Origin of the sequence: Agrobacterium sp. 10MFCol1.1 (assembly GCF_000381165.1) — a bacterium.
Taxonomy (GTDB): Bacteria; Pseudomonadota; Alphaproteobacteria; order Rhizobiales; family Rhizobiaceae; genus Agrobacterium; species Agrobacterium tumefaciens.
In genome coordinates, this window is record NZ_KB906073.1 from 173,015 (window position 1) to 288,357 (window position 115,343).

Below are 115,343 nucleotides of genomic sequence, written 5' to 3' on the forward strand. Positions count from 1 at the left end.
GTGTGTTTGCAAACGCCGGTTCCTTTTCAAGACATAACGAAAGCAAAAAGACGAAGCCACCGCGCTCCCAACGGAGCGAGGAACGGATTTGTGCGCCTTAATACCGAGTAGCGCACAAGGGCTGAACGAGAAGAGCCCGGTTACGGGCCGATGCCAAGCCGCAGATGAGACGTACCGAGTGCATCTGCAGAACATCAATCTTTGTGCAACGCGGAGCAAGCGCGAAAAAATCCCGTTTTAGATGAGAGGGATTTCGAAAGCTGCTCCGAGCTTTTTCGGAGGAAATCGACATGGGTTACAATCCACAGCCTGCGGGCGACGACATCACCAAGATTGGCGCGCTTTCGGAGGGTTTCGCCAACACCTCGACCAATGACGCAAAGGTGGACGACAGCAACGTCGGCACCGCAAACGGTGAAAACCGCAACAACGACAACAGCGACAACAGCACCAATGTGGATGTTGACGCCAAAATCGACGTTGCAGTGGGCAACGGCGACAATCGCGACAACGACTATGACTGGAGCTATGACAGCAAGTCTTACAGCGACAACGATACGACCGTAAAGACGAGCACCGAAACCAGCACCGAAATCAAGACCGATTACGACTGGAGCTATGAAAGCAAGTCGTACAGCGACAACGACACCAACGTGAAGACGGTCACGGATACGGACACCAAGACCTTCTCCTATTCCGACGACGACACGACAACAACAACAACGACGACTTCCGACAGCTTCAACTCCGCTGACAGTTTCTACAAGTCGGATGACGACTTCGGCAACATCGCCGGCGTCAAGGATGTCGGCAATCTCGGCATCGCTGGCGGAGACCTCACCTTTAACCTCGGTGACGACTTCTCCTTCACACTTGATGTCGACAATATCCTCAACAGCTCGCTCAACGGCGAAGGCAACGACACGGGCTTCAGCCTTGTGCAGGCCAACCACCTGGCGGATCAGGATCAGGCCTGGGATGTCAGGATGGACAATGGTGGTGCACAGAACCACCTGAGCGCGAATGCCGGCGACGCCTTTGGCGCAGAAGGCATGGACGGCAAGGGATGGGACCTCAAGGCTGGCGACGACGCTTCGGGTACCAGCACTGCAGATGCGTCGGCTATCCTTGCAAACTCCGGCTTCCATCTGGAACTGGTGCAGGGCGCCAACATGCTCTCCAATGCCGTTGATATCTCGGTCACAGGCGGTAACTCGCATGTTTCCGATACCGGCGAGGACAGCGGCTCCTGACGAGTACCTCTCTATGAAAAAAGCTGCACCGGCATTCGCCGGTGCAGTTTGCGGTTGAAGGACCGGGTTTGCGCGAAGACGAAGCACCGCCTCTTGGACGTGTGCCGCCCGCCGCCCAGGCTCTGCCGCGATGATCAGGGAGGGACCTGCAATGCAAATCGACAGAATTTCAGACATGATTGCGCATTTCATCGGCCTGTTCGACACGGTGATCGAGGAAGCGCGTCTAAGAAGCAACTATGCCGAAGGCACAGCACACGCGAACCAAGACCGGTTGTCGGATGATGACGCGGCAAGACTGCTAGACAAGAACTACGACTTGCAGCTTCAGGATTACGATCCCGGCGTTAAATATCGCGCCGGCTATTACGACTTCGACTATCTGCAACCGCATTTCGCCCGCATGGTCGAACACGACATGCAGCAGCTTGCAAATGCGATACCGGTCGATATGTCAGCGGCGCATTTCCGTTTTCCGGGCAGTGTCTCCTTTGAGCAAGAACGCGAACTGGTGGTTCACACCGGCCCTGGCTCGGTTATCGCCCATATCACTCAGGTCAATATTCTTCAGGACGACGACTATCTGAACATGACGGACGGCCCCAATGTGGCGCGCGACACCAGTTTCGTGACCCAGCGCACCGTCGAGTTCCATAACGAAGCAGCCGTCTTCACGCCCTTTTCCGTTTTCCAGCGCACCGACAGCTACGACGCGTTGCAGGCGCTCGCCAAATCAGCACATGATTATATCGACCATGCACGCGAAAATGACGTGACGTCCCTTGGAACCGGCGCTGAACAGGATTTCGTTCTCGCTGGCAATGACATCAACGGCCTCTACATCAATGGCTCCATGGCAAGCGAAAAGCCAACGCTCGACGACTTCATGCCGGATCGTGGCATTGCCAAGCCCGCTGAAGAGCCGGAAAAGAGCGATGTTTCGCTGCATGAGGATAGCCCCGCCGGAAACAGCCTCGATGTGGCTGCCGGCGCAAATGTCGTCGCCAACATAGCAACGCTGGTCAATACTGCCGTCATGGCCTCCGTCACCACCGTCATGGGCGATTATCACCAGATCGACGCAATCACCCAGGCCTATGTCTATAGCGACCGCGATGAGGTCGATTCCGTTTTCACGCAGTCCGAAGACCATGACGCAACCGCCGCCTACAATATTGCGACCTTCTCACGCAGTGTCTATCCGGGTGCGGAAAGCGCCGACAGCAGTCACGATAGTGGTGAAACGCCAATATTTCCCACTGCCTGGCGTGTCAGCGTCCTCGAGGGAGACGTGTCCTTCGTCCACTGGATCGAGCAGTACCAGTTCATCAGCGACAACGACACACTGACGGTTACCTCTTCAGGTGCCAGCGTCAGCTTGCTGAGCGGTGGCAACGCTGCCCTCAACATCGCCAATTTCCTCGGCATCGGCATGCAGTACGATCTGGTCATCGTCGGCGGCAATGTGCTGGACATGAACCTCATCAGCCAGATCGCCGTGCTTTACGACAATGACTGGATCCGCGCCAACCCCGACGCGCCTGAGGGTGCCACCGTTCAGTCCGGCAACAACCTGTTGTGGAACGACGCCAGCATCCACAATGTCGGTAGCAACGACCGTTTCGAAACCATGCCGGACTATATGGCGCAGACGGTGAAAGCGATTAACGAGCGTGATCCGAACATGCCGGACGCGCTTGCCCACGATGCCAATTTTGCGGGCTATCAGGGGATCAACGTCCTTTACATCACTGGCAATCTTTATGACGTCAGCATCATCAAACAGGTGAGCGTGCTGGGCGATTCCGACTATGTGACGCAGGCAGCAGCAAAGATTCTCGAAAACAACGAGAACGTCACGATCCATATCGATACCGGCAGCAACGCCGTCATCAATCTCGCGCAGATTATCGATTACGACAGCTTCGGTTCCACCACCTACGTCGCAGGCGGGCTTTATTCGGATGCTATCCTTATACAGGGCGGCATCATCGAAAACGATGCATCGCAACCGGGTCACCAAGGCCAGCAGCTGGCAAACGAAGTGATCGCGTTTCTGCACGACGATCCCGCCACCATTCAGAATGAATCCGATGGCGTCATCAACGCCGGTCACGACATGTCGTGGTCCAGCGCGCATTCATCCGACGTCATGCAGGCGGTCACTGCATAGGTTTTGACAGGCGGAGAGAAACGCCCCCGCCAAAGCCGCAGAAACCGCGAGATCACCGAGGGGATTAATAAAAAAATGGATCATATTTCAAGAAAAACCATTACCGCCGGGCACTCGCTGGACTTGCCGCTGGATCAGGATGCGGAAGACAGCAAGCTGACTGATGCCTGCATTTCGGCCATAAACGAGGCCGTCGAAAACCTGCGCCATCTGTCCGGCGCGGAACCGAGCGCGAAAGCAGCCCCGCCCTCCCCTGAGATCACACCGCCCCGGCCCCTTCCGCAACATTCCCCATACGCCGAACAACCGCAAATGCGTGACGTTCCGCAGGAAAGGCCAGTGCCGCCGCAGCAAGACCGGCGCCCCGCCTCACCGCCGGAGCCGGAAGCAAAGGTGGACAATACCGAGCTGAAAAGCGCACCCGACCTGCCCTTCGTCAAGACCATCGACAATAATGACGGGCCTATCCGAGAAAACGAGCGCCGTCCGGTGACGGGCGGCGGCGGCAACGGCAAGGAGCCGACGGAGAATGGCGGTGGTGGCGGAGGAGGCGGCGGAAGCCAGAGCGGCTTCCACAAGCGCAGTGAACCCGTCAATTTCGCCGCCAGCCTCGCCAAGGGCATCGCCGCGATACGGCGCAACATGGCGATCGTGATGCTGTTCACCATCGCCATCAACGTTCTGCTGCTTGCCATCCCGCTCTATCTGTTTCAAATCTCGGACCGGGTCCTGACAAGCCGCTCCATGGATACCCTCGTCATGCTGACGGTCGCCGTTCTCGGCGCGGTTCTGTTGCAAGCCTTCATGGACGCCATCCGGCGCTTCATCCTGATGCGCACCGCTGTCGAGCTTGAAGTGCAGCTTGGAGCGCCGATTCTGTCGGCTGCGGCCCGTGCCTCCCTGCATGGCAGCGGCAAGGACTACCAGATCCTGCAGGACCTGCAGCAGCTGCGTTCCTTCATTACCTCCGGCACCCTGATCGCCTTTCTCGATGCGCCGTTGATGCCCCTCTTCATCGTGGTGGTCTATCTTGTACATCCGCATCTCGGCATCATCATCATGGTCTGCTGCGCGGTGCTGTTCATCATAGCCTGGCTGAACCAGCGCTTCACCGCCAGACAGTTCGCCGAAGCCTCCGGTTATCTGAGCCGCGCCAATTTCCATCTCGATTCCATGTCGCGCAACTCGCAGATCATCAATGCCATGGCAATGATCCCTGAGGCCGTGAAGATGTGGGGTCGTGAAACAGCCGGATCGCTGAAGTCGCATGTGGCGGCGCAGGATCGCAACATCATGTTCTCAGGTGTTTCCAAAGCAGCCCGCATGATCACGCAGGTCGCACTCCTGGGTTGGGGCGCGCATCTGTCTCTCGCAGGCGAACTGACAGGCGGCATGGTGATCGCAGCATCCATCATTTCCGGCCGCGCGCTGGCACCGATCGAAGGGGCGATCGAGGGTTGGCATCAGTTCAACAAATCTGCAGCCTCCTATAGCCGTATCAAGCAGCTTCTCATCACCTCACCGCTCAATTTCCCGCGTCTGCGCCTGCCCAATCCGGAAGGGCGTCTGGATGTGGAACGTATCCTTTTCGTGCCGCCGCCGCAGAAGAAGGTGATCTTGAACGGCATTTCCTTTTCGCTGAAGAAAGGGGAATCCCTTGCCATCATCGGCAATTCCGGTTCCGGCAAGACGACGCTTGGCAAGATGCTGGTCGGCTCCATCCTTCCCACTTCCGGCAATGTCCGCCTTGACCTCATGGACCTGCGCAACTGGGACCAGCGGCAATTCGGTGAAAGCATCGGTTATCTGCCCCAGGACGTGCAGCTGTTCCCCGGCACCATCAAGGCCAATATCTGTCGCATGCGTGACGATGTCGAAGACCGGCAGATCTACGAGGCGGCTGTGCTCGCCGACGTACACGAGCTGATCGCCGGTTTTCCGCAGGGTTACGAAACCGTGGTTGCCGCCGATGGCGCACCGCTTTCGGGCGGCCAGAAGCAGCGCATCGCGCTTGCCCGCGCATTCTTCGGTGATCCAAAATTCGTGGTTCTGGACGAACCAAACTCCAACCTTGATACGCAGGGCGAACAGGCGCTGGCAAAAGCCATTCTGCACGCCAAGAAACAGGGCATCACCACCGTCACCATCACCCAGCGACCCGCACTTCTTCAGTGCGTCGACAAGATAATGGTGCTGAAGGACGGATCGGTCGCCATGTTCGGCGAACGGATGGACGTACTGAAGGCCATTTCCGGCAATGGCCGGCAAAGTAGCCAGTCTCCGCAGATCGAGGGTTGAGGATCGTCATGTTCAAGAAAAAAACCGCCGTCGCCGTCGCAGAGGTAAAACCCCAGGGCCAGCTTGAGTGGTACAGCGAAGTGCCACGTTCCATTCGCCTCCACAGTTCAATCGGTCTTGCCGTGCTGCTCGCCTCCTTCGGCGGTTTCGGGTACTGGGCCGGCACTGCACCGCTCTCCGCCGCCATCATTGCCCAGGGCAGCTTTGTCGCCACCGGCAACAACAAGGTCGTGCAGCATCTGGAGGGCGGCATCATCAAGGAAATGATGGTCAGCGAAGGCGACACCGTCAAGGAAGGAGACGTGCTTCTGACGCTCGACAAGACGACGGCGCTCGCCAACGAGCGCATGTTCCAGCTGAGACGCCTTCGCCTCGAAACCATCGTCACGCGCCTGCGCGCCGAGGCGCAGGGCCAAAAAAGCTTCAAGGTGCCTGACATCGTCATGAAGGAAGCCAGCGATCCTGATATCAAATCCATCATCCAGAGCCAGAACATCGTGTTCCACAGCAAGATCGTGAAACTCGACGAGCAACTGAATCTCATCGAAAAGAACATCAAGTCGCTGGAGTTTCGTTATGCGGGCTATGAGGGGCAGAAGCAGTCATTCGACCGTCAGCTGGCACTTCTGACCCAGGAGCGTGATTCCAAGGAAAGGCTTGCCAAGGACGGTGTCATCCGCAAGACCGACATGCTGGCGCTGGAGCGCGCCATTGCCGATGCCATGGGCGATATCGCCCGACTGACCGGCGAGATGAACCAGAGCGAGGCTGAAATCGCCAAGTTCAAGCAGGAAGCGGTCATTGCCATCAACGCCAACAAGCAGGCTGCTCTCGACGCGCTGGAAACCGCCGAAGCCGATCTGGACAGCGTGCGCGAGCAGGTGCGCGGTGCCGCCGAAGTGCTGGAACGCACCGTCATCCGCTCCCCGGTCAACGGTACCGTGGTGCGCGCCTATTACCACACGGCAGGCGGCGTCATCACCACCGGCAAGCCGATCATGGAAATCCTGCCCGCCCACGTTCCCCTGATCCTTGAGGCGCAGGTTCTGAGAACCTCCATCGACCAGTTGCATGAGGGCCAGACGGCAGCGATCCGCCTTTCGGCACTGAACCGCCGCACCACGCCTGTTCTGAACGGTAAGGTCTTTTACGTATCCGCCGACAGCATCGAGGAAAATGCAGGCCTGCAGGTTAAGGACGTCTATATCGTGCGCGTGCAGGTTTCAGACGAGGAGATCGCGAAGGTCCATAATTTCCATCCCGTTCCCGGCATGCCGGCGGATGTCCTGATCCAGACTTCGGAGCGAACCTTCTTCGAATATCTGACCAAGCCTATCTCCGAGAGCATGTCCCGAGCATTCAAGGAAAGATGAAGAAATACCGCTTTTCCAGGAAGGTTGGATGGCGGTTTTGCGTCTGGAAAATGCGGAACGCAGAAGGACCTACGCTGTCAATCCCGTCCAGATCGGCATAGAATGCCAGTATATGTCTGGTGGGGCGGGAGAACAGCATGGCAGCAATGTCGGATATATTGCTGATGGTCGGCAGGCTGAATTACGTGTGGACCAACACCGAAAGCCTGATGATCTATCTGATCGTCCATCTCCTGAAAGTGGAGAAGGAAGCGGCCATCGTCGTGTTTCTGACGCTCAACACCACGCGCGCACGCATGGATCTCATCGAGCGTCTGGCAAAACTTCCCTCAACACCAGCGCCGGATCGCAAGACCATTCTCTCCATCATGGCGCGGCTCAAGAAAGAATCGAAAACGCGCAACAAATACAATCATTGCATCTACTCCTTCGACGAAAAGGGCGAAATTGCCAGCACCCAGCTCATGCGACTGGTGGAGGACGAAACCCAGGTCCGTTACGGCAAGGTAGAACGCATGGACGAGAAAGAAATCGAACACCTCGAGAAATCCATCGCCGACATCGTCTCTGTCAGCAAGGACATGTGGAGTTTCATCCACGCCAGCCCGCACGTCTCATCGGATTACCTCTAGGATCGGGCAGAGCGAATGCTCAGGCTCGCGTCTGTAACCGCACGCCAATCGCGGGATGAGTTTCGCTGTTCTGCGTGGCTTTCGCCGGCAGGCATAGTTTTCCGGCGGCGAAATACAGCAGGAACGAGCCGATCTGGAATGGGAAGATGATATCGATCTCCACGAAGGAGCGGACGACGAACAGCGCGCAGATGGCAAAGAGAATGACGCCCTGCGGATCGCGCTGGCGCATCAGGACCGAGCGCAGATGGCCGAGCAGCGTTCCGTAAAGCACCATGCCGAGCAGAACCATGCCGACGATGCCATTCTCCACCACCGTCTCGATATAGGTGTTGTGAAAATGGAAGCCGCTGCGTCCGGTAATGAAGAAGTCGTTCCACAGGCGCTCGGCATCGGCAAAACCCACCACCCAGAACCCTTGGTAACCAACGCCGAGGATCGGTGTCTGCTTTGCCGCTTCGATGCCCTGCTGCCAGAGATAGGTGCGTCCTGTCAGTGTCGAATCCTTGCCGAAAAGGCCGAGAATGGCATCAAGCAAGCCGAACTGCAGGGACGCGACCACCAGCAATATGCCAATACCGCCGAGTGCGAAAAAGGTCATCTTGCGGTTGGCCGGTGAAAGCATGCCAATCGGGATGAAACCGATGATGAGGGCGACCACCGCCGCCGTGGTAATGGTGGATGTGGCCGATTGCGAAGCAATTAGGCTATAGGCCGATAAGAGCCCGGTGATGCCCGCGATCGGCAGCCAGATATCCCTTTGCTTGAGGATCAGCACGGATGAGACGGCGAAAATGACGCCGAGCGAGGCGTAAAAGCCAAGCTGGTTCTTCGATGAGAAAGCCCCGACAAAACTGTAGGTTCCATCAAGCGCATCGAAAAGGTGGACACCGAACAGCAGCGAATAGAGCAGAATGACGGTGATGCCGATCAACGCCCCACGCGTCAGCGTGCGGATGGAGACCACCCGCATGGCGATAAGTGCACAGACGATATGCGTCATATACTGGATGGAAGCGCGCATGGTGACCGATGCTGCCTCCGACCAGAAGCTCGACAGCACGGTCAGGATGCCGAAGGCGAATATCCACAGATAGCGCGGATAGTTACCCAGCACGCGCCGGTAATTGACCACTACAAGGGGCAGCCACATGCCATAATAGGCCAGAATCGAGATTTGCCCGAAACGCGACGAATAGGCGAAAACGAAGAATGACAGCGCAATCGCCGCCATTCCGTATACTTCATTGCGTTCGGGATCGATCAGTGCCGATTTGGCGATCCGCATGAAAACCTCACTGCATCAGGATTTCGGACGAGACCTTGATGACGTCGCCTGGCTGAAGCATGGCGTTTTCATCCACCTTCACTTCCTTCGGCTTGCCGTTTTCCTCACGCACCACGACGTAGCTGATTGTCGCGGATTTTCCCGACGGATCGAAACGGATCGCCTCAGCCGATTGTGCGAGCGCCTCCGACATCAATTCCCGGCTTGTACCCAGTTGCAGATTGAGCTTGTCGAGTTCCGCTTCCGTGTCCTGCAATTCCTTGGAGCGCTGTGCCACCCAGTCATTGCGCAGGTTGATTTCATCCTGGGTCGCCTTGTTGATATCCTGCTTGGCACGCAATGACTGCGTGTCGATATCAAGCAGTGCGGCTTCGACCTCTGCTGCACGTTCTTCCGCGGAAATACGCCGTTGCGATAGTGCAAGGCCCTGCTCGTTCAGCCGGTTGACGCGGTCTCGGTCCTCATTGGCAAGCTCGAGCTGGCGGTTTTGCGTTTCCGATTTCTTTTTCAGCGATTCGACTTCGCTTTCCAGAAGCGCATGCAGATCCGTCAGTGCCTTGAGCTGCAAAGTGTAACGCTCGGTGCGCGATTTCATCAGCGCACTTTCGCTGGCGAGAAGCGCGTCGATCTCGGCAATCTTTTCCATCTCCGGCGTCTTGGCGATGACCGTGTCACCCTTGACCTCGGCGATCAACCGGGCCTGACGGGCAAGCAGCCTTGCGCGCTGGTTGTCGTAAACGGCTGCGTCGCCGCGGGCATTTATGAAGTCGCGGGCAAAACGCTGCCCGGCATCGGAGCGCCGCAACCCACCGGCAAGGCTCACGGCCTTCAACACCGTGAGATTGGCAGCATAGGGATATTCGCCGGGCGTCTGTACATCTCCGCTGAGGAAGATCGGCCGGAACTGGGCGATTTCGACAGAAGCCGACGGCAGATTGCGAAGGGCGAACTTGCTCTGGAGCTGGGCTCCAATCGCCTCACCGACCTCCGCGGACGTCTTCCCCGCCACATCCAACTGGCCGATGAAGGGCAGCGACAGCGCGCCGGATGGGCCGACGGAATAATCGCCGTTGATGACATCCCAGTTGCGGATGCTGCCATCGGCCGGCTGCCATTCGGCAACGCGGATGCGCAGCTTGTCGGCGGTGCCAAGCTTGTATTGAGCGCCTTCCGCAGCCATTGCGGAAAGCGGCGCTCCAAATGCGACGGATGCGACAAGCAGAAGGGCGGAGAAAGTGCGTCCGGCGGTTCTTTTTGCAAGCGGACGGCTAGCGACGGCAATAGGACCGTTCATCGGGAAACTCCCTGTTTGCGGATCGCCGCGCGGGCGATCAGGCGATAGAGCAGCCGGACGGTGCCGGCTGCACAGCGCCGCAAAAAAGCGGCCATTATGATTTGCACCAATGACGCACCCAAAGACCGGACTTGGGATCCCGGTCAGGGTGCGTGGCAAAACAAAGATCGATAAAGCCAAACTCAATATCGGTTTTCAGTAGCTTCCGCGTGAAAGGCACACGGCGGGAATGGTCTTGACGATGATGAAGACGTCCTGTCGCATCGACCAGTTCTGCACATATTGCGTGTCGAAAGCCACGCGGGTCTTGTAGCTTACGTCATTGCGGCCGCTGATCTGCCAAAGGCCGGTCAGGCCCGGACGGGTGCTGAGGTAATAGGCGGCATCGCTTTCGTAGTAGCTCAGCTCCTCGTCGACGACGGGGCGCGGGCCAACGACGCTCATTTCGCCGCGGATGATGTTGAGAAGCTGCGGCAGCTCATCAAGGCTGAGCTTTCGCAGCACGGCACCAACTGCGGTTACGCGCGGATCATTCTTGAGTTTGCGGGTCGCACGCCATTCCTCGGCAGCCTCCGGATTGGCGGCAAGATATTGCCGCAACATTTCATCACCGTTCATCGCCATCGTCCTGAATTTCAGGCAATGGAAATAGCGGCCATTATGTCCCACACGCCGGTGCCCATAAAAGATCGGGCCGGGATCGGACAATTTCACCAGTGCGGCGATCAACAGAAAAATCGGGCTGAAGATGAGCAGCGCAAGCAGGGCCGATGTCATATCGAAGCTGCGTTTTGCGATGCCCCCGATAGGGAAACTGACATCGAAGTCTTCGGAACTGCTGAGTGTCTGTTCAGCCGATTGGGTCGCGGACTTCATAGAGAGAACTCCATTTATGTTTTGCGATTGGTCGGTGCCCGGAGGCGTGTCTTTCCGTCTAAAAGAGATAACAAGTCTGTGTTCTGAATTTGATGCTAATGGATTTTTTGTAAGGCACATTGCCCCTGACCGTCTATGCGATTTCTTGCGAGAGCGGCCGATCAACGTCAGGGCAATATTAACGGTTGCATAAAAAAGCAACAAATGTGCCGGCGGCCATGTGTTGAGAGCATGGGTGCCGCTCCCGCATGTATTGCGTTTTCGACAACAGATAGTCTTTTCTTATATGTTTCTTGTGACTTAATCAGGTGAGACAGGAACGCCAAGAACAGCCATGCGTCAGGAAGAATATTAAATTTTTTTGCAGCGCAGCAAGATTGTGGCAATGCATATAAAATTTGACATATTAACCGGGATTTTTTTGCCGGCACGCCAACTTCGCCAAGAAAAAGCGATGGAAAAATTGCAAAAGCGGCGCAAAAGCGGCAAAATAATGGCAGGAACCCGTATCAAAGTTCGGTCGGCTCGTAGAAAATCTCTCCGGCTGGACCATATTATCTCCGGCTGCAACGGTCCGACCACCATTCCGGCGTGACTTTACGCGAAAGCCATAGAATCAGAAGGTGGGTGGTGTGCAGGCGCTGATGACCTCGCACGGCACTGGACCAACGCAACGGAAGCGGTGCGGCCTGCGGCTTTCGAAATAATAGGCATCCCCCGGACCGAGAACCCGCCGCTCCTCGTCGACCGTCACCTCCAGACGCCCGGAGAGGATGATACCACCCTCTTCTCCATCGTGGACCAGTGGCACCTTGCCGGTATCGGCACCCGGCTGGTAACATTCCTTCAAGATTTGCAGGCTGCGGCCGAAAACATTTTCGCCCACCTGCCGGAAGGATATCGGTCCTTTGCCGATTTCGACAAGTTCATCCGCGCGGTAAAATGCCTTGCGGCTGGTCTCCGGCTCGTAGGCGAAAAATTCGGCAAGGCCGATCGGTATACCGTCGAGAATGCGCTTCAGCGCGCCGACGGACGGGTTGGAGGTGTTGGATTCGATCAAGGAAATCGTCGAATTGGTAACGCCAGCACGTCTTGCCAGTTCACGCTGGGAAATATTGTGACGCAGCCGCAAATGGCGCAAACGCCCGCCTATATCCACCGACATGCGTGATCCCCCGTTGCCGTTGTTCGAAATATCGAAAACTACCTTTCCCGCCTATAACATTTTCAATGGCTTGGCCACAGCGAGAAAAGGGCTTGTTCAGCCCGGAAAATAGCTTTCAATCACCGGCACCGAACAGGAGAACCGTTATGGACAACCCCAACCGATCCAACTCCACCTCACTCGACAGCTACTGGATGCCATTTACCGCCAACCGGCAGTTCAAGGCCAATCCCCGCCTGCTGACGAGCGCGGAGGGCATGTATTACACCAGCAATGACGGTCGTCAGGTTCTCGACGGTACAGCTGGCCTGTGGTGCGTCAATGTCGGCCATGGCCGCCACCAGATTGCATCCGCCGTCAAACACCAGCTTTCGACCATGGATTATGCGCCCTCGTTTCAGATGGGCCATCCCGTCGCCTTCGAATTCGCCGAGCGGCTGGCGGAAATCGCGCCTGGCCCGGAAGGCGCGAAGCTCGACCGCGTGTTCTACACCGGCTCGGGTTCTGAATCAGTCGATACGGCGCTGAAGATTGCGATCGCCTATCAGCGCGCCATCGGTCAGGGCACCCGCAGCCGTCTGATCGGCCGTGAGCGCGGTTATCACGGCGTCGGTTTCGGCGGCATCTCCGTTGGCGGCCTTGTCAACAACCGCCGTGTTTTTCCGCAAATCCCGGCCGACCACCTGCGTCATACCCACGATTTGGCGAAAAACAGCTTCGTAAAGGGCCAGCCCGAGCATGGTGCCGAACTGGCAGACGATCTGGAACGGCTGGTTGCTCTGCATGGGGCCGAAACAATCGCGGCCTGTATCGTTGAACCGGTTGCCGGCTCCACCGGCGTGCTGGTGCCGCCGAAGGGTTATCTGGAGCGCCTGCGGGCCATCTGCGACAAGCACGGCATTCTGTTGATCTTCGATGAGGTTATCACCGGTTTCGGCCGTATGGGCTCGTCCTTTGCCAGCAACTACTTCGGCGTGACGCCTGACATCGTTACCACCGCCAAGGGGCTGACCAACGGCGCAATCCCGATGGGTGCGGTTTTTACCAGCCGCAAGGTGCACGATGCGTTGATGCATGGGCCTGACAACCAGATAGAGCTGTTCCACGGCTATACCTATTCCGGACATCCGGTTGCCTGCGCCGCCGGCATCGCCACGCTCAACATCTACCGCGACGAAGGGCTCTTTACCCGCGCGGCAGAAATGCAGGATGTCTGGCACGACGCCATCCATTCGCTGAAGGGCCTGCCCAATGTCATCGACATCCGCACCATCGGCTTCATCGCCGGCATCGAGCTGCAATCGCGTGATGGAGCTATCGGCGCACGCGCCTATGACGTTTTCGTGGATTGCTTCGAGCGCGGTCTGCTCATTCGCGTCACGGGCGATATCATTGCCCTTTCGCCGCCGCTTATCGCCGAAAAATCCCATTTCGACGATATCGTCTCGATCTTGGGCGACGCGCTGAAAAGAGCGGATTAAAAGTATAAATCTCTAATAAATAAAAGGCTGCAATTTCTATTGCAGCCTTTTTTTGCATTTATCAAGACCGCAACAAAAATAGATCATTTCTTAAGCATATTCTATTAATTTCCCGTAGTATAACCAACCGAGCGGGAATGGCCTCATGGCGTCGATTCAGAAAAAAATTATATTTGCAAGCATTGCAATCTTTTCCATCACCGGAAGCGCGGCGGGGGTCGGTATCTGGGCGACGAATACGCTCAATCGCAATAGTACGGATGTATCGCGGTCCGCCGAGATACTTCACAATCATATGCGTGCCGACATGATGCACGATGCGCTGCGCTCAGACGTGCTGGCAGCCATTCTTTCCACGAATGATACGATGGGCCTGTCGTTCGACGCGGTAAAGGCCGACCTTGCCGAACATGAAGCCACTTTCCTTGAAGCATTGAAGCTAAACAAGGCGCTTACCGAAGGTACGAACGCCAAAGCCGTTATTGAGAGCGTTGAAAAACCGCTTCAGTCCTATCTTGAAAGCGCCAAAACGGTGGTTGGCCTCGTCAACGCCGATCCGGGCGCGGCGACAAAAATGATTCCGGACTTCATGCGCCAGTTCACCACTCTCGAAACCGCGATGGAAACGGCGAGCGAACAGATCGACGCGCTTTCCGAAGCAACTGTCGCGGAAAGCCAGGAGACGAAGGCGGTAATCGAGCTCGTATTAGAAGGGCTGCTGGTTCTGGCGACACTCTTCTGCGTAGGCCTCTTTATCCTCACCCGCAAAACGGTAACGGGTCCAATCCTGCGCCTGTCGAAGACGATGGAAATCCTTGCCAGCGGCGACACGTCACAACCTCCTTCCGGCATGGACCGGAAGGATGAGATCGGCTCCATGTCCGGCGCGGTCGAAATATTCCGGCAGGCGGCGATTGCCAATCGGGCGCTCGAAGAACAGGCCGCAGCAGCCAGACTGCAGGCAGAAGCCGATCAGGCGGCGGCGCGACAGCAAGCGGAGGACGATGCGTCAGAGCGGCTGCGCATCGCCACTTCCGGTCTTGCGACAGGACTGAAGCGGCTGGCATCGGGCGATCTGGCCTTTCAGCTCGATCAGGCCTTTGCCCCTCAATTCGAGGCCTTGCGTCACGATTTCAACAGCTCAGTGCGTCAACTCGGCGAAACGCTGTTCGCCATTTCCGATGGCATCAGCACCATTGACGGCAGCAGCCGGGAAATCGCCGCAGGTGCCGGCGATCTTTCCCGCCGCACGGAAAATCAGGCAGCGTCTCTGGAACAGACAGCAGCAGCTCTCGATGAAATCACGGTCAATGTTTCAAACGCCAACAAGCGTGCCGCCGAAGCGCGGCTCGCCGCCACCGATGCCAACCACAGCGCACTGAAATCTGTGGAAGTTGTCAGCCATGCGGAAGAGGCGATGCGCCGCATCGAAACCTCGTCCCGGCAGATCACCGGCATCGTCGGCGCCATAGACGAGATCGCCTTCCAGACAAATCTTCTGGCGTTGAATGCAGGCGTGGAAGCCGCGCGCGCCGGTGAAGCCGGCAAGGGATTTGCGGTAGTGGCGCAGGAAGTGCGCGATCTCGCCCAGCGCGCAGCAAAGGCCGCAAGCGAAATCCGCGATCATATCCGGCAATCCTCGACGGAAGTGGAAAGCGGCGTGAAACTGGTTCTCGACACCGGCACGGCGCTGAAGGAGATCGGCGAGCGTATCGCGGGCATCGATCGCCATATGAACGCCATCGCCACATCGGCGACCGAACAATCGACCGGTCTTGCCGAAATCAACGCGGCGGTAAACTCCATGGATCACGCCACCCAGCAAAATGCTGCCATGGTGGAACAATCCACTGCGGCTTCTGCAATGCTCGCCGCCGAAACGGCAAAGCTGCGCTCGCTTGTATCGCGGTTCCGTCTGGAAATGGAAAGTGCCGGTAGCCGCGACGTTACCCGTCGCGTTGCCTGAGGTCGCTGCCGCAGATCGAGCCGGCAGCCGCAGTATCGAAGCGCTGTGATTGCGCCTTCATTCATTAGCCATTTCCAGCCGCCCTCTCAGGCGGCTGGAAATTTCGTCTATCAATAGGTCTGCATTGGTTGCGACAGGCCGTCGCCGACCACGCCGCCGCCATACTGCGCCACGGGCACGCCTGCCTGCCCGATAGGAACACCCTGCTGTGCGGGCCCGAGCGCCGTCACCACAATCGGCGTACCATCAGGCACACGGTTATAGAGGTCGACAATATCCTGGTTCAGCAGACGCACGCAGCCGGAGGAAACCGACTTGCCGATCGTCCACCATTCCGGCGAGCCGTGCAGACGGTAGATCGTGTCCTTGCTGTCCTTGAAGATATAAAGTGCACGCGCACCGAGCGGGTTCTTGAGCCCCGGCTCCATGCCGCCATTGCGGCCGCTATAGGGTTCCAGCTCAGGCTGGCGGGCAATCATCTCGTCGGGCGGCGTCCAGCGCGGCCATTGACGCTTGTACTGGATAACGCCGCGTCCGGCCCATTCGAAGCCCGCGCGGCCGAGACCGACGCCATAACGCATGGCCTGGTTGTTCTCGTAGGTGAGATAAAGGAAATGGTTGGCGGTATCGACCACAATGATGCCGGGACGCTCACCGGTGGGATTTTCCACCATTTGACGCAGGAACTGGCGCGGGATCCGCTTGTAGGGAATTTCCGGCAACGGAAACTGCTCGTCGGGCTTCGGACCGTACATCAAGGCATACATCGGGTCGTCGGCCGGGGCTGTTGGCCGTGTGGCCTCACGCGCGGTGGTGTTGCAGCCTGCAAGGCCGGCCAGCGCCAATCCGCCCGCTCCAAGCAGGAAACCTCGCCGGGTCGTTGTCGTGTCGTTCAATTGAAAAACCTCATCTGCGTCATCTTGCGCTGGCAAAGGGATCTGCCAGCGCCGCCTCGGGGCGGCTTATAGGGTACTTCGTGCCGGAGACCTGCGATGCCATGGCCTTTGCGCCACTGGATTTCAGGATGGCACGGAAGCTCGGGTGCATGCCGCCGTCTACATACGCGCTGACCGGGGCAGAAGTTCCCTCGTTCATCGCGGCGGCAAATTTCTGTTGCTCTTCGGCCATTTTCGACGCCACCAAGGGGTCCGGCTGGTTTATCGCAGGTGGGCAGGCCGCCAGCGGATCGGCAGGCTCACCGCCGGCAAATTCGCTGTTAAAAACGTATCGCCGGCCACAAACGGAAACCTTTGGCTGGCGGCGCGTCACCTCGAAATAGTCATAGCCTTCCTTGAGCGTCTTCCAGAAGGGCATATTGGGATCGTCCCGATTCGCCACCATGTTCCGCGCGCTCATGCGGAAGGGATAGGCCTGAACCTGAAAGCGGTCCTGCCCGCCCTGCAGCGCGCGCGCCACGACCGCATAAATCTCGCCGACCTGTTGATCGGTCATCGCGTAACAGCCCGACGAAGAACAGGCACCATGCACCATCAACGCTTCGCCGGTGTAACCAAGCGCCGATTCCAGCCGGTTGGGATAGCCGAGATTGAAGGAGACGTAATATTGCGAATTGGGGTTCAGCATGCCTGCGGAGACATGATAAAATCCTTCCGGCGCCTGCCGGTCGCCCGTCTTCGTCTTCGGGCCAAGTTTTCCGGACCAGCGGCACATGGGATAGGTCTTGAGCAGCGCATAATTACCGGTCTTGTCGATCTTCCAGACCTCAAGCTCGCTTTCCTGCTTGAAAATGCGAACGAGAACCGGGCTTTCCGGGCGCATGCTCTTGGCAGACATCTGCGCCATCATCTTGGATGACAGCTTCGGCGGGTCCTTTTTGACGCTGTCGAGACCCATGGAGGTGCACGCGGCGAGACCGCTGCCGATCGCGACGACCGCAGCTATTCTCATTCCCGCTTTTACCCTGCGCCGCAGCCCCGCACTTGCGAAGTTCAGCAATGCATTCACACCCATGGATCGTTCTGCCCGCCCGATTTGCCCGCCTTTGTGGCAGAGGCTTAACTAGCGAAGGTGGCCATATGGCGGCAACCTCCCGCAAGGACAAAGTCTCGTGAACAGACGTTACCCATTCGTTAATCATACGCACACAAGCCTGTGATGGAACTGCCGCTACCGAAGAAGCCCCTGCCCGCCATCGATCCATACCGGCGTTCCGGTGATATGGCGCGACTGGTCCGATGCCAGAAAACCGATCAATGCAGCAACATCCTCGCTCGTCCCTGCAACCCCGCCGGTGACCGGAATGTCACCCGCCGGGAAACGGACTGGCACTTCGGTCCTGTCGCGCCCGCGTATGTCCGTATTTTCGTCAATCGCCGTTTCAATTTCGCCCGGACACACCGCGTTGACACGGATGCGATGACGCCCGAGCTCCAGCGCCAGTTGCTGGGCCATGGCAAGCTGCCCGGCCTTCGTCACCGAATAGGCGGTAGCGCCCGGCGAGTTGAAAGTGCGTGTGCCGTTGATGGAAGAGACGATGATGATGGAGCCGCCACCTGCCTCCTTCAGATGCGGCACACTGGCATGGATAGTGAGATAGGTGCCTCGCAGGTTGATGCGGATCGTATCGTCCCACTCCGAAGGCGTCAGCTCGTCAATCGGTGCCCAGACGCCGTTGACGCCCGCATTGGCCACCACGACATCCAGACGGCCGAAAGCATCCACAAGCTCTGCAACGGAGTGTCGCATCACTGCCTCCTCCGCCACATCGGCGACGAGGACCTTAGAAGCGCCGGATAAGGCGGAAATCTCATTTTTCACCGCCTGCAATTCAGATTCGGTACGGCCGAGAAGGCCTACGGAAAAGCCTTCCGCAGCCAGATGAAGGGCAGCAGCCCGGCCAATGCCGGAGCCAGCGCCGGTGACGAGGGCGACTTTACCAGTGGCCAAGGTCACAGCCCTCCTTTTCTAGACGCGATCGAGGTGACCGTTGCCGAGACGGGGTCGCTCGCCGGAAAACTGTCTTCCAGCCCCTCTTCCAGTTCCTCTTCAAGAATGTCACGATCCTTCGATGTGCGGGCGCTCGCCTGACCGTGCGGGACTTCATCCTGCGCCGTGCCGAGAGCGGAAAACTGCGACGGCGCATCGGCGCCTTGACGCGTTCCGAATGCCGTCAGCTGAACCATCACCGCGCTCGCGCGTTTGATGGCCTCCGCATCGTCGATGCCATCAAGACCGTCGGCAAGGCGGACCGAGACCTGATCGCCGTCGCTGCCAACAAATTCCACGGAAATCACTCCGTTATCCCGTTTTACATAGGTCGTAGAAAGTTGCATGACATGCCCTCCGATTTGAAAAAGCATCGGCGTAATCCGATGCGACAACACACTGAAACCTGAATTCACAACGATGGCAGAGCAGAAGGGTTCCAGATGGATCAGGCCTTGGGCCCGGAAATGCAGGAGCGCTTCTTTCAGCGCGATCCCGTTGACGTTGCCCGCGCCCTCATCGGCGTGGAATTCCGCGTTGGCAATACAGGCGGCATCATCGTGGAAACCGAAGCCTATCATCCTGATGATCCAGCATCCCATAGTTTCAATGGGCAGACCCCGCGCACCAAGGCGATGTTCGGCCCGGCCGGCCATCTCTATGTCTACCGGTCCTACGGCATTCACTGGTGCGCAAACTTCGTATGCGCTCCGGGCTCCGCCGTGCTTCTGCGCGCCATCGAACCCCTCACCGGCATAGACATGATGAAACTGCGGCGAGGAACTGACAAACTGAAACTGTTATGTTCCGGCCCCGGCAGGCTTTGTCAGGCCTTGGCCATTACCGGAGAAATGGACGGAGCACCGCTGGACCGCCCGCCGTTTTTCCTCCGTCTGCCAAAGGAGGCCGCTGCCGTTACCAGCGGCAGACGCATCGGCATAAGCCGCGCGCAGGACTATCCTTGGCGCTTCGGGCTTGAAGGCTCGGCCTTCCTCAGCAAGAAATTCGAACAGGCCTGAAACCTACAAGACCTTGGGCGGCCCGTCGTTTTCATCTGGATTGGGGGTTGGCGCCTCGTCCGGCAGCCTATCGGGCTCCGGCTCTTTGACCGGCGGTATATCCGGCTGTGGCGGCACCGGCATTGGCGGGTCTGGATAGGGTTCAACGGGAACAGTTGGCATTGCAGCTCCTGGATATAAGCGCTTCGTCCAATGCGGAATCGAAATGCGCTTTCATCTGCTGGGACGACGCGAGCGCGCGGCCCCTCCTGAGTCGGCGCAACACCCAATTCGCCCATCGGTCAATTGCCGGTCAGGTCCCTTCGGTTTCATTGCGCCGCCCTGCGGATTGTACAGGGCAAACGCAGGAAAACGCCGGTCAGTTCCGTTTTTTTTGGGAAGCTGTTGCGAGGGCTCAGGCGAAACCCAGCGAGCTGCGGGAAATATCGCGGTTTTCGCAATAGTCGCGGGAGTGGGCCTCATGGCCGTGTTCGCGAGCGGTGGAACGGGTCAGTTCCGGGCTGGGCACGTTGAGCAGCGCGTCGGCATAGGTGCCGGTTGCCTCCACGTCATCGATCACAGTCTGTTGTTGCGGCTTTAAAAATTCAAACATCGGTCACCTCCTTCAACACGTCCCCTCAACGCGCTGGCCCAGGTCCTGTTCCAAAAGGCCTGTGCAGCTTCGATTATACACGAGATGCCGCTGCCGTATAGGCGATGAAAGACGAACGGCAATCAATTGACGTTCACAAAATGGAATGGAATCAGTGAGCTATGGCGACGAGGTCAGGCTGGACCGACCGATTCCCGCAAGATCAGTTCGACCGGCCACAATTCCTGAACCTCGCGGACGGGACGGCCGCCGACGATCTGCAGAAGCAGGTCCGTAACCCGCATGCCAGCCATGCGCATGGGCGAGCGGGTGGTGGAAAGCGGCGGCATCATGCTTTCCGGAGTGAGGTAAGGAAACACGTCGTCATGGGCGATGACGGACACGTCCTTGCCGATCACCAGTCCCAGCTGGGTTGCCGCGCGATAGACGCCCTGCGCCGTCATCATTGCGCCAGCGACGAAGGCCGTCGGGCGCGGCGTCTGCTCCAGCAGCGAGCGGGCGAAACGGAAGGCGGCATCTTCGCTGAAATGCTCGCTCATCATGAGGCGCGGATCAGGCGTGATGCCATGGGTCGCGAGCGCATCACGAAAACCCTGTTCGCGGTCCTGCACAAAGGTACGGCCTGTCGGGCCGTTGATCATCGCGATGCGACGGTGGCCACGTTCCAGAAAATGGATTGTCGGACGATACGTCACATCATGATTGTCGATATCGAGCCAGGCGTGCTCGAACGCCGTCTTCGAGCGGCCATGCACGATGAAAGGCACGCCCAGCCGATTGAGCAGCGCGATGCGCTCGTCCTCCGGACGCGGCGAATGCACGATTATGCCATCCACCCGTCCGCTCGACGCCAGCCGGCTGAAAATCGCGAGCTCTTCCTCAATGTTATTGTCGACGGTGACGCTGACGAGAATGTCGGTCTCTTCGCCTTCCAGCCGCGTCGCCATGCCGCCCATGAATTCCGAAAAGAAATGCCCGCCGCCCGAACGGCCCATCACGACACCGATTGCGCCAGCCCTGCCTGTTGCCAGCCTGACCGCGTTGGCATTGGGACGGTAGCCGTATTTCAGCGCAGCATCCATCACCCGCTGGCGCGTCTCTTCACGCACCTCGGGATAGCCGCCAAGCGCACGGCTGACGGTGGTGGGCGACAGCCCGACCTTTTCTGCGAATTCCTTGAGCTTCATGTTTTCTGCCAATTTGCTCCTGCATGCGTCGCCGCCGCAGATTTTTCAAGCGGACAAAAATTGAAATCGCTTTCAATTTATTCCCACCTGAAATCTTACAGTTCGCCGTTTCGAAAGGCAAACCCTCCGTGGCAACATGCGAAGATGCCCAATTTCCAAGCCATAAGAAAGAGTATTGACAGATTTGTCGGCTTTTGCGAACTTCACACCAGTCAAAAGCGCTTTCAATTTTGAGGATGATTGGAAGCGTCAACGGAGGAGTTTGACAATGAATATTTCCATGAAGACTTTGTTGCTGTGTGGCAGCGTGCTGTCTGCGGCAGTTTCCGCGCAGGCGGCCGAACTTTCCATCGCCGCCAACTCGACCGGCAAGAACATTGCATTTTTCAAGGAGCGGATCGCCGCCTTCGAAAAAGAGACCGGCCACAAGGTCAATCTCGTCACCATGCCGTCATCGTCCAGTGAGCAGTTCAGCCAGTACAGGCTATGGCTTGCCGCGGGTAACAAGGATGTCGACGTCTACCAGACGGACGTGATCTGGGCGCCGCAGCTCTCCGACCAATTCGTGGATCTGACCGAAGCGACGAAGGATGTCATTGGCGATCATTTCCCCTCCATCGTGGCGTCGCAGACCGTGGACGGCAAGCTTGTCGCCATGCCGATGTTCACCGACGCGCCCGCTCTATTCTACCGCAAGGACCTTCTGGAAAAATACGGCAAGCAGCCGCCGAAAACCTGGAAGGAACTGGGCGAGACCGCCAAGGAAATTCAGGACAAGGAGCGCACAGCCGGGCAGAAAGACCTGTGGGGCTTTGTCTTCCAGGGCAGCGCCTATGAGGGCCTGACCTGCAACGCTCTGGAATGGATTGCGTCCGCCGGTGGCGGCCATATCGTTGAGACCAACGGCGACATCTCCATCAACAACGAGAAAGCCGCAGCCGCGATTGAAGCCGCCAAGGGCTGGGTCGGCACCATCGCGCCGCAGGGCGTCCTTGCCTACAAGGAAGAGGAAGCACGCGGCGTCTGGCAGACCGGCAATTCCGTCTTCATGCGCAACTGGCCCTATGCCTATGCGCTTGGAAACGGTGCCGACAGCGCCATCAAGGGCAAATTCGGCGTCACGCCGTTGCCGGCCGGTGAAGAGGGTGCGGCACCCGCCTCAACGCTCGGCGGCTGGAACCTCGCCGTTTCGAAATATTCCGACGATCAGGAAGCTGCCATCCAACTTGTGAAGTTCCTCGCATCAAAGGATACCCAGAAGATGCGTGCGATCCAGCTTTCCAACATGCCCACGATCGCCTCGCTTTACGACGACAAGGATGTCGCGGACGCACAGCCTTTCATGCCGACATGGAAGCCGATTTTCCAGACCGCCGTTCCACGCCCCTCTGCCTCGGCGAAGGTGAAATACAACGAGGTTTCGGCCAAATTCTGGGGTGCCGTGCACAACACGCTCTCCGGCAACGGCACGGCGGCGGAAAACCTTGAGCTCCTTGAAGTCGAATTGACCGATCTCAAAGGCAACGGCTGGTAATCCGGCCCGTGTGGGAAGCGGTCTCGCCTGAGCGTTTCCCACACCCCAACTGCGAGATATCCCAATGAACGATACCGCCCTTCAAAGACCGGCCGCGGCATCCGGCACCGGCTCCGATCTTCAGTCGGAACGCCTGAAATCCGCATGGCTGTTCCTAGCCCCCACGTTTCTGGTACTTGCGATGGTGGCCGGCTGGCCGCTGGTGCGCACCGTCTGGTTCAGCCTCACCGACGCGTCGCTGACCAATCTCGACGGCGCACAATTCGTTGGCTTCAAGAACTACCTCACCTGGATCACGCTCAGCAGCGGCCGCACCATCTATCGCGGCCTGTTGGCTGATCCCGCCTGGTGGGGCGCGGTTCTGAACACGCTGAAATTCACCATCCTTTCGGTCAGCTTCGAAACCGTTCTCGGCCTTATCGTTGCGCTGGTGCTGAACGCGGAATTCAAGGGACGCGGCCTCGTGCGCGCCGCCATCCTCGTTCCATGGGCCATTCCCACCATCGTTTCGGCGCAGATGTGGGCGTGGATGCTGAACGACCAGTTCGGTATCTTGAACGACCTGTTCCTCAATCTCGGGCTGATCTCCCACAAGATCGCATGGACCGCCAATCCGGACACCGCAATGGTCGCCGTTCTTATTGTCGATATCTGGAAGACGACGCCCTTCATGGCGTTGCTCATTCTCGCCGGCCTGCAAATGGTGCCGAAAGACATGTATGAGGCGGCGAAGGTGGACGGTATCCACCCCGTCAAGGTGTTCTTCCGCGTCACCCTGCCAATGATCCGGCCAGCGCTCATGGTTGCCGTCATCTTCCGTATGCTGGATGCGATGCGCGTCTTCGACCTCATCTACATTCTGACGCCGAATAACGCCCAGACCCGCACGATGTCGGTGCTGGCGCGTGAGAACCTGTTCGATTTCGACAAGTTCGCCTATGGCGCAGCCGCTTCCACCATGCTGTTCCTCATCATCGCCTCGATAACAGTCGTTTATATGTGGCTCGGGCGCGTCAACACAGATGGAGCTTCGCGATGACCCTGCCAAGCATCCTGAAAACCACCGCCTTTTATGCGCTGGTCGCCGTCATCATGGTGATTTCGGTATTCCCGTTCTATTACGCGATACTGACCAGCCTGAAATCCGGCTCAGCGCTGTTCCAGGTGAATTACTGGCCGCGTGAATTCTCGCTGACCAATTACAACTTCGTCATCGGCAACGGCACGTTCCTGCGCAATCTCGGCAATTCGCTGTTCGTTGCATCTTCAGTCGTCGTACTGTCGCTGTTCCTTGCGGTAACGGCGTCCTATGCCCTGGCCCGTGTCCGTTTCCGGGGCCGCTCGCTGCTTCTGCTCACCATCCTCTCGGTCTCGATGTTTCCACAGATCGCCGTTCTCGCCGGCCTGTTCGAACTCATCCGCTGGGCTGGCATCTTCAACACGCCGCTCGCGCTGATCTTTTCCTACATGATCTTCACTCTGCCCTTCACTGTCTGGGTGCTGACGACATTCATGCGCGACCTGCCGATCGAAATCGAGGAAGCGGCAATCGTCGATGGCGCAACGCCATGGGTCATCATCACCCAGGTCTTCATGCCGCTGATGTGGCCGGCGCTCGTCACCACAGGGCTCCTCGCCTTCATTGCGGCGTGGAACGAGTTCCTCTTCGCGCTCACCTTCACCTCATCGAACGAACAGCGCACGGTGCCCGTCGCCATCGCACTTCTTTCGGGCGGTTCGCAGTTTGAAATCCCCTGGGGAACGATCATGGCGGCCTCCGTCATCGTCACCGCCCCGCTCGTCGTCCTCGTTCTTATCTTCCAGCGACGCATCATTTCCGGCCTCACCGCCGGCGGCGTCAAAGGCTAGGAGAAAACTTATGACCACCATTCAACTGCGCAATCTTCGCAAATCCTTCGGCGCCTTCGATGTCATCAAGGGCATCGACATGGACATCCGCTCCGGCGAGTTCATGGTTTTCGTCGGCCCTTCCGGTTGCGGCAAGTCCACGCTGCTACGCCTCATCTGCGGGCTCGAGGAAATCACTGGCGGCACGCTCTCCTTTGACGGAGAAGCCGTCAACCGCCTGCCACCCGCCAAGCGTGGCGTCGCCATGGTCTTCCAGTCCTATGCGCTTTATCCGCATATGACCGTATTCGAAAACATGGCCTTCGGCATGAAACTCTCAGGCGCCGACAAGGAGCAGCGCCGCAAGCGTGTAGAGGCGGCAGCGGAAATGCTGCAGCTCACGCCCTATCTGGAACGTCTGCCGAAGCAGCTTTCCGGCGGCCAGCGCCAGCGTGTCGCCATCGGCCGTGCCATCGTGCGTGATCCGAAGGTGTTCCTGTTCGACGAACCGCTCTCCAACCTCGATGCGGCGCTGCGCGTCGCAACCCGTCTCGAAATCGCCAAGCTGCACCGGGAGATGCATGACACGACGATGATCTACGTCACCCATGATCAGGTGGAAGCCATGACGCTCGCCGACCGCATCTGCGTTCTGCGCGATGGCCGCGTCGAACAGATCGGCACGCCGCTCGAGCTTTACGAAAGCCCGGTCAACACCTTCGTTGCCGGCTTCATCGGCTCGCCGAAGATGAACTTCCTTGCCGGCAAATATGCGGAAGTCGAAGGTGCCGCGACCATCGGCATCCGCCCCGAACACCTTGCGATCGGTGCCGGTGAGACCGGCTGGAACGGTGAAATCATCCATTCGGAAATGCTGGGATCGGACAGCTACATCTATGTCGAGATTGGTGCTGGCGAACCCATCGTCGTTCGAGAGGAAGGCGTGACCGACCGCAAGCCGGGAGAAAAAATCGTTCTCGTGCCGGATGCGGCGCAGATCCACCGCTTCGACGCGCAGGGCCAGGCCCTTGCCCGCAATCCCGTGCGCGGCGCCGCCTGAACAGTTAACTTTCGCCGGATCACCCAAGCTTCCGGCTTTCACCAAGGAGCAAGAAAATGACCATCAACACCGTTGTATGGGGCGAAAATATCCACGAACACATCAACGAGACGGTGCGTTCGCTCTACCCTGATGGTATGCACAACACCATTGCCGATGCGCTAAATACCAACGCTGAGATCAGCGCCACCACCGCCACGCTTCAGGAACCGGAACACGGCCTTTCGCAGGAGCGTCTGGACAAGACCGACGTTCTGGTCTGGTGGGGCCACAAGGACCACGGTGCGGTTCAGGATGAAATCGTCGAGCGCGTTGCCAAGCGTGTCTGGGAAGGCATGGGCCTCATCGTCCTGCATTCCGGCCACTTCTCCAAGCCTTTCAAGCGACTGATGGGTACGCCCTGCGCGCTTAAATGGCGTGAGGCGGGCGAACGCGAACGCCTGTGGACGATCAATCCGCGCCACCCGATCGCAGCCGGCCTGCCCGAGCATTTCGAGCTGGAAAACGAAGAGATGTATGGCGAGCAGTTCTCCGTGCCGGAGCCTCTGGAAACCGTCTTCATCTCCTGGTTCCAAGGCGGCGAAGTCTTTCGTTCAGGCCTCACCTGGCGCCGTGGCGCAGGCAACATCTTCTATTTCCGCCCCGGTCACGAGACTTATCCGACCTATCACGACGCCAATGTACAGAAGGTCATCAGCAATTCGGTGAAATGGGCCTATAATCCGGTCGGCGCGCTGAAAAGCATTCATGACGCCCCCAACGTTCCCGTCGACAAGGCGCTGGAGCCTATCGAAGAACGCGGCCCCAAGCTGCACAAGGCAGGCGAAGCAGGTTACAGGTAAACAGCCATGAGACTTCTCATTCTCGGAACCGGCGGCATGGCCAACAACCATGCCACATATTTCTCGCAAATCCCCGGCGTCGAACTGGTGGCTGCGGTGGATGTGGACGATGTGGTGGTGCGGGGCTTTGCGCTTCGCCACAACATTCCACTCTCCTTTACCTCGCTGGATGACGCGATTGCCTGGGGCGAGTTCGATGCGGCGGCAAACGTCACACCGGATGCCATCCACCACCCGACCAGCCTCAAGCTTCTGGCGGCGGGCAAACATGTTTTCTGCGAAAAGCCGCTGGCGGAAAACTACGCCAAGGCCGCCGAAATGGCCGATGCCGCGGAAAAAGCGGGCCTCGTCGCCATGGTCAACCTCACCTATCGCAATGTCGCCCCCTTGCAGGCAGCACGCGAAATGGTGCTGGCCGGCAAGATCGGCAAGGTGCGCCATCTGGAAGCCTCCTATCTCCAGAGCTGGCTCGTTTCCAAGGCTTGGGGCGACTGGATGACGGAGAGCAAGTGGCTGTGGCGGCTTTCCACCAAGCACGGCTCAAACGGTGTTCTGGGTGATGTCGGCATCCACATTCTCGACTTCGCCTCCTATGGCGCGGGCAGCGATGTGGAGCGGATCTTCACGCGCCTGAAGACCTTCGACAAGTATGAAGGCAACAAGATCGGCGCCTACGATCTCGACGCCAATGACAGCTTCACCATGACCGCCGAGTTGGAAAACGGCGCCATGGGCGTCATTCACGCCAGCCGCTGGGCAACGGGCCATCTCAACGAACTGCGCCTGCGCATCCACGGCGACAAGGGTGCGCTGGAGGTGATTCACACACCTGACTATTCCAGCCTGCGGGCCTGCATCGGCGACGATGTGGAAAAGGCGATCTGGAAGACAATCGATGTCGACCCAGTTCCGACGAATTACGAAAAATTCGCCAAGGCCGTCATGGAAGGTGGCATTGCTGACCCGGACTTCCGCCACGCCGCGAATTTGCAGAAGGTGCTTGATCTCTCGATCATCGCCGACCGCGAACGGCGGGAGCTGGCCGTCTCTCCTTGAATTGCAAGGGCGCGGCGGCGTAAGCCGCCGCTTCCAATACTGCAGCGTGTACCGTTATCTCCCGTCACCCCGAATCTAGCGATGCATGACGGAGGTACTACCTCAAACGCCTCGCCTATTCCCCCACAAGAGCACATGCAGCTGCGGCAGCACCCGGGCGGAAAACCAACGGTCTTCGCTGACCTTGTCCACCAGCCACAACATGCGATCCATGATCCCATCGATATCCACACGCGCGTTGTCGTCATCAGGCGGCGGCGGGGTGTGGTTGCCGGGCTGGAGGTAAATCGGCAAATGCGGGAAACGGGCTGATGCAGCCTTGGCATAAGCATAGTCCGCATCGTCAAACACCACGATCTTCAGCGCCACCTGCGGTCCATCGCCGGCGGCGGCAAGACAGTCTTCAAAGGCCCACCAGTCGGTTTCCATGCCGCTCGATGGTGGCTTCGGGCTCAGCACCAGATGATCGAGATCGCCAAACCAGTCTTTTGCGATGCTGCCCTGCGTTTCCAGCGCGAACCTATAGCCCTCGCCCTGCCCCTTCGCGATTAGTTGCCCAAGGGGCTGTATGGCGGGATTGCCGCCCGAAAGCGACACCGTCAGCGGCACACCGCCGGAAAGCCGTCGCACCTCCTGCCAGATCGCCTCGACGGACATCGGTTTCCATGTGTCGCGATACTCGCTGTCGACGGCATGCAGCGTATCGCACCAGGAGCAGCGGTAATCGCAGCCGCCAGTGCGAACGAAAACGGTAGGCAGACCAATCAGCAAACCCTCGCCCTGAATGGTCGGGCCGAAGATTTCGCTGATGCGGATCGCTGTTTCCTTCGCTGCAACTTTCTGTGCAGCCGCCGTCATGGCCGGTATTCCGCCCAGGTCTTGGCGGTTTCGCTCACTCGCACGGCGCTGGTTTCCGGCAGGCTCGTCTTGCACCAATCGTAAAAGTGCTTCGCCAGACATTCTGCTGTCACCCGGTCATGGCCGAGAACGTCGTTCAGGTGGCGATGATCGAAGTGATCGTCGATGTAGCGCTTCAGCGGCGCGAGTTCGTGGTAATCACGCACGAAACCGTGCTCGTTCAGCTCTTCGCCTGATAGTTCGACCTCAACGATGTAATTATGCCCGTGCAGGCGGGCGCACTGATGGTCGGCGGGCAGGCTTTTCAGTTGGTGAGAGGCGGAGAAATGGAACTCCTTGGTGATGCGAAACATCAACGCACCTCCTGTGCCGCATAAGCATGGGTGGCCGCCACCCAGAAATCCGGGTCCTCATAGTCCGTCGGATCGGTAACACCTGCCAGATGGAAGGCCTCGCGCCGCTCCACGCAGGTGCCGCAACGGCCACAATGGCGAGAGCCGCCCTTGTAACAGGACCAGGTTTCGCCAAATGGGGTGCCGTATTTCACCGCGTCAGTCACAATCGCCGCTTTGGAGACGGTGACATAGGGCGCAAACAAGGTGACGTCTGCGTAGCCTTCCAGCGCATGCGCCTGCATGGCATTAAAGCTGTCGATGAAGCCCGGCCGGCAATCGGGATAGATGAAATGGTCGCCGCCATGCACGGCGATCGCCACCGCATCCGCCTGCTGGGCGGCGGCAAGGCCGAAGGCGATGGTCAGCATGATGGCGTTGCGGTTCGGCACCACCGTGGAGCGCATGGTCTCTTCCGCATAATGTCCGTCCGGCACGTCGATATCGTCCGTCAGCGCGGAACCGGTGAGGTGCGCGCCGATGGTTGTGATGTCTATGAGATGATGCGGCACGCCGAGACGTTTTGCGCAGTCGGCTGCGAAATCCAGCTCCTTCTTGTGGCGCTGGCCGTAATCGAAGGAGACAAGAGCGAGAAGTTCATGTTCCGCCGCGATTTTGTGCGCAAGCGAAACGGAGTCCAATCCGCCGGAGCAGATGACGATGGTTTTCATACGTTGGGATCCCTTGTTTTGACCGGGTGGGCTGCGACCGGATTACGGGGGCGGCTTTAAACCAAAGCGAAGCGATTGTGAAGGGCTTTGCGGAAATAGCGGAAATTCCGCGCAATCCACGAAATTGCCCCGCCGCAGCAACAAGACGAAACAATCGCGACATAAGCGGGAAACCGGCTTGATCTAGAACGGACTGAACGTTGCAGTTCTTGAAGGATGTTGCCGATGGCGGCCGGTTCTATGTTCCTCTTTTCGCTAAGCGATCTCAGCTCCATCGGCTCCGGCATTTTGATGGCGTTGGCAGGCACGCTTTATGTCACCCTTACCATTCGTGGGCTGATGGCCACCGTGCGTCATGGATAAGGCACTCGGCAACAGACGCCCAGGGCTCAGGCGCAATCTTGCAGTCTTACTTTTCATAGCCTCCGCGACGCTCGTCGCCACGATAGGGATCGCCCCGTTCGTTTTCCTGATCTGGATGGTCACGACCGTCGCACGATGGCTTGGTTTTTTCATTGGCTTTTGAGACACGAAGCCCGCCATGATGCGGCGGAGCGGAAGGAGCCCGGCAAAACGGCAGTGCGCCGGGCTCTTTTTTTTCGATAAACCGGGCTCAGCGCAGCAGCGCCTGCGCCTCCTCGATGCCGAGTGCTGCCGGCTGCGTGCAGGTTGTGGTCATCTCGATGAAGCGGCCTTCTTCCCCGGATTTGAGGATGGAGGTCATCACGTCGATACCGTGCAGGGAGCGATCCAGCGAGCAGCGGGCATCGCGGCCTTCAAGGATAGCAATCGCCATATCGGCCAGGCCTGCCGTGCGATAATTGGCGCGCGGGCCATTCGGGCTTTCCTGGTTGGCAATGCCGAAGGGATGCGCCCAGTCTTCCAGCGGCTGAATATTTTTGTCGCGTCCGCTCGCCTCCACCACACCGCCGAAGAAGTTGGGGTCCGGCACGTAGATCGATCCTTCCGTGCCGTAAAGTTCCATATTGGCGTGTCGATGCGACCACACATCCCAGCTGGCCGAAAGTGTGATCGTTGCTCCGTTCACGAATTCCAGAAGCGCATGGATGTTGGTAGGCGTTTCTACCGGGATGATCTCGCCGTTCAGCGGCTGGCTGGTCACCGTTCGGGTGGGGTTGGCCATTGATGTCAGTGCGCCAACGCGCTTGACCGGGCCGATGAGGTTGATGAGGTTCGCCACATAATAGGGGCCAAGATCAAGGATTGGCCCGCCCCCCTTCAGGAAGAAGAAGCCCGGATTGGGGTGCCACATCTCCATGCCGGGGCTCATCACATGGCAGGTGCCGGAGGTGATGCGCCCGACCTTGCCCTCGTCGATATATTGCCGGGCAAGCTGATGCGCGCCGCCAAGGAAAGTATCAGGCGCGCAGCCAACGGAAAGGTTCTTCTCGCGAGCGATGCGCCGCAACTCCTCGCCTTCCTCCAGCGAAAGCACCAGCGGCTTTTCCGAATAGACGTGTTTACCCGCCTCGAGTGCCGCTTTCGACACGGGAAAATGCGCGGCGGGAATGGTGAGGTTCACCACCACGTCGATGTCCTTGTTGGCGAGGAGTTCCTCGATCGACTGCGCCGTGACACCAAATTCTTCTGCCCTCAGTTCCGCCGCATTGCGGTTAAGGTCGGCGCAGGCCAGCACCTTGATGCCCTTGAAGAGCGGTGCCAGCGAAAAGTAAGCAGACGAGATGTTGCCGCACCCGATGATGCCGACGCCCAGTTCCCTTTGCATGATGAAACTCCGGATTGATGCTCAATAGGTTTTGAAAGATGCGATGGAGCGAGTGATCAGCCGATCGATATCCTTGGGATTGTCGTGTTCGACCACGAAATGTTTCGTGGCGGATTTTGCCCTCAGAGCTGCCACGAGGGCCTTCCAGTCCACCGTGCCGTGGCCGACATCCGCCCAGCCGTCCTCATCCGTATTTTCGCCTGATGGTGCGATGTCCTTCACATGCACGGCGGTGATGCGCTTGCCGTAGCTTTCGATCCAGGCGAGCGGATCGGCATTGCCTCTGATAATCCAGGCAATATCCGCTTCCCACTTCAGGTCCGGTCCGCCGGCAAAAATCTGCTCCTGCGGGGTGGAGCCGTCCGGGAGCACCTTGAACTCGAAATCGTGGTTGTGCCAGCCGAAGGTCAGCCCGGCATCCACGAATGGCTTACCCGCTTCCTGCAGGCGCTTGCCGAAGGCGAACCAACCAGCCGCGTCCGCCGGGCGCTGGTCGGGCATCAGGTAAGGGCAATAAATCGCTTCCACGCCCAGAACCTTGGCGACGTTCAGAGCCTTTTTCGGATCACCCTCGAGAAGGTCGAGGCCGAAATGGCCGGTCGGCATGGCAAGACCATTGGCATCGAGTTCGGAGCGAAGGCTGTTCAACCCAGCGTCATCAAGCGAGGCGTACATGGCGCCGTAACCTTCGACCTGTTTGTAACCAGCCGCCGAAAGCTTCTTCAAAATATTGGAAAACGGTTGGAAATTGCGGGCGCTGTAAAGCTGGAAACCGAGTTCTGTCATTATCTCCTCCATAGAGATGTGGGTGCTTGGGATGGTGTTGGGGGTAAAACGGGGCCCTTCCTAAAGCCGCTCTTCGCTCTGTGCGTCGAACAGCGAGGCCATGGTGAGGTCTAGGCCGAGGCGAACCCGGGTGCCCGGCGCAAACCGCCTGTGGCCGCCAACGCGCACGGACAAGGTATGACCGGCATGTTTGAGCCAGATCAGATTGTCGGCGCCCATCGGCTCCTCGATGTCAACGATCGCCTCATGCACCTCGCCGCTGACGATGTCGGCATCGACGCGCACATGTTCGGGACGCACACCGAGAACCACGGCACGACCGGCGACAAGCGGCGCCTCCGGCTGATAACCATCCAGTGAGAAGGTTACGCCGTTGGTGGTGAAGACCACCTTGCCGTCCTTCTCGATCAATTCGCCACGCAGGAAATTCATCGAGGGCGAACCGATGAAGCCCGCGACGAAGAGGTTCCTTGGCTTGTTGTAGATGGTGACGGGATCGGCAAGCTGCTGGATGACGCCGCTTTTCATGATGGCGATACGATCAGCCAGTGTCAGCGCCTCGATCTGATCGTGTGTCACGTAGATCATGGTGTTTTTAAGCGCCTGGTGCAGCCGTTTGATCTCGACGCGCAGTTCCGAGCGCAGCTTGGCATCGAGGTTGGAAAGCGGTTCATCGAAGAGGAACACATCCACATCGCGCACCAGCGCCCGGCCGATCGCCACGCGCTGGCGCTGGCCGCCGGAAAGCTCGGCGGGCTTGCGCTTCAGGAGTGGTTCGATCTGCAATATGCCCGCCGCCCTTTTTACGCGCCGGTCGATTTCCTCTTTCGGAACCTTGGCGACCTGAAGGCCGAAGGAGAGATTTTTCTCCACCGTCATCTGCGGATAAAGCGCATAGGACTGGAACACCATGCCGATGCCACGATCCTTCGGCTCCTCCCAGGTAACGTTGCGGTCCTTGATGAAGATTTGCCCGTCGGTTGGCTCCAGAAGGCCCGCAATGCAATTGAGAAGTGTCGACTTGCCGCAGCCGGAAGAGCCGAGCAGCACGAGGAACTCGCCGTCGTAAATATCGAGATTGAGGTCTTTCAGGACGGTAACGGCACCGAAGGACAGGGAAAGATCGCGAATGGAAACGCTTTTGTTCATATAACTCAACCTTTTACTGCGCCTGCGGCGATGCCACGGACGAAAAGCCTGCCGGAGACGAAATAAACGATCAAAGGCACGGCCCCGGTGAGAAGGGTTGCAGCCATGTTGACGTTGTATTCCTTCACGCCCTGCACGGAGTTGACGATATTATTGAGCTGCACCGTCATCGGGTAATATTCCGGCCGCGTGAACACGACACCGAACAGGAAGTCGTTCCAGATGCCGGTGACCTGCAGGATCATCGCCACGACGAAGATCGGCAGCGACATGGGCAGCATGATGCGAAAATAGATCTGCCAGAAATTGGCGCCATCAATACGTGCCGCCTTGAACAATTCCTCCGGCAGCGACGCAAAATAGTTGCGGAAGAGTAGCGTCAGGATCGGCATGCCGAAAATCGTGTGCACGATCACGAGGCCGGTCAGCGTGCCATAAATGCCCAATTCGCGCAGCACGATGACGATCGGGTAGATCATCACCTGATAGGGGATGAAGGCGCCGATGATGAGGATCGAGAAGAACAGTTCCGAACCCTTGAACTTCCAGTTCGCGATGGCGTAACCGCTGACGGAAGCCACGATGATCGAGATCACGACCGACGGTATGAGGATGCGTACCGAGTTCCAGAAGCCGCGTGAAAGCCCGTCGCAGTTCAGCCCGGTGCAGGCATTCGCCCAGGCTTTCACCCAGGGTTCGAAGGTGATTTCCACCGGTGGCGCGAAAATGTTGCCGAGCCGTATTTCCGGCATGCCCTTTAGAGAGGTGACGACCATCACGTAAAGCGGCAGCAGGTAATAGGCGGCAGCGACAAACAGCGTGCCATAGAGAATGATGTTGCGGCGGGAAAACGTTTTTTTCGGCTTCTTGCCGCGGGGACCGGAAAGGTCCGTGGCAACCGCATCGGTTGCGGCGGCGACCGTGTTCAATGTGCTGATATTAGCCACGCTTCTTGCCTCCGAATTCGAGGTACGCCCATGGAATGACGATAATGGCGACGGTCAGAAGCATCATGGTCGAGGCGGCAAAGCCCTGCCCCAGGTTCTGCGCCTGGAACATGTAGTCATAGACATATTTCGCCGGCACTTCGGATGCGATGCCCGGTCCGCCACTGGTCTGCGCCACCACCAGATCGTACACCTTGACGATGCCGCTCGCGATAATGACGAGCGTGGTGATGAAGACCGGCCGCATCATGGGAATGATGATGAGGATATAGGTCTTCCACATCGGAATGCCGTCGACGCGCGTCGCCTTCCAGATATCCTCGTCTATGCCGCGAAGACCGGCCAGCATCAGGCACATGACGAGCCCCGTGCCCTGCCAGAGCGCAGCAATCAGGATGCCGTAGATAACGATCTCGGAATTATAAAGCGGGTCGAAGGTGAAGCTTTCCCACCCCATCGAGCGGACCACGGACTGAATGCCGAATTCCGGGTTCAACAGCCATTGCCAGACAAGGCCGGTTACGATGAACGACAGAGCAAAGGGATAAAGGAAGATGGTGCGGAAGGTGTTCTCGAAACGGATCTTCTGATCCATCAGCGCCGCCAGCACGAAGCCGATCACCAGACTGAAGATCAGCGACAGAATGCCGTAGATCGCCAGATTCTGGATAGAAATGATCCAGCGCGGCGCGGCCCACAACCGCTCATACTGGTCGAAACCGATGAAGCTTGCACGTGGCAGAAGCTTGGAATTGGTGAATGAATAAATCACCGTCCAGACCGTTCCGCCGAGAAAAATCACGACTGCGGTCAATATCATGGGAATGGAAGCAATCTTCGAATTGAGATTGCGGAAAAGCTGGTTGGGGCGGCCGGAGCGCGCTAGACCCGCCATGGATGACCCTCCTGTAACGTTGCCGTTGATAGCCAGGCAAGGTCTCAAAGACCTTGCCCCAATCCTCCGGGCTTGCGCGTTTACGCATCCCGCAGGGAGCTTGCGGCGGATGAATGCCACCCGCCGCACAAGAGGTTGCGGTTAGTCAGCGGAACCGATGATGCCGGCGAAGCGCTTCTGTGCATCTTCTGCAGTCATCGCGCTGGCAAAAAACTCTGCCATCAGGTCTTCTTTCTGCTTCTGCGTGTCAGCAGAAATCAGCTGGTCTGTGCTGGTCAGCGCATTGCCCTTGGCCAGAATTTCCAGACCCTTCTTCATGCAGTCATTGGCCGCATTGAGGTCGACGTCGCCACGGATCGGCAGCGAGCCTTTCTTAAGGTTGAAAGCCACCTGCGTTTTAGGATCGACGATGGTTGCGGCCAGAACGTCCTGCGCCTTGGATTTTGCTTCATCCTTCAGCAGCGGGAAATAAAAGGCGTCGCCGCCGGTGGTGAGATAGTCGTTAAGGCCGAGACCCGGCAGGCAAGTGTAGTCCGTACCCGCCTTCTGGTTGGCAAGCTGGAACTCGCCCTGCGCCCAGTCGCCCATGATCTGGCCGCCGGCCTTGCCTGTTATGACCATGTTGGTGGCCTGGTTCCAGTCCTGAACATTGGTGCCCTTGGCCATGTCGCGGGCCTCGACGGCGGCCGCAAAAATCTTGGCCATGTCGGGACCGGCCGCTGCTTCGGCATCCTTGTCACCATAGACCTTCTGATAAAGATCCTTGCCGCCGATCGAAAGCGTCAACGTGTCGAACAGGCCATTGGCCTGCCATGCCTGACCGCCGAGCGCGAGCGGCTGGATGCCGGCTTTTTTCAGTGCCGGTGCTGCGGCAGCAAATTCAGTCCAGTTCTTGGGAACTTCGACGCCCGCTTTCTTGAACGCTTCGTTGGAAAGCCACAGCCATTGCCAGGAATGGATGTTGACCGGCGCGCAATAGATCTTGCCGTCGATGGTGCAGCTGTCGAGCAGGCTTGCCGGCTTTATGACGTCTTTCCACTTGCCCTTTTCGGCAACGTCGGTCAGGTCGCGCATCAGGCCGGCCTGCACCAGCTCTTCCGCCTGTCTGCCATGGTTGAACTGGGTGGCACCCATCGGGTCGCCGCCGGTGATACGGCTGATCATGATCGGACGGGCGGTGCCGCCCGAACCGGCAATAGCGCCGTCCACCCACTTGTTGCCGGTGGCATCAAAAGCCTTGGCAAGTTCGGCAACGGCAGCGGCTTCACCGCCCGATGTCCACCAATGGGTAACTTCAAGATCGGTAGCCCCAGCGACACCCGCCGGAATCATAACACTGGCCAAAAAGGCCGCAGAAATAAAGCGCATTCGCATGAGTCTCCTCCCTCACTGAAACGTTGCAGTTGGAACGTAAGCGAAGATTTTTGATTAGGCAACCGCCTAAAAAATGAATCTCGCCGCAGCTCGCCGCGCTGTTTCGAGCAGATACAAACGTGCCGAACGGCTAGATTTTGTTGAGAAAGAAGATTGGGAAATTGGAAGGATGCCGAATGGCACGACAAAGACTGCGCACCGGTAATCTGCAGGCAACGTAATAGTCTTCCGACTTTGGCGTCGGTTCCTGCGCACAGAGTGCCAAGCCCGCATGGACGGGCAAACATAAGGTGAGCGATGGTGAAACGTTGGCACATTCTTTTGATGATCGGTCTGGCGGGCGTGTTATCGCTTTTGCTCGCACCGTTCGAACGACTGGCGTCGGGACAGGATCTTTCCTTCACGATACGGGTTGTGATGCTCGTCCAGCCGGCAGTCCTGATCATTGGTGCGGTGGCGACGGGTCAAGCGCTCGCCGGCAAACTCGGGCTCGGCACTCCGCTGATCGATGCCTGGCTGAAAGGAACCGGGTTCGGGCCAGTCTTGCGCAGGCAAGCCCCTTCAGCTTTGCTGACGGGTCTTATCGTCGGCCTGTTGATGATCGCTTATTCGTCTGTGATCCTGCCTGCCTTCACCGATACGGCAACCATGGAAAAAATGGCGGCGTTTGAAGTCCCACTTGTCACCCGGCTTCTCTATGGCGGCATAACGGAGGAGCTGCTGACCCGATGGGGCTTGATGGCATTATTCGCATGGGCGCTCTGGCGAGTAGTGGGCAAGGGGCAAGTCCAGCCGGTCATGCTGTGGACTGCCATTGTCATCGCAGCGGCCCTTTTTGCCGTGGGCCACCTGCCCTTTCTGTTTGCCATTACCGTTCATCCGCAACCATTGCTGATTGTCACTGTCATGCTCGGCAATTTTATCCCCGGACTGATGTTCGGGTGGCTGTTCTGGCGTCGCGGGCTGGAAGCAGCGATGCTTTCCCACGCTTTCGCCCACTGCGTGAATGCAACTGTCTCCTGATCCGTCGAGCCGACAGATAAGTCAGGAATTTATCATCCCGGCCTCGCCGGCCGGGATAAAATGCCGCTTCTGTGAGGGCAGCAGTCCTAATGCCTCTTATAATCATCCTCGATGCGGATGACGTCGTCTTCGCCAAGATAGGCGCCGGTCTGGATTTCGACCAACTCAAGCGGAATCTGCCCCTCATTGGCAAGCCGGTGCGGTTGACCAATCGGGATATAGACGGACTGGTTTTCCGTCAGCAGCCGGGTTTCGTCGCCAATCGTTACGGTTGCCGTGCCCTTGACGATGATCCAGTGCTCCGAGCGGTGATAGTGTTTCTGGAACGAGATGCGGTGGCCAGGATCAACCGTGATGTGGCCCACGCGGTAGCGCTCGTCCACATACATATGTTCGATGTAACCCCATGGACGATACACTCGCCTGTGTGCTTGCGTCCGCGGCGCGTGTTCGCCATCCTTCAGTGTCTCCACCAGGCCCTTCACGTCCTGCACCCGGTTTTTCGGCACCACCAGAACCGCATCCTTGGTAGCCACCACCACCAGATCCTTTGCCCCCACCACGGTCGTCAGCAATTGCGTGGAATGGATCAGGCAGCCCTCGGAATCGATGAAGACGCCGTCGCCCTCGAGCGCATTGTCGTTGCCATGCTTGTCGGCGATTTCCCAGATCGCGTCCCAGCTGCCGATATCCGACCAGCGGAAATGGCCATGCACCACCGCCATGCGCTTGGTCTTCTCGATCACCGCATAGTCGATGGAGTTTTTCGGCGAGGCCTCGAAGCTCGCCTGATGCAGGCGCACGAAGCCAAGGTCGCTTTCATATTTTTCGACCGACTGCGTTACTGCCGCAAGAATTTCCGGCGCGAATGCCTTGAGTTCGGCAATCATCACGTCCGAACGAAACAGGAAGTTGCCGGAGTTCCAGAGATAACCCTTCTCCAGATAGGAGATTGCCGTCTTCACATCCGGTTTTTCCACGAATGCCTCGACGATGCTCAAGTCAGCCTCACCATCAATTGCTTCACCAGGCTTGATGTAGCCGTAGGAGGTGCGCGGCTCGGTTGGCACCAGACCGAAAACGACGATATTGCCCTGATCGGCGGCCTTGGCGCCAAGCCTCACGGACTCTGAAAATTTGTCGGCATCCAGCACCACATGGTCGGCGGCGAGCGCCAGCACCAGGCATCCCGGCTCCCGGCGCTCGGCCAGCACGGCGGCAGCGGCCATGGCGGCGGCACTATCGCGGCGGGCGGGTTCGAGAACCACCGTCGCCGGAAGATCGATCTCCTCAGCCTGGCGGCGGGCGAAGAAGCGGAAATCCTCGTTGGTGATCACCAGCGGCTCGGCATAAAGCGCCTTGTCGGCCACGCGCGTCAGTGTCTGCTGATAGGTCGAAAGATTGCCGACCAGCGGCTGGAACTGCTTGGGCAACTGATCGCGCGATACCGGCCAAAGCCGTGATCCCGCCCCACCAGCAAGAAGAACCGGCGTGATCTTTCGAGATTGTTCCGTCACAATAAAAACCTTTCCAACTTTAAAAGACTTCCGGCGGGCCGGACAATATACATATTTACCAATGCTGCCATCATCGATTCACGGGCGGATAAGCGCAAGCTCATAAGTTCGCCTTGTGAAAGCTTGGTGAATGTCGGACCCGTTTTGCTAACGCAACGCACAGGGTGAGGTTCCGCGCAAAGGCGATCAGTCGCTTTGACAGGCCGCAAAGAAAAACCCGGGCGAATAGCCCGGGTTTCCGTTTTCAGAGCTATGACCTGTCAGGATCAGTTCGGCAGCGCGTAAGCGATCACGTAGTCGCCACGGTCAGGAGACTGACGTGCACCGCCGGCCGAGATGACGACATATTGCTTGCCTGTCTTCGGAGACTTGTAGCTCATCGGGCCGCCCTGGCTGCCGACAGGAAGGCGGGCCTTCCAGACTTCCTTGCCGGTCGCCGTATCGAAGGCGCGCAGATAATAATCCTGGGTGCCGGCGATGAAGACGAGACCGCCCTGGGTGGCAAGCGTTCCGCCAAGCGTGGGCATGCCGATCGGGATCGGCAGACCCATCTTGATGCCAAGCGGACCGGTATCCTCAACGGTGCCGACAGGAACCTGCCACTTGATCTGCTGCGTCTTCATGTCGATCGCAGTCATCGAGCCATAGGGCGGAGCCTGGCAGGGAATGCCGAGAGCAGACAGGAAACGGTTCTTGTTCACCGCATAGGGCGTACCCTTCATGGGAACGACGCCCATGCCGGTATTGACGCTTTCGCCGCCGCTTGCCGTTGCCTTGGTGGGAGCGGCTTCCTTCATCTCAATCCACAGGCCGAGGCGCATATCGTTGATGAAGATTGTGTTGGTCGTCGGGTCAGTCGAGATGCCGCCCCAGTTCATGCCGCCGAGCGAGCCCGGGAAGGCGAGGGAGAGGTCCGTGCCTGGCGCCGTATAGAGGCCTTCATAACGCATGCCCTTGAAAGCGATACGGCACAGAAGCTGATCGAAAGGGGTGGCACCCCACATATCGGCTTCCGTCAGCGTCTGCGCGCCGATTTGCGGCATGCCCACCGAACGCGGCTGCGTTGGTGCATATGGCTCGTTCGGAATGTTGCCGGCCTTGACCGGAACGTCTTCCACCTTGGTCAGCGGCTGGCCAGTCGCCCGGTCCAGCACATAGATCTGACCGGCCTTGGTGCCGAAGACCAGAGCCGGAACGGTCGTTCCGTCAGCCTTCGGGAAATCGATGAAGCTCGGCTGCATCGGCACGTCGAAGTCCCATAGGTCGTTATGAACCGTCTGGTAGACCCACTTTTCGCGGCCGGTCGTGGCATCGAGCGCCAGCATGGAAGCGCCGTATTTATGATCGAGCGGTGTGCGCGTCGCGCCATAAAGATCGACCGAGGGGCTGCCCACCGGCATGAAGACCGTGTTCAGCTCCGGATCGTAGGACATGGATGCCCAGACGTTCGGCGTGGAACGGGTGTAGGTCTGGCCCTCGGGCGGCAGTTTGGTGATTTCAGGGTTGCCGGGATCGAAAGCCCAGCGAAGCTCACCCGTCACCACGTCGAAACCGCGCATCACGCCGCCAGGCATATCCACCTGTACGTTGTCAGCGATACGTCCGCCGACCACGACGGTGGTGCCGGCCAGTGTGGGGGCCGATGTCAGCACATATTGCGGGTCCGGCGCATCACCAAGACCGATCTTCAGATCGACGCGGCCATTGGTGCCGAAATCCGGGCAAAACGCGCCGGTGTCGGCGTCGAGCGCGATGAGTTCCGCGTTGATGGTGTTCATGAGAATGCGGCGCTGGCAAAGCGCGCCGTCGGCTACGATCGCCGGGGTGACAGGCGTTGCGCCCGGAGCGGTCGGCTGCTTCAGCGGCGCCTTGGCATCGAAATAGGCTAGACCACGGCAACGCATCCAGACGGTGGATTTGGCGTTGATTTCGGTCTTCCACTTCTGCGCGCCGGTATCGGCGTCGAGCGCGATGACATTGTTGTGCGGTGTGCACACAAACACGGTGTCGCCGACCTGAAGCGGCGTTTCCTGATCTTCCGCACCGTTCGCGCCGGGGCTGATCGGGATGTCGCCGGTCCGATAGGTCCATGCCACCTCAAGGTTCTTGACGTTATCGCGGTTGATTTCGTCAAGCGCAACAAAGCGGCTGCCGCCCGCCGTATTGCCGTAATGTTCCCAGTTCTTCTGCTCATTTTCCGGCGTTACCGGCGTCAGTGCAGCAACCTCACCCTTGAAGGCGACGGTCGGATGCGGCACGAACATGCCGGCAAAACCGGCAGCGGACGCAATGGCCAGAACGCCAGCAAGGGCAAAGGACGCGCCGTAAGCAGGCGTCTTGCCAGCCGCGCGCCGCAGCAGCGGATAGGAGAGCGCAACCACCGTGGCGCCCACGCCCAACGCCAGCAGGCGGGAGATGAGCGGCCAGAAGTGCAGTCCGGCTTCCCACACTGCCCAAACACCGCTAACGATGAAGACAAGGCCGAACAGGAGCGCGCCGGCAGGCTTGCGCAGCAGAATAAGCAAGCCGGAGACGATCAGCGCGATACCCGCAAAGACGAAATAGAGGCTGCCGCCGAGTGTTGCGAGCTGCCCGCCGCCAATGGCGAAGAACAGTCCCGCAGCGACAATGACAGCGCCGAGCACGAAGAGCCATAATCTGGCTGCAAGCGACGTTGAGGTTGCTGGTTTACTCATGAAATTAAATATCCGGTTAGGAGAGCCGCCGCGAAGGCTGACGCCCGATGATCTTTCAATGCCCGGCCCAGGCCAGACAGTCCGCCGCACTTACGGCTGAGCGAAGATGCGCTGAAGGCGACGAGGCGAAATGGGGAACAATGGTGCGGGAGACTTCCGTGGTGACTGTCATTTTGACCCATTCACTGCAGTTTATCGCCGGCCCCAATGGACGGCGGACAATGTGCTCGAACAAATCCTCCCAAGTTCGTATCGCAGAGGCCCGCATGCGGGCACTGGGCGACCGAAACCTCGGTGCGGTATAACGTCGCCTGCGACAAGATGACAATGCGCAAGACGGGCATTTTTGATAAGCTGCGCTTATACCATATCAACACCTACAACACAAAGACCTCTCCGCCGATGGATATTCGCCAGCTCGCCATTTTCGTGGAAGCCGCAAGGGCCAAAAATTTCCGCGCGGCCGCTTTGCAGCTGGGCATCGCCCAACCGGCCGTAACGCAGCGTATCCGGCAACTGGAAGAGAATCTGGGCTTCAAGCTTTTCCTCCGTGTCAACCGCGGTGTGGAACTTACGCCGGCTGGGCAGTCGATGCTGCTCGATGCGGAGGAAATTCTTGCCCGCACCAAGGGGGCGCTGGAAAAGGCACACCAGATCAGGCGCGGCCAGCTCGGCACGCTGCGCATCGGCTTCGGCACCAGCGTAATGGCGGAACGAAAATTGCCGGCGCTGATCACCCGCTATGGCAACGACCACAGGGAGGTGACGCTTGAACTCCTGCCCGGCATGACGATGGAACAATTGATCGAGCAGGTGGCGACGCGCAAGACAGACGTCGCTTTCATTCGCGCACCCCTGCCCCAATTGCCGCAGAGCTTGCGGGCCATGCCCTTCGACCGCTCCAAACTGTGCGTCGCCCTGCCGGAGCGCCATCCGCTCGCCTCCCGCCCCAGAGTTTCGGTTGGCGATATCGTGCAGGAAAAACTGCTGCTACCGGTGGACGAGATCGGCCTGGGGCTCAGCAGCAGCGCGCTTTCCCTTTTCGAGGATGCAGGCTGTGAGCCGGAAATCGGCATGCGCATCGCCAACGTCAACACCATCCTTGCCCTCGTGGAAGCTGGCGCGGGAATTTCCATTCTGCCGGAAAGCACCGTGCGCTCCACAAGGGGCATCACAGGTGTGCCGCTCGAAAGCGCCGATGCCTGGTCAGATAGCGTGCTGGTCGTCAGACGCGGTCCGCTTGCCCTCCACGTGGAGGCCTTCGTGAATATAGTACGGCAGGCCTACCAGTCCCACCTATAATGCCGACAATACGCACTTAATCGATTGAATCGGCCACAAATTTCGCCACGGCTAAATTTGCTGCACTGAACAACATTCAACGCTTGGCACGCGCGCGAAAAATACAATAACAACGACGGATATTTTTGCACTGTTATCGACACGAAAGCACACTCAGCCCATGTCCGACACGACGAAGCCCGCCAGCCCCAGAACATCGGTTACAGATCAGGAAGCACTGGATTTCCACGCGCAAGGCAGACCGGGGAAACTGGAAATCACCCCGACCAAGCCGATGGCGACTCAGCGGGATCTGTCGCTTGCCTATTCGCCTGGAGTGGCCGTGCCGGTGAAAGCCATCGCCGAAAATCCGGCGACCGCTTACGATTATACGACACGCGGCAACATGGTGGCAGTCATCTCCAACGGCACGGCGATCCTCGGTCTCGGCAATCTCGGTGCGCTCGCCTCCAAGCCTGTCATGGAAGGCAAGTCCGTTCTGTTCAAGCGCTTTGCGGATGTGGATTCCATCGATCTCGAGGTCGATACTGAAGACGCCGACGAATTCATCAATTGCGTGCGTTACCTTGGCCCCTCTTTCGGCGGCATCAATCTGGAAGACATCAAGGCGCCGGAGTGCTTCATCATCGAAAGCCGCCTGCGCGAGCTGATGGACATTCCTGTTTTCCATGACGACCAGCACGGAACCGCCATCATCGCCGCCGCCGGTCTCATCAACGCCATCGAACTGACAGGCCGAGACTTCAAGACGACGAAGCTCGTCTGTAACGGCGCAGGTGCTGCTGCCATCGCCTGCATGGACCTCATCAAGGCCATGGGTTTCAACCCCGAAAACATCACGCTTTGCGACACCAAGGGCGTGATCTACCAGGGCCGCACCGAAGGCATGAACCAGTGGAAATCCGCCCATGCGGTAAAGACTGACAACCGCACGCTGACTGAGGCCATGAAGGGCGCGGATGTCGTCTTCGGCCTGTCGCAGAAGGGTGCCTTCACCGAAGAGATGATCCGCTCCATGGCGCCGAAGCCGATCATTTTCGCAATGGCCAACCCTGACCCGGAAATCACCCCGGAAGAAGTCGCCCGCATCCGCGATGACGCCATCATGGCGACCGGGCGTTCGGATTATCCGAACCAGGTCAACAACGTCCTCGGCTTTCCCTATATCTTCCGCGGCGCGCTCGATGTCCGTGCAAGCCAGATCAACGACGCAATGAAGATTGCCGCTGCACAGGCGCTGGCCGATCTTGCCCGCGAGGATGTGCCGGATGATGTGGCCGCCGCCTATCAGGGCAACCGCCCGCGCTTCGGATCGCAATATATCATTCCCGTTCCCTTCGATCCGCGACTGATCTCGGCAATTCCGGTTGCCGTGGCCAAGGCCGCCATCGAAACCGGCGTCGCTCGTCGCGAATTGCCCGATCTCGATGCCTATGCCCGCGAGCTTTCCGCCCGCCGCGACCCCATGGCGTCGACCACGCAGCGCCTTTACGAGCGTGTGCGCCGCTCTCCGAAGCGTGTCGTTTTCGCCGAAGCGGAAGAAGAACAGGTGATGCGCGCAGCGATCTCGTTTACCGCGCAGGGGCTTGGCACCGCCATCCTGCTCGGCCGTGACGACATCATCAAGGCCAATGCGGAGCGTGCCGGCATCGATCTCGACCGCGCCAATATAGAGATCACCAATGCCCGCCTTTCCAGCCGCGTCGATGCCTATGTCGATTATCTCTATGCGCGTTTGCAGCGCGGCGGCTTCCTGCTGCGCGACGTGCAGCGCCTGATCCACAACGACCGTAACCATTTCGCCGCCTGCATGGTGGCGATGGGCGATGCGGACGCCGTGGTCACCGGCGTTACCCGCAACTATTCCACGGCGCTCGAGGATATCCGCCGCTGCATCAACACCAAACCCGGCCACCGTGTCATCGGCGTTTCTCTGGTCGTGTCGCGCAACCGAACGGTCTTCGTGGCAGATACCGCCGTGCACGACATGCCGTCCGCCGAAGACCTTGCCGATATCGCCGAAGAAGCGGCCGGTCTTGCCCGCCGTTTCGGCTACGAACCGCGTGTGGCGATGCTCGCCTATTCCACCTTCGGCCAGCCGGTTGGCGAACGCTCCGACAAGGTGCGCGAAGCGGTGAAAATCCTCGACAAGCGCAACGTCAATTTTGAGGTCGACGGGGAAATGTCGGCCGATGTGGCGCTGAACCATCATCGCATGCAGAGCCAGTATCCCTTTGCCCGCCTTTCCGGTGCGGCCAACGTGCTGGTCATGCCAGCCATCCATTCCGCCTCGATCTCCACCAAGATGCTACAGGAACTGGGCGGCGCGACCGTCATCGGCCCGCTTCTCGTCGGCCTCGACAAATCGGTGCAGATCACCTCGATGGGTGCCAAGGACAGCGACATCGTCAATATGGCGGCGATCGCGGCCTATAACGCCGGTCGGTAACGATGTGGGAGCGCTCTTCGGGAGAAGGGTGCTCAAAATGCCCCGGCATAGCCAGCATATCCTCGCCCTGTGGCGAGGATATGCCAAAGCGCCGAACCCCGGCACCGTAAGAACAAGATTCTACGATTTCAAATTATTAGGTTATTTTTTCTCACCAGAGAACTTATTGGAACACGATTTTATTTATACGATTTTTTGCGCAACGCCAATTCTCGCTCTCGACGGACGCCTCATGTAGTTTCCACCCACAACCAAAAGGAAATACCCATGGCCCTCTCCTTCTCCAGATTTGCCGCAAAACTCATCGCCGGAACCGTCGCTATCGCTTCGATGGCCACCGCCGCTCACGCGGATGCGACGCTCGACCGTATCAAGGGTCGCGGCAAGCTCACCGTCGGCGTCATCCTGTCCGGCGCGCCTTTCGGCTTCATCGATCCGAAGACGCAGGAGCAGAAGGGCCTCAACATCGACGTCGCCAAGGCGCTGGCCGCCGGTCTCGGTGTGGAGCTGGTGACCGAAACCGTGACCCCGCCCAACCGCGTGCAGTTCCTGCAGCAGGGCAAGGTCGATATTCTGATCGCCAACATGCAGTACACGGAAGAGCGCGCCAAAACGCTCGATTACGTGCCCACCCCCTATGACCGCCAGGGCGGCGCAGCCATCGGTCGAAAGGACTCGGGCATCAAGGACTGGCCGGACCTGAAGGGCAAGATTGCCTGCGTATCGCAGGGCTCCAACTACACCCAGCCGCTGATCGAGCAATATGGCGCGCAGGTAAAGGCGTTGCCGAGCCAGCCGGAATCGCTGCTCGCGCTGAAGGGCGGCAATTGCGATGTCTCCGTGCACGTCAACGGCACGCTGAGCCTGATGCTTCAGGACCGCGCCGATGAGTGGAAGGATTACGGCATCCTGATCCCCACCGACCTTATCCCTTCTGACTCCGTCATCTGGCTGCGCAAGGGCGAGGCCGACACGCAGGCTGCGCTCGACAAGATCGTCAAGGAGCTGCACGCTTCCGGCAAAATGATCGAATTCGCCAAGGCCAACCGCCTGCCGAGCATCGGCTTCATGGAAGAGCAGAAGACGAAGCTCTCCGCGGCGCAGTAACGGCTGGGCAATCCCGCTTGCTCCGTCACCCCGGAACTGGTCCGGGGGACCGGCATGTCGTAGGGGCATCTGCCATCACGGAGATTTCCCCTCACCACTGAGAACGGCCGGTTTCGCCCGCCGTTCTTTTCTGCTTTATAGCAAGACAGGTCATTCTGGCACCGCCTGCCGGGCGGCAGCCGCGACAACAGCATGGATATCCGATGCAGGATGGATTTACAGCGCGTTTCATAGAGTTGGCCGCGCATATAGGCCTCAACTATGACTTTCTGAACAGCGGCTACGAGGTTCAGATCTGGCTCGACGGCATGAAGATGACGCTCATCCTCGTCGCCGTCACCCTGCCGCTCAGCCTCGTTTTCGGCTTCATTTTCGCCGCCATGCTCACGTCAGGCAAAGGCTGGCTCGCCGGTCCGGTGCGCGCCTATGTGGAATTGACGCGCAACACGCCGACGCTGGTGCAGCTGATGTGTGGTTTCCTTGTGCTCAACATGTTGATTTCAAACGCGCTCGGCGGCGCGCAGAACAATCCGCTCACCCCGTTCTTCTGGGTCGTCGCCATCACCGGCCTGCACGTTGCCGCCTTCCATGCGGAAGCCTTGCGCGGCGGTATCGAGGCGGTGCCGGCTACCACCATCGAGGCGGCACGCGCCATCGGTTTCAGCTCTTTCGAGATTTTACGTTACGTGGAATTTCCGCTGGCAATCCGCACGGCACTTCCTTCCATCATCAACAATCTCATCAATCTGGTGAAGCTCACCACCGTCGGCTCGGCGATTGCGGTCGGTGAAATCACCTATGCCTCGATCCTGATCTGGACGCAGCGCGACAATGTGGTCGAACTTATGCTGGTGATCCTCATCTTTTTCAGTGTCATCAATTTCATCGTCGCAAGGGCGGGCCTGTGGCTTGAGCGGCGTCTTGCGGTTCCGGGGTTCGGTCAATGAGCGCGGTGGTCTCTCCAACACAGGCGGCGAAGAAGCTGCCTTTCGGCACCATTCTTCTGTGCGGCGTGCTGGTTGCCGTCGTGCTGTGGCTGGTTCTCGATCCCTCGCTCGGACAGGTGCTGCTGGAATGGCTGCCCTATCTGGGCAAGGGTTTTGCCATGAATGTGCTGATCAGCATCCTGGCGATTGCCATCGGCACCATCATCGGCGTCGTGCTTGGCATCACGGAGCTTGCGCCCTATCGGCTCGTGCGCGCGCCGGCGCTCACCTACGTGCAAATCTTCCGCAACGCCCCGCATCTGGTGCTGATTTTCGCCGCGACCTACATCTTCCCCTTCGAGATCGTCGCCTTCGGCAACTACATTCCGTTTCCAGACTGGATCAAGGCCGTGGTCGGGCTTGCGATTCCGGCCAGCGCCCACATCGCCGAAATCACCCGGGGCGCCATCCAGTCCATTCCCACCGCACAATGGGAAGCGGCGCAGGGCCTCGGGTTTTCGCGCAACCAGACGCTGCGCTGGATCATCCTGCCGCAATGCGTGAAGCGCTCGCTGCCGCCGTGGATGAACCTTTACGCCTCCATCACCATGGGCACGGCGCTTGCCTCGCTGGTCGGCGTGCATGAGCTTCTCCACGCCGCAACCGATGCCAGCACCGCCGTGCAGCGCAACGATTTCACCGTCGTGGTCTATCTCACCGTCCTGATGGCGTTCTTCCTGTTCTGCTATCCCGTGTCCCGTTTCACGCAGCGCCTTGAACGGCGCTTCGCTTCCCGCTGATTGGAATACACCATGTCCGCATCCGCCCCCCAAACCGCCGCCAAAGCTCTGGTTGAACTGGAAGGCGTGCACCTGTCCTTCGGCGACAATCAAGTGCTCAAAGGCATTGATCTCACCGTCAACAAGGGCGACGCCGTCTCCATCATCGGCCCTTCCGGCTCGGGCAAATCCACGATCCTGCGCTGCATCAACGGCCTGCTCATTCCGCAATCTGGCAAGATCACCGTGGGGGGCACCCGCGTCGATCAGCTGAAAACGGAAGCTGAGCGCATAACGCTGCGCAAGCGCATCGGCATTGTCTTCCAGCAGTTCAACCTCTTCCCGCATCTAACTGTCATGGAAAATATCACCATCGCGCCGATTAAAATCCTCGGCACGCCGAAGGCGGAAGCCGAGCGTCATGCCCGCGAATTGCTGGAAAAAGTCCGCCTGTCGCAGAAGGTGGATGCCTATCCCGGTCAGCTGTCCGGCGGCCAGCAGCAGCGTGTGGCCATTGCCCGCGCGCTTGCCATGCGGCCTGAACTGGTTCTGTTCGACGAGGTTACCTCCGCACTTGATCCGGAAACCGTCGGCGAAGTGCTCGCCGTCATCCGCGATCTCGTCAATGACGGCATGACCAGCATTCTCGTGACACACGAAATGCGCTTCGCCGAGGAAATCAGCGACAATATCGTCTTCACGGAAAACGGCCTGATCGTTGATCAGGGCACGCCGGAGCACATCTTCTACAAGTCGACCAATCCGCGTATCAACGCCTTCGTAAAGGGCCTCGGCGGACAGGTGGCACGGGTCGCCGACGGCGAAGGGATCTGACGCCATGACCGCCGACGAAAAACTCACCCTTCATCTGGCAGAAGCCATCGCCGCCTCTGATCCGCTCCGCGACGAAGAGGCTGTGACAATCGCCCGCACGGCGCTGATCGACTTTTTTGCCTGTATGCTGGGTGGCGCTTACGACCGAAGCACGAAAATCCTCATCGACAGCTTTACGTCAGGCACATCCGGCACGGCGGGCATTGTCGGCCATGATCTGCGCACGGATGCTTTCACGGCCGCACTCATCAATGGTCATGCGGGGCACGTGCTGGATTATGACGACGTCCATGGCAGCGTGCGCGGCCACCCCACCGTCGCCATCGTTCCCGCTCTATTGGCTGTTGCGGTCGAGGAAGGCTCTACGGCGGATGCATTTATCGCCGCCTATATTGTCGGGCTGGAAACCATGGCGCGGCTTGGCCTGTCGCTCGGTACAAAGCATTACGAAAATGGCTTCCACGCCACCGCGACCCTCGGCCCCATCGGTGCGGCGGCGGCCATTGCCCATCTTCTCAAATTCACCCCGCAGACGACCGCTATCGCACTCGGCCTTGCCGCCACGCAGTCGGCCGGACTTCGCCTGCAATTTGGTTATGATGCCAAGCCCCTGCATGCCGGGCTTGCGACACGCGCTGGCCTCACCGCCGCGCAGCTGGCAAGATCAGGTTTTCAGGGCGCGCCGGATTTTCTGGAAAACCCTATCGGCTTTTATTCCGCCTTCGCCTTTGGCGCGGAACAGCCGAAACGGCTCCTGTCCGGCTGGGGTACACCCTGGCAGATCGTCTCTCCCGGATTGACGCTCAAGGCATTTCCCTGCTGCACCGCCAGCCACCCTGTTGCCGTTGGTGCGCTTGCACTGCGCAGCGCCAGTGATCTGGCACCAGATGAAATCGAAACTGTCGTCATCACCTTCCCCCCGGGAGGCGATGCCGCTCTTGTGGGTTCGGCCACACCCGCCACGGGCATCGATGCGCGTTTCAGCGCCGAATATGTCTTCGCCGCCGCACTGACGGATGGCGCACTCGGCATCAGCCATTTCGACGAACGCCCTGCACGCGCCGACCTGCTTGGACTTTCCGCAAAAGTCTCGCGCCGGCACGACGAGACCGCCCGCCGCCTCTCGCCGGATCCGACCACGCGTTTCGTGGTCATCGACGTGACGAAGAAGGATGGCACGGTGCTGTCGCGCCGTATTGACGGTCTTCCCGGCATTGATGACCCCACGGAAAAATTTGCCGACGCCACCGGCGGCAATGAGAAATTCGCCGGAATTCCCGCACTGGTGCGGACCATGAAAACCTCAGCCGACCTCAAGAAGTTAGAAGCGCTTCTGGCAACGCAAATATAACACGACTGAAATAAAGGCATGATCACCATGACCACGAATACCCGCAAAAGACAGATGCATCTTGGCCTGTTCCTGCAAGGAGCCGGCCACCACGTTTCCGGCTGGCGTCACCCGGATGCGGAAGCCGGCAGCGAGAATTTCGACCTGTTGACCCGTGTCACGAAAATGGCCGAAGATGCCAAGTTCGACATGGTCTTTCTGGCCGATGGCCTCACAAGCGGCGTCGACGCCCATCCCTCGATGATCGCCCGTTTCGAGCCGCTTACCCTGCTTGCGGCGCTTGCCATGGTGACAAACAAGATTGGACTGGCCGCCACCGCCTCCACAACCTATGGTGAGCCCTACCACACCGCACGCGCCTTCGCCTCCATCGACCATCTCAGCCACGGGCGTGCGGCGTGGAACATCGTTACCACCTCCTATGCCCGCACGGCGGCGAACTTCTCCAAGAGCCATCCCGAGCATGACGAGCGTTATGCCGTTGCGGAAGAATATGTGAACGTCGTGCGTGGCCTGTGGGACAGCTGGGACGACGACGCCTTCGTCAAGGACAAGGAAGGCGGCCGCTACGTCGATCCGCAGAAGGTCCACATTCTCGATCACGAAGGCAAATATTTCACGGTGAAGGGGCCGCTGAACATTCCGCGTTCGCCGCAGGGTCACCCAGTTCTCATTCAGGCCGGCTCCTCCGGCCCGGGGCAGGATCTCGCCGCCCGCACTGCCGATATCGTCTTCACAGCCCAGCAGGCCATTTCCGAGGCGCAGGCCTTCTACACCAGCCTAAAGGCGCGAGTGGAGAAATTCGGCCGCGATCCCGCAAGCGTTGCCGTGATGCCCGGTTTCATGCCCATCATCGGCAAGAGCTTCAAAGAGGCCGGCGAGAAGCTGAAGGAGCTGAACCGCTGGACCGACATCAAGAGCGCCATGCCGTTGCTTGAGGAACGCATCGGCCATAGCCTTACCGAGTATGATCTCGACGGCCCGCTGCCGGACCTGCCTATTTCCGACCAGTTGCGCAGCCGCGCCGAACTTTTGACAGAACTGGCGCGCCGCGAAAAGTTGACGATCCGGGAACTGGCGCTGCGCGTTGCAGCTGGTCGTGGCCACCATATCGTCATGGGCACGGCCAAGGACGTTGCGGATCGCATGCAGGAGTGGTTCGAGAACGGCGCGGCAGACGGCTTCAACGTCATGCCGCCCTTCTTCCCCGGCGGGTTGGAAGAATTCAACCGCGAAGTCGTGCCGCTCTTGCAGGAACGTGGCCTGTTCCGCAAGGAATACGAAGGCTCGACGTTGCGCGACCATCTCGGCATCAACAGGCCTGCCCTGCGGGCATAAAAAACGGATGCCCGGCGACGGGCATCCGTATGACAAGAGGCTCACGTGGAAGCAGGCTGTCGCCGATCCGTCAGGCTGCTTTCCTTCCCGACAGTTTCACACTGTGGCTCGTCCGCGACGAGTTGGATGAAATGGATGCCCCGTCGTCGCGCTGGGTCGCGCGGCGGTTCAATTTGAACAGGCTGACCAGTTGCGCCAGCACATCCGCACCCTGGGCAAGTGTAGCGCTAATGGCGGTCGTGCGCGCGCTCATCGCCGCGTTTTCCTGCGTCATCCGGTCGAGCTGGTTGACTGCGCGGTTGATTTCGCTGATGCCTAAGGCCTGTTCATCGGCGGCCTTGGCGATCATATCGACATTGCCGTCAATGTGCTTCACCAGCGCATCGATCTGCTTCAGCGCCTCACCCGTCTCGCCAACAAGCCGCACGCCTTCCATAACTTCGGTGCCGGAATTGTTGATGAGCGCCTTGATTTCCTTGGCGGCACTGGCGGAGCGTTGCGCAAGTTCGCGCACCTCCTGTGCCACGACCGCAAAACCCTTGCCCGCATCACCCGCGCGCGCGGCTTCGACGCCCGCATTCAGGGCAAGAAGGTTGGTCTGGAAGGCGATTTCGTCGATAACGCCGATAATCTGGCTGATTTCCCGCGATGCCGTCTCGATGCGCTGCATGGCGTTGACGGTACGCCCAACGACTTCGGTGGAAGCCGCCGTTGACGTCCGCGCACTCTGAACGAGTTTTCGGGTTTCCTTGGTGTTTTCCGTCGATGCCCGTACGGTCGCGGTGATTTCTTCCAGCGCCGCCGAGGTTTCCTCCAGCGCCACGGCCTGCTCACGCGATCTTTCAGCGAGATGAACAGAGGCTTCGCTGACTTCCTGGCTGCTTCTGGTCAGGTCATCGGTCTGCCCAAGAACATTTTCCAGGGTTTTCTGGAATTCGGCGATGGACTTGTTGAAATCCCGTCTCAGCCCCTCGAACTCACCCACGAAAGGCTTGTCGAGCGTGACGCGGATGTTGCACTGGGAAAGACGCTCAAGCGCCGCGCCCAGTTCTTCCACCGCATGCACGCGGTCCGTTACATCGAAGGCAAATTTCACCACCTTGACGACTTTTCCCCGCTCGTCGATGATCGGGTTGTAGGACGCCTGGATGAAGACGCGTTTTTCGTTCTTGCCAAGCCGCATGAACTGACCGGTCGAGAACTCTCCCTTACCAAGATCCTTCCAGAAATTGCGGTACTCTTCGGACTGCACGTAGCCACGCTCACAAAACATCGAATGATGGTTGCCGATGATCTCTTCCGCCGTGTAGCCGAGTGCTGTGAGGAAGTTTTCATTCGCGGAGAGAATTTTCCCCTCGGGCGTGAACTCGATCATCGCCTGCGCACGCGAAAGCGCTGCCAGCTTGCCGTTATCCTCGGTGCTTCGGCGCTTCGTCGCCGTGATATCGGAAGCGATCTTGACCACCTTGTAAGGTTTGCCGAAACGAAAAACCGGATTGTAGGAGGCTTCAATCCAGATGTCGTCGCCGGTTTTCGACCGCCGCCGATATTGGCCCTGATCGTATTCGCCGCGTGAGAGTTTCGCCCAGAAGGCCTTGTATTCGGGTGACGCTGCATCTTCGGGAGACAGGAACATGCTATGGGGGCGTCCGATGATTTCTGATTGCTGATAGCCGACCGCCTTGCAGAAATTGTCGTTCGCTTTCAGAATTTTGCCAGTCAGATCGAACTCGATGATGGCTTGCGAGCGGCTTAGGGCATCAAGTACCGCAGATGCGTCCGTACCGAGTTTGAAAAATTGAGACATGTCTTTGAACTCCCAACAATAACTTGTATGCGGACCTTTCCTCCTCGATGCCAAGGAGATGAAAATAAAGGATCGGTCTGCGTGTACGCGAAACCTAGCCGGACACTGTTAAATAGCAATTAATGATGACCCATAACTATTGGTGCAATGACCGAAACTGTTGGCAAGAATACTTCAGACCGAGCTGCCTTTACCAACCCGTCCGCACCGGATGAGAACCGCTTATTTGCCACAGTGCTGATATTTCTGCCGCCGCAGAGCGATACGGGCTTTCATCGGTACGGCATTCATTGTTATGGCGGGCTTGAAAGATTTGTGTTGCAGGAGCGCCGATGACCAAAACCCTGAAATGCGACGTGCTGGTGATCGGCACCGGCATTATCGGTTCCATGGCGGCGCTTTACCTGCAAAATGCCGGGCGTGAGGTCTTTCTTCTGGAGCGCGGTGAAGTTGCCCGGGGCGCGAGCTCCGGTAATGCCGGCATCCTGGCCTTTCCCGAAATCATCCCCATTCCCGCCCCCGGCATCATGAGAAAAGCACCGCGCTGGCTTTTCGATCCGCTTGGCCCGCTCAGTGTGCCGCCTGCTTATGCGCCGAAGATCGCGCCGTGGCTGTGGCGTTTCTGGCGCGCCAGCGCTGAGCGCAACTTTCGCCACGGCCTGAGAACGCTCAGCGAGATCAACCGGCTGTCCGCCACCGAAATGGCCCATGTCGCCGCCATGCCGGAGCTCTCGCACTTTGTCGCGAAAACCGGCACGCTCGATCTTTACGACAGCGAAGCCAGCCTCAACGCTGCCCGCAAGGACTGGGATGAAAAGGAACAGGCAGGCTTCTCTTCCAAGCGTGTCGCCCGCAACGAGATAGACGAATTGCAGCCGGGTCTTGCCCCGCAATTCCGCCACGCCATGTTCTCGCCTGATGGCTTGCAGGTCTCCGATCCCTACGACTTCACCCGTGCCATTTTCGACCTGGTGATCGCCCGTGGCGGAAAGCTGCGCAAGGGCGAGGCAGAACGCATCGACGCCGTCGGCGAAAGTACGATCGTGACCCTGGAAAACGGCGACAAGATCGACGCCGACAAGGTGGTGATCGCCTGCGGCGCGTGGTCCAAGCCGCTTGCCGCAACACTTGGCAACATCGTGCCGCTGGAAACCGAACGCGGCTATAACACCACCCTGCCCGCCGGCGCCTTCAACCTCACGCGCCAGCTTTATTTCAACGACCACGGTTTTGTCGTTACACCGCTATCTTCCGGCATCCGCGTTGGCGGCGCAGTCGAGTTGGGCGGTCTGGAGTTGAAACCGAATTTCAAACGATCCGAGGCCATGCTCAAGAAAGCCGGTCGTTTCCTGCCCGGTCTCAAGGTTGAAGGCGGCCAGCAATGGATGGGGTTCCGCCCTTCGATGCCGGACTTTCTTCCCGTCATCGGCACGGCGCGCACCACACCTTCCGTCATCTATGCCTTTGGCCATGGTCATTTGGGGCTGACGCAATCGGCAGCTACCGCCCGCCTCGTGACGCAACTGGCAAACGGCGAGGAGACCGCAATATCGGTCGATCCGTTCCGTCCGGGGCGTTTTTCCTGAAAATGCGGAAATCCGGTTTCAAGCCTGTTAGAGTTTCTACGGTTTAAGCGGACGCCTGCGCGCTATTTCACCTGCTGTACGGAATCTTCCGGAAACTCCACCGTGGCGAAGGACGGATAGACCTTTCGCAGGATCGTCACCTGCTGCTGATCGCTCACACGCAGCAAATACCATTGCGTACCGTCGATAAGCGCCAGGGTATGGGATTTCGCTTCGATCGTCTGGCCGCCGGTTTCCATCACCGTTTTCGTCGGAACGAGCGCATAGGGCGTTCCATCAGGCGTCTGCTGCACACTGATCGCCGCCGTGTCCATGGTGAATTCGGTGATCTTGACTGCTGCAAGCGCCATTTGCATCTGCGTGGTCAGAGCGCTACGCAACTGCCCGACGGAAACACCCGCGTCGTTTGCAATGAATTCAAAGATTTTCGGCGGCACCGTCCGGCCGACAAAATCAAAATCCTGCGCATTCAAGGCGGCGCTGAACCGCTCTATCTGTGTTTGCAGCTTGTCTTGCTCAGACGGCAAAAGATCGCGCGACAAAGCGGGATGCGACATCACCGCCAGCAATAACAGCCAGGAAAACAGGCGTTTCATTGTTTCGCCTTTCCAGGTTTGGGCTTGCCGGTTGCACGGCATCGCAACGTCCGCGCCGCGAAACGCTTGTGAACAGCGTTGCTCAGCGCAGCAGAATGAAACCCGCAGCCGAAAGCACGAGGAAAACGATAAGGCCGCCAAGGAAACCCACGGACGTAAAGAAACCCGCGACCATGGCCAGCATCAGCACGCAGACCAGCATCGTGCCGTACTTCGTCATGGCAAGAAAAGCGTTGTAGGTCTTTTCATGCTCGGCGTAGTTCATCTCGGCGCCAACTTCGACCGGACCTGTGTGGTGTTCGCTCATTCCGCTTCCCCTTCTGCTCCATCCGCCATACCCGCCGCACAAGACAATTTGCCCTGCGGACGATAACGGGCCCATGCCGGATTCTCCGGAGCCAGAGGTAACATGAAGTCGGCGAAAAGTGCAATGCGTTCCACACGAAAGAACATCGATGACAAGCGGGGCAAACGGTATGCCGTGCAAAGCGTGCCGTCGTGCAACATTCTTTTGTAAACGGTTGAAAACGGCGGCCATGCGGCCGGTTTAATAGTGGTTTCGGTTGCTTTTCGGACAGCCTGCCCATACACGGGATTCTGTGGGGAGGAACGCCGGAATTTGGCTGTGCGGATACGCGTGGAGGCGTGCCCGTCACGATGGCCGACCGGCTTGCTTGCCACCATAACCCGCAAAGGGCCCGGCAAGGGAAGAGGGGAAAGTCATGAAACCGCTTTTGAAATTAAGTGCGCTGATCGACCTTGTCAGCGAAGCTCTGGGCAAGGTCGCCGGTTATCTGGTGCTTGTCTGCTGCCTCGTCAGCGCCGGAAACGCCATGGTGCGTTATACCTTCAACTATAGTTCAAACGGCTGGCTCGAAATCCAGTGGTACATGTTTGCCTTCATCGTGCTGGTGGGTGCCTCCTACACGCTGCGCATGAACGAACATGTGCGGGTGGACATCATCTACGGGGCTATCTCGTCTCGCACGCGCCTGTGGGTGGACATCATCGGCATCGTACTTTTTCTCATGCCCGCCTGCTTTTATCTGGCCTGGCTTTCCTGGCCGATGTTCATGCTTTCCTGGCATCAGAACGAAATGTCCTCCAATGCCGGCGGGCTGATCCGCTGGCCGGTGAAACTCATCATCTTCGCCGGTTTCGCCCTTCTGGTTCTTCAGGGATTTTCCGAACTCATCAAGCGCATCGGCGCCCTCAACGGGCTTTATGCGCTCGATACGAAGTACGAAAAACCCCTGCAATGATCGCCGCGATCTGAACCTTCAGGATATTTCCCATGTTCGAATATGGAATTCTTCCGCCACTGATGTTCCTCGGCATGATCATCTTCATGCTCTACGGATTTCCGGTTGCTTTCTCTCTTGCCACCGTCGGTCTGGTTTTCGGCGTCATCGGCATCTTCACCGAGCATTTTTCGCCGGCCTTCCTTCAGGCCTTGCCGCTGCGCATCTTCGGCATCGTCTCGAACGACCTGCTGCTCGCCATTCCTTTCTTCACCTTCATGGGCGCGATCCTGGAGCGATGCGGGCTTGCCGAAGATTTGCTTGAAGGCACGGGCAAGCTGTTCGGCGCCATTCCAGGCGGCCTCGCCTATGCCGTCATTATCGTCGGCGCAATCCTTGGCGCGATCACCGGCACGGTTGCCGCCTCCGTCATCACCATGGGCGTCATCTCGCTGCCGATCATGCTGAAATACGGTTACAATCCGCGCCTCGCCACCGGCGTCATCGCCGCGTCGGGAACCATCACGCAGGTCATTCCGCCTTCGCTCGTGCTGATCGTTCTTGCCGACCAGCTCGGCAAATCCGTCGGCGACATGTATCTCGGCGCAATCGGCCCGTCGATCCTGCAAGTCGCCATCTTCATGCTCTTCATCCTGTTCATGTCGATCGTGCGGCCGAAGGATTTGCCTGCTTTGCCGCCAGAAGCGCGGGGCGAACTCAACCGTGCACTGGTATTTCGCGTGCTGGCGGGCATGGTGCCCTCCATCGTGCTGATCTTCCTCGTGCTCGGCACCATCTTCCTCGGCCTTGCAACACCAACGGAAGCCGGCGCGCTCGGCGTCGTCGGCGCCATGGCGCTGGCCGCAGCCCACCGCCGCCTCACCTGGGATCTCGTCAAGCAGGGTATGCATTCCACCATGCACATCACGTCCATGGTGGTGTTCATTCTGGTAGGCGCCACCTGCTTTTCCCTCGTCTTTCAGGGCATGGACGGTTCGCTGTGGATCGAGCACATGTTGTCGGGCATTCCGGGCGGCCCGATCGGCTTCCTGATCTTCGTCAACATCTTCATCTTCTTCCTCGCCTTCTTCCTCGATTTCTTCGAGATCGCCTTCATCGTCATCCCGATGCTCGCACCCATCGCGCAGGCGCTCGGCATCGACCTGATCTGGTTCGGCGTGCTGATCTGCATCAACATGCAGACCAGCTTCATGCACCCGCCCTTCGGTTTCGCGCTGTTCTACCTGCGCTCAATCGCGCCGCGCACGGTCAAGACCTCGGATATCTACATGGGTGCCATTCCCTGGCTCGGCATGCAGCTCATCCTCGTCGCCATCGTGATCTTCTGGCCGGAATCCGTCACCTACTGGTTGGACAAAGCACCCCAGGTGGACCTCAACTCCATAAAGATCGAAGTGCCTGCGTTCGGCAATCAGGGCGGCAACACCATGCCCAATTTCGGCCTGCCAGGAGGCCAGCCGGGTGGGTTGCCAGGCATGCCTAACCTCGGTGAACCACCGAAGATCGGGCCTTAACCGGCGTCTTTTACGGATTTTTCGGAGAACTTATCATTGCTGAGTGGAAGACAGGGTTGCACCCCTGCCTTCCATTTACTCTGTGTGGAAATTGAACCTGACAGTCATCGACCAGCCTGTCCGGTTTTTCCGAGGTCAGCGTGGCCAATCCTTGCCGAGACTGCGCCTGGTCACTGAGCCTGTTGCTTTTGATTCCGACAGCCCTGATCGTCAATCGCCCTTTCCTATCGGGCGGATGCAGGCGCGACGGCACAACAAAAACCCCGGGGACCGAAGTCCCCGAGGCTTTTGTCCGGTCCGCCGCACCGAATAATCAGAGCTTGCCGTTACGCTGCTGGATCATCATGAAAGTATCGAAAGTATATTCCGCAAGCTGCATCCACAGGTAACCTTCGCGCTTGAAGGCGACCTGATCCTCGTAGATCTTCTTGAAGTCCGGGTTGGTTGCTGAAATATTGGCATAGACTTCCAACGCTGCCTTATAGCAGGCCTCGAGGATTTCCTGACTGAAGGGCCGCAGCACCGCACCTTCCGAAACCAGCTGCTTGATGGCGATCGGGTTTTTCGCGTCGTATTTCGCCATCATGCTGGTATTGGCGAAAGCGCAGGCATCCTGCAGCACCGTCTGGTAGTTCTTCGGCAGGCTGTTCCACTTGTCCAGATTGACGAAGGAATGGATGACCGGTCCGCCTTCCCAGAAGGCCGGGTAATAATAATATTTCGCCACCTTCTGGAAACCGAGCTTGTGGTCGTCATACGGACCAACCCATTCGGCGGCATCAATAGTGCCTTTTTCCAGCGCCGGATAGATATCGCCGCCAGCGATCTGCTGCGGGACCACGCCGAGCTTTTCCACCACCTTGCCGGCAAGACCGGCAATGCGCATCTTCACACCCTTGAAATCGTCGACGGTGTTGATTTCCTTGCGGAACCAGCCGCCCATCTGGGCGCCGGTATTGCCTGATATCATGCCGTAGAGATTATGCTTGGCGTAAAACTCGTTGAGCAGCTTGTTGCCGTTGCCTTCGTAGAACCAGGAATTGGTCAGGCGGGCATTAAGACCAAACGGTATCGCCGTGCCGATAGCGAAGGTCGGATCCTTGCCGACGTAATAATAGGAGCAGGTATGGCACATTTCCACCGTACCCGATGATACGGCATCGGCTGCTTGCAGGCCGGGCACGATTTCGCCAGCAGCAAAGGGCTGGATGGTGAAATTGCCGTCGGTAGCGGCCGCCACATGTTTGGCAATATCCTCGGCGCCGCCATAGATTGTATCGAGCGACTTCGGAAACGACGACGTCAGTCGCCAGGTGATCTTGGTATTCTGTTGTGCAATTGCGGGCGCAGCCAAGGCTGTCGCAGCAGCCCCCGCCAGCGCACCTTTTTTCATAAAGGAACGGCGATCCATCTATATCCTCCCAGATATCAACGCTGCCCGCAGCTTGAATTCCCCTCGTGCTGTTCAGGCATCGCAGCAAAGTAAGCACGGTTACCGCCCAGCTGACAAGCACCCGCGCCAAGAATTAATTGCCGGAAAACCAGCCATATCAGGATTTTTTCGGCGGCCTCTTCGCTATTTTATTTGCAACTGAAATATCGCGACGCCGCCTTATACTTTAGCCGCATATATTGCGTTCCGAGGACGAAACACATGCTTGACTTGGCCCGCTGGCAGTCGCACAAATTTTCGAAGATTCGCCCCCGGAGCCACCATGCCAAAACCGATTATCGCCGTCCCCGCCGACATCCGGCATTTCACCGGAGCCGACTGGCACGCCGCGCAGAACCAGTATCTTTCCGCGGCGCTGAGGGTGGCTGATGTCATGTCCTTCATCGTTCCGGCCTTCGAGGACGGCAATGAGGTCGATGCCATCCTCGACCGGGTCGATGGCCTGCTCGTCTCCGGCTCGGCCACAAATGTCCACCCTTCTCTTTACGGAAAAGAGGCACAGGAGAGTGACGGCCCGTTCGATCCAGCCCGCGACGCCACCAGCCTGCCGCTGATCCGCCGGGCGTTGGAACGCGGCATTCCGATGCTTGCCATCTGTCGCGGCATTCAGGAGCTGAACGTCGCGCTGGGCGGCACGCTTGCTTCCGAAATTCAGGAACAGCCCGGAATATGGGACCACCGCAAGCCGGAACATGAGGACCGCGACGTGGCCTTCGCAATCCGCCAGCCGGTGCATGTGCGCGAAGGCTCCTGCATTGCGCAGCATCTTGGCGTGTCGGGAGAAATCCAGATCAATTCGCTGCACCGGCAGGCAATTGCCGAGACCGCGCCACGCCTGCAGGTGGAGGCGACGGCGGCAGACGGCACGATCGAGGCCGTTTCCGTCATCGATGCCAAGGGCTTTGCCGTTGGTGTGCAATGGCACCCGGAATATTGGGCCGAGACAGACGCACCCTCGCGCGCTTTGTTTGAAGCTTTCGGCAAGGCAGTTCACGACTACCGGAACAGCAAGACCTGAAACCGACCCCTCCCCTCCAAGGCCATTCAGGTCCTTGTCGATAGGACAAAAAAAGGGGCAAGCCTGAAGGCCTGCCCCAGGTCCGGGAGGAGGAGTGCTTAGCGTTTTGCGCGTTTCTTCTGGCGGTAGACGTCAGCGACGACCGCAGCCACGATGATCAGCCCCTTGACGATCTCCTGGTAATAGGCATCGACCCTGAGGAACGTGAAACCGGATGTCATGACACCGAGAATGATGGTGCCGATCACTGTGCCGGTAATACGGCCAGCACCGCCGGCGAGCGAAGTGCCGCCGATAACGGCCGCGGCGATGGCGTCGAGTTCATACATCACACCCATGCCGGCCTGGGCCGTCTGTGCACGGGCAGCGGTGACGACACCAGCAAGACCGGCCAGCATGCCGGCAATGGCATAGACCTTGATCAGATGCGCCTCGATATTTATACCGGAAACGCGGGCGGCCTGCTGGTTGGCGCCGATGGCATAGGTGAACTTGCCGTAACGGGTGTAACGCAGCGCAACGTGGAAAATAACCGCGACGACGAGGAAAACCACGACCGGCCAGACACCTGTACCGATGAAGGTGAAACCGTCGGTCAGACCGGAAATCGGTTGGCCCTTGGTGTACCATTTGGAAAGGCCGCGAGCCGTCACCATCATGCCCAGGGTTGCGATGAAGGGCGGGATTTTCGTGCGTGCTATAAGCTGCCCGTTGATGAAACCGGCCAAAGCGCCAGCCAGAATGCCGACAGCCAGCGGCATGAAGAAAGGCAGATCGGTCAGACCCGGATAAAGCGCCCGCGGCCATGTGGAGGACTGCCCCACGCTGGCAGACAGCATCGCCGTCAGGCCGACGACCGAACCGGAGGACAGATCGATGCCGCCGGTGATGATGACCTGCGTGACGCCGACGGCGATGATGCCGATGACGGACACCTGCAGGATCATGATCGTCAGGCGCTGCTGGTTCATCAGAAAGCTCTGGCCGATGAAAATCCAGCCAAGAATTTCGTAAACCAGCGCGATGCCAATCAGCACGAAAAATATATTTGCTTCGGGCGGTATGCGCCTGTGCGGCTTGCGTCCGGATTTTGCATCCAACTCTGCGTTGGCGGCGGCGTTCGTATTCATAGTCATTCCTCCTCGAGAAATCCCGGCGCGCCTCACCGCGATGCGAGATCCATCACTTTCACCTGTGTGGCTTCACTTCTGTCAAGGAAGCCCGTCACGCGACCTTCATGCATGACCATGATACGGTCGCTCATGCCCAGAACCTCCGGCATTTCGGAGGAAATCATGATGACGGCGACGCCATTGCGCGCCATCTCGCCAACCAGCTTGTGGATTTCGGCCTTTGCGCCAACATCGATCCCGCGCGTCGGCTCATCCAGAATGAGGATGCGTGGCTGTGTCAGCATCCAGCGCCCGATCAACACCTTCTGCTGATTGCCGCCCGACAGGTTTTCGATGCGCTCGTAAAGATTGGGCGTCTTGACCCGGAGCTTGCGGCACATGTCGTCGCAGGCTTCCGAAAGCGTCTTTTCCTGCACGAAGCCGTTGGCGACATATTTGTCCTGTAGAACCGCGATCTGCATGTTCTCAAGAATATTGAGGATCAGCAGGCAGCCGGTATCCTTGCGGTCTTCCGTCAGGAACGCCATGCGGTGACGGATCGCCTCTGTCGGACTTGCGATCGACACAGGCTTGCCGTTGATTTCCACAGTGCCCGAAGACGCCGGCGTAACGCCGAACACCGTTTCCGCCACGTTCGAGCGGCCAGAACCGACAAGGCCGGCGACACCTAGAATTTCCCCGGCGCGAACATCAAATGACACGTCATGGAAGACGCCGTTCAGCGTCAGATTTTTGACCGACAGCACCACATCGCCGATCGGAACCTCTTCCTTCGGGAACATCTGGGTAATTTCGCGCCCCACCATCATGCGGATGATGTCGTCTCGCGTCACATCGGTGGACGCGTGGGTGCCGATATATTTGCCGTCGCGAAAGACGGAAAACTCATCGGCGATCTCGAAAAGCTCATTCATCTTGTGAGTGATGTAGACGATGCCGATACCGCGGTCCCTGAGGTCGCGGATGATGCGGAACAGATGTTCCACCTCGCGCTCAGTCAACGCTGACGTCGGTTCGTCCATGATGAGAACGTCGGAGTCGTAGGAAACCGCCTTGGCGATTTCGACCATCTGCCGGCTTGCAACCGATAGTTCGCCGACACGCATTTCCGGATCGAGATCGATACCGAGCCTTTCGAGCAATGTCTGGGTGCGGCGATACATTTCGCCATGGTCGATAAAGCCCAGTCGGTTTTTCGGCTCTCGGCGAATCCATATATTTTCCGCCACCGTCATATAGGCCATCAGGTTGAGTTCCTGATGGATCATCGCAATGCCGTTTTCGAGCGCATCAAGCGGTGAATCGAGGCGTATCGCAGCGCCCTTAAGCCGAATTTCTCCGACATCCGGCTGGTAGATACCTGCCAGAATCTTCATCAGCGTCGATTTACCGGCGCCATTCTCACCCATCAGCGCATGCACGGTGCCGCGCTTGAGGTGGAACGAAACGTCATCCAGCGCGACAACGCCTGGAAATTCCTTGCGTATGCCGTCCGCTGCGAGAAGATATTCTGCATTGGGCACGGCGCCGCTGGCGCGCACGGCGGCCATTGTCGATGGGCTGACGACCATCTTATCCTCCACGATAGACAAAAATGACCGGGGGAAGAGGTTTCGCCAAAAGGCGCCCATCCTCCGGGGAGGCCTACAGCGCCGTGCCGATCAAGACACACATAAGCGCTGTAAAACTTTGAATTCACTGAAATACTATTCTAGCCTGGTTTAACTCGGCGTCTGAGACGCCGACTGCCGTCCAGAACCGGCATTTGCTTCCGATATTGCTTGAAACGGTCGCAAATGCCGGTAAAGGGTCGTCAGTTCTTGGCTACGTAGTCCTTGACGTTTTCCGGGGTAACGAGCTGGAAGGGAATGTAGACCTTCTTGTCAACCTTGTCGCCCTTGACGAGCTTCAGTGCGGCATCGAGAGCACCCTTGCCCTGGCCAGCTGCATCCTGGAAGACCGTCACGTCGAGATCGCCTGCCTGCATGGCGGCAAGAGCGTCTTGCGTGGCGTCCACACCGGCAACGACATATTCCTTCATGTCCTTGCCCGCGGCCTTCAGAGCCTGGATAGCGCCGATCGCCATTTCATCGTTATTGGCAATGACGGCATTGAACTCGATACCGCCGGACAGCCAGTTGGTGACGAGGTCGGAACCCTGCGTGCGCTGCCAATTGGCCGTCTGCTCTTCAACCACGGAAATGCCCTTGCATTCATCGGTTTTCAGAACATCGTGAACGGCCTGCGTGCGCATGCGCGCGCCCTGATTGGACAACTCGCCCATCATGATCACGGCCTTGCCCTTGCCACCGAGAAGGCGGCAGACTTCCTTGGTTTCAAGCGTGCCGGCCACAGTTTCTTCCGATGCCACGAAGGCCTGGCCGTCTGGCAGGGAATCCACATTTACCGGCTGGCGGTTGACGTAAACCAGCGGAATCTTGGCTTCAGCAGCAAGTTTCGACATGGCCGCCGTCGCATCCGTATCAACCGGATTGACGATGATCGCATCGACCTTGGAGGCGATGAAATTCTGGATCTGGCTCTGCTGCTTGGCAACGTCGTTCTGCGCGTCCTCAACTTGCAGGGTGACGCCCTTCAGCTCCTTGGAATAATCCTGCATGCCGTTGCGCAGCACGGTCAGGAAGTTGTCGTCGAACAGGGCCATCGAAACACCGACGGTCTCGGCATGTGCCGCCGTGCCCAAAAGCACAGACATAGCCGCACTGATAATAAGCTTTTTCATTGTTTTCTCCTCCTCGGTGTCCAGCGCCACCTCTCCCAGCCGGAAACGGACCCGAGAGCCCGCCGCTAACTCCTCACATCCAGAAAACGGAATAATGAAACCGAATTTCTGTTGTTCGATATATTTATTCCATTTTTGGTTCGAACGTCAATGCTTTCTTCGTGGCCGTGAAACGAGACGGCACACAAGGCGGTGATGACCAGGAGTTTTCAGAGAAAACGGGGATAGCCCCCTCCGCCCTGGCGTGGGCGGAGGGGGCTCATGCGCTTGCTGAGCACTTTCGCGGAAGTCGCTGGGCTGCCTGCGATAAAACATCACGGACAAATGGAAGAGTTGGACGGGCGCAAAAGACGCGCCACGTCTTAATCGTGAAAACCGGGCATCACATCCGCCGGAATGGGGCAGACATAATCACTGCCCTCGGTTTTCTCCAGCCATTCTTTTTTGACACTTTCAAGCAGCTCGGGCGAGGTCATCAGCGAAAGACCTGTCGATGCGAGCGTCTTGGCGGCGTGTGCCATGGCTTTGTGGGCGGCCGGGCTTTTGCCCTGCGCCACCACCTGCCATGTATGCGGATTGGTCCCGATTGCCCATGCGGGCGTCCAGCATTGCGCTGTCGGCGTTACCCAGCTGACATCACCGACATCGGTCGATCCGGCACGAAAATGCGACTGCCCCTCGAAGTCGCGCAGGCCGAGATGCAGCGGCGTCGACCCGTCGATCTTCCCGTTGGAAAAGACGTCGCCCTTGATCTGGTAGAGCCGGATGCTGCTTTTGATCGCCTCTTCCGTGAACGTGTCCTGAATGACCTTGGCGAAGGCCTGATCGGCCTCGTCGAAGGCTATGGGTCCAAGCGCCACCATGTTTTCATGCATCGCCGTTTCGAGCGTGATGTTGGGCAGGAGATTGGTGGAGGCGGTATCGAAGACGATCTCCACCTCTGTTTCGGTCATCATGGCCGCACCACGCGCGACCTTGTCCACACGGGCTGCGAGATCGAGCGCCTGGCGCATTTCAGGTGCGCGGATCAGATAGAGCACTTCGGCCTTTGCCTGCACCACATTTGCCGCTTTGCCACCGGCATCGGTGATCGCATAATGCACCCGGCAATCCTGCGGCATGTGTTCGCGCAGGAAATTGACGCCGACATTCATCAGTTCAACGGCATCGAGCGCCGAGCGACCAAGATGGGCGGCGTTGGAGGCATGGGAAGCAACGCCCTTGAAACGATAAAAATATTCCAGCACCGCGAGATTGTTGGTGGAGCGCACGCCGTTGAAGGGCGCGGGATGCCATGTCAAAGCCGCATCGACATCGTCAAACAGACCGGCGCGCACCATGAAAGTCTTGCCGGAACCGCCCTCTTCGCCGGGGCAGCCATAATAACGCACCGTGCCGGGCAGGTTGTTGGCTTTCAGATGTCGGGCAAGTGCGATGGCGGCCATCAGCGAGCCGACGCCGAGCAGATTGTGGCCGCAGCCATGGCCAGAGGCGTCGGGTTGAAGCGGTTTTGCCTCGGCCACGCCGGCCATCTGGCTCATGCCAGCAAGCGCGTCAAATTCGCCGAGGAAGGCAATAACCGGCTTGCCGTGGCCGAATTCACCGATGAAGGCCGTGTCCATGCCAGCTACACCGCGGCGGACCACAAAGCCGTTCTCCTCAAGCGCGTTTGCTAGAACCCCGGCAGATTGCCTCTCCTCGAATTTGAGTTCGGCAAAATCCCAGATGCTGTCGCTCAAAGTGGTGAAATGTGGCTTAATTGACTCGATTTCGGCGGCAATCGACATCACGGCTTCACGGTTCATGGCTTGTCCTCGCATTCCTGCCCTTTAAGGGCGCACCCAAACGCTTCGGCGGGGGGCCGCCAAATCATTACGGTCATGATGGAAAATGCCCGCGCCGGGCTTTGCTTCCGGCGCGGGCAATATTGGATCAGTTGTCGACCGAGACTTCCCAGAGGCGGGCGTTCGACTGCCAGACCGGCTGACCCTTGAGCTTCTTGGTCGCGCCCCAGACATCGACCATGTCGTAAAGGAAGATGCCGGGCATTTCCTTCAGCATCAGTTCGTGAAACTCGTCGAAAATCTTCTGGCGCTTCGCCTGGTCGGCCTCAACATAGGCAGCCTTCATCAGCTCGATCGCCTTCGGATCATCCCACATCAGGGAGGCGTTCTTGTCCTTGTTACCGACGTAGAATGCATACATCAGGGCCGGATCGAGACGCGGCGCGACAGACTGCGAGATCACCTGATAATTGCCGGAACGGCGACGATCCACCTGCGTGGCATAGTCCAGCACCTCGATCTGTACGTTCAGACCCGCCTGCTGCATCATGGCCTGCGCCATGACGGCTGCCGGAAAACTCGGCACATTGCCGCGCTTGTTGGCGATGATAGAGATCGGCTCGCCCTTGTAACCGGCTGCCTCCAGTTCCTTCTTGGCTGCCTCGATGTCATAGGCCGGACGCTTCTTCTGGGTCTCATCGAAATAGACCGAGTCCTGCGAAACCATCGAGCCGTTGGCTTCGCCCGTACCGTTCGATGCGGCGGCGACCAGTTCATCGAGATCAAGCGCCATCGCCATGGCGCGGCGCACGCCTGGATTGCTCAGCACCTTGTCGCGGGTCTGAATATAGAAAAGGTTCTTGCCGTTGTTGCGGGCAACAATGAGCTGCATCTTCTCATTCGTCTTGAACTCCGGAATGAGATCGGGAGAAATCTCGGCGGTGTCGAGCACGCCGGATTCGAGGCCCGCCTTCACGGTCGAGGCGTCCGGAATAACCATGAACTTGATGCCGTCGGCCAGCGGCCGCTTGGAGCCGACCATGCCATCCGGCTTGCCGTCGTTCACAGGCGAAACATAATCCGCGAATTTGGTGAGGCGGATATATTCACCCTTCTTCCATTCGTTCCACTGGAACGGACCGGTGCCGATGGGCTTGACGAAGCTGCCGTCAGCGGCAACAGATTCCGGCGAGATCATGCCGGTATAACCGCATTCGGGCCGCGACATCAGGCCGAGGAAAACGGCTGACGGCTTTTCAAGCGTGATCTGAACTGTGGAGGCGTCCGTGGCCTTGACGCCGGTGACATGCGCGGCACCGCCTTCCACGAAATCATTCAGGCAGGCCCATTTGGTTTCGGGCTTCAGATAGCGCGTCCAGTTCCAGACGACATCTTCTGCGGTGAGCGGCTTGCCGTTATGGAATTTCACATCCGCGCGCAGCTTGAACGTATAGGTGAGGCCATCTGGCGAAACCTCGAAGCTCTCGGCAAGCAGCGGCTTTACTTCGCCGCCATTGTTGTAACCGACGAGGCCTTCGACGATGTGCAGGATCACCCCGTCCGTATTGCCGTCACGATTGACGCCGGGATTGCTGCTGCGCAGATCGGAGCTCTGCGCGATGGTGATGTCGCGAGCCGCCGCGATATTGGCTGTTACGAGCAGGGCCGCGCCTGCGAGAAGAAGTTTGTTCACTGTTCTACCCTCTTTGTTGTCGTTGATTATCATTGTTGAAAGCCGTCCCAGCAGGCCTGCGCCAGCCGGCCGATCGTTTCGAGCGCGATGGTGTATCCCGGCGTGCCGTCAGGCATCACCTGCGGCACTTCATCGGTATAGGCGGTGATGATGAAAGACGGCGCGCCGTTTCTGTAGACGATGCCGGCGTCCATACGCCCGCGCTTGCCGCGTCCGCTCTTGCTCGCCACCACAGCCTCGAATGGCAGGCGGGAGCGGATTCCGTAGCGCAATATCTGGTTTTTCAGCGTCTGCATTGCCCAGCCGCACAATTGCGGGCTGCAGCCGAGCTTTGCCTGCGCCTCTGGCGAGGACTGGGCATCAAGAATGGTCTGAAGCAGCAGCACCTGGTCCGCCGCCGAGGTGGTGGTGACGGTCTTCAGCGGATGATCGGCCGCCAGCGCCAACGGTGGAATGAGGAAACGGTGGTGGGTATTAGCCATGCCGAGCGTCTTGCAATAGCTGTCCACCTCCTCAAGCGTCAGCCGCTCCAGCACCATCTTGGTGCAGACATTGTCGCTCAGCACCATCATGCCGGCGAGTGCATCGCGCAGGGAAATGACGATGCCCGGCGTCAGATAGCGGAACATGCCGCTGGCCACCTCTTCCGCCAGCCTCTTCTCGTAGGTGACCGGCTGGTCGAGATCGAGCCGCCCTTCGCTGGCAGCCTTGAGCACGGCCATCATGATCGACGTCTTGCGGGTGCTGCCCGACGGGGTCTCCTCGTTTTCTCCCCGTCCGATCTCTTCGCCGGTCAGGAGATTGCGCACCATGAAGCGCGTCACAAAAGGCTGTGCATCACAGATAGCATTCAGTTGGGCAGCCACAGTCATTGTCATGTTCCTGTTAAACTTCTTCTTCCAGACGCCATTTGAGTGTCACACCGCCCTTTTCATTCTGGTCGAGGGCGGGAATGGCCGAGAGGAGTCGGCGTGTGTAGGCCTCTCTCGGGCTGTCGAAAATCGTGTCGCGGTCGCCCTCTTCGATGATACGGCCGTCCTGCATGACGACGACACGGTCGGCCACCTGTTCGACCACGCCGAGATCGTGGCTGATGAACAGGCAGGAAAAGCCGTAACGTTTCTGCAGATCGGAAAAGAGATCGAGCACCTGCGCCCGCACCGTCACGTCAAGGGCGGAAACCGGTTCGTCGGCGATTAGGAACCGCGGACGGCGGGCAATGGCACGAGCAATCGCCACGCGCTGGCGTTGGCCGCCGGAAAGCTCGTGCGGATAACGGCTGGCATAGTCTGCGCCAAGCCCCACCTCTTCCAGCGTTTCCAGCGCCCGCTTGCGCTTGGCGGCCTGATCCAGGCCGGGGACGAGACGCAACGCCTCCTCCACCAGCGCCTGAATGGTCATTCGCGGATCGAGCGAGGAATAGGGATCCTGAAACACCATCTGGCAATTCAGGCGATAGTCGTTCCAGTCCTCTTTGCGTTCCCGCCCCTGAAACTGGATCTGCCCTTCGCTTTCCTTTACGAGACCGGCAATGGTGCGGCCAAGCGTGGTCTTGCCGGAGCCGGAGCCACCGACCAGTGCCACGACTTCACCCTCGTGAATATCGATGCTGACCCCATGCAGCGCCCGCTTCGGCTTGGCTTTCTTCAGCAGTGACTTGCGTCCGGCATAATCGACAACAATGTTTCGGGCTGAAATCATCGGCGCCTTGCTGGTGTCGACGACACGCGGCTCGCCCCGGAAGGGCAAAGAGGAAAGCAGCTTTTTCGTATAGGGATGCTGCGGCGCATCGAGCAGGTCTTCGGTTCGCCCCTGTTCGACAATCGCGCCCTTCTCCATGACCACGATACGGCTCGTATAGCGGGCCACCATCGGCAGGTCATGGCTGATGAGAAGGACGGCTGTTCCCTCCGCCCGTGTCAGTTCGACCATCAGCTCCATGACGTCGCGCTGGATGACGGCATCGAGCGCCGTCGTCGGCTCGTCGGCGATCAGCAGCGCCGGTTTCAGGAGCATGACCGAGGCCAGCATGATGCGCTGGCGCATGCCGCCGGAAAACTCATGCGGATAGGCAGCAAGCGCCCCTTCGGGATCGCGGATACCGACCCGTCTCAGCATCTCGAGAATTTTCTCGCGGCGCTCTTCCGGCGAAAACTTGGTGTGAAGGATCAGGCCTTCTTCCAACTGCCGGCCAATCGTCATCGACGGATTGAGAGAGGTCATCGGCTCCTGGAAAACGACGCCGATTTCCGCGCCGCGCAGGCGGCGAAGTTCCCTTGCCGGCAGGGACATCACGTCCCTTCCCTTGTAGATGACCGATCCGCCGGTGACGGCAATTGCCGGGGGCAGAAGCGAGATGAGCGCGCGGGTGGCCAGCGTCTTTCCCGATCCGCTTTCACCGACGATGCCGAAGATTTCGCCAGGCGCAATATCGAAGGAAACATCCTTGACTACCCGGTGGCCGCTTCCCGCGACCTCCAGCGAAAGGCCGCGCACGGTAAGAAGAGTATTGTCCGTCATTTGAGACCTCTCATGCGCGGGTCAAGCCTGTCGCGAAGGGCATCGCCCAGAAGATTGATGCCGAGCAGTGTCAGCGCGATGCAGAGACCGGGGAAAAGCCCGAGCCAGACGGCCTGCTGGATGAAGGGCCGGCCAGCGGCCAGCATGTTGCCCCAGGTGGGGGCCGGCGGTGGCACGCCAAGGCCGAGGAAGGACAGTGCGCTTTCCGAGAGGATTGCCCAGCCGAACATGGATGTGGCAAGCACCGTGATCGGCGCGATGCAATTGGGCAGGATGTGGCGGAACATGGTGTAGATCTCGCCATTGCCCATCACCAGCGATGCCTCGATGAACTCGCGCTCACGCAGCGACAACACGGCGCCACGCACCACGCGGGCCATTGATGGCGTGTAGGCGATGCCAAGCGCAAAGATGATGCCGTACTGGTTGGCACCAAAGACCGCGAGAAGGCCAAGCGCCAGGAGAATGCCGGGAAAAGCGAGAAGCGCATTGTTGATCGCCATGATGACGCCATCAACCCAGCCGCGCGCATAACCACTGACAAGACCGATCAGAGTGCCGCAGATCGTCGCGAAGCTGACCGTCAGGAAGCCGATCCAGACGCTGGCACGCGCGCCGACCATCAGGCGGCTGAGAACATCGCGCCCAAATTCGTCGGTGCCGAGAAGATGGCTGGGACCGGGCGCGGCCAGCCGCGAGGCGAAACCGAGCTTCATGGGATCATAGGGCGTCCAGAACAGGCCGGTAATGGCGGTGATGAGCAGGAGGCCGATGAGAACGCCGCCGATAAGCCCGTTGAGTGTGAACTTTTTCATTCGGCAACCACACGCGGATCGAAGAGGGGATAAAGAAGGTCGACGAAGAGATTGACCAGCACGTAGGACAGGGAAACGAACAGCAGGCAGCCCTGTATGACGGGGTAGTCACGCGCAAAGATACTGTCGACCATCAGCCGCCCGAGCCCCGGAATGGTAAAGACCGTCTCGATGACGGCGATGCCGCCGAGAAGATTGCCGAGGATGAGGCCGATCATTGTCCATGTCGGACCAAAGGCATTCTTGAAGGCGTGCCGCCAGAGGACGGCACTCTCCGAAAGTCCCTTGGCGCGGGCATGGGTAATGTAATCCAGCCGCAGCACTTCAAGCGTTGAGGCGCGGGCCATGCGGATCAGAACACCCATTTCGTGGATCACCAGCGTCATGACAGGCAGGACAAGATAGAGCATGCCGCCAACGAGATTGTCGCTGATCGACAAGTATCCCAGCACCGGCAGCCAGCCGAGCTTTAGGCCGAAGAACAGTAGAAGCAGAAGCCCGAGCCAGAATGTCGGTATGGACAAAAGCAGGGTTGCCGTTCCAACCAGTGCAAGATCGGTCAGGCTGTTCTGTTTCCAGGCGGCGATCACACCCGCCGGAACCGCAATCAGGCTGGCCAGCAGAACGGCGACGACGACGATCTCAGCACTGACGAGGAACCTCGACACGACCAGCGGTAATACTGCCTCGTCGTTGACGATGGACCGGCCGAAATCGCCCTGCACCACATTGCCCGCCCAGATGACGAACTGTTGCGGCATGGACTTGTCGAGACCAAGCTCTGTTCTCATCGCCTCGATCTGTTCCGGTTGCGCCATGTCGCCCAGCATCAGGGCGGCCGGATCACCCGGAATGAAGCGGATGAGCGCAAAGACCGTGATCGACACAAAGGCGATCGTCGGCAGCGCCATCAAAAGACGGCTCAGTATGAATCTTATCATCGGTTCCCCACGATTGATAGCCGGGAACGTGCTCCCGCCTCTATCGGTTTCGTTGCGAATGACTATGACGGATTGATAAATAACGCGCAATATTATGCATAAACGTCATACGCCTATGCAGAATGGTGGCACGTTTCATCCTGACAGGGACAATGAGATTTTTCGCGAAAAACCCTGTTTTCAGTCGATTTTTTGCGAAAGCTGGATTTGTTGCTTCAAGGCGTCGCTGAGTGCCTGCGCCGCGATGGACAGCGGTGCGCCCGATGCCCGGGCAAGACCGAACTCCTGCGTTGATTGCGGAATGAAGGGCAGCGCCACGACGGGAAGGTGCCTGTAGAGGTTAGCATAAAAACTGCTGATGATCGTAACGCCCAGACCATGCGCGACATAGGCACATGCGGAACTGTTGGTGTGGGTCTCGATCTTCACCATGGGCTTGACGCCCGCTTTCTTGAAGACCTGCTCGAGCGCCATTCGGTTCGGCCGCTGCCGGCCGATCAGAATGAGCGGAATGTTGCGCAGGTCCTTAACTGTTATCTCGGTAAGCTCGGCTAAAGGGTGATCCTGACGGACCACGCAGACGCTTTTGCCGGTGGCGACACGCTCGACATCAATGCCCGGTCCAATTTCACCTTCCATGCGCAGGAAACCGAGGTCGATCACCCGCTCGCCAACCAGCCTGTTGATGGCGGTGGTCGTTTCAAAGAAAGTCTCGATGCGCACGCCGGGGAAATCCCTGACATAGTCTATCAGCATGGCGGGCGCGAAGTTCTCCCACATGCTGCTCGGCAGGCCGATGCGGACGATTTCCGGACCGGCCGCACCATTGCGCAGATCTTCGGCGTGGCCGGACATGCGGTCGACAGCAAGCAGCACATTTTCCGCGTCACGCGCGAGAAGCGCTGCCTCCGGCGTCGGGATCAGCCGCCCCTTGTCACGGGCAAACAGCGTCAGCGACAAGTCCGCCTCGAGCTGAGCCAGAAGCCGGCTGATACCGGACTGGCTTAGCCCCATGGCCTTGGCGGTGGCGATGGTAGAGCCGGTGGAAAGAAGCGTGCGAAGGACTTCGAGCTGCTTGATATTCATGAGGCCAGCACCATGGGATGAAAAGACGAGCCGGTTTTGGTTCAGACCTTTTGCCGCCGATAGGCCTTCATGTCACCGGTTTTTTTAGCATTGTCATTCGGCCCGGTCGGTCGCCGGTTACAATTCCACGTCGTAGACCCTGTCGTGGGTGGCAACACGGGCCTCTCCTGATGGGGTCACCCAGCCCCGGAACATGCCGGGCGTATTATAGGGTGCGGCAATGCCGCCTTCGGCATCGATGGCGACAAGACCCGCACCGATATCGTAGGGCGCCAGATCCTTGTGGACGAGGTTGCCGGCGGCGGTTTCCAGATCCTGCCCGAGATAGGCGACACGGGACGCGATCTCATGGCCGACGACGTAACGGATGAAAAATTCACCCTTGCCGGTGCCGGAAACGGCGCAGGCGCCGTCGCGTGCATAGGTGCCCGCCCCGATCACCGGGCTGTCACCCACCCGGCCGTCAGGCTTGTTGGTGTAGCCGCCGGTGGATGTCGCGGCTGCGAGATGCCCAGCAGCATCGAGTGCCACGGCACCGACGGTTCCGTGTTTTTCGTTTTCCGTCGCTTCCGTACCTGCGGTGGCATGGGCCTTCATGGCCGCCAGCGCCTCGACACGCTTTTGCGTGGTGAAATAGGATTGAGGCTCCGTGGCAAGCCCCTTCTCCTGCGCAAACCGGTCAGCCGCTTCACCGGTGAGATAGACTGCGCGTTCATCCTCCATTAGCACCCGGGCCGCCTTCACCGGGTTGCGGATGGCGCGGGAGGCGCTGATTGCGCCTGCGGCAAGGGTCTTGCCATCCATGATCGACGCGTCGAGTTCGTGAATGCCATTCTCGTTGAGCGCCGCCCCATGGCCTGCGTTGAAATGCGGGCTGTCCTCCATAACGACGACTGCCGCCTCAACCGCTTCCAGCGCAGTTCCGCCAGCCTTGAGCACACCATAACCGGCGCGCAGTGCCGCCGCCAGATCGTGGCGCGCCGCTTCCCACTCCTCCGGAGTCATGCTGTCTTCCGGCATAACCCCGCAACCACCGTGAATGGCCAGTGCGATCTTCGTCATATCCTCACTCCACTGTTGCCCCGCCGCAGGCAGGGCCTCTTACCATCAATGAAAGGCGATATCGCCGATAACACGCACGCGGACCCTGCGAGCGCCGCCAGGCAGATAGGCGATGGGAATATCCTCCACCTCAAGCGTCTTGAGGCTCGCGCGCTCCGCTCCCGAAGCGACCGCTGCGTTCTGCGCTTCGGTCTCGGCTTTCGCAAGGGCCTCGTCGCGGCTCAACCCGGAAAAGACCTGATCCACCTCACCGGACACCTGCGCCATCGCTGCGCCGAGCGCATTGGCAACGCCTGCATTTTCCACACGCAGCACCTCGGATGCGCCCGGCACCTGCTCCGGTATCAGGAATGCGCCGCCGCCGACCGCAACCAGCGGCACGTCTTCGGCTGATGTCTTCATCTGGTCGAAACTGTCGGCCACCATGTCGCGGATACGGTCGAGCGTCGCCTGCACGAATGCCGGATCGAGGCCCTTCACACGATCCCTGTCACCCATCTCGATCAGGCCTGCCGCAACGGCGATATCCGATGCCGTCAGTGTCTCGCCGCCGAAAACGCGGGCTTCGGTCAGGATGCGATACCCAACCGAGCGCGGGCCGATCTTGCCTGTCTGCGGGTCGACAATGGTGCCACCGCCCAGTGCTACAGGTAGAAGATCGGGCATGCGGAACAGGGTGCGGACCCCGCCAATATGGACAATATTATTTGCCTCACGCGGAAAACCACCGACAAGGCAACCAATATCGGAGGTGGTGCCGCCGACATCCACCACCATGGCATCGGAAAGCCCGGTGAGAAAAGCCGCACCACGCATCGAATTGGTCGGGCCGGAAGCGAAGCTGTGCACGGGGTTTGCGGCAGCTACATCCGCAAGCGCCACGGTGCCGTCATTCTGTGTAAGATAGAACGGCGCCTTTACACCTGCTTCGCGCAGCGCATCCGAAAATGCCTGTACCGTGGTCCTGCCAAGCGTCTGCAAGGCGGCATTCAGAAGTGCGACGTTTTCGCGCTCCAGAAGCCCGATACGGCCCAGCGTATGGGAAAGCGTGATGCGTGCATCGGGGATCACCGAACGGACAATCTCCGCCGCCCTCACCTCGCACTCCGTGGTCAGCGGCGAAAAGGTTGCCGAAATGGCGATCGAGGTAATGCCTGCATCGCGGATTTTCATCGCCGCTTCACGGATTTCATCCGGGATCATCGGCACCAGCGGACTGCCATCGTATTCATGGCCACCATGAACCATGAAGATCAGCGGATCGACAGCCTCGTAGAGATCCTTCGGCCAGTCGCACATGGGCGGCAGTGAAGAACCGGTCGGCAGCGCGATGCGGATGGCCGCAACCCGCTCCAGCCGGGCTCGCTCCACGACAGCGTTGGTGAAATGGGTGGTGCCGATCATGACCGCATCGATCGGGCGATCTGCCGCGCCGACATGGCCAGACACGTGAGCGAGGGCCGCCTTCACGCCGGACAGGACATCCTGCGTGGTCGGAACCTTGATCGAGGCAACGATGGCGTCTCCATCGATCAGAACGGCATCCGTATTGGTGCCGCCAACGTCAATACCGATGCGTTTCATGGGAATACCGATCTGAAATCAATGTCATAACCGAAGGCACGCGGGCCAACGGCAGCAATGCCGGCAGGCGTCGTCAAGAGTTCCGGCGCCGGCAGGGCGATAACCGTGACACGCTGGCCATAGCGCACCGATTCCGTGCCGATGGCGCTGCCCGAAACGGTGTCGAGAAGGCAGATCAAATCCGGCGTCATGGCGACCGGCTGGCCGTCGCGGAAGGCGACCGCCCACTCATTCTGGAAGGCAAGTTCCATGCGTGAGCCGCGATCGGCGTCGATGCCTTCAATGGTCGTACTGCCGCGCAGAAAGCCACCGGTGGTCTCGCGGGCGACATCCACCACCTTGCCGCGGAACAGCTGTTTGCCACCCTCATGGTTGAGAACCGCCTGAACCGGGTCATCATGGCGTGCACGCGCCTCCATCACCGCGCGCCCGAGTTCGGTCGCCTTTGTGACGGTGTAATGAATGCCCCATTCCTTCACTTCCTTGCCGGTGCGCGGCGCCTTGCAGGTGGCGGCGGTGGAACCAACTTCGGTGCAGACCTTGCGCGAGATGCGCTCCATCCATTTCCACGATGCAGCGCGCGTCACGATCACCTCATTGTCTCGTACATCGACGAGCGACAATGGAAACATCGGCAGATTGCCGATGGCGAATGAGGTCATCTGCGCTTCGGGATAAGCACGTCCCATGGCATCGGCATTGACGACGGGCCGGTCGAGCATGGCGGCGGCGAGGAAGGACGATAACGCATTCGAACCGCCGATTTCCACGCTCATGATCGCCCGGAAAGGCTTGCCGAGATAATCTTCCATCACCTCGACCGCGCGGGCAAGATGAACGGGGTCTCCCAGCCGTTCCTGACCAACAAGCGGTGCACCCATCTTGGAGACGACCGCAACCATGTCGTCATCAGCAAGCGCCATGGGGTCCATGACCTTCACCCGCCTGCCTTCGGCATAAAGACGGCGCAGATTGAGCGTCGAGATATAGGGATTGCCTCCACCGCCCGTTCCCAGAATCCAGGCGCCGGTGGCAAGAGGTTCGATGTCGTCTTCGGAAAATTCCTGGATCATGCGTCATCCTCGGGCATGCCGCAGCCTTTCCGGCGCAAGCGATGCTCCTTCCCTTTATCGTTCCAAGTCTCATCGGCCCCGCCCTGCGGCGGGACCGCTTTTCATGGGACGGAGATCACTCCGCCTTGCAGTCCCAATGGAAGTTGGAGAAGTTCAGGTCCCAGCTCTGCATGGGAATGAACTCGTAACCCTGAAGGCACTTGTTCGCCGCATAACGGCGGTTCGGCGCAACCGCCCAGACATCCGGTTGAAGATCGGCGATCTTGGTCTGCAGTTCCTTGTAGGTTACGTTCTGTTCGCTGGTATCGGTCGTGGCACGGACCTTGTCGATCAGCCCGTCGATTTCCGCGTTCTGCAGCCATTCCATCGACATCCATGTGCCTGATGCCTTGGAGTGATATTGGTTGTAGAACATCGCATCCGGAGACGGATAGGTCGGTGAGATATTCACCTGCGTCGACGCAGGCGTCGTTTCAGGCTTGGAGGAAAGCTCGACGATACGGTTCCAAGGCTCTGGCTTGATATCGAGCGTAATACCGATTTGCTCGAGGCTGGATTGCAAAAGCAGCGCCACTTCCGCCTCGAAGGCCAGCGAAGCGACATAGCTGTTGACCAGCGTGATCTTCTGGCCGGCATATTTCGACTTCGCCAGTTCTTCCTTCGCCTTTTCCAGATCGTAGACGCCGGGCTGAATATCGCCGTTATGCGCGTCCTTGAAAGCGTCAGATAGCGGCCCCTGCATGTCGAAACCGGGATAGATCACTTCCTGGATCGTCTTGTAATCCGTCGCATAGGCAATGGCGCGACGAACGTGAACGTCGTCGGTCGGGTAAACCTTGGTGTTGAGCTTGATGACGAAACCGCCGGCGGTGCGGGTCTGGATGAGCTTGTAATCCTTCATCCGGCCGATGGATTCATAGGTGTCGTTGCCAAGGCCGTGCGAGGAAAAGCCAAGTTCGCCCTTTTCAGCCAGCGCCTTGACGGTAGCGTCGTCGCTCGTCTGGACGAAGCGTACTTCGTCGATCGGCTTGCCCTTGGTCCAGCCAAGGAAATAGTCCGCATTGCGGGCAATGACCATATCGGCAGAACGGTTGTAGCTGATGAGCTTGTATGGGCCGGAACCGGCGGAATGTTCGCCCACATAGGCCTCGCCCCACTTGTCTTCGGGCTTGGCATTGGCTTCGATCAACGACTTGTTCAACGCCATCATCAGCGGCGTGGAGGCCATGAAGGGCGAAAACTGACGCTCGATCTTCATGACGAGCGTCGCATCATCAGGCGCGCTGACGTTTTCGGGCTTCAGCACGCCGACGATGAGGTTCGACGGCCCCTTGTTGATGCCGAGCAGGCGCTGCACCGACCAGACGAGATCGGCAGCCTTGACCGCCGTGCCATCCTGGAACTTCGCATCGTCGCGCAGATGGAAGGTATAGGTCAGGCCGTCTGCAGAAATATCCCAGGACTTTGCCAGATGCGGCACGATTTCGCCCTTGGCATTCACCGTGGTCAGGCCGTCATACATGTTCACGATAGCCATGTAGCCGGTATAGTCAGTCACTTTCGCCGGGTCGAGCGAGCTGAATATCTGCATGGTGTTGACCGCGACCGAAACCTTGTCCTCCGCAAAAGCAGCGGAAGAAACAAGCGGCAACGCGATTGCCGTGCCGAGCGCAAGCACGGCAAGGCGGGAAGGAAGTCCTGGCATTTTCATTGTCGTTCTCCTCTTTATTGCGGGTCATTTGCCCCGCTTATGGTTAGGCAGCCTTGCCGACCGGGACGGGCAGCGGTGAGAAAGGAATGTCCGGGTAACCGAAAGCCGCCGGTCCAACGACTTCGAGCGCGCGGGCGCTGCGCAGCAGATCGTGGCAGGGGATCGCGACCACGGCCACGCGCTGGCCGTAACGCAGGACTTCGGTGGTGATCGGGTAACCGGTATCGACATCGAGCAAGACGATCAGATCAGGGACGGTCACTTCCACCTTGCCGTCACGGCGGAACAGCAGGAATTCGTTCTGGATCGCCACGCTCGCCGTCTGACCCGAGCAATCGTCGAAGCCGGAAAGCTCGACATCGCCCACGGCGAAACCGCCGCGCAGATGGCGTTTCAGATCGGTGATCTTGCCGTTGAAGATGCGCCGTCCGCCTTCAAGCGCGCAGACTGCCGCAATCGGGTCTTCCTGCTGCTTACGGGCACGGATCACCGCCTCGCCGAGCGCGATCGCCTTGGTGTAGGTTTTCGGAATACCATACTGGTGCACGTAGTGGGCCTGCATCGGCGCGGTCGCCAGCATTGCGCCGCCGCCCTGAGAAACGACGCAGGCGCGGGCCATGCGCTCGTGCCAGACTTCGGAAACAGCGTGGCTGAAGATCACGGCATTGCCGTGCAGGTCGCACATCACCGATGGCGTCGAACTGTGGCCATAGATGGAGAAGGTCGTCATCTGCATCTCGGGGAAAGCCCGGCCCATGCCGTCGCAATCGAGGATCGGCAGGCCACCAAGCGCCGCCGTCACCAGCGGGTTCATGGAGTTCGAGCCGCCGATTTCCTCGCAGACGATGGCGTCTACCGGCGTGCGGATCAGCTCTTCCATGGCGCGCAGGCAACGCAGCCCCTCACGGCCCTCGCGAATGCGCTCCACGCCGACAACGGGGGCGCCAATGCCGCCGATGGACATGCAAAGCGCGTCCGGCTCGATGGCGTCTGTCGCAAGGATCTTCATCTCGTAACCGGCCTTCATGGCCTCGAGTGCAAGCAGCTTGCCCAGATAGGGATTGCCGCCGCCGCCAGTGCCGAGAATGCCCGCACCGATTTCCAGCGCGTCGAGATCTTCCCTCGTCAGCGTACGCAATGCCGCTTCGTCATATTTCAGCTTGCGCGTCTCAGCCATGGTTGGCTCCCATTTCTCCAACGACTTTCACATGAATGCGGGTGGCATTGCCGGGCAGATAGGCAAGCGGCATATCCTCGCGCTCGATGACTTCCAGCGTTTCGGCCACTGCACCAGCCGCAATCGCCTTTTCGCGTGCCTCGGCCTCCGCCTCCGCAAGCGCGCTTTCACGCGTGCGCCCCTCGATCAGCGAGAAGACGCGGTCCGTCTCGCCGCTAATCTGCGCGATCGCTGCACCCACGGCATTCGCCACCGCGAAATTCTCGGGGCGGATGACATCCAGATCACCGATACGGTCAGGCATGAGAATGGAGCCGCCACCAACGGCTATCACCGGCACCGGTGATGACGAGATGCGGCTGCGCTCCACACAGGACTCGAGCATGTCGTTGATCTTTTTGACTGCGGCATCCACCAGCCGCTTGTCCAGAGTGGAAACCAGAGCCTTCTCGCCCACGTCCGCCTTGCCGGAGGCGACAGCGATATCGGTTGCAGTCAGGGTCGTGCCGCCGAAGCAGAGCGCCTCACGGCGGACGCGGTAACCGACTGATTTCGGGCCAACGGTGAGGCCATGTTCGCCATTGACCACCAGCGAGCCGCCACCGAGACCGATCGAGAACACATCCGGCATGCGGAAATTGGTGCGCACGCCACCAATATCCACCGTCGTGGACGCCTGGCGCGGAAAGCCGTGCGACAGCGAGCCGACATCGGAGGTGGTGCCGCCGACATCCACGACCACGGCATCCTTGAGGCCGGTGAGAAAAGCAGCGCCGCGCATGGAATTCGTCGGGCCGGAGGCGAAGGTGAGCACAGGGAAGCCGCGCACCACATCCGCCGCCATCAGCGTGCCGTCGTTCTGGGTGATGTAGAACGGGCAGGTTATGCCCGCTGCCTTCAGCGCCTCGCCGAAAGCGGCAACGGTGCGGTCCGCAAGCGAAAGAAGGCTGGCATTCATGATCGCAGCACTTTCGCGGGCGAGCAGACCATGCCGGCCGATATCCTTGGACATAACCACCGGCAGGCCGGGGCAGCGCTCCTGCAGGATATCCTTCGCCCGCACTTCCATCGCATCATTGATGCCGCTGAAAACGCAGGTGACAGCCGCGGCCTTCAGGCCCTTTGCGCGGATATCGGCGGCGATGCGGACAATCTCGTCCTCATCGAGGGCTGAGATTTCGCGACCGTCGAATTCATATCCGCCGCGGACCTGATAACCGTGGTTACCAACGATTTCCCGGAGGTCATCCGGCCAGTCGACCATCGGCGGCAGGCCGGCGCCGGACGGCAGGCCGATCCGGATGGCGGCGACCTCGTCCATATGCCGCCGCTCGATCACCGCATTGGTGAAATGCGTGGTGCCGATCATCACGGCACCGATGTGTGCCCTGTCGATGCCCGACGCCTCGATCACCTTTTCAAGGGCTTCGATGACACCGGACGTCACATCTTCGGTGGTGGAGGCTTTCACCCCCGCCAGAACAGTCTTTTCCTGTAACACAACGGCATCGGTATTTGTGCCGCCGACGTCAATTCCAACGCGATACACGTCAGGCTCCTCTTTTATCAATCGGTCGTTTTTACGAGGAAGCGCATACGCTCTTCCTCTGTCACGGTGGGTTTCAGGCGCTCTTCCTCGTCGGTGACGACGGGGATCGCCGCGATAAGGGCGCGGGTGTAGGGATGCTTCGGCTCGGCGAAAACCGCAGACGTCACCCCTTCCTCGACGATCTCGCCACGCAGCATGATGGCGATGCGCGAACAGAAATTGCGCATCAGCGAGAGGTCGTGCGAGATCATCAGATAGGTCAGGCCAAGCTCTTCCCGCAGCTGCAGCAGAAGGTCGATAACGGTCTTCTGCACGGAGACATCAAGCGCCGCCGTCGGCTCGTCGAGGATGAGGATCTTCGGTTCAGCCGCGAGTGCACGGGCAATGGCGACACGCTGCTTCTGTCCGCCGGAAAGTTCATGCGGATATTTACCGAGATAGGATTGCGGCAATCGCACCAGCCCCATCAGTTCCTGCATCCGGCGTTCGCGCGCCTCACCGTCCATACCGATGGATTTCAACGGTAGGGTAAGCGTCTGCCTGACCGTGCGCTTCGGATTTAGGGAAGTGCCCGGATTTTGATAGACGATCTGCGTCAACCGCTTGCCACGGCTGGGAGACGGGGCGTCGACGACAAGATTGCCGGAGGTCGGGCGAGAAAGTCCCATGATCATCCGGGCGACCGAGGTTTTTCCAGAACCGGACTCGCCCGCAAGACCGAAAATTTCGCCGTCCTTCAGCGTCAGGTTCACGTCGCGCACGGCGTGGTAACCGTTGCGTCTGCCGTAAATCTTGTTCAGGCCCTCGATGGTAACGATCGGCGAGCGTGTGCTCTGCGCCAGATCGGCGACACGCGGACCGTAGAGCGGCGGCACCGCATCCAGCAGCGAACGCGTGTAGTCCGCAGCGGGAGCGTGCAGGATTTGCGTGCAGGGACCGGTCTCGACGATGTCGCCATGGTGCATAACCACGACCCGATCCGCCACCTTACGTACGACACCGAGATTATGGGTGATCATCAGCAGCGCCATATTTTCTTCGGCAACCAGCTGGTTGATGAGATTGAGAATTTCGTCCTGCGTGGTGACGTCGAGCGCGGTGCCGGGCTCATCCGCGATGAGGAGCTTCGGCTGATGCAGCAGCGCAAGCCCGATCAACACGCGCTGGCGCATGCCGCCCGAAAGCTCGGACGGATAGGCATTCATGACCCGCTCGGTATCGCCAAGCTGCACGCGGCGCAGAACCGCTGCGATACGGGTGCGGCGCTCTGCCTTGGACGAGTTGATGCCGTTGCGCTTGTCGGCAAAGCGCATGACATCATCGAGATGCGTGCCGATCTTAAAGACCGGATTGAAGGAAGACAGCGGGTCCTGCATGATCAGCGAAAACGCCGTTCCCTTAAGCGCCTCGCGTTCCCTTCGCGGCATGGCGAGCACATCCCGCCCGTCGATGACAATGGCGCCGGAGGCAATAGTGGCATTCTTCGGCAAAGTGCCGATGATCGCCTTGGCGGTGACCGATTTACCCGATCCGGTTTCGCCGATCAGCGCCACCCGCTCGCCGGCTGAGACTGTGAAGGCGATATCGCGCAGCACTTGGCGCGTGCGACCGTAGTTGGTGAAGGTGACGTTGAGGTTTTCGACTTTGAGAAGCGGTTCAGTCATGGCTTTAGCTTTCCACGTCGAACATGTCACGCAGGCCGTCGCCCAGCAGATTGAAACCCAGCGTCACGTAAAGCACGGCCGCGCCGGGGCAGAGGACTTCCCACCAGAAATCCGGCATGAACTGGCGCCCATCGGCAACCATCGAGCCGAGATCGGGAGTTGGCGGTTTGACGCCGAAACCGAGGAAACTCAGTGTCGCGCCAAAGAGGATGACGAATGCCGCATCCAGCGTCGTCTTGACTGATATGACCGAGACGCAATTGGGCAGAATTTCGCGAAAGAGAATGTGCAGCGGACCCGCACCTGCAAGACGTGCCGCTTCGATGTAGTCCTCGGATGCGATGGATTTCGACACCGAATAGATCAGCCGCGCATGCCAGGTCCACCATAGAAGCGTGATCGCGATCATGGCGTTCATCAAGGTGGGTTCCAGCAGGTTGGAGACCGCCAGCGCCATGACGAGGGGCGGCATGGCCAGCATCACGTTCGTCAGGCCGCTGATGATTTTCTCGGTCCAGCCGCCGAAATAACCGGCGACCAGGCCAAGCACGGTGCCGACCGGGACCGAGATGCCGAGCACGCCGATGACGAGAAGAAGCGAGACCCTGAGCCCGAAGACAGTGCGGGAAAAGATGTCGCGTCCGGCCTTGTCGGTTCCGAACCAGTGCTCCAGATCCGGCGGCATGTGGCGGGCACGGAAATCGACGACCGCGCCGATATGTTTGGGATAGGGTGTAAGCCAGGGCGCAAAGATCGCCAGAACCAGCACCGACAACAGGATCAGCGAACCGATGACCGCTGCCGGATTGCGGCTGAAGCGGTACCACATCATGTAACCGGCGCTTAAGCCCCGATCGGTGGGTTCGAGCATTTTCATATCAGCCATCAGCGAGCCTCCTTGCGGCGCAGGCGCGGGTCGATGATCGAGATCAGGACATCAACGATCAGGTTCGCAACGATGAAGAACAGGCCGGCCACCAGCACCACGGCAGTCACGGCATTGAGATCTTTCTGAAGGATGGCGTTCAGCCCGTAGGACGCGAATCCGCCCCAGGCGAAGACCATTTCGATCACGAAGGCATTGCCGATCAGCGAGGCGAATTCGAGCCCCATGATCGTCAGCGGCGCGATGGAGGAAAGCTTCAGCAGATAACGGAAGATGATGACCCGCTCCGGCACGCCGAAGCTTTGCAGGGTGAGCACGTGATCCTTGCGCTGGTTCTCGATCATCGAGGAACGCGTGATGCGGGTGATCTGGCCGATACCGGCCATGGAGAGCGCAAAGGCCGGCAGCGCAAGGTGCTTCATCGCATCCAGCACCACATCGAACCGTCCGGCAAGCGTACCGTCGATCAGGATGAAGCCCGTCGGGCCACCCTGCCAGCCAAGTGAATGATCGATCCTACCGATGATCGGCCAGCCGGAGAGAAAGCGAGCGGCCAGCAATTGCAGCGTGATGGCAAACAAAAAGCTCGGGATCGTCACGCCGGTGAGCGAGAGGATACGGCCGATATGGTCGAGCGGACGGTCGCGGTAATGCGCGGTGATGACGCCAAGCGGGATGGCGACGGCAAACATGAAGATGACTGAGACCAGAACCAGTTCGACGGTCGCAGGAACGGTCTGGGCCAGATCGGTGGTGACGGGGCGCTGGGAAACCAGCGAGAAGCCCAGGTCACCGTGCAGGGCGTTGCCGATATAGTCGAGGTATTGGGCGGCGAGCGGCTTATCGAGACCCATCTCGCCGCGCAGCGCATCAACTTGTTCCTGTGTTGCCGCAGGCCCGAGCGCCATGCGCGCGGGATCACCCGGCACCACACGGGCTAGAGCAAAAATCATGATGGACAGGGCGATCATGACCAGTACGAAAGCGCCGAGCCTGTTCAAAATCGCGACCAGCGGATGTTGCTGCATCGGTGGACCGTTCCTTGTGCATCAGTTTCCTGAGCACAAGTTTTCACCACATGTCCTTTTGAACAATCGCAGAAAGGTATAGTTTTTTGATAAATGAGTATAGGTTTTTGAATTCAGATCTCCTATCCCTGTCTGAATGACGCTTCTGCCGCGCACCACACTCTGCCGCCGTATTGCCAGCGAAACCGCAGGCGTGATCTTTCTGCGCGCGCCGGCGGGCGCCGGGAAAAGCGTTCTTATGGACTTGCTGGCACAAGAGCTGGGGACCGAGGTATGCCGGACGCACCAGCCCAGAAGTGATGAGGCGGCAAAAGGCTGTCTGCTATGGGATGTGCCGGTCTTCGCACGCGCGGTCCGCATGCCCGCCCCTATTCTGGAAACCGTGCGTTTCGTGGTCATCGCCTGCCGTCCGGATCAACGTATCAGCGGGCTGGCGCGGCAAATATTGCATCGTGGTTCGCTGACGATCGGAGCAAATGAACTGGCCTTTGGCCAAGATGAGACCGCGGGCCTTCCAACAGAACAGAAGCGTCTGGCGCTCCATGATTATGCGGGGTGGCCGGCCTTTCTGTCTCTCGCTCGCCTCGCCGACGAAAAACTATGCGTCGACTATCTGCGGGAAAATTATCTGCCGCATCTGTCACCGGCCCAGACGGTCGCGCTTTCGCTCTGGCTGGAAAATCCCTCGGCAGAACCCGACGCTGAATGGGCAGAACTTCTGCCGCCCTTCCTGATCGCAAACCCCGAAAAACACGACACACTGATAAGGCTTCTGACCGTGGCAGCGGGAGAACGTCTCGCCACATTACAGGCTGGCAGGGCAGTGGTAGAGGTCGCTTCCGCATTCGAGAAGGAAGGGCGGGCGCTTGCGGCAATGGCCATGTTGCTTGACCGCGGTTATGAGACCCACGCCGCGCAAATCCTAGAACGCGCCCATGGGCGCGAACTGATCTACCGAAGCAGCGTCGACAGGTTTCGTGAGATCATCATGCGGTTTTCGCAGGACATGATCGCGGCGAATGAAACAGTCCTCTTCGCCGTCACCCGCGCATTGCTGAAACAGGGCGAATTGCAACGCGTGCGCCATCTGCTTGGCAAGAGCCTCGGTTCGGATTATCTCGATCCACTCAAGGTGCTTGCCCGCGGTTCGCGTTTTTCCTTTGCCGCCCGCACCTTCCGGCTGAACCTGATGATTGCCGAGGACCTGACCCCCAATGACGCTGTGATAACGCGCCTCGGGGAATTCATGGCCGATTACCCCATGGACGATCACGGCAAATGGGCGGCCTATTACAATGCGCTGCTGGAATTCGAAATCCGCCGCCGTAATTTTCGCGAGGCCGAGGCCGCCGCCGCCCGCGCGCTTATCTATCTGCGCAAGATGGGCGGGCAGCCGCTGCTCGAATTCTTCATCCATCTGCACCAGATCGTCCTGCGACTGATGAGCGGTGATGTGCTCTTGGCCCGTCGCGCGGCACAGGATGCGCGCACAAGGTTGGAACAGGTGCCACACGACGCCGCGCAGGAGTTCCGAATGCTGCGGCTGGCGGAAGCCTGCCTTGCCTATGAGGCGGGAAAACCGCGCGACCTGTTGCACTTCGTCGAGCATGAATTCGACCACTTCGCCGCCGCCGAGATATGGCCGAGCCTGATGCAGTTTGCCCTGCATTATGCCTCGCAGGTGCTGATCGATCATTTTCCGATGACCGTTCGTCCGGGCTTTCTCGACGGCCTGTGGATTCACCTTTCGGAAGGCCTGCAATTCCATGCGATGATGGAGATCAGAACGGCCATTGCCTACCAGAACGCCAACCGCTGGGCGGATGCGGCAGCGACGCTATCGGCAATTCGCATGCCGATGGGTCGCAACTGGGTGGAGAGCGCGAATGAGGACCTTGCCCGGCTCACACGGCGCGACGAAATCGCCTATGTGATGGCCTGGCTCCGCGACGCGGTACATCTTTTCACGCCGCGCGCCTATCTCGCCCGGCAGATGGATGCAATGATCGCCAACCCCAAGGTCACCAACCGCGAAAAGGTCGCGCTCAGAATATGGCAGAGCTATGCCGCACACCAGCGTCGTGACAGTGCCGGCGCCCGCGCCCATATCCTCAACGCACTTGAATCGGCGACGCGCCTTGGCTGCAACGGCGTCCTGTCGGAGGAGCGCATATTCCTGTCGCCGCTTCTGAACAATCGCCGTATCCGCGGTTTCATCGAAACCTCTTCCGATGTCCGGAACGCGCTGTCGATTTTCGCCGCCTCGGTCAACTCGCCGCAGGCACGCGCCCTGCATGGCGGGCTTTCACAGCGGGAAGCACAGATGCTGCAATTGCTGGCCAGCGGCATGTCTAACAAGAAGATCGCGCAGACCCTCAACATCTCGGAAGTGACGGTAAAATTCCATCTCGGAAACCTGTTCCGCAAGCTGGATTGCAAACGCCGCGCGGAAGCGATCCGCGCAGCGAAAGCGCTGGGCTGGCTTTGATCTCAAGTCGTGACTGCCGATCAGAAAAGCCCGCTACTCTTCCCGGAAGGCGCGGTTGATCTGGTCCGTCAGCGGCTTGGCGATATAGGACAGCGCGGTGCGCTCGCTGGTCTGGATGAAGGCCTCGGCAGGCATGCCCGGCATCAGCGGCGCAGTGTTCAGCTTTTCCCGCTCGGCAACCGGTATGGAAATCCGCGCCAGATAATAGGAGAGGCCGGTCCTCTGATCGGTGGTGATATCGGCGGCGATGCGACTGACATGGCCTTCCAGTTCCGGCGTGACACGCTGGTTGAACGCGGTCATCCGCAGCATCGCTTTTTGCCCTACCTGCAACTGGTCTATATCCTTCGGCACGATCTGCACCTCGAGTGCCAGTTCGTCCCCATCAGGCACGATGAGCATGATCGGGTCGGCCGGCGTCACCACGCCGCCCACGGTATGCACCGCCATTTCATGCACCATGCCGGATTGCGGCGCGATGATATCGATGCGCTTCAGCTCGTCCTCCGCAGCGACCTTCCGCTCAACATATTCACCCGTCTGCGCCTGTATCTCGCGCAGTTCCCGGCCCACTTCGGTGCGCAGTTCCTGATCGATCTGCAGGATCTGCAGTTTCGTTTCGGTGATCCTGCCCGCCGTCTGCGCCTGATAGGCGATTTTTTCGCCACGCTCACCGCCAAATGTCGCGGCCTGGGTCTGCAGGCTGTTCAGCCGCTGCACGGACACGATGCCCTGCTCCCGCAAGGATTTCTGCGAGGTGATCTCAGCCTGCAAAACCGCAAGCCCGTTGTCGTAGGCGACTTCCTGTGCCCTCAATCCTTCGATTTCATGTTCGAACTGGGTGATACGCTCCACAAGCTGCGCTTTGCGCCCCTCGCGATAAGATTTGCGGAATTCGAACAGCTTGGTTTCGCTACGCATGGCGGAAGCGACATCGGGATCGTCCTTGCGCGCCACCAGAGCCTGTGGAAAAACGAGTTCCGGCAGATCGTCCCGTTCGGCCTCCAGCCTTGCCATGCGCGCGCTCAGCTCATCCAGCCGCTTGGTCACTATGGCGAGATTAGCGCGGGTCTGGGTGGCGTCGAGACGCATGACGACGTCGCCAGCCTTTACCCTGCCACCTTCGCTCACCAGAATTTCACCGACGACGCCACCCTTGGGGTGCTGTACCTTCTTGATATAAGAATCGACCACAAGATGACCGGACGCCACGACCGCGCCAGCAAGATTTGTCGTCGCTGCCCATCCGCCGACGCCGGCCAGCAGTGCGACGCTTGCGGCAAGACCGGCAAGAAGATGTTTGCGGATGGAGCGGGACACCTGCGTGCGCTGGTCAATTTTTGACATCCGTATCTCCTTCCTGCCTGTTCTCTTCGCCAATCTCTTGCAGCGCCACCGTCTTAGGCTGGGTATTCGCGACGACACGCAATGGTGAAACCGTGTGCGCGGATGCAGTGAAACCTTTCGCCGCTTGAGCATTCGGAGTGCGCAGCACTTTAGAGAGAACCTCGTCGCGCGGACCGAAGGCCTTCATCCGCCCTTCCTCCATCATCAGAATGAAATCGACGGCACCGATCGCGCTGGGCCGATGCGCGACGACGATGGCGATACCGTTGCGCGCCTTAACCGACGCAATCGCCCTGACAACGGCGGCTTCGCCCTCCGCATCGAGATTGGCATTCGGCTCGTCCAGCACGACGATGAAGGGATCGCCATAAAGCGCACGCGCGAGACCGATACGCTGGCGTTGTCCTGCCGAAAGCGCGGAACCGGCCTCACCTATATCGCTGTCATACCCCTTTTCGAAGCGCAGGATCAGTTCGTGCGCACCGGCGGCTTTCGCAGCAGCAATGATTGCGTCGGGATCGGGATTGTCCTCGAAACGGGAAATGTTTTCGCCGATCGTGCCGTCGAAAAGCTCCACGCCCTGCGGCAGATAACCGATATGGCGGCCGAGGGCTTCGCGATCCCATTGATCGAAGCTCGCACCATCAAGCCGCACCTTACCGGCGGCGGGCATCCAGGCTCCGGTGAGAATGCGCGAGAGGGTGGATTTTCCCGAGCCGGATGGGCCGATGACACCGAGCGCATTCCCGGCGGTCATGACGAAACCAAGGCCCGCGACGGTCGGTTTTCTCTCTCCCGGTGGAATGATGGTGACGTTTTCGACTTTCAATTCTCTCTCAGGCTTCGGCAGTGCCATTGCGGTCGCCGTTACCGGCATCTGCGCAAAAAGCTCCCTTAGCCGCGCCCAGCTCTGGCGGGCGGCAACGAAGGACTTCCAGTTAGATATGGCAAGATCGACGGGCGCCAAAGCCCGACCCATCATGATCGAACTGGCGATCATCACGCCGCCTGAGGCCTCCTGCTGAATGACCAGCCATGCGCCGACCGCCAAAATGGCCGATTGCAGCACGATCCGCAGGGATTTTGCGATATTGCCGAGGCCGCCGGCCACGTCGCCCGCCTTGCGGTTGGCGGCGAGATAAGCCTCGTTGGAGATTTGCCAGCGTTTGCCAAGCCGGCCGCCGAGCCCCATGGCCTGCACGACTTCGGCGTTGCGGCGCGAGGCTTCCAGCTGCCGGTTGCGCGCCATGTTTTCGACCATGGTGTCGCGGATCGGCTTCTGCGAGAACATATTGGTCAAGATGGTCAGGGATATAAGCAGAACGGCACCGGCAAGAGCCGTCACGCCGATCCAGAAATGAAACAGAAAACATATGCCAAGGTAGAGCGGCATCCAAGGCAGATCGAAAAAGGCGGTCGGCCCCGTGCCGGACAGAAAACCGCGCACGTTGTCGAGATCGCGCAGCGGCTGCAGGCCGTCCCCCGGCATGCGGTTGACGAGCGGCAGGCACACCACCGCATCATGCACCTTGCCGGAATAGCGCATGTCGAAGTCCTCGCCGATACGGATCAGGACCCGGGCGCGGATGATGTCGAGCAGGCACTGGAAGCCATAGAGGCCGAGCGCAAGAATGGCGATCCCGACAAGTGTCGGCAGACTGCCGCTGGCCAGCACCCGGTCGTAAACCTGAAGCATGAACAGGGGCGACGTCAGCGCCAGGATGTTGACCACACCGCTGACGAGCGCCACACCGAAAAACGTGCTTTTAAGGGGCGAAACAACCGCCGCAGTGAGGGACTGCGGCGGTGTCTGCTGGTGGTTTTGAAAGCCCACAGCCTGATTTTCCTTTAAGCGGCAAGCGCCGATGCGCTGGCGAAAATGAAGTCCGATGCGTCCAGTACGCTTGCATCGACACCGTTGAGCGTGATGGATACGGACGTGTCTGCTGCCGAAAGGATAACGGCATTTCCATTATCGTTATACCACAACAAATCATTCACCGAAGTTGCACCCCAGGCGGAAACATCAAGCGTATCCGTACCATCCTGATAACCGTAGGTTCCGGTCGGGCCGGCGTTCACGACGTCATTGCCGCCGGAGAATACGAAGGTGTCCGCGCCGGCAAAGCCCGTCAGGGTATTGGAAGCGGCCGTATCCTCGACCACCGTGCCGGTGGCCGCGAAGTAGTCATAGAAGCCGGCCAGAGAGCCGAAACGGGCAAGCTGGTAAACGGCGAGATCGAGAAGATCGCGCGCGCCTGCGAGCGAGTAGGAGCCGTCGGGATCGATCAACAGTTCCTGCTGGCTGACGGCGATGCCGCTAGTGGACTGGCTGTAGCCGGTGCCGAGAACGATGCTGTCGACCGAACCTGTCAGGTTGCCCTGGGAGTATTGCAGGGCACCGCTCATGACAATGCCCTTGCCACCGTTGCTGCCATCGCCCCACGCCTCATAGGTCGTGTTCGGATCGATAGTGGTAGTGGCGAGAGAGCTGGTCTGAGCGTCGTAGAACGCACCATAGGTCGAACCGAAACCGCTCGTCCAACCGTTGAGGTAACCGATCAGGTCGGAGGAAGACTGCGTCAGTTGAATTGTGGTAGCCATAGGTGTACTCCTTTGCTGGCCAATAGGGATACCTTTGTCATGTGACGAAGGCGTTTCATCTCCGGGACGGGCTGCAACCCCAGCCCGGAGAATTTCTTCCGCGCATCAGAACTTCACGTTCATCGTTGCGATAAATGTGCGGCCCGGCGCGGTATAGGCACTGGCTGCCGGGATGTATTTGCGGTCGGTCAGGTTGTTGACCGCGAAACGAAGCGTCGCCTTTTCGTTGAAGGCATAGGAGCCGTATAGGTCTACCGTCGTGTAGGGATCGGTTACCTCCCGCAGATTACCCTCCGTATCGAGCGTCCGCGATTGCGTCGGCGTGACATGGTTGAGCCGTGCGCCCAAAGAGAATTTTTCCTCGAAGAAACGCATGCCGCCATCGAGCGTCAGCTTCACCTTGGGTGCAACATCGCCCGGCCATGCGACGATCTCGCCGCTTGTCGTGGTCGTGCCGTTAGAGAAAACCTGGGTCTTGTCCGGCCAATCGGTCTTCAGCAGCGTCGCTGAGCCACCAAGCCAGAAGCTTCGGGCATCGTAATTGCCCTCGAATTCAAGGCCGCGCATATAGGTCGTGCCGTCGAGATTGACGAAGCTGGTATAGGTCCGATCCGCCACCTGATCCGTGACGAGATAACCGAGAGCGATGTAATCCTTCACCCCACGGCGAAAGGCGGCCATTTTGATGCGGACGGAATCGTTGTCCAGCAGCACGCCGTCAAAGCTCATATTCGCGCCGATTTCGTAGGTGGTGGCTTTTTCGGCCCGCAGGGATGTGTTCGGGGCATATTCATATCCGGGGCTGTCCCCCGGACGGGCACCGGCAAAGAGAGCCTCGAGAATTGTCGGCGGACGCAGGCTTTGGGAATAGCTCACATAGGGACGGAACCAGTCGACGGGTTTCAGTTCAATCGTGGCGGAGGGTAGCCAGGCACTGTAGGTGCGATCGATATCGACATTGTGCTCCGGGTATTCGGTAACAGGTATCGGTGGCGTAATTGTGCCAGTTCCAGGCATGCAACCTGCCGAAGCATTAGGCCAGGCACGCGCCAGATAAAGCGCGTAGCGCGCAGCCCAGGACGGGTTGGCGGGAAGGAACACCTGATTGAAATAGTCGAGAGGTGTGTAATGGTTGCCGACTGGATCGCAGGGGACAGAGGTGTCTACGAGATAGCTGCGGGTACTGTAATAAGTCGCCGATCCCTTCAGGCGTGACCAGTCGTAACGCACGCCGCCACTTAGCGTGATCCAATCCGCCGGCTCCAGCTCACCGTTTAAAAACAGGCTCGCGACATCGCGCCGCCCGGCGGGGCTGAAAGCCGTGTAGCTGGTAGCAAAGGAGGGGTTTTCCTTGATCTTGGAGCTAATAGCAACGGATGTGGCTATATCCCGGAAGGCTTCAGCCCCATAATTTAGGCTGAGCGCACCCGCCTTGGTGTCGAAACGACTGGTATTTTCCAAGTTGCCACCGAAGCTGCGCAGGCCCATATCTAGATTGGTCTCCACCGCATAAGTGCGCGCCGATCGCAACTCGTGCGTCATATTGTCGTTCAGCCACAACGACGATTTGAAATCGATGAGTTCGCTTTCGGGGTCCCAGTCCAGCTTCGCGACGACGCTGTCGTTGCGTACACTTTCCCTGTCGACCACGGTGGACGCACCCTGAACAAAATCATTCTGCTGATGCATCCATGACAACGAAGTCTGCACATCCCCGAAGTCACCTTCGCCCTTGAAAAATGTCGACCAACCGTCCCTGCCGAGCAGGTCCTTCATCGTCAAAGCGGTGCTTCGGGCCTCACCCTTGGTTCCGATCTTGTATTCATCCATGATCGTGCGGCTGTAACCGGCAACAAAGGAGAGAGGGCCATTCGGCTCACGAACTGCGGCCAGAACCGAACCCTGAAAATCGTAACCATTGGTGCCACGGGAGACATTCACCTCAGCCCCCTTGTTCGCACCCTCGGGGATCAGATCGGCGGCGCTGACGGTACGGAACTCAACCTTCCCGCCAAGCGAACCCGCGTTACCCGACCTCGCATTGGTTATTTTCTCGATCTCGACAGCACGGATAAAGGCGACATCGACGTAACCCTGCCCGGCGCTCGCGGTGTAACTCGTGGCGCCGCCGAAAGCTGCGCCACGCTGCGCATTCTGCCGCGCACCATCGATGGAGACGACCACGCGGCCGCTTTCCTGCAAGCCACGTATATTGGGCGAAACGGTAGGGAAGCTGCCGTTGCCCTCACCGGCGTAGACGCCGGAGACGCGGTTGAAGACATCGCGCGTGTTGCGCACGCCGGCGGACTGGATCGCCTCGCGACTGACGACGCTGACACTGGCGGGTGTTTCATAAACCCAGTCGGGCGTTCCCTGATAACCGGTGCCGGCAATGGAATTGCGTCCGGTTTTTCCCGTCACGGTAATTTCTTCCAGAACGGTGGTGCCTTCCGCCCCGGAAAGATCGGCAGCGGCCTGCCCCGAGCCTATGACGACGGTTCTGCCATTTCCGGCAAACCGGAAATTCACGCCCGTGCCTGCCAGAAGCCGTGACAGCGCATCCCGCACCGTAAAACTGCCGGTAACGGCATTGGTGCGCACATTGCCGGCGGACGGTGTGGCAAGCGTAACCTGCAGACCGGATTGCCGCCCGAAAAAGCCGACAACGGAGGACAGCGGCTGGGCGGGAATATTAAAAGGCCGCGTTGCACCCTGCTCGCCACCGGAGCGCTGACCATTGGCGGCATTCGGTCCGCTCTGCGCAAAAGCCGGTACCGACATTGAAACGACCACCGCCGTTGTCGCCAAAAGCACCGTCATACGTGCCGGCTTTGCCGCGTTTTTCCCTGAACCGTTCTTACGTATCTGGAGGCGCATACTGCTTTTGTCTTCCTGTCTTCGCTCCGGCTATATCTTGACCGGATTACTCAACAAAAAGACGATTGCCTCGGCAGTTTTTTTCAGGGTTTCGGAGAATTTTTTATAAACGACTGAAAATAAATACGATTTTTTGTTTTATTGCGCTTCAGAAACGGGTGATGATGCGGGCAGTATTGGCAATCGCATGCACCTTGCCCTTATAGGGTTCCACCAATGCTTCCAGCGCACGGTCCGGATCGCGAAGATTGTAGAAGCCAGTCACACGCTGCTCTGCAAGCGTCTTGTCCGCCATCGTCAGCCATGCGGGATGATACCGCTGGATTTGCTCGACGACAGAACCGATCGTCGCATCCACAACGTAAAGCTCGCCGTTGCGCCAGCCACCAATATCCTCGACGGGAACGGTCTCTTTCCGGATTGTACCGGAGGCGTCGACAACCAGCATCTCACCCGGCACCAGCCGCGTTGGTGGCGCGTTGCGGAAGGAAGCTTCCACGGAACCATGCGCAAGCGCGACTTGCGTCACGCCATCCGTCATGTCGACATCGAAAGCCGTGCCGAGCACTTGGACGGTCAGGTTTTTCGCCTCCACGACAAAGGGACGGTCGCTATCCGGCACGACATCAAAAAAAGCTTCGCCCTTCAGCACCTTCACATTACGGCGGCCATTAGCAAAATCAGTGGTAAGCGCACTTGCCGCGGCAAGCTGCACCCTGCTGCCGTCTTCAAGGGTTATGGTGCGGCTCTCTGCGGTACTGGTCTGATATTCGGCCTTGATATGGACGAAAAGCGTGGGAACGAACAGCACCGCAAGACAGAGAGACACTGCTGCCACCGCCATGCCGGCATAATGCCGCAAGGACCAGCGCCGTCGCGATGCCTGTTTTCCGGCAACGCCAGGCAGGTGCGGCGCGTCTTCCCAGAGGCTTTTTAAACCCGGCTCGACCAGACCGAGATTCCGCCAAGTCTTGCATGTCCGCTCCCAGGCCAGACGATTTGCCGGCGAAGCAGCCAACCATCGATCAAATTCCGCCTTCAGCCGCGGTTCCGCCGAACCCGTCTGCAGGCGTATCAGCCAGTCGGCAGCCTCCTCCGCCTTCCCGGTCGGCAATGTTATTTTTTTATCGGGATCAATTGTCATTGAGCCGGTCAGTTCCTTTGACTGGGCGGAGGAGATGCCTCGTCTTCCGTGTTGCTTTAAAGACGTTTGAGGGAGAACTTTTTTTCACAAGATGAAACAATAAAGGCTATTTTACTGCATTTCTTTGGTAATGGCGGCAATACTACTCTTAATCAGACGGTGGGCGCTAGCCACGGATACGCCGAGGTGACGGGCGATCTCTTCCATATTGTAGCCGCCAAATCTATGCATTTCCAATGCCACACGCGCCTGAACCGGCAGAGAGGCCAAAATAATCTGCATCTGCCGGACCTCGCCGCAGAACAGGGCATGCTCTTCTGGTGTGCCGTGACCCTGCGGTATGCCCCAGAACGGGGTATCGTCGGGCCGCTCCCGCAGGTCCTGCCGGTTGCGGCGGCGATTATCGAGGGCGAGGTTGCGGACGATGCGGAAAAGATAGGATTTGAGGTTGGAAGGATTGCCGGAACCTTCGGGAACGAATTTCAGGAATGCCTCCTGAACCACGTCCTCCGCGTCCGCCCGCGACCCTAAAATAAGCGTGGCGTATTTGATCAGGTCAACCCTGTGCGCGACGTAAGCGTTATAACGCTTGTCATCTTCCCGTATGCCCATGTCTCAACCGAGAGAAATTTCAAGGATAAACGAAACTGCAAGCCCCCAAACGACAAAGCAGTTTTCCCGTCTAAACCTCTAGCACCCAAACTCTCGACCGAACAGCTATTTCATGACTATTATTATCAAGAATTTGTGCGGTCGCGGGTCCTGCAACAGCCAGAGACTCGCAGACCCGGCGGCAGGCGCGGCCGGGTCCTGTGATAGCGTCAGATTGCGCCGTCGACTATTACCATCGGCCTGCCCTGCGAACAGGTTTCGATGCGCGCATCGATGCGGTAGATATCGCGCAGCATGGCCGGAGTTATCACCGTCTCGGTGCTGCCGCTCACCACCATTTCGCCGCGCGCGATCACCATCGTATTCTCGCAATAACGAAGCGCATGATTGAGGTCGTGCAGGGCGATCAGCACGATCATGCCAGTCTTCTGGGCAAGGTCGGTCACAAACCCCAGAACCTCGACCTGTCGGTGGAGGTCGAGAGCAGATGTCGGCTCGTCCATCAACAGCACCTCCGGCTTGCGGGCCAGCGCCTGCGCCAGGGACACAAGCTGCCGCTGACCGCCAGACAATTCGCCGAGCCCCCGGAAGGCGAGATCGTGGATTTTCAGCGCCTTGAGAATGGCGTCGATCTCAAACAGCTCATCGTCGTGAACACGCCACCCGCCGCCCTGCTTGGCGGACAGAAGCACGGATTCGTAAACCGTCAGCACGGCGTTGGCGCCGGTGTCCTGCGGCATGTAGCAGATGGCCCGGTTGCCGCGTGCCGTATCTGACAACTCGACAAGCCCGGGACCGGAGATCAAGCTGGCGATGCGCTTGAAAAGCGTGGACTTGCCGGCAGCGTTCGGGCCAATAACCGCCGTGACACTGCCGCTTTCCAGCGTATCGATGCCGACCTTGGAGAGAACAGTCGTGCGGCCGTAGGCAGCGCCGACATCCTTCAATGCGAGCGCTACCATGCGCGTCTCCTGTTGCCGAAAATGAGCGCGAAAAAGAACGGTACGCCAACCAGCGCCGTGATGACGCCGATTGGCAGAATTGCGCCGGGAATGAGTATCTTGCTGATGACAGAGGTTGCCGAAAGCAGCAGCGCCCCGCAGATCACCGAGCCCGGCAGGAAGAACCGCTGATCTTCGCCTACCACCATGCGGGCTATATGCGGGCCGACTAGCCCGACGAAACCGATGGTACCAACGAAAGAAACCGGAATCGCGGCCAGAAGGCTGACCGTCAGCATGGTCTGCAGCCGCAGCCGACGCACATTGATGCCCATGCTGGCTGCCTTGTCGTCACCCAGCCGAAGCGCCGTCAGCGCCCATGCGTTGCGCATGAACATCGGCACCGTAACGAGAAGAATACCACCGGTGATATAGACCTTTTCCCACGTGGCCTTGGTCAGGCTGCCCATGGTCCAGAAAACGACGGCGGCGAGCGCCTGTTCGGAAGCCAGATATTCAAGCAGCGACAATGCGGCATTGAAGGTGAACACCAGCGCGATGCCGAGAAGGACGATAGTCTCCACGGTTACGCCGCGCATCGTCGAGGCAAAATGAATGAACAGGGCGGCAATCATCGCCATGATGAAGGCGTTGATCGGCACCATGTACTGGACGGCACCGGGAAAGATCGCAACGCCGCCAACAAGGGCCAGCGCGGCGCCGAAACTGGCAGCGGCCGAAATGCCGAGCGTAAACGGACTGGCGAGAGGATTGGACAGGATGGTCTGCATCTGTGCGCCCGCAACCGAAAGCGACGCGCCGACGGTGACCGCCATCAGCGCAATCGGCATGCGGATATCCCATATCACCACCCGAAGCTGGTTTGCAGCAGCAGCCGGATCGGCAATCGTCGCCAGAACTTCTGATATCGTGTAGCGCGCCGGACCAAGTGCCATGTCGGCAGCCATACTGAAACAAAGGGCGATGAAAAGCCCGAAGAGAATAACGATCCTTCGTGCGGCAAGGGCGCGATATTGATCGCGCCCACTCACGCCAACGGCGATTTCATTCAACGAACTCATTCATTCGAACCTTTTTCGAGGGATGCGAAGTAGCCCGGCTTGTAGGTGACGGGCAGGAATTTCCGGTGAAAGTCCTCAAAATTCTTCTCGGGATCGAGATCGGCGAAGAGCTCGGGATGGAACCACTTGGCGAATTGCTGGATCGGAAAGAACTCGTAGGGCGCGCCGTAGAACTGGTGCCACACGGCATGGACATTGCCTTGTTTGACAGCCTTCAGTTCCGGAAACGGCGTGCGCTTCATCAGGTTTGTCAGTCTTTTACGGGAAAGAGCCATGTCGGCTCCGCGTCCAACGGGAACGAACTGGTTGATATCGGATTCAGCCGCCCAGTTTGAGCCGGTGACGATGACATGATCCGGATCGGCAACGACGAGCTGCTCGGGATTGAGATCGCCGAACGTCGTCTTGATGATGCCGTCGGCAATATTATGGCCGCCAGCGAGATCGACCATCGCGCCGAAATTGACCGGGCCGAAGGTGCGGCAGCAATTGTCTTCACCGGAAATGCCGGGCGCGCGCTCGATGAAGACGCCGGGACGCTTCAGGTCCTTGACGCTGGCGAGCCGGTCGGTCACGCGGGCGATTTCTGCACGGCGATAGGCGATGAATTCCTTTGCACGCTCTTGCGCGCCAAACATTTTCCCGAGAATTTCAATCGAGGCTTCGCTGTTCTTTTCGGGATCGATACGAAAATCGAGATAGACGATCTTGATTCCGGCGGCGGCGGCCTTCTCTTCGAAACCACTTTCCTTGGCGGATTTTTCCGCTTCCAGATTGAGGGTGATCACGTCAGGCGAAAGGGTAATGGCCGTTTCCAGACTGAAATCGCCCTGCGGCACATAACCGAAGCGCGGCAGTTTTTCGATCTGCGGAAAGCGCTCGACATAGGCGGCGTAGCTGTCAGGGTCCTTCTTGAGGAGATCGTCACGCAAGCCGACAATGGTGTCGAAGGTCTGGTCGCCCTTGAGCGCCGCGATGACGTGGATCTGGCGCGCCTCACCGACGATGACACGTTTGACCGGCAGGTCCAGCTCGACCTTGCGTCCGGTGACATCGGTGATTTCTCCGGCATAAGCCGGTAAAGCGAGAAGAGACAAAGCCAGCACCGCAAGATGCCTGAGAGCGTTAAGCCGCATGAGAAGTCCTCTTAGTTCCAAAAGAAAATGATGAAGCCGCATGGCTGCGGCTTCATCCATCGATCGGACGGCGCTCCCCTTCACCGTCCCTGTCTTATTTCGTGTCCTTCAGCGACACAAAGTAACCGGGCTTGTAGTCGAGCGGCAGGAAGCGGGCATGCAGCTCCTTGAAGGTCGCCTCGGGGTCGAGATCCTTAAAGAGGTCCGGGTGCAGCCACTTGGCGATTTCCTGAATGGCCACGAACTGATACGGGTTGTTGTAGAACTGGTGCCAGATGGCGTGGACATTGCCGTTCTTGACCGCCTGTACCCCGGTGAAAGCCGGGCGCTTGGTCAGGTTTTCAAGCTTGCGGTGGGCTTCCTTCATATCCGCGCCATAACCGACACCGACCCAGTTGCCGCCGGGAACATAACCGTTCCAGTTGCCACCCGTGATGATGATCTGTTCCGGATTGGAGGCGATGATCTGTTCCGGATTGACGTTGCCGAACGTGCCGGGAATGATGTCCTTGGCCATGTTGATGCCGCCGGCGAGTTCGACCATCTTGCCGAAATTCTCGTTGCCGAAGGACATGCAGCAATCGTCGGAATAACCGCCGGCGCGTTCGACGAACACGACAGGCTTCTTCGGATTGGCCTTTTCGAGCGTATCGGTGACCTTGGCGATGGAGTCCGCGCGGAACTTGATGAAGTCCTCGGCGATCTTTTCCTTGCCGGTCAGCTGGCCCATCAGACGCATGCTCGGCTCGGTGTTTTCCATCGGCTTTTCGCGGAAGTCGACGTAAACAAGCGGGATGCCGACCTTTTCGAGCTTCTCGATGTAACCGGCCTCCTGCGTCGCGGTCTTCGCGTCGATGTTCATCAGGATCACGTCTGGCTTCAGCGAAATGGCCTGCTCGATGTCGAAGGTGCCGTCTTTCATGCCGCCAAAGGTCGGCAGCTTGGCAATATCAGGGTACTTGGCAAGATAGGCCGCATAGGTTTCCGGGTCGGCTTTCGCCAGGTCGTCGCGCCAGCCGACAACGTGCTGGAAAGGGTTTTCCTTGTCGAGCGCCGCCAGGAAGTAGATCTGACGGCCTTCGCCGAGGATCACATGCGAAACGGGCACATTGACTTCCACGTCGCGGCCGGTCACATCCTTGACGGTGACCTTTTCGGCCAATGCAGGCCACGCTGCGGATACGAGAAGGCCAAGGGCAAGTGCCGCGGATTTGGCTGAGATGCGCATCGGATATTGCTCTCCAGTGTTGACTGGCGCGGCTGTATTATTTTCTGACTATACTAGTCAAGTTTTATGTTTTAGAGCCATTCTTAACTGACCGGTATGTGAGCTGAAGACCGATGATCGACACTATCCACTATGGCAAAAACGACAGTCTGAGAGACGAAATCAAAACCTATTGGTCCGGCCGCGCCGCGACTTTCGACCTTTCCCCGGGTCATGAGATTTTCTCCGAAGAAGAGCGCAAGGCCTGGCACGCGCTGGTTTTGAAGCATCTGGGCCAGGGAGAAGGCCGCAAGGCGCTGGATCTGGCCAGCGGCACCGGCGTTATCTCGCACCTGATGGACGATCTCGGTTTTCAGGTCACCGGCATGGATTGGTCGGAAACCATGCTGGAGCTTGCAAGGGCGAAGGCGAAAACCCGCGGGCGCAATATCCGCTTTTTTGTCGGCGACGCCGAAAACACGATGGAGCCGGACGAAAGCGCCGACGTCATCATCACCCGCCATCTGGTTTGGACGCTGGTGGACCCGAAGGCGAGCTTTGCCGAATGGTTCCGTGTCTTGAGACCCGGCGGACGCCTGCTGATCGTCGATGGCGATTTCGTCAACACCGGCTGGCGCGAAAGACTGGTCAAGAAGCTGGCGGCGGGTCTGGAAAGCATCGGCCTTGTGAAGCCGGACCAGCCGCACAAGCCGGCGGATCCGGAAAACACCTTCAACAGCATTCTATCGCGGGTCTATTTTTCACAGGGTGCAAGAGCTGGTGACGTTGCAGCGCTGTTGCGTGAAACCGGCTTCGAGCCCGTTGCCATCGATCAGGAACTTCAGGCCATTCATCGTGCCCAGGCGAAAAATTTCAGTCTGCTGAAAGGCATTTTGCGGGGATTGCAGCACCGTTATGCAATATGCGCCGTGAAGCCGCACACGTCCGGCAAGGGATAGGGCGACCAAAGCCACCAAGCTGCCGCCCAGCTCTCCGTCACCCCGGATGTGATCCAGGGTCCAGTGCGACCAAGTCCTTGATCGCTTAATAATAGTTTCTCACGGTGCAGACGCGCCGTGGCTGGATGCCGGATCTAGTCGTGCATGACGCATGAAAACGCGATGCAGGGACCTCATTTTTCCGCCCGCTCGAATAGCTCCTCAAAGCGCGGCTTCGCCCGGCCTGGGACCTCTACCGTCCTGTAGCTCTGCGGCAAAACCGCGTCCCCCACCTTGATCAGCATAACCATGCCCATGCCGTAATGCGGCGAGCATTTGATGCCGTAAAAGCCTGGCTTTTCGAAACCGGTCTCGAATTCGACGTTGATCCGGCTTTTGAAACCTTCAATATCTTCGGGAACCATACCATCGATCGTCGCGGCATTATGGCTCTTGTGGCTCGGCACGAAGCGCACGCGGTCGCCGGGAGCGATCTCCAGAAAATCGGGCTCGAACACCATGGAGCCCTTTTCGCCACGGTTCAGCATCTTCACCTCGAAGGTCTCGGCTCCGGCTTGAATGGAAAACCCTGTGGCCACAACCATGGCAAGTCCCGCGGAAACGCAAAGCTGTCGCGCGCCAAAGCGGAGATTTACAAGTCTTTTCAATTTCATCATCGTGCCGTTGCTTTCCTTGCGTGATCGGCCGCACCGTGGGCCGGCAGAAAACGAATATGTGAAAATCCGCTTTCATCCGTGGTGACGACGGATTGCACCCCGAACACATCGGCGATGGTCGCAGAGGTGAGGACCTCGCGCGGTGGGCCGACAGCGATCATTTCACCGCGATGCATGATGGCGACGCGGTCGCAGAACATGGCGGCGTGATTGAGATCATGCAGCGCCGCCACAACCGTCAGTCCCTGCCTGCGCACCAGATCGAGCAAGCCGATCTGGTGGCCGATATCGAGATGGTTTGTTGGTTCGTCCAGCAGCAGAATATGCGGCTCCTGCGCCAATGCGCGGGCAATGTGCAGGCGCTGGCGTTCGCCGCCGGAAAGGTGATGCCAGTTTCGCTCGGCCTTGTCCGCCATATCGACATTTCCGAGCGCCGCATCGACGATGGCATCGTCCTTTGGCGACCATGCGGAAAGCGGGCCGAGATAGGGCGTGCGCCCCAGTTCCACGGCCTGTCGCGCGCTGATGCGCTCGGTGGTTTCGGCCTGCTGCTCCACAAAGGCCAGCCTGCGGGCAAGTTCGCGCCGCCCGAATGTGGCAAGCCGTTCCTCACCAAGCATGACATGACCCCGACGCGGCATGCGAATGCCGGCCAGTATGGAAAGCAGCGTGCTTTTACCCGAACCGTTCGGCCCGATGATACCCAGAAACTCGCCCGGGGCGACCTCCAGCGAAACACCGCGCACGATGTCGAGATTGCCGGCATGAAAATGCAGATCGTGGGCGGATAATTTCATGACCGGCCTCTCTTCTGCCCGAGAATGAAGGCGAAGGCGGGCGCGCCGACCAGCGCAGTGATCACGCCGATCGGCAGCACCTGCCCCGGAATGACGGTGCGCGAGAGAATATCTGCGATGATCATGAAAATTGCACCGGTTAGCGCCGTCACCGGCAGCAACATGCCGTGGCGAACGCCAACGAAGATGCGCGCCGCATGCGGGATGACGAGACCGACGAAGCCGATGGAACCGACCAGCGACACCATGACTGCCGTCATGACCGCCGAAACCGAGATCAGCACCGCATAGACCCGGCGCACCGGAATACCGAGCGAAGCTGCTGCCTGACCGCCGAAAGCGAAAGCATCAAGCGCGCGTGCGTACCAGAGGCACACCCCTAGACCCGCAATACTGACCGGCAAAGCCAGCCAGACATCCGGCCAGCGCACGCCCGAAAGATTGCCCAGCAGCCAGAACATGATGCCGCGCGCCTGTTCGGCATTGGCGGATTTGGTGACGATGAACGACGTCATGGCGTTGAACAGTTGCGAACCGGCGACCCCCGCCAAGATGATGGCGCTGTTGCCGTGCCCTGCCCGCACCGCCAGAAGGCTGACAAGCGAAAAAGCCACAAAAGCCCCGATCAGGGCGCCGGCCGGCATCGTCAGGAACCCCGCCCCGAAGCCCAGAAGCGCCACGGCCACGGCCCCGGTTGAGGCGCCTGCGGAAATACCGAGGATATAGGGATCGGCGAGCGGGTTGCGCAGAAGTGATTGAAGCACCGCACCGGCCAGCGCCAGCGAGGCGCCACAGCACGCGGCAACAACGGCGCGGCTGAGGCGGTAACTCCAGACGATGCCCTCATCCAGCGGCTCCAGCGGATAACCCGCATGGAAGACACGATTGGCAATGGTCTTTGCCACCACGTCGAACGGAATGGCAGTCTCGCCGATGGCCGCACCGGCCATCAGTGCGACGAGCAGCAGGGCGAGTGCGGCAAAAGCCAGACCCGCCCTGCCGAGATTGACGGAAAGACCGTTCACTTGGCGAGACCGGCTGTGGAAATCGCCTCGGCCAGCGTTTCAATGCCTTCGATCGTGCGGATGGTCGGGTTCATCGCCTGCGCGTCCATTTCGAAGACATGGGCCGCCTTGACGGCGGGCATGATGCTGGCAACCGGATCGGTAGCGAGGAACTTGAGCTTGACGGCGACATCATCGGCGGGGAAACGCCGGCGGTCCATCTTGCCGGCAACGATCACGGACGGATTGGCCTTGGCGATGGTTTCCCAGCCAACAGTCGGCCATTCCTCATCGCTTTCGATAACGTTCTTCAGTCCGAGCGCGGACATGATGTAACCCGGCGCACCATTGCGGCCCGCCACGTAAGGATCGATATCCAACTCGGCGCTGGAGAACCAGAAGACTGCTGAAATCTTGCCATTCGCCGAAGCGATCTTGGCGCGGGCGGCTTCCTCACGCTTTTTCAGGTCGGCAACGACTTCCTCGCCGCGATCTTGCACGTTGAAAATTTTCGCAAGGTCGCGGACCTCCTGGTAGATCAGGTCCATGGTGAAAACGGACTTGCGCACGCCGTCGCCGCCGCCGGAATTGTCCTTGCCCATGCAATCGGCAGGGGAGGTATAAACGGGAATACCGAGTTCGGCGAATTGCTCCGGTGTTCCGACAACGCCTTCGGGACCGATCTGCCACTGGAACTGCGTCGTCACGAGGTCCGGCCTCTTGCCAACCACCGCCTCGAAGCTCGGATCATTGTCGGCAAGCCGCTCCACCTTGGCATTGGCGTCTTCGTAACCCTTCAGAACCGGGCCGATCCACAGCGCCGTGCCTACCACCTTGTCGGCCACGCCGAGCAGATAGAGAACCTCGGTCGTGCTCTGGCCGACCGATACTGTGCGGGCGGGCGCCTGCTTGAAGGTGATTTCGTGGCCGCAGCTATTGATCGTCAGCGGATAGGTGGTTTCGGCAGCCTGAGCGGCACCGGCGGGCAAGGCCGCTAATGCGACAGCCAGAAGACCGGCGGAAACCGGCAGGCGTTTGAAATGAAACATATGTTCTCCAGTCTAAATAAAGTGGCGTGATCCGCAGGCCGCGCGTCAAAACGCGTAGTGACAGAGCGACAACAAGTGTGGAGATGGAGAACGGGACTCTAAATACGTTTCCGCGGACGGAAAGGTCATAATCAGCTCCTCTTCCGGGCATCCCCGCCCGTAACGATGGTCAATATTATGACGGCAGGTCTCCTGGCTCACGAATATGCGCCGTTCATCTGCCTTCCCGCACCTTGAAGGGTGCAGTGGCATGACGCGTTTCAGGCGTCACGAGGATGAGCGGCAATCCGCTTACAGTTGCGGGGGCAGCCACGGCATTGGGCGATAGAAATCACCCGCACCATGTTCCCTATTAATCCCTTTGCCCTTCGGCTTCAGGAACCGTCGCTTTCTGACATAAGGGGCAAGCGCCGGGGCGTCAATTGCGATAGTGCTGCAGCTCAGCACAAAGACGGACCCGCCAACGCGAAAATTTTTGTAGCGCCGGAAGGCGCCGGTTGCGGCGCGTCTTTGGACATCGTGGTAAGGGTTTCAATCACCACCAGCCCGGATTGCGCAATAAAATCAATAAAGAGATTGTTGTCGCTGATGGTGTCGAGACGCACCAGCTCATCGTCCAGATCGGTAAAATGCCGCCTCACAAGCGCAATCGCATCCATGTCCGCACCCGCAACGACCGGACCGATAATGTGGCCCCGCCCCGCCGCACGGCGCAGCGCAAAAGCGGTAAGACGGTCCGCCTCAAACACACCGTAACCCGCATTCTGCGTCAAAAGTCGCTGTAAAACGTTCCGGCGCGAAACGCCAAAAGCCGCCCGGTCTAGTTCCACCACATCAGTCAGATGATCTGCGGATAACGGCTCTATTCGTTGTTTTCTGCCGGGCGGCGGTATCTCGAAAAGGCAATTCGCCCTTCCCCGGAACAGATATACTTTTTCCGTATCACCGGCAAAACCCAACCTTGAAAACAACCGCCGCGACGCTCCCGTCGCGTTCAACCGCAGGGAGACAGTGGGGAATTTCGCGACAAGTTTCTGCACAAGCCATGGTGCTACGCCCTGCCCCTGCAAACGGGGGGAAACAATGACCATGCCAAGCGTCGCAAACCCCTGATCATAGGGAAAGAGCATCGCGGTTGCGACAACACGGTCGATCTCATCGAGCGCAGCGAGACCCACGCCGCATTGCCGCAGAAAACACCATTCATTCGCGTGATATCGCCATCCGACGGCCATGGAGAGTGCATGCAGATGATCGGCATCCACGTCCGCGATATCCACGGTCCGCAGCTCGAAACTATCGACTTTGAGCAGGTCCATAACCAACGGCCCTCATCCCCTACGGCTCACAACCTTCATCCGGTCCCGGCCTAGCCCACGACATCCGACGGTAGCCGGTTACGCCAGCACGAATTTTCTGAAAGCACTGGAAGGTCACAACAATCTACCGAAATCATTCGCATTTCAGCAGATAAACGTGGCAGGCCATTCTAAGCTTTCGGGATGACAATCCGGTCAGCGGAGACGACCATTGAACGCAATCGAAATCCTTGAGCGTCTCGTCGGTTTCCCGTCGGTCGTTGGAACCGCCAATGGCGATATTGCCGGCTGGATCGCCGATTATCTTGAAAGCCACGGCGCGAAAGTATCGCTGCTTGCGGGACCGGAGGGCGACCGCGCCAATCTCTTCGCCACCTTCGGCCCGGCCGATCGCGCCGGCTATGTTTTGTCCGGCCATATGGATGTCGTACCCGCCAGCGAGCCGGAATGGTCTTCCGATCCCTTTACACTGCGGGCGGAAAATGATCGTCTCTACGGGCGCGGAACCACCGACATGAAGGGTTTTCTGGCCACGGTTCTCGCCGCGGCGCCTGCATTTTCGCGCATGGCGCTGAAACGTCCCGTGCATATCGCCTTTTCCTATGACGAAGAGGCGGGTTGCCGTGGCGTTCCGCATCTTCTCGCCAGATTGCCTGAACTGTGCGCCGCACCGGCGGGCGCAATTATCGGCGAACCGAGCAATATGCGGGCGGTTCGTGCACACAAGGGCAAAGCAGCAGCTCGCATTACCATCCGTGGCCGTTCCGGCCATTCGTCCCGCCCTGATCAGGGGGTGAATGCCATTCACCTGATGACCGGCATCATGGCAAAGGCCGTGGAGACGGCACATGAGCTGACGAAAGGCCCCTTTGAAGCGACTTTCGAGCCGCCCTATTCCTCGCTGCAGATCGGCACGATGAAGGGCGGCCAGGCGATCAACATCATCCCCGATTTCTCGGCCATCGAGCTGGAAGCGCGGGCGATTTCCGGCATATCGCCGCTTGAACTGCTCGGGCCGATTCGCGCAAGCGTCGAGGTTCTTGCAGCAAAGGGTGTCGATATCGAGTGGACGCCTATGAGCGATTATCCGGCGCTTTCGCTTGCAGCCAATGCTCCCCTTGTTCTGTTTCTGGAGGAATTGACCGGCACCCCCTGTCTCGCCGCCGTCAGCTACGGCACGGAGGCGGGGCTGTTCCAGGCGGCGGGCATCGACGCCATCATCTGCGGACCAGGAGATATCGGCCGCGCCCACAAGCCGGACGAGTTCATAACGACGGGCGAACTTTCGGCCTGCCAGTCGATGCTGGAAACACTCGCAAGCCGCTGTGCGGCTTGAACCTTCGGGAAGCATAGATTTCAGATGACGTTTCTCTTCAATTCCGACGCCAAGCGCGGCGAGATTTTCCGGCAGGCCCTAGCTGCAGAACTGCCTGATCTGCCGTTTTCGATGGATGCATCAACTGTCGATCCCGATGCAGTCCGTTACCTCATCACCTGGACGGTACCACAGGACATTGCCCGGTATCGCAATCTCGAAGTCCTGTTTTCGATTGGCGCGGGTGTCGACCAGTTTCACATCGAGGCGATCCCTGAGACGGTAAAGGTCGTACGCATGGTGGATGAGGGCATCATCCGCATGATGCAGGAATATATCTGCCTCGGCGTACTTTCCCTCCACCGCAACCTGCCAGTCTATTTAAACCAGCAGCGCCAGCAACTGTGGAATGCCCTGCCCCAGCGTCAGGCGGAAGAGTGCCGGGTGGGCGTTCTCGGCCTCGGCATGCTAGGCGTTGCGGCGCTGGAGCGGCTGAAACCTTTCGGCTTTCCGCTTTCCGGCTGGAGCCGCTCACAGCGTCAGATCGATGGCGTCACCTGCCATCATGGCGACGACGGCCTCAAATCCATTCTCTCCACCAGCGATATTCTCGTCTGCCTGCTGCCTCTCACCGAAGAGACCACGGGGCTTCTGAACGCCGAGCGTCTTGGGATGCTTCCCGAAGGGGCTGCTCTGGTTCACGCCGGGCGCGGCAAACAGCTCGATCATGACGCTTTGCTCGATGCACTCAACAGCGACAGGCTTTCAGGTGCGGTGATTGACGTTACCGATCCGGAGCCCCTGCCCAAAGACCACCGCTTCTGGACCCATCCGAAAATTCTCCTGACGCCGCATATTGCCAGCGTCACCCAGCCCCATTCCGCTGCCCGCACCGTCGTCGAAAATATCAAACGATACGAATCCGGTCTCGAACCGCTCGGCCTCGTTGACCGTAGCCGCGGATATTGATCCTACCGTTCCAAGAAAGGACACCCATGTCTCTCCTCAAGACCATCGACACCAATCCCACCTTTGAACCGAAAGCCTCCAAGGCCCTGCCCGAACGCCTCATCGCCGGCGACCCGTCGTTCAAAACCTGGCCGCTAGATGAAGCCCGTGATGGCACCGTGCATACCGGCATCTGGGAAGCGACCCCCGGCGAAAGCCGCTCGATCAAGGGCGAGACATTCGAGTTCTGCCACATTCTCGAAGGCGTTATCGAGATCACACCGGAGGGCGGCGCGCCGCTGCGTTACACGGCGGGCGACAGCTTCGTCATGAAGCCCGGTTTCGTTGGCGTCTGGAAGACAATCGAAACCGTGCGCAAGATCTATGTGACCGTGAACGGATGATTTGCCGAACAGCATGCCTGGCATCCCGGCTGATGGAGAGGCATTTTTGAGAACAGCGATGGCTGGCAATCCGCAGGCGGATGCCAGCCATGGTTTACATGGGTATCCTGCCCGGATGCCTTTCGACCGGATTTACGGCCCTCGATCGGACCCGTCGCAAGGTTTTCGGCGCGGTCTTCATGCCCGCCGAAGATTGCGCTGTGGGCCACCAGCAAAACAGGATTTTCGTTCACCGCCCCCGCCGCAGTCGGTCGATGCTGCTTGCCATCAGGGAGTAGCTTTGGCGCATATCCACAGAGGATCATCCATGACGCTCAGCTTCGATCCAGACAGCCTGTCCCTGCCGATCGGCCATTTCATCGGCGACCGGCTGGTCCCGGCTAAAAACGGCATCGACATGCATCGTCCTTCGGACGGCATCGAATATGCCGGTTGCCCGAAGGCGGATGCGGCACTTGTCGATGAGGCGGTGCAAACCGCCAAAGCCGCACTGAAGAGCAGTAACTGGGGCGGCGTGCGCCCGCGTGAGCGCACCAGGGTGCTGCAACGCTGGGCAGACCTGATCGAGCAGGAAGCCGAGACGCTGGCAAAAATCGAGGCGCTCTCCTCGACCCGGCCCGTGGGCCACCTGATTGCCGGCGATATCGCCGTCACTGCCGAACAGATCCGCTTCTTTGCCGAATTTGCAGACAAGGAGGGCGGTGATCTCGTACCGACCGACGATACAAGCGTCGGCATGATCATGACCGAGCCCTATGGCGTCGTCGGCGCCATTACGCCCTGGAATTTTCCGGTGTCCATGGCGGGCTGGAAGCTTGGCCCGGCACTCGCAGCCGGCAATGCCGTAGTGCTGAAACCATCGGAAATGACGCCCTTCTCCAGCATTTTCATGGCGCAACTGGCCATCAAGGCAGGGCTGCCCGCCGGGCTCATCAACATCGTGCTGGGTGACGGGCCTGTGACAGGCAATGCCATCACCGGCCATCCCGAAATTTCCAAGGTCAGCTTCACCGGATCGACGGCAGCAGGTTCGGCCATCATGGCAAATATCGCGCGTACCGGCGTCAAGCCCATGACGCTGGAACTGGGCGGCAAAAGTCCGCAGCTGGTTTTTGCAGATGCCGATATCGAAAAAGCCGCCGCCGCGATCGCCGGCAATATTCTGTCCAATGCCGGGCAGGCCTGCGTTGCCGGCTCGCGCATCATCGTTGAAGAGAGTGTCGCAGAGGCGCTTTCCGCCGCAATTATCGCTCGCATGAAGACAGTGAAGCCCGGCCCGACCTGGGACGAAGCAACACAGTATTCGCCGATCATCTCCGAAGTGCAGCGCCAGCGCATTGACGGCATCGTGCAGGCGGCTGTCGCCCATGGCGGCGAATGCCTGACGGGTGGCGCGATCATGGACGGTCCGGGTTATTTCTACCAGCCGACCTTGATCGCAAATGTCGACCAGACCTCCCCTGCTGTCACAGAAGAGATATTCGGGCCAGTGCTGACCCTGCAAACCTTCAAGACGGAAGAAGAGGCGCTGGCGCTCGCCGATCATCCTACCTACGGTCTTGCCGCGGGTCTTTTCAGCCGCGATATCTCGCGCGTCATGCGCCTGTCTCGCGCCATCCAGGCAGGAACGATCTGGGTCAACCGTTATGGCCGCTCCCGCGACCATATCCTGCCGACCGGCGGTTACAAACGCTCCGGCATCGGCAAGGATCTCGGACGGGAGGCCTATCTCGCCAACCGCAAGAGCAAAAGCGTCCTGATCGGACTGTAACAGGGGAAACATCTTGAAAACGCATCGCATCGCACTCATTCCCGGAGACGGCATCGGCAAAAGCGTGACTGATGCCGCCTGGCAGGTTCTCAACACCGCAGCAAAAAGCTCCGGTTTTGCGCTTGAAGGCACCGAATTCCCCTGGTCCTGCGCCTTCTACAAGGAGACCGGCGCGATGATGCCGAAGGATGGCATCGAGACCCTGCGCGGCTTCGACGCCATTCTGCTGGGCGCGGTCGGCTGGCCAGCGGAGGTGCCGGATTCGGTATCGTTGCACGGCCTGCTTCTGCCGATCCGCAAGGCATTTGTGCAATACGCCAATATCCGCCCGCACCGGCTTCTGCCCGGCGTGCAGGGACCGTTGAAAGCGGATGGATTCGACATTCTCTGCATCCGCGAAAATACCGAAGGTGAATATTCCGGTGCCGGCGGACGCGTGCATCAGGGCACCGAAGACGAGGTCGCTGTCGAAACCTCCATCTTCACCCGCAAGGGCGTGGAACGCATCCTGCGCTTCGGCTTCGAGCAGGCGCAAAAGCGTCGCGGCAAGTTGGCTTCCGTCACCAAATCCAACGCCCAGAAATATTCGATGGTGTTCTGGGACGAGGTGACGCAAAAGCTCGCCGCCGAATATCCGGATGTTGAAGTTTCCAGTTACCATATCGACGCCATGGCGGCGCGCATGGTGATGGCGCCGGAAAGCCTTGATGTCGTGGTCGCCTCGAACCTCTTCGGCGATATCCTGACCGATCTCGGCGCAGCCATTCAGGGCGGCCTCGGTTTTGCCGCCTCCGCCAATATCAATCCCAACCGCACGGCACCCTCCATGTTCGAGCCGGTGCACGGTTCAGCCCCTGACATCGCCCATCTCGGCATTGCCAACCCCATCGCCGCCATCTGGTCCGGCGCCATGATGCTGGAGCATCTGGGTGAGGCGGATGCGGCCAAGCGGGTCATGGCGGCGCTGGAAAAGGCGACCGGCCAGGGCATTGGCACCGTGCCGGGCAAGGACAAGACAGACGTAATAACTGCCGCAGTTGTCGCGGCTCTCGACTGATTTCGGAGACAGATAATGCAGGGCTTGAAGGATAAGGAACTCTTTCGCCAGATGGGTTTGATCGGCGGCGCATGGAAAGCGGCCGCATCAGGCAAGACGGTCGACGTGATCGACCCGGCGACGCAGGCGGTGATCGGCACCGTGCCGGATATGGGCAGCGTGGAAACCCGCGCGGCCATCGAAGCCGCCAACGCTGCCTTCGGGCCGTGGAAGAAGAAAACGCACGCGGAGCGCGCGGCGCTTCTGGAAAAATGGTTCGCGTTGATGATCGAACACATCGACGATCTCGGCCTGATGTTGACCATCGAACAGGGCAAGCCACTTGAAGAGGCCAAGGGCGAAATCCGTTACGGAGCATCCTTCGTCAAGTGGTTTGCGGAAGAAGGCCGACGCATCAGCGGCGGCACCATTCCCTCTCCGACGCCGGATCGCCGTATCGTGGTGCTGAAGGAGCCGGTCGGTGTCTGCGGCATCATCACACCGTGGAATTTCCCGAACGCCATGATCACCCGCAAGGTCGCACCTGCATTGGCGGCTGGCTGCACCGTAGTCATCAAGCCCTCGGAATTCACGCCCTATTCGGCCCTAGCGCTCGGCGTTCTTGCCGAACGTGCAGGCATTCCGGCTGGCGTCATCAACATCGTCACCGGCATGCCGACGGAGATCGGCAACGAGATCATGGCCAATGAGACGGTGCGGAAAATTTCCTTCACAGGCTCTACCCGTGTCGGTTCGCTGTTGATGCGCGGTGCGGCCGACAGTGTAAAACGACTGTCGCTGGAACTCGGCGGCAATGCCCCTTTCATCGTATTCGACGATGCAGATCTCGATCTCGCCATCGAAGGCGCGCTCGTTTCGAAATTCCGCAATGGCGGTCAGACCTGCGTCTGCGCCAACCGCATTCTCGTTCAGGCGAGCGTTTACGATGCATTTGCGAAAAAACTGGCTGATCGCGTCGATGCCATGCGTGTCGGACCCGGAACGGAACTGGGTGTTTCCATCGGTCCGATGATCAATGAGCCGGCAATCGCAAAAATCCGCGCGCATATCGATGACGCCGTTTCCAAGGGCGCCGAGATCATTACCAAGCCTCATGATCTGCCTGCAGGTTCGCAATATACCGCACCGGTGGTGCTGACGGGCGCAACAACCGCCATGCGGCTGGCGAGCGAAGAGACCTTCGGGCCAGTCGCCCCGCTCTTCCGCTTCGAGACGGAAGAGGAGGCGATTGCGATCGCCAACGGCACGCCCTTCGGCCTTGCCGCCTACTTCTACACTGAAAGCCTCAAACGCGCCTGGCGCGTGGGCGAGGCGCTGGAGTTCGGTATGGTCGGCCTCAATACCGGCGCGATCTCCACCGAAGTCGCCCCCTTCGGCGGCGTCAAGCAATCCGGCCTCGGCCGCGAAGGCGCACAGGTCGGCATCGAGGAATATCTGGAAATGAAGACGTTCCACATCGGTGGACTTGCCTGAAGACTGTTTCTTTCTCCCCGCCTAAAGGGCCGCTCTGCGGCCCTTCTTTTTTTGGTGCGAAATTGAAAAGCAGCATTCCCAGGGGTGGAAGAAAAATCCGGAGGAATGAATTGGTTTGGCAAAGCCACGGCATTCACGTGTCGTGACCCCCGACTGGATCCGGGGTCCAGCGCGATCACGTCATTGATCGTAAGAGACTATTCACCGTGCAGGCGCGCAGTCGCTGGATGCCAGATCAAGTCCAGCATGACGAAGGAATGAACTGACGCGCTACTGAATCTTATCCAGCATCTTGTAATAAAGCCCCACCAAGGGAAGAAACCAGGGCTTGCCGAAATGGCCAGGCACCGCCGGCCAGTCCATCCCCTTCAGCGGGTTGTTGTCCGGGCGGCCCAGAATGGCGTCAGCCATGATCATGCCCAGATGGGTGGAAAGCTGGGCGCCGTGGCCGGAATAGCCCATGGCGTACCAGACGCCATCATGGAAACCGGCGCGGGGATAACGGTCCTTGGTCATATCAACCAGTCCGCCCCAGCAATAATCGATTGGCACATGCGCAAGCTGCGGGAATATGCGGTGCAGGCTATCCATCAGGATCGCGCCACTTTTGGCATCCGAACGCTGGTCCGATGTCGTGGAAAAGCGCGCGCGGCCGCCGAAGATCAACCGGTTGTCCGGTGCGAGGCGGAAATAATTGCCGATATTCATGGTGTTGACGTAGGTGCGGTTACCCGGGACGGACGCCTTGATCTCGGCATCCGTCAACGGCCGCGTGGCGATGATGAAACTGCCGACCGCGATGATGCGGCGGCGGAAATAGCCGAAGCCGGAGGGCGTGTAGGCGCCGGTTGCCACAAGAACATTATCCGCGGTGACCTTGCCGCGCGCCGTTTCCAGCGTGTGTGTCTTTCCGTTCTGAGTATGTTTCGTCACCGCCGCATTTTCAAAGATCACCGCACCATGGCGGCTGGCAGCCTGCGCAAGGCCGGCCACATAGCGGCCCATATGCATCATAGCGCTCTTCTTGGACAGCATGGCGCCATAAAAGGGAGAGCCGATTTCCGCCTTGAGATTGTCAACCGACAGAAGCGCCGTGTCGGGATCCACCTCGGCATGAACAGCCTCGAAATTTTTCGCCAGACTTTCGAAATGCTGCGGTTTCGAAGCCATTTTCAGCTTGCCGGCGCGGCGGAAATTACAATCGATCCCTTCCTCGGCGATCAGGCTTTCCAGCGTGTCGATCGAGGCATCCAGCGCCTTGTAGAGCGCGATGGCGCGCTCCTTACCGAGTTCCGCCTTGGCGGAGAGGTAGGAGTGGGCCAGCCCGTTGTTGAGGTGGCCGCCATTGCGCCCGGAAGCACCCCAGCCGACGCGCTGTCCTTCAAGAACAACCACGCGCGCGCCCGCTTTTGCCAGCTGGCGCGCAGCACCCAGACCCGTGAAG

98 protein-coding genes and 1 riboswitch (1 of these 99 cut by a window edge) are annotated in these 115,343 nt (G+C 59.1%); of the genes, 38 read left to right on the forward strand and 60 right to left on the reverse strand.

Features of this window, described 5'->3' with window-relative positions:
• The first annotated feature begins 290 nt into the window (after positions 1-290).
• The 5 genes from F617_RS0105495 (at position 291) to F617_RS0105520 (ending at position 7,729) form a co-directional block, all read left to right on the forward strand.
• Entirely contained in the window at positions 291-1,253 is a 963-nt protein-coding gene (locus F617_RS0105495) for a hypothetical protein (protein WP_019564674.1), read from the forward strand.
• Between the two features lie 151 nt (positions 1,254-1,404).
• Positions 1,405-3,426 carry a hypothetical protein gene (locus F617_RS0105500; protein ID WP_019564675.1) on the forward strand — a complete coding sequence of 674 codons (2,022 nt, stop codon included), beginning with the start codon at positions 1,405-1,407 and terminating at the stop codon, positions 3,424-3,426.
• A 75-nt stretch (positions 3,427-3,501) separates the two neighbouring features.
• Positions 3,502-5,724 carry a type I secretion system permease/ATPase gene (locus F617_RS0105505; RefSeq protein WP_019564676.1) on the forward strand — a complete coding sequence of 741 codons (2,223 nt, stop codon included), beginning with the start codon at positions 3,502-3,504 and terminating at the stop codon, positions 5,722-5,724.
• Positions 5,725-5,732: 8 nt separating this feature from the next.
• Positions 5,733-7,097, forward strand: coding sequence for an HlyD family type I secretion periplasmic adaptor subunit (locus tag F617_RS0105510; protein WP_003510897.1), 1,365 nt, complete (start codon positions 5,733-5,735; stop codon positions 7,095-7,097).
• Positions 7,098-7,234: 137 nt separating this feature from the next.
• Positions 7,235-7,729: a hypothetical protein gene (locus F617_RS0105520; protein ID WP_013761578.1), complete on the forward strand. Its 495-nt coding sequence runs from the start codon at positions 7,235-7,237 to the stop codon at positions 7,727-7,729.
• 19 nt (positions 7,730-7,748) lie between these two features.
• On the opposite strand, the gene F617_RS0105525 is transcribed toward F617_RS0105520, so the two are convergent.
• The 3 genes from F617_RS0105525 to F617_RS0105545 form a co-directional block, all read right to left on the reverse strand.
• Entirely contained in the window at positions 7,749-9,017 is a 1,269-nt protein-coding gene (locus F617_RS0105525; RefSeq protein ID WP_019564678.1) for an O-antigen ligase, read from the reverse strand.
• A gap of 7 nt (positions 9,018-9,024) precedes the next feature.
• Positions 9,025-10,311 (reverse strand): polysaccharide biosynthesis/export family protein, encoded by a 1,287-nt coding sequence (locus F617_RS0105530; protein WP_013761580.1) that lies wholly within the window; start codon positions 10,309-10,311, stop codon positions 9,025-9,027.
• Positions 10,312-10,506: 195 nt separating this feature from the next.
• Complete coding sequence (locus F617_RS0105545) at positions 10,507-11,187, reverse strand: sugar transferase (protein WP_003510909.1); 681 nt, start codon at positions 11,185-11,187, stop codon at positions 10,507-10,509.
• A 385-nt stretch (positions 11,188-11,572) separates the two neighbouring features.
• Between F617_RS0105545 and F617_RS27520 the strand changes: the two genes are divergently transcribed.
• On the forward strand, positions 11,573-11,782 hold the full coding sequence (locus F617_RS27520) for a hypothetical protein (RefSeq protein ID WP_141680512.1): 210 nt from the start codon (positions 11,573-11,575) through the stop codon (positions 11,780-11,782).
• 21 nt (positions 11,783-11,803) lie between these two features.
• Here F617_RS27520 and F617_RS0105555 read toward each other — a convergent pair whose 3' ends face one another.
• The gene (locus F617_RS0105555; RefSeq protein WP_003510910.1) at positions 11,804-12,352 is read right to left on the reverse strand and encodes a cupin domain-containing protein; all 549 of its coding nucleotides are present in this window, start codon (positions 12,350-12,352) and stop codon (positions 11,804-11,806) included.
• A 146-nt stretch (positions 12,353-12,498) separates the two neighbouring features.
• On the opposite strand from F617_RS0105555, the gene F617_RS0105560 reads away from it, so the two are divergent.
• Positions 12,499-13,833: an aspartate aminotransferase family protein gene (locus F617_RS0105560; RefSeq protein ID WP_003510911.1), complete on the forward strand. Its 1,335-nt coding sequence runs from the start codon at positions 12,499-12,501 to the stop codon at positions 13,831-13,833.
• Positions 13,834-13,978: 145 nt separating this feature from the next.
• Positions 13,979-15,799: a methyl-accepting chemotaxis protein gene (locus tag F617_RS0105565; RefSeq protein ID WP_003510912.1), complete on the forward strand. Its 1,821-nt coding sequence runs from the start codon at positions 13,979-13,981 to the stop codon at positions 15,797-15,799.
• Between the two features lie 110 nt (positions 15,800-15,909).
• Here the strand turns inward: F617_RS0105565 and F617_RS0105570 are convergent, their stop codons facing one another.
• The 4 genes from F617_RS0105570 to F617_RS28640 all read right to left on the reverse strand — a co-directional run bounded on the left by F617_RS0105570 (position 15,910) and on the right by F617_RS28640 (position 19,092).
• Positions 15,910-16,695: a L,D-transpeptidase gene (locus tag F617_RS0105570; protein ID WP_026330683.1), complete on the reverse strand. Its 786-nt coding sequence runs from the start codon at positions 16,693-16,695 to the stop codon at positions 15,910-15,912.
• Between the two features lie 19 nt (positions 16,696-16,714).
• Positions 16,715-17,770 carry a murein L,D-transpeptidase family protein gene (locus F617_RS0105575; protein ID WP_003510915.1) on the reverse strand — a complete coding sequence of 352 codons (1,056 nt, stop codon included), beginning with the start codon at positions 17,768-17,770 and terminating at the stop codon, positions 16,715-16,717.
• A 156-nt stretch (positions 17,771-17,926) separates the two neighbouring features.
• The gene (locus F617_RS0105580) at positions 17,927-18,712 is read right to left on the reverse strand and encodes an SDR family NAD(P)-dependent oxidoreductase (RefSeq protein ID WP_003510918.1); all 786 of its coding nucleotides are present in this window, start codon (positions 18,710-18,712) and stop codon (positions 17,927-17,929) included.
• A complete protein-coding gene (locus tag F617_RS28640; protein WP_019564682.1) occupies positions 18,709-19,092 on the reverse strand; it encodes a hypothetical protein in 384 nt (127 codons plus the stop codon). The genes F617_RS0105580 and F617_RS28640 overlap by 4 nt, the downstream gene beginning before the upstream one ends.
• A 96-nt stretch (positions 19,093-19,188) precedes the next feature.
• On the opposite strand from F617_RS28640, the gene F617_RS0105590 reads away from it, so the two are divergent.
• On the forward strand, positions 19,189-19,764 hold the full coding sequence (locus tag F617_RS0105590) for a DNA-3-methyladenine glycosylase (RefSeq protein ID WP_019564683.1): 576 nt from the start codon (positions 19,189-19,191) through the stop codon (positions 19,762-19,764).
• Between the two features lie 394 nt (positions 19,765-20,158).
• On the opposite strand, the gene F617_RS0105595 is transcribed toward F617_RS0105590, so the two are convergent.
• Together F617_RS0105595 and F617_RS0105600 are read right to left on the reverse strand one after the other, a co-directional pair.
• Positions 20,159-20,356 carry a hypothetical protein gene (locus F617_RS0105595; protein ID WP_003510923.1) on the reverse strand — a complete coding sequence of 66 codons (198 nt, stop codon included), beginning with the start codon at positions 20,354-20,356 and terminating at the stop codon, positions 20,159-20,161.
• Between the two features lie 173 nt (positions 20,357-20,529).
• Positions 20,530-21,543, reverse strand: a complete 1,014-nt coding sequence (locus F617_RS0105600) for a substrate-binding domain-containing protein (protein ID WP_003510924.1) — start codon at positions 21,541-21,543, stop codon at positions 20,530-20,532.
• Positions 21,544-21,811: 268 nt separating this feature from the next.
• On the opposite strand from F617_RS0105600, the gene F617_RS0105605 reads away from it, so the two are divergent.
• From F617_RS0105605 to F617_RS0105630, 6 genes are all read left to right on the forward strand, one after another.
• Positions 21,812-23,077: an ABC transporter substrate-binding protein gene (locus F617_RS0105605; RefSeq protein WP_003510925.1), complete on the forward strand. Its 1,266-nt coding sequence runs from the start codon at positions 21,812-21,814 to the stop codon at positions 23,075-23,077.
• A 64-nt stretch (positions 23,078-23,141) separates the two neighbouring features.
• Positions 23,142-24,116, forward strand: coding sequence for a carbohydrate ABC transporter permease (locus tag F617_RS0105610; protein ID WP_003510926.1), 975 nt, complete (start codon positions 23,142-23,144; stop codon positions 24,114-24,116).
• On the forward strand, positions 24,113-24,946 hold the full coding sequence (locus F617_RS0105615; RefSeq protein WP_003510927.1) for a carbohydrate ABC transporter permease: 834 nt from the start codon (positions 24,113-24,115) through the stop codon (positions 24,944-24,946). The genes F617_RS0105610 and F617_RS0105615 overlap by 4 nt, the downstream gene beginning before the upstream one ends.
• 10 nt (positions 24,947-24,956) lie before the next feature.
• Positions 24,957-25,985 carry an ABC transporter ATP-binding protein gene (locus F617_RS0105620; protein WP_013761592.1) on the forward strand — a complete coding sequence of 343 codons (1,029 nt, stop codon included), beginning with the start codon at positions 24,957-24,959 and terminating at the stop codon, positions 25,983-25,985.
• Between the two features lie 56 nt (positions 25,986-26,041).
• On the forward strand, positions 26,042-26,827 hold the full coding sequence (locus tag F617_RS0105625; RefSeq protein ID WP_019564685.1) for a ThuA domain-containing protein: 786 nt from the start codon (positions 26,042-26,044) through the stop codon (positions 26,825-26,827).
• A gap of 6 nt (positions 26,828-26,833) precedes the next feature.
• On the forward strand, positions 26,834-27,883 hold the full coding sequence (locus F617_RS0105630; protein ID WP_019564686.1) for a Gfo/Idh/MocA family protein: 1,050 nt from the start codon (positions 26,834-26,836) through the stop codon (positions 27,881-27,883).
• Positions 27,884-27,985: 102 nt separating this feature from the next.
• Here F617_RS0105630 and queE read toward each other — a convergent pair whose 3' ends face one another.
• Genes queE through queC form a run of 3 tightly spaced genes read right to left on the reverse strand, consistent with a single transcriptional unit; the run spans position 27,986 to position 29,804 of the window.
• Positions 27,986-28,741 carry a 7-carboxy-7-deazaguanine synthase QueE gene (queE, locus tag F617_RS0105635; protein ID WP_019564687.1) on the reverse strand — a complete coding sequence of 252 codons (756 nt, stop codon included), beginning with the start codon at positions 28,739-28,741 and terminating at the stop codon, positions 27,986-27,988.
• Positions 28,738-29,094, reverse strand: coding sequence for a 6-carboxytetrahydropterin synthase QueD (gene queD, locus F617_RS0105640; protein ID WP_003510937.1), 357 nt, complete (start codon positions 29,092-29,094; stop codon positions 28,738-28,740). Before queD ends, queE begins: the two co-directional genes overlap by 4 nt.
• Positions 29,094-29,804, reverse strand: coding sequence for a 7-cyano-7-deazaguanine synthase QueC (gene queC / locus F617_RS0105645; RefSeq protein ID WP_003510940.1), 711 nt, complete (start codon positions 29,802-29,804; stop codon positions 29,094-29,096). The genes queD and queC overlap by 1 nt, the downstream gene beginning before the upstream one ends.
• 225 nt (positions 29,805-30,029) lie before the next feature.
• Between queC and F617_RS28645 the strand changes: the two genes are divergently transcribed.
• Positions 30,030-30,167 (forward strand): hypothetical protein, encoded by a 138-nt coding sequence (locus tag F617_RS28645; RefSeq protein WP_003510942.1) that lies wholly within the window; start codon positions 30,030-30,032, stop codon positions 30,165-30,167.
• A gap of 250 nt (positions 30,168-30,417) precedes the next feature.
• Here the strand turns inward: F617_RS28645 and F617_RS0105660 are convergent, their stop codons facing one another.
• The 6 genes from F617_RS0105660 to F617_RS0105685 all read right to left on the reverse strand — a co-directional run bounded on the left by F617_RS0105660 (position 30,418) and on the right by F617_RS0105685 (position 36,702).
• Complete coding sequence (locus tag F617_RS0105660; protein WP_003510945.1) at positions 30,418-31,551, reverse strand: Gfo/Idh/MocA family protein; 1,134 nt, start codon at positions 31,549-31,551, stop codon at positions 30,418-30,420.
• A 21-nt stretch (positions 31,552-31,572) separates the two neighbouring features.
• Entirely contained in the window at positions 31,573-32,337 is a 765-nt protein-coding gene (locus F617_RS0105665) for a sugar phosphate isomerase/epimerase (protein WP_019564688.1), read from the reverse strand.
• A 60-nt stretch (positions 32,338-32,397) separates the two neighbouring features.
• A complete protein-coding gene (locus F617_RS0105670) occupies positions 32,398-33,486 on the reverse strand; it encodes an ABC transporter ATP-binding protein (protein WP_003510949.1) in 1,089 nt (362 codons plus the stop codon).
• A 5-nt stretch (positions 33,487-33,491) separates the two neighbouring features.
• Positions 33,492-34,433, reverse strand: a complete 942-nt coding sequence (locus F617_RS0105675) for a carbohydrate ABC transporter permease (protein ID WP_003510950.1) — start codon at positions 34,431-34,433, stop codon at positions 33,492-33,494.
• Positions 34,426-35,328: a carbohydrate ABC transporter permease gene (locus F617_RS0105680; RefSeq protein ID WP_003510951.1), complete on the reverse strand. Its 903-nt coding sequence runs from the start codon at positions 35,326-35,328 to the stop codon at positions 34,426-34,428. Before F617_RS0105680 ends, F617_RS0105675 begins: the two co-directional genes overlap by 8 nt.
• A gap of 141 nt (positions 35,329-35,469) precedes the next feature.
• Complete coding sequence (locus tag F617_RS0105685) at positions 35,470-36,702, reverse strand: ABC transporter substrate-binding protein (RefSeq protein WP_026330684.1); 1,233 nt, start codon at positions 36,700-36,702, stop codon at positions 35,470-35,472.
• A gap of 324 nt (positions 36,703-37,026) precedes the next feature.
• Between F617_RS0105685 and F617_RS0105690 the strand changes: the two genes are divergently transcribed.
• Entirely contained in the window at positions 37,027-37,725 is a 699-nt protein-coding gene (locus tag F617_RS0105690) for a CPBP family intramembrane glutamic endopeptidase (protein ID WP_245260760.1), read from the forward strand.
• Between the two features lie 86 nt (positions 37,726-37,811).
• On the opposite strand, the gene F617_RS0105695 is transcribed toward F617_RS0105690, so the two are convergent.
• Together F617_RS0105695 and F617_RS0105700 are read right to left on the reverse strand one after the other, a co-directional pair.
• A complete protein-coding gene (locus tag F617_RS0105695) occupies positions 37,812-39,242 on the reverse strand; it encodes a mannose-1-phosphate guanylyltransferase/mannose-6-phosphate isomerase (protein WP_019564691.1) in 1,431 nt (476 codons plus the stop codon).
• Between the two features lie 266 nt (positions 39,243-39,508).
• Entirely contained in the window at positions 39,509-41,938 is a 2,430-nt protein-coding gene (locus F617_RS0105700) for a glucose/quinate/shikimate family membrane-bound PQQ-dependent dehydrogenase (RefSeq protein WP_026330686.1), read from the reverse strand.
• 327 nt (positions 41,939-42,265) lie between these two features.
• Here F617_RS0105700 and F617_RS0105710 point away from each other — a divergent pair, with 327 nt between their 5' ends.
• The 8 genes from F617_RS0105710 (at position 42,266) to F617_RS0105745 (ending at position 52,024) form a co-directional block, all read left to right on the forward strand.
• Entirely contained in the window at positions 42,266-43,240 is a 975-nt protein-coding gene (locus tag F617_RS0105710) for a LysR family transcriptional regulator (RefSeq protein WP_026330687.1), read from the forward strand.
• Between the two features lie 160 nt (positions 43,241-43,400).
• The gene (locus F617_RS0105715) at positions 43,401-45,689 is read left to right on the forward strand and encodes an NADP-dependent malic enzyme (RefSeq protein WP_003510961.1); all 2,289 of its coding nucleotides are present in this window, start codon (positions 43,401-43,403) and stop codon (positions 45,687-45,689) included.
• Between the two features lie 267 nt (positions 45,690-45,956).
• Positions 45,957-46,796, forward strand: a complete 840-nt coding sequence (locus F617_RS0105720) for a transporter substrate-binding domain-containing protein (protein ID WP_019564695.1) — start codon at positions 45,957-45,959, stop codon at positions 46,794-46,796.
• 203 nt (positions 46,797-46,999) lie between these two features.
• Positions 47,000-47,743 carry an amino acid ABC transporter permease gene (locus F617_RS0105725; protein WP_003510965.1) on the forward strand — a complete coding sequence of 248 codons (744 nt, stop codon included), beginning with the start codon at positions 47,000-47,002 and terminating at the stop codon, positions 47,741-47,743.
• Positions 47,740-48,522 carry an amino acid ABC transporter permease gene (locus tag F617_RS0105730; RefSeq protein ID WP_019564696.1) on the forward strand — a complete coding sequence of 261 codons (783 nt, stop codon included), beginning with the start codon at positions 47,740-47,742 and terminating at the stop codon, positions 48,520-48,522. The genes F617_RS0105725 and F617_RS0105730 overlap by 4 nt, the downstream gene beginning before the upstream one ends.
• A 12-nt stretch (positions 48,523-48,534) precedes the next feature.
• Complete coding sequence (locus F617_RS0105735; protein ID WP_013761605.1) at positions 48,535-49,335, forward strand: amino acid ABC transporter ATP-binding protein; 801 nt, start codon at positions 48,535-48,537, stop codon at positions 49,333-49,335.
• 4 nt (positions 49,336-49,339) lie between these two features.
• The gene (locus F617_RS0105740) at positions 49,340-50,686 is read left to right on the forward strand and encodes an MmgE/PrpD family protein (RefSeq protein WP_019564697.1); all 1,347 of its coding nucleotides are present in this window, start codon (positions 49,340-49,342) and stop codon (positions 50,684-50,686) included.
• Positions 50,687-50,704: 18 nt separating this feature from the next.
• Complete coding sequence (locus tag F617_RS0105745; protein ID WP_019564698.1) at positions 50,705-52,024, forward strand: LLM class flavin-dependent oxidoreductase; 1,320 nt, start codon at positions 50,705-50,707, stop codon at positions 52,022-52,024.
• 70 nt (positions 52,025-52,094) lie between these two features.
• On the opposite strand, the gene F617_RS0105750 is transcribed toward F617_RS0105745, so the two are convergent.
• A complete protein-coding gene (locus tag F617_RS0105750; RefSeq protein WP_019564699.1) occupies positions 52,095-53,831 on the reverse strand; it encodes a PAS domain-containing methyl-accepting chemotaxis protein in 1,737 nt (578 codons plus the stop codon).
• A 332-nt stretch (positions 53,832-54,163) separates the two neighbouring features.
• On the opposite strand from F617_RS0105750, the gene F617_RS0105755 reads away from it, so the two are divergent.
• Entirely contained in the window at positions 54,164-55,417 is a 1,254-nt protein-coding gene (locus F617_RS0105755; RefSeq protein WP_019564700.1) for an FAD-binding oxidoreductase, read from the forward strand.
• 62 nt (positions 55,418-55,479) lie between these two features.
• Here F617_RS0105755 and F617_RS0105760 read toward each other — a convergent pair whose 3' ends face one another.
• Together F617_RS0105760 and F617_RS0105765 are read right to left on the reverse strand one after the other, a co-directional pair.
• Positions 55,480-56,013, reverse strand: a complete 534-nt coding sequence (locus F617_RS0105760; protein ID WP_019564701.1) for a hypothetical protein — start codon at positions 56,011-56,013, stop codon at positions 55,480-55,482.
• Between the two features lie 82 nt (positions 56,014-56,095).
• Positions 56,096-56,320: an aa3-type cytochrome c oxidase subunit IV gene (locus F617_RS0105765; RefSeq protein WP_003510978.1), complete on the reverse strand. Its 225-nt coding sequence runs from the start codon at positions 56,318-56,320 to the stop codon at positions 56,096-56,098.
• 415 nt (positions 56,321-56,735) lie between these two features.
• Between F617_RS0105765 and F617_RS0105775 the strand changes: the two genes are divergently transcribed.
• Together F617_RS0105775 and F617_RS0105780 are read left to right on the forward strand one after the other, a co-directional pair.
• Positions 56,736-57,275, forward strand: coding sequence for a TRAP transporter small permease subunit (locus F617_RS0105775; RefSeq protein ID WP_003510982.1), 540 nt, complete (start codon positions 56,736-56,738; stop codon positions 57,273-57,275).
• A 32-nt stretch (positions 57,276-57,307) separates the two neighbouring features.
• Positions 57,308-58,789, forward strand: coding sequence for a TRAP transporter large permease subunit (locus tag F617_RS0105780; RefSeq protein WP_003510985.1), 1,482 nt, complete (start codon positions 57,308-57,310; stop codon positions 58,787-58,789).
• Between the two features lie 313 nt (positions 58,790-59,102).
• Here the strand turns inward: F617_RS0105780 and F617_RS0105785 are convergent, their stop codons facing one another.
• Positions 59,103-60,200 carry a TRAP transporter substrate-binding protein gene (locus F617_RS0105785; protein ID WP_003510986.1) on the reverse strand — a complete coding sequence of 366 codons (1,098 nt, stop codon included), beginning with the start codon at positions 60,198-60,200 and terminating at the stop codon, positions 59,103-59,105.
• 304 nt (positions 60,201-60,504) lie between these two features.
• Between F617_RS0105785 and F617_RS0105790 the strand changes: the two genes are divergently transcribed.
• On the forward strand, positions 60,505-61,260 hold the full coding sequence (locus tag F617_RS0105790; RefSeq protein ID WP_019564703.1) for a gamma-glutamyl-gamma-aminobutyrate hydrolase family protein: 756 nt from the start codon (positions 60,505-60,507) through the stop codon (positions 61,258-61,260).
• Between the two features lie 98 nt (positions 61,261-61,358).
• Here the strand turns inward: F617_RS0105790 and F617_RS0105795 are convergent, their stop codons facing one another.
• The 19 genes from F617_RS0105795 to F617_RS0105885 form a co-directional block, all read right to left on the reverse strand.
• Positions 61,359-62,390, reverse strand: coding sequence for an ABC transporter permease (locus tag F617_RS0105795; RefSeq protein WP_003510990.1), 1,032 nt, complete (start codon positions 62,388-62,390; stop codon positions 61,359-61,361).
• A 32-nt stretch (positions 62,391-62,422) separates the two neighbouring features.
• The gene (locus F617_RS0105800) at positions 62,423-63,964 is read right to left on the reverse strand and encodes a sugar ABC transporter ATP-binding protein (protein ID WP_003510992.1); all 1,542 of its coding nucleotides are present in this window, start codon (positions 63,962-63,964) and stop codon (positions 62,423-62,425) included.
• A gap of 242 nt (positions 63,965-64,206) precedes the next feature.
• Complete coding sequence (locus F617_RS0105805) at positions 64,207-65,136, reverse strand: sugar ABC transporter substrate-binding protein (RefSeq protein WP_003510994.1); 930 nt, start codon at positions 65,134-65,136, stop codon at positions 64,207-64,209.
• A gap of 362 nt (positions 65,137-65,498) precedes the next feature.
• Entirely contained in the window at positions 65,499-66,941 is a 1,443-nt protein-coding gene (locus F617_RS0105810; RefSeq protein WP_019564704.1) for a M20 family metallopeptidase, read from the reverse strand.
• A gap of 127 nt (positions 66,942-67,068) precedes the next feature.
• Entirely contained in the window at positions 67,069-68,613 is a 1,545-nt protein-coding gene (locus F617_RS0105815) for an ABC transporter substrate-binding protein (RefSeq protein ID WP_026330688.1), read from the reverse strand.
• Between the two features lie 29 nt (positions 68,614-68,642).
• Positions 68,643-69,485, reverse strand: coding sequence for a serine hydrolase (locus F617_RS0105820; RefSeq protein WP_026330689.1), 843 nt, complete (start codon positions 69,483-69,485; stop codon positions 68,643-68,645).
• A gap of 13 nt (positions 69,486-69,498) precedes the next feature.
• Complete coding sequence (locus F617_RS0105825; protein WP_019564707.1) at positions 69,499-71,133, reverse strand: ABC transporter ATP-binding protein; 1,635 nt, start codon at positions 71,131-71,133, stop codon at positions 69,499-69,501.
• On the reverse strand, positions 71,130-71,948 hold the full coding sequence (locus tag F617_RS0105830) for an ABC transporter permease (protein WP_003511004.1): 819 nt from the start codon (positions 71,946-71,948) through the stop codon (positions 71,130-71,132). The genes F617_RS0105825 and F617_RS0105830 overlap by 4 nt, the downstream gene beginning before the upstream one ends.
• The gene (locus F617_RS0105835; RefSeq protein ID WP_019564708.1) at positions 71,945-72,889 is read right to left on the reverse strand and encodes an ABC transporter permease; all 945 of its coding nucleotides are present in this window, start codon (positions 72,887-72,889) and stop codon (positions 71,945-71,947) included. Before F617_RS0105835 ends, F617_RS0105830 begins: the two co-directional genes overlap by 4 nt.
• 180 nt (positions 72,890-73,069) lie before the next feature.
• Positions 73,070-73,975 (reverse strand): LysR family transcriptional regulator, encoded by a 906-nt coding sequence (locus F617_RS0105840; RefSeq protein ID WP_003511007.1) that lies wholly within the window; start codon positions 73,973-73,975, stop codon positions 73,070-73,072.
• A 117-nt stretch (positions 73,976-74,092) separates the two neighbouring features.
• Complete coding sequence (locus F617_RS0105845; RefSeq protein ID WP_019564709.1) at positions 74,093-75,037, reverse strand: isoaspartyl peptidase/L-asparaginase family protein; 945 nt, start codon at positions 75,035-75,037, stop codon at positions 74,093-74,095.
• 45 nt (positions 75,038-75,082) lie between these two features.
• On the reverse strand, positions 75,083-76,621 hold the full coding sequence (locus F617_RS0105850; RefSeq protein ID WP_019564710.1) for a hydantoinase/oxoprolinase N-terminal domain-containing protein: 1,539 nt from the start codon (positions 76,619-76,621) through the stop codon (positions 75,083-75,085).
• Positions 76,618-77,694, reverse strand: coding sequence for a DUF917 domain-containing protein (locus tag F617_RS0105855; RefSeq protein ID WP_003506758.1), 1,077 nt, complete (start codon positions 77,692-77,694; stop codon positions 76,618-76,620). The genes F617_RS0105850 and F617_RS0105855 overlap by 4 nt, the downstream gene beginning before the upstream one ends.
• 115 nt (positions 77,695-77,809) lie before the next feature.
• Positions 77,810-79,405, reverse strand: coding sequence for an ABC transporter substrate-binding protein (locus F617_RS0105860; RefSeq protein WP_019564711.1), 1,596 nt, complete (start codon positions 79,403-79,405; stop codon positions 77,810-77,812).
• 43 nt (positions 79,406-79,448) lie between these two features.
• Positions 79,449-80,582 (reverse strand): DUF917 domain-containing protein, encoded by a 1,134-nt coding sequence (locus tag F617_RS0105865; RefSeq protein ID WP_013761623.1) that lies wholly within the window; start codon positions 80,580-80,582, stop codon positions 79,449-79,451.
• A complete protein-coding gene (locus F617_RS0105870) occupies positions 80,575-82,131 on the reverse strand; it encodes a hydantoinase/oxoprolinase N-terminal domain-containing protein (protein ID WP_026330690.1) in 1,557 nt (518 codons plus the stop codon). Before F617_RS0105870 ends, F617_RS0105865 begins: the two co-directional genes overlap by 8 nt.
• A 17-nt stretch (positions 82,132-82,148) precedes the next feature.
• Entirely contained in the window at positions 82,149-83,795 is a 1,647-nt protein-coding gene (locus F617_RS0105875) for an ABC transporter ATP-binding protein (protein WP_019564713.1), read from the reverse strand.
• 4 nt (positions 83,796-83,799) lie between these two features.
• Positions 83,800-84,681 carry an ABC transporter permease gene (locus F617_RS0105880; RefSeq protein ID WP_019564714.1) on the reverse strand — a complete coding sequence of 294 codons (882 nt, stop codon included), beginning with the start codon at positions 84,679-84,681 and terminating at the stop codon, positions 83,800-83,802.
• On the reverse strand, positions 84,681-85,709 hold the full coding sequence (locus F617_RS0105885) for an ABC transporter permease (protein WP_019564715.1): 1,029 nt from the start codon (positions 85,707-85,709) through the stop codon (positions 84,681-84,683). Before F617_RS0105885 ends, F617_RS0105880 begins: the two co-directional genes overlap by 1 nt.
• Before the next feature lie 136 nt (positions 85,710-85,845).
• Here F617_RS0105885 and F617_RS0105890 point away from each other — a divergent pair, with 136 nt between their 5' ends.
• Positions 85,846-88,197: a LuxR C-terminal-related transcriptional regulator gene (locus tag F617_RS0105890; RefSeq protein WP_019564716.1), complete on the forward strand. Its 2,352-nt coding sequence runs from the start codon at positions 85,846-85,848 to the stop codon at positions 88,195-88,197.
• A 33-nt stretch (positions 88,198-88,230) separates the two neighbouring features.
• Here F617_RS0105890 and F617_RS0105895 read toward each other — a convergent pair whose 3' ends face one another.
• From F617_RS0105895 to F617_RS0105940, 10 genes are all read right to left on the reverse strand, one after another.
• On the reverse strand, positions 88,231-89,544 hold the full coding sequence (locus F617_RS0105895; RefSeq protein ID WP_019564717.1) for an HlyD family type I secretion periplasmic adaptor subunit: 1,314 nt from the start codon (positions 89,542-89,544) through the stop codon (positions 88,231-88,233).
• Positions 89,531-91,378: a type I secretion system permease/ATPase gene (locus F617_RS0105900; protein WP_019564718.1), complete on the reverse strand. Its 1,848-nt coding sequence runs from the start codon at positions 91,376-91,378 to the stop codon at positions 89,531-89,533. Before F617_RS0105900 ends, F617_RS0105895 begins: the two co-directional genes overlap by 14 nt.
• A gap of 14 nt (positions 91,379-91,392) precedes the next feature.
• Positions 91,393-92,148, reverse strand: a complete 756-nt coding sequence (locus F617_RS0105905) for a hypothetical protein (protein WP_019564719.1) — start codon at positions 92,146-92,148, stop codon at positions 91,393-91,395.
• A gap of 105 nt (positions 92,149-92,253) precedes the next feature.
• Positions 92,254-95,025: a TonB-dependent receptor gene (locus F617_RS0105910; protein ID WP_026330691.1), complete on the reverse strand. Its 2,772-nt coding sequence runs from the start codon at positions 95,023-95,025 to the stop codon at positions 92,254-92,256.
• Between the two features lie 148 nt (positions 95,026-95,173).
• Positions 95,174-96,169: a FecR family protein gene (locus F617_RS0105915; protein WP_019564721.1), complete on the reverse strand. Its 996-nt coding sequence runs from the start codon at positions 96,167-96,169 to the stop codon at positions 95,174-95,176.
• Positions 96,170-96,280: 111 nt separating this feature from the next.
• Positions 96,281-96,781, reverse strand: coding sequence for an RNA polymerase sigma factor (locus F617_RS0105920; RefSeq protein ID WP_019564722.1), 501 nt, complete (start codon positions 96,779-96,781; stop codon positions 96,281-96,283).
• A 209-nt stretch (positions 96,782-96,990) separates the two neighbouring features.
• Complete coding sequence (locus F617_RS0105925) at positions 96,991-97,743, reverse strand: ABC transporter ATP-binding protein (RefSeq protein WP_019564723.1); 753 nt, start codon at positions 97,741-97,743, stop codon at positions 96,991-96,993.
• Complete coding sequence (locus F617_RS0105930) at positions 97,737-98,804, reverse strand: iron ABC transporter permease (protein ID WP_019564724.1); 1,068 nt, start codon at positions 98,802-98,804, stop codon at positions 97,737-97,739. The genes F617_RS0105925 and F617_RS0105930 overlap by 7 nt, the downstream gene beginning before the upstream one ends.
• Positions 98,801-99,940 (reverse strand): ABC transporter substrate-binding protein, encoded by a 1,140-nt coding sequence (locus F617_RS0105935; RefSeq protein WP_026330692.1) that lies wholly within the window; start codon positions 99,938-99,940, stop codon positions 98,801-98,803. The genes F617_RS0105930 and F617_RS0105935 overlap by 4 nt, the downstream gene beginning before the upstream one ends.
• Before the next feature lie 94 nt (positions 99,941-100,034).
• Entirely contained in the window at positions 100,035-101,168 is a 1,134-nt protein-coding gene (locus F617_RS0105940; protein WP_003511043.1) for an ABC transporter substrate-binding protein, read from the reverse strand.
• 113 nt (positions 101,169-101,281) lie between these two features.
• Here F617_RS0105940 and F617_RS0105945 point away from each other — a divergent pair, with 113 nt between their 5' ends.
• Positions 101,282-102,106, forward strand: coding sequence for a class I SAM-dependent methyltransferase (locus F617_RS0105945; RefSeq protein ID WP_019564726.1), 825 nt, complete (start codon positions 101,282-101,284; stop codon positions 102,104-102,106).
• Positions 102,107-102,279: 173 nt separating this feature from the next.
• Here F617_RS0105945 and F617_RS0105950 read toward each other — a convergent pair whose 3' ends face one another.
• From F617_RS0105950 to F617_RS0105970, 5 genes are all read right to left on the reverse strand, one after another.
• The gene (locus F617_RS0105950; protein ID WP_019564727.1) at positions 102,280-102,762 is read right to left on the reverse strand and encodes a pseudoazurin; all 483 of its coding nucleotides are present in this window, start codon (positions 102,760-102,762) and stop codon (positions 102,280-102,282) included.
• The gene (locus F617_RS0105955; RefSeq protein ID WP_019564728.1) at positions 102,759-103,559 is read right to left on the reverse strand and encodes an ABC transporter ATP-binding protein; all 801 of its coding nucleotides are present in this window, start codon (positions 103,557-103,559) and stop codon (positions 102,759-102,761) included. Before F617_RS0105955 ends, F617_RS0105950 begins: the two co-directional genes overlap by 4 nt.
• Positions 103,556-104,584 (reverse strand): iron ABC transporter permease, encoded by a 1,029-nt coding sequence (locus F617_RS0105960; RefSeq protein WP_003511052.1) that lies wholly within the window; start codon positions 104,582-104,584, stop codon positions 103,556-103,558. Before F617_RS0105960 ends, F617_RS0105955 begins: the two co-directional genes overlap by 4 nt.
• Complete coding sequence (locus F617_RS0105965) at positions 104,581-105,612, reverse strand: ABC transporter substrate-binding protein (protein ID WP_019564729.1); 1,032 nt, start codon at positions 105,610-105,612, stop codon at positions 104,581-104,583. The genes F617_RS0105960 and F617_RS0105965 overlap by 4 nt, the downstream gene beginning before the upstream one ends.
• A gap of 164 nt (positions 105,613-105,776) precedes the next feature.
• Positions 105,777-106,013, reverse strand: a riboswitch (cobalamin riboswitch).
• Positions 106,014-106,052: 39 nt separating this feature from the next.
• Entirely contained in the window at positions 106,053-106,931 is an 879-nt protein-coding gene (locus F617_RS0105970) for a GNAT family N-acetyltransferase (protein WP_019564730.1), read from the reverse strand.
• A gap of 211 nt (positions 106,932-107,142) precedes the next feature.
• On the opposite strand from F617_RS0105970, the gene argE reads away from it, so the two are divergent.
• The 7 genes from argE to F617_RS0106005 all read left to right on the forward strand — a co-directional run bounded on the left by argE (position 107,143) and on the right by F617_RS0106005 (position 113,899).
• Positions 107,143-108,267: an acetylornithine deacetylase gene (gene argE / locus F617_RS0105975; RefSeq protein ID WP_019564731.1), complete on the forward strand. Its 1,125-nt coding sequence runs from the start codon at positions 107,143-107,145 to the stop codon at positions 108,265-108,267.
• 24 nt (positions 108,268-108,291) lie between these two features.
• On the forward strand, positions 108,292-109,215 hold the full coding sequence (locus F617_RS0105980) for a glyoxylate/hydroxypyruvate reductase A (RefSeq protein ID WP_019564732.1): 924 nt from the start codon (positions 108,292-108,294) through the stop codon (positions 109,213-109,215).
• A 26-nt stretch (positions 109,216-109,241) separates the two neighbouring features.
• Complete coding sequence (locus tag F617_RS0105985; protein WP_019564733.1) at positions 109,242-109,598, forward strand: cupin domain-containing protein; 357 nt, start codon at positions 109,242-109,244, stop codon at positions 109,596-109,598.
• A gap of 89 nt (positions 109,599-109,687) precedes the next feature.
• Complete coding sequence (locus F617_RS0105990; RefSeq protein ID WP_003511063.1) at positions 109,688-109,876, forward strand: hypothetical protein; 189 nt, start codon at positions 109,688-109,690, stop codon at positions 109,874-109,876.
• Positions 109,877-109,905: 29 nt separating this feature from the next.
• The gene (locus tag F617_RS0105995; RefSeq protein ID WP_019564735.1) at positions 109,906-111,369 is read left to right on the forward strand and encodes an aldehyde dehydrogenase; all 1,464 of its coding nucleotides are present in this window, start codon (positions 109,906-109,908) and stop codon (positions 111,367-111,369) included.
• Positions 111,370-111,382: 13 nt separating this feature from the next.
• Positions 111,383-112,426 (forward strand): tartrate dehydrogenase, encoded by a 1,044-nt coding sequence (locus tag F617_RS0106000; RefSeq protein WP_019564736.1) that lies wholly within the window; start codon positions 111,383-111,385, stop codon positions 112,424-112,426.
• 15 nt (positions 112,427-112,441) lie between these two features.
• Positions 112,442-113,899 (forward strand): NAD-dependent succinate-semialdehyde dehydrogenase, encoded by a 1,458-nt coding sequence (locus F617_RS0106005; protein WP_019564737.1) that lies wholly within the window; start codon positions 112,442-112,444, stop codon positions 113,897-113,899.
• A gap of 270 nt (positions 113,900-114,169) precedes the next feature.
• Here F617_RS0106005 and F617_RS0106010 read toward each other — a convergent pair whose 3' ends face one another.
• A protein-coding gene (locus F617_RS0106010; RefSeq protein WP_019564738.1) for an FAD-binding oxidoreductase crosses the window boundary here: on the reverse strand, positions 114,170-115,343 show its 3' portion. Its footprint extends 101 nt past the window's final position; 1,174 of the gene's 1,275 nt are visible here — the last part of the coding sequence; its start codon lies beyond the right edge, outside the window; it ends in the stop codon at positions 114,170-114,172.

What these genes read in the sequence shown, in the direction of transcription:
- F617_RS28645 (WP_003510942.1), top strand. Translation starts at nt 30,030, where the DNA reads ATGGCGGCCGGTTCTATGTTCCTCTTTTCGCTAAGCGATCTCAGCTCC.
- F617_RS0105730 (WP_019564696.1), top strand. Translation starts at nt 47,740, where the DNA reads ATGAGCGCGGTGGTCTCTCCAACACAGGCGGCGAAGAAGCTGCCTTTC.
- F617_RS0105950 (WP_019564727.1), bottom strand. Translation starts at nt 102,762, where the DNA reads ATGATGAAATTGAAAAGACTTGTAAATCTCCGCTTTGGCGCGCGACAG.
- F617_RS0105990 (WP_003511063.1), top strand. Translation starts at nt 109,688, where the DNA reads ATGGTTTACATGGGTATCCTGCCCGGATGCCTTTCGACCGGATTTACG.
- F617_RS0105685 (WP_026330684.1), bottom strand. Translation starts at nt 36,702, where the DNA reads ATGCGAATGCGCTTTATTTCTGCGGCCTTTTTGGCCAGTGTTATGATT.
- F617_RS0105505 (WP_019564676.1), top strand. Translation starts at nt 3,502, where the DNA reads ATGGATCATATTTCAAGAAAAACCATTACCGCCGGGCACTCGCTGGAC.
- F617_RS0105530 (WP_013761580.1), bottom strand. Translation starts at nt 10,311, where the DNA reads ATGAACGGTCCTATTGCCGTCGCTAGCCGTCCGCTTGCAAAAAGAACC.
- F617_RS0105720 (WP_019564695.1), top strand. Translation starts at nt 45,957, where the DNA reads ATGGCCCTCTCCTTCTCCAGATTTGCCGCAAAACTCATCGCCGGAACC.
- F617_RS0105560 (WP_003510911.1), top strand. Translation starts at nt 12,499, where the DNA reads ATGGACAACCCCAACCGATCCAACTCCACCTCACTCGACAGCTACTGG.
- F617_RS0105495 (WP_019564674.1), top strand. Translation starts at nt 291, where the DNA reads ATGGGTTACAATCCACAGCCTGCGGGCGACGACATCACCAAGATTGGC.
- F617_RS0105825 (WP_019564707.1), bottom strand. Translation starts at nt 71,133, where the DNA reads ATGACGGACAATACTCTTCTTACCGTGCGCGGCCTTTCGCTGGAGGTC.
- F617_RS0105980 (WP_019564732.1), top strand. Translation starts at nt 108,292, where the DNA reads ATGACGTTTCTCTTCAATTCCGACGCCAAGCGCGGCGAGATTTTCCGG.
- F617_RS0105890 (WP_019564716.1), top strand. Translation starts at nt 85,846, where the DNA reads ATGACGCTTCTGCCGCGCACCACACTCTGCCGCCGTATTGCCAGCGAA.
- F617_RS0105545 (WP_003510909.1), bottom strand. Translation starts at nt 11,187, where the DNA reads ATGAAGTCCGCGACCCAATCGGCTGAACAGACACTCAGCAGTTCCGAA.
- F617_RS0105595 (WP_003510923.1), bottom strand. Translation starts at nt 20,356, where the DNA reads ATGTTTGAATTTTTAAAGCCGCAACAACAGACTGTGATCGATGACGTG.
- F617_RS0105845 (WP_019564709.1), bottom strand. Translation starts at nt 75,037, where the DNA reads ATGACGAAGATCGCACTGGCCATTCACGGTGGTTGCGGGGTTATGCCG.
- F617_RS0105850 (WP_019564710.1), bottom strand. Translation starts at nt 76,621, where the DNA reads ATGAAACGCATCGGTATTGACGTTGGCGGCACCAATACGGATGCCGTT.
- F617_RS0105880 (WP_019564714.1), bottom strand. Translation starts at nt 84,681, where the DNA reads ATGGCTGATATGAAAATGCTCGAACCCACCGATCGGGGCTTAAGCGCC.
- F617_RS0105775 (WP_003510982.1), top strand. Translation starts at nt 56,736, where the DNA reads ATGAAACCGCTTTTGAAATTAAGTGCGCTGATCGACCTTGTCAGCGAA.
- F617_RS27520 (WP_141680512.1), top strand. Translation starts at nt 11,573, where the DNA reads ATGCATATAAAATTTGACATATTAACCGGGATTTTTTTGCCGGCACGC.
- F617_RS0105830 (WP_003511004.1), bottom strand. Translation starts at nt 71,948, where the DNA reads ATGAAAAAGTTCACACTCAACGGGCTTATCGGCGGCGTTCTCATCGGC.
- F617_RS0105910 (WP_026330691.1), bottom strand. Translation starts at nt 95,025, where the DNA reads ATGCGCCTCCAGATACGTAAGAACGGTTCAGGGAAAAACGCGGCAAAG.
- F617_RS0105790 (WP_019564703.1), top strand. Translation starts at nt 60,505, where the DNA reads ATGCCAAAACCGATTATCGCCGTCCCCGCCGACATCCGGCATTTCACC.
- F617_RS0105625 (WP_019564685.1), top strand. Translation starts at nt 26,042, where the DNA reads ATGACCATCAACACCGTTGTATGGGGCGAAAATATCCACGAACACATC.
- F617_RS0105785 (WP_003510986.1), bottom strand. Translation starts at nt 60,200, where the DNA reads ATGGATCGCCGTTCCTTTATGAAAAAAGGTGCGCTGGCGGGGGCTGCT.
- F617_RS0105965 (WP_019564729.1), bottom strand. Translation starts at nt 105,612, where the DNA reads ATGTTTCATTTCAAACGCCTGCCGGTTTCCGCCGGTCTTCTGGCTGTC.
- F617_RS0105630 (WP_019564686.1), top strand. Translation starts at nt 26,834, where the DNA reads ATGAGACTTCTCATTCTCGGAACCGGCGGCATGGCCAACAACCATGCC.
- queD (WP_003510937.1), bottom strand. Translation starts at nt 29,094, where the DNA reads ATGTTTCGCATCACCAAGGAGTTCCATTTCTCCGCCTCTCACCAACTG.
- F617_RS0105925 (WP_019564723.1), bottom strand. Translation starts at nt 97,743, where the DNA reads ATGGTAGCGCTCGCATTGAAGGATGTCGGCGCTGCCTACGGCCGCACG.
- F617_RS0105840 (WP_003511007.1), bottom strand. Translation starts at nt 73,975, where the DNA reads ATGAATATCAAGCAGCTCGAAGTCCTTCGCACGCTTCTTTCCACCGGC.
- F617_RS0105760 (WP_019564701.1), bottom strand. Translation starts at nt 56,013, where the DNA reads ATGAAACGCCTGTTTTCCTGGCTGTTATTGCTGGCGGTGATGTCGCAT.
- F617_RS0105575 (WP_003510915.1), bottom strand. Translation starts at nt 17,770, where the DNA reads ATGGGTGTGAATGCATTGCTGAACTTCGCAAGTGCGGGGCTGCGGCGC.
- F617_RS0105615 (WP_003510927.1), top strand. Translation starts at nt 24,113, where the DNA reads ATGACCCTGCCAAGCATCCTGAAAACCACCGCCTTTTATGCGCTGGTC.
- F617_RS0105805 (WP_003510994.1), bottom strand. Translation starts at nt 65,136, where the DNA reads ATGAAAAAGCTTATTATCAGTGCGGCTATGTCTGTGCTTTTGGGCACG.
- F617_RS0105930 (WP_019564724.1), bottom strand. Translation starts at nt 98,804, where the DNA reads ATGAGTTCGTTGAATGAAATCGCCGTTGGCGTGAGTGGGCGCGATCAA.
- F617_RS0105665 (WP_019564688.1), bottom strand. Translation starts at nt 32,337, where the DNA reads ATGACAGAACTCGGTTTCCAGCTTTACAGCGCCCGCAATTTCCAACCG.
- F617_RS0105945 (WP_019564726.1), top strand. Translation starts at nt 101,282, where the DNA reads ATGATCGACACTATCCACTATGGCAAAAACGACAGTCTGAGAGACGAA.
- F617_RS0105745 (WP_019564698.1), top strand. Translation starts at nt 50,705, where the DNA reads ATGATCACCATGACCACGAATACCCGCAAAAGACAGATGCATCTTGGC.
- F617_RS0105835 (WP_019564708.1), bottom strand. Translation starts at nt 72,889, where the DNA reads ATGATAAGATTCATACTGAGCCGTCTTTTGATGGCGCTGCCGACGATC.
- F617_RS0105735 (WP_013761605.1), top strand. Translation starts at nt 48,535, where the DNA reads ATGTCCGCATCCGCCCCCCAAACCGCCGCCAAAGCTCTGGTTGAACTG.
- queC (WP_003510940.1), bottom strand. Translation starts at nt 29,804, where the DNA reads ATGAAAACCATCGTCATCTGCTCCGGCGGATTGGACTCCGTTTCGCTT.
- F617_RS0105620 (WP_013761592.1), top strand. Translation starts at nt 24,957, where the DNA reads ATGACCACCATTCAACTGCGCAATCTTCGCAAATCCTTCGGCGCCTTC.
- F617_RS0105700 (WP_026330686.1), bottom strand. Translation starts at nt 41,938, where the DNA reads ATGAGTAAACCAGCAACCTCAACGTCGCTTGCAGCCAGATTATGGCTC.
- F617_RS0105820 (WP_026330689.1), bottom strand. Translation starts at nt 69,485, where the DNA reads ATGACTGTGGCTGCCCAACTGAATGCTATCTGTGATGCACAGCCTTTT.
- F617_RS0105750 (WP_019564699.1), bottom strand. Translation starts at nt 53,831, where the DNA reads ATGTCTCAATTTTTCAAACTCGGTACGGACGCATCTGCGGTACTTGAT.
- F617_RS0105740 (WP_019564697.1), top strand. Translation starts at nt 49,340, where the DNA reads ATGACCGCCGACGAAAAACTCACCCTTCATCTGGCAGAAGCCATCGCC.
- F617_RS0105690 (WP_245260760.1), top strand. Translation starts at nt 37,027, where the DNA reads ATGATCGGTCTGGCGGGCGTGTTATCGCTTTTGCTCGCACCGTTCGAA.
- F617_RS0105555 (WP_003510910.1), bottom strand. Translation starts at nt 12,352, where the DNA reads ATGTCGGTGGATATAGGCGGGCGTTTGCGCCATTTGCGGCTGCGTCAC.
- F617_RS0105755 (WP_019564700.1), top strand. Translation starts at nt 54,164, where the DNA reads ATGACCAAAACCCTGAAATGCGACGTGCTGGTGATCGGCACCGGCATT.
- F617_RS0105855 (WP_003506758.1), bottom strand. Translation starts at nt 77,694, where the DNA reads ATGATCCAGGAATTTTCCGAAGACGACATCGAACCTCTTGCCACCGGC.
- F617_RS0105660 (WP_003510945.1), bottom strand. Translation starts at nt 31,551, where the DNA reads ATGCAAAGGGAACTGGGCGTCGGCATCATCGGGTGCGGCAACATCTCG.
- F617_RS0105940 (WP_003511043.1), bottom strand. Translation starts at nt 101,168, where the DNA reads ATGCGCATCTCAGCCAAATCCGCGGCACTTGCCCTTGGCCTTCTCGTA.
- F617_RS0105520 (WP_013761578.1), top strand. Translation starts at nt 7,235, where the DNA reads ATGGCAGCAATGTCGGATATATTGCTGATGGTCGGCAGGCTGAATTAC.
- F617_RS0105725 (WP_003510965.1), top strand. Translation starts at nt 47,000, where the DNA reads ATGCAGGATGGATTTACAGCGCGTTTCATAGAGTTGGCCGCGCATATA.
- F617_RS0105500 (WP_019564675.1), top strand. Translation starts at nt 1,405, where the DNA reads ATGCAAATCGACAGAATTTCAGACATGATTGCGCATTTCATCGGCCTG.
- F617_RS0105875 (WP_019564713.1), bottom strand. Translation starts at nt 83,795, where the DNA reads ATGACTGAACCGCTTCTCAAAGTCGAAAACCTCAACGTCACCTTCACC.
- F617_RS0105895 (WP_019564717.1), bottom strand. Translation starts at nt 89,544, where the DNA reads ATGTCAAAAATTGACCAGCGCACGCAGGTGTCCCGCTCCATCCGCAAA.
- F617_RS0105935 (WP_026330692.1), bottom strand. Translation starts at nt 99,940, where the DNA reads ATGCGGCTTAACGCTCTCAGGCATCTTGCGGTGCTGGCTTTGTCTCTT.
- F617_RS0105920 (WP_019564722.1), bottom strand. Translation starts at nt 96,781, where the DNA reads ATGGGCATACGGGAAGATGACAAGCGTTATAACGCTTACGTCGCGCAC.
- F617_RS0105510 (WP_003510897.1), top strand. Translation starts at nt 5,733, where the DNA reads ATGTTCAAGAAAAAAACCGCCGTCGCCGTCGCAGAGGTAAAACCCCAG.
- F617_RS0105995 (WP_019564735.1), top strand. Translation starts at nt 109,906, where the DNA reads ATGACGCTCAGCTTCGATCCAGACAGCCTGTCCCTGCCGATCGGCCAT.
- queE (WP_019564687.1), bottom strand. Translation starts at nt 28,741, where the DNA reads ATGACGGCGGCTGCACAGAAAGTTGCAGCGAAGGAAACAGCGATCCGC.
- F617_RS0105780 (WP_003510985.1), top strand. Translation starts at nt 57,308, where the DNA reads ATGTTCGAATATGGAATTCTTCCGCCACTGATGTTCCTCGGCATGATC.
- F617_RS0105610 (WP_003510926.1), top strand. Translation starts at nt 23,142, where the DNA reads ATGAACGATACCGCCCTTCAAAGACCGGCCGCGGCATCCGGCACCGGC.
- F617_RS0105915 (WP_019564721.1), bottom strand. Translation starts at nt 96,169, where the DNA reads ATGACAATTGATCCCGATAAAAAAATAACATTGCCGACCGGGAAGGCG.
- F617_RS0105810 (WP_019564704.1), bottom strand. Translation starts at nt 66,941, where the DNA reads ATGAACCGTGAAGCCGTGATGTCGATTGCCGCCGAAATCGAGTCAATT.
- F617_RS0105795 (WP_003510990.1), bottom strand. Translation starts at nt 62,390, where the DNA reads ATGAATACGAACGCCGCCGCCAACGCAGAGTTGGATGCAAAATCCGGA.
- F617_RS0105860 (WP_019564711.1), bottom strand. Translation starts at nt 79,405, where the DNA reads ATGAAAATGCCAGGACTTCCTTCCCGCCTTGCCGTGCTTGCGCTCGGC.
- F617_RS0105710 (WP_026330687.1), top strand. Translation starts at nt 42,266, where the DNA reads ATGCGCAAGACGGGCATTTTTGATAAGCTGCGCTTATACCATATCAAC.
- F617_RS0105885 (WP_019564715.1), bottom strand. Translation starts at nt 85,709, where the DNA reads ATGCAGCAACATCCGCTGGTCGCGATTTTGAACAGGCTCGGCGCTTTC.
- F617_RS0105590 (WP_019564683.1), top strand. Translation starts at nt 19,189, where the DNA reads ATGGATCAGGCCTTGGGCCCGGAAATGCAGGAGCGCTTCTTTCAGCGC.
- F617_RS0105680 (WP_003510951.1), bottom strand. Translation starts at nt 35,328, where the DNA reads ATGGCGGGTCTAGCGCGCTCCGGCCGCCCCAACCAGCTTTTCCGCAAT.
- F617_RS0105955 (WP_019564728.1), bottom strand. Translation starts at nt 103,559, where the DNA reads ATGAAATTATCCGCCCACGATCTGCATTTTCATGCCGGCAATCTCGAC.
- F617_RS0105765 (WP_003510978.1), bottom strand. Translation starts at nt 56,320, where the DNA reads ATGAGCGAACACCACACAGGTCCGGTCGAAGTTGGCGCCGAGATGAAC.
- F617_RS0105670 (WP_003510949.1), bottom strand. Translation starts at nt 33,486, where the DNA reads ATGAACAAAAGCGTTTCCATTCGCGATCTTTCCCTGTCCTTCGGTGCC.
- F617_RS0105970 (WP_019564730.1), bottom strand. Translation starts at nt 106,931, where the DNA reads ATGGACCTGCTCAAAGTCGATAGTTTCGAGCTGCGGACCGTGGATATC.
- F617_RS0105800 (WP_003510992.1), bottom strand. Translation starts at nt 63,964, where the DNA reads ATGGTCGTCAGCCCATCGACAATGGCCGCCGTGCGCGCCAGCGGCGCC.
- F617_RS0105865 (WP_013761623.1), bottom strand. Translation starts at nt 80,582, where the DNA reads ATGGCTGAGACGCGCAAGCTGAAATATGACGAAGCGGCATTGCGTACG.
- F617_RS0105905 (WP_019564719.1), bottom strand. Translation starts at nt 92,148, where the DNA reads ATGGCTACCACAATTCAACTGACGCAGTCTTCCTCCGACCTGATCGGT.
- F617_RS0105605 (WP_003510925.1), top strand. Translation starts at nt 21,812, where the DNA reads ATGAATATTTCCATGAAGACTTTGTTGCTGTGTGGCAGCGTGCTGTCT.
- F617_RS0106005 (WP_019564737.1), top strand. Translation starts at nt 112,442, where the DNA reads ATGCAGGGCTTGAAGGATAAGGAACTCTTTCGCCAGATGGGTTTGATC.
- F617_RS28640 (WP_019564682.1), bottom strand. Translation starts at nt 19,092, where the DNA reads ATGCAACTTTCTACGACCTATGTAAAACGGGATAACGGAGTGATTTCC.
- F617_RS0105525 (WP_019564678.1), bottom strand. Translation starts at nt 9,017, where the DNA reads ATGCGGATCGCCAAATCGGCACTGATCGATCCCGAACGCAATGAAGTA.
- F617_RS0105600 (WP_003510924.1), bottom strand. Translation starts at nt 21,543, where the DNA reads ATGAAGCTCAAGGAATTCGCAGAAAAGGTCGGGCTGTCGCCCACCACC.
- F617_RS0105985 (WP_019564733.1), top strand. Translation starts at nt 109,242, where the DNA reads ATGTCTCTCCTCAAGACCATCGACACCAATCCCACCTTTGAACCGAAA.
- F617_RS0105565 (WP_003510912.1), top strand. Translation starts at nt 13,979, where the DNA reads ATGGCGTCGATTCAGAAAAAAATTATATTTGCAAGCATTGCAATCTTT.
- F617_RS0105715 (WP_003510961.1), top strand. Translation starts at nt 43,401, where the DNA reads ATGTCCGACACGACGAAGCCCGCCAGCCCCAGAACATCGGTTACAGAT.